The organism is Micromonospora sp. WMMD723 (genome assembly GCF_049863385.1).
GTDB classification, from domain to species: Bacteria; Actinomycetota; Actinomycetes; order Mycobacteriales; family Micromonosporaceae; genus Micromonospora; species Micromonospora wenchangensis.
Genome location: NZ_JBMKNR010000001.1, coordinates 4,305,561 through 4,416,618, shown reverse-complemented (window position 1 = coordinate 4,416,618; position 111,058 = coordinate 4,305,561). Strand labels below are relative to the sequence as shown.

Below are 111,058 nucleotides of genomic sequence, written 5' to 3'. Positions count from 1 at the left end.
GGTGGCCTGCCCTGTGGCCCGCGTCACCACGTCCGCGCAGCGCCCCCGGCGGCCCGGCCGGCACGCCGTGGGGTCAGCCCGTGGGGACGTCGGCGGGCAGGGCCAGGGTGGGGTCGTCGATGTCGAAGTAGCGCGGCCACGGATGGCGACGGCCCATCCGGCACACCCGCACCAGCGGTCGGCTACGCGCGCTACGGGCGTCCCGGACCAGGTCCGTGTGCACCTGCCGGGACAGGGCCAGCCGCCGGCTCGCCGCGATCACCGCCTCGCACGCCGGATCGGCCGGGTCGAGCCGGACCGCCCGCAGTTGCCGGGTGAGGTCGTTCTCGGCCGCCTCCCGCTCCTCGGGGACGGCGTCCAGGGCGATCCGGGCCGCCGCGTACAACTCGACGCCGTAGCGCTTCTCGGCCAGCACTGCGGCGGCGGCGGCCCGGCGCAGCAGGTGCGCGTCGAGGGCCCGTGCCGCCGACTCCGCCCGGGTCTGCAGCCGCTCGACCCGGCCGGCCGTCCAGACCAGGTAGACCACGAGCAGGGCGGCCACGACCGCGGTGCCCAGCACCGCCCACAGCTGCGGCAGCGTGGTGCTCACCCGGGACCACCCAGCCCCGCCCACTCCTGGTCGATGACCCGCCCGTCGGTGGCCTCGATGGCCGCCGCGTAGACCTCCACCACCCGGCGGGCCACCACCGGCCAGTCGAAGTGGGCGACCACCTGGTCGCCGCAGGCGGTCAACGCCGCCCGCTGCGCCGGGTCGTCGAGCAGTTCCGCCAGGGCGGCACGCAGGCCGACCGGGTCGCCGGTCGGGAAGAGCCGGCCGGCCCGCCCGCCGTCGAGCACCCGACGGAACGCGTCCAGGTCGCTGGCGACCACGGTGGCGCCGGCCGCGAGCGCCTCGGTGAGGATCATGCCGAACGACTCGCCGCCGGTGTTCGGGGCGACGTAGAGGTCGACGCTGCGCAGCATCCGGGCCTTGTCGACCTCGGAGACCAGGCCGAGGAACGTCACCCGGTCACGCAGTTCGGCCGGGAACCGCCCGAACAGGTCGTCCGGATCGCCGGGCCCGGCCACCAGCAGGCGCAGTCCCGGCCGGTGCGGGGCCAGCGCGACGAAGGCGTCCCGCAGGATCGGGAAGCCCTTGCGGGCCTCGGTGAACCGGCCGAGGAAACCCAGCGTCCCGCCGCTGCCGGTGGCGCACTCCCCCGGCCAGCCGGGCAACGGCTCGACGCCGGCGAACTTCGCCACCGCCACCCCGTTGGGGATCTCCACCGCCCCGCCGTCCATGTGCTCGACCTGCACCTTGCGGGCCAGCGCGCTGACCGCGATCCGGGCGGTGATCCGCTCCAGCAGGATCTGGAGCACCCCCTGGGCGGCGGCGAGCACCCGGGAGCGGGTCATCGCGGTGTGGAAGGTGGCCACCACCGGCCCCCGGGCGGAGAGCACCGCCAGCATCGACAGGCTCGGGGTGAGCGGTTCGTGCACGTGCAGCACGTCGAAGTCGCCCCGGGTGAGCCAGCGCCGCACCCGGGCGGTGGAGACCGGCCCGAACGCGATCCGGGCCACCGAACCGTTGTACGGCAGCGGCACCGCCCGGCCGGCGGAGACCACGTACGGCGGCAGCGTCGACTCCTCGTCGGCGGGGGCCAGGACGCTCACCTCGTGCCCCAGCCCGAGCAACGCCTCGGCCAGGTCCATGACGTGGTTCTGCACCCCGCCCGGGACGTCGAAGGAGTACGGGCACACGATGCCGATCCGCACTGGCGCCCCCTCCCTCAGACCGATCCGGCGCTGGCCGGGGGCGGCGGCGCGGTGGACCCGCCGTCGGTGGAGCCCCGCTGGTCCAGCCACATCCGCTGCAACATGTGCCAGTCTTGCGGATGACGGGCGATGCCCGCCGCCAGACGGTCGGCAATCCGCTGGGTCAGCACCCGGACCCGCTCGTCCAGGGGTGCGCTGTCCGGTTCGGGCACCGGCAGCGGGCCCTCCAACTGCGCGCGCGGCATCTCCGGTTCGTACCACAGCGACGCAACGTAGAGCGGGGCGCCGGTGCGGATGGCCAGCAGGGCGGGCCCGGCCGGCATCTTGGTCCGCGCGCCGAAGAAGTCCACCTCGATGCCCCGGGCGGACAGGTCCCGGTCGGCCAGCAGCGGCACCACCGCGCCGCTGTGCAGCCGGTCCACCAGCACGTCGAAGGCCGGCCGGGCACCGCCGTGGGTGGGCAGGATCTCCATGCCGAGCGTCTGCCGGAAGGCGAGGAACCGCTGGTAGACGCCCTCCGGCTTGAGTCGTTCGGCAACCGTGGTGATCGGCCAGCCGGTGGCCGCGACCCAGGCGCCGGCAGCGTCCCAGTTGCCCGCGTGCGGCAACGCCACCACCGCGCCCCGGCCGGCCGCCACGTCGGCGGCGAGCATGTCCGAGCCCCCGAGGTGGAACCCGTCGAGGATCTGCCGGCGGCTGAGCGAAGGCAGCCGGAACGCCTCCATCCAGTACCTGGCGTACGACCGCAGCCCCTGCCTGACCAGCGCGTCCAGCTCCGGCTCGGGCAGGTCCGGGCCGACCACCCGGCGCAGGTTGGCGCGCAGCCGGGTGGCGCCCTTGCCGCGGCCCCGGTGGGCGTGGTCGGCACCGGCCCGGAAGGCGGCGGCGACCACGGGCCGGGGCAGCGCGCGGGCCAGCCGCCAGCCGGCGACGTAGCCGAGCTCGGTGAGGTTCACTCGCGGCCGACCAGTTGCGCCTGCCGGTACACGTGGGCCACCCGCTGGCCGACCGTGAAGATCGACACGGCGGCGAGCAGCCAGAGCGAGATCTCCAGGGCCGGGCCGACCCCGAGGCCGGTGAGCAGCCCACCGACCCCGACGATCAGCAGCCGCTCGGTGCGTTCCGCGACGCCCACGTTCGCGCTCATGCCCAACCCCTCGGCGCGCGCCTTGACGTAGGAGACCAGTCCCCCGGCGGCCAGGCAGAGCAGCGCGGCGGCCACCCCGGAGTGGTTGCCCTCGGTGGCCAGCCAGTAGGCGACCGCGCCGAACACCGCACTGTCGGAGACCCGGTCCATCGACGAGTCGAGGAACGCGCCGAACCGGGTCGATCCGCCGCTCATCCGGGCCATCGTCCCGTCGAGCATGTCGGTCAGCGCGAAGAACGTCACGATCAACGCTCCGGCGACGAGGTGGCCACGGGCGCCGAAGCCGAGCGCGCCGACGAGCACGCCGACGGTGCCGGCCACGGTGACCGCGTTGGGGGACACACCGGCGCGGAGCAGGCCGCGCGCGACCGGCTCCACGACGCGGGTCATGCCCGCGCGGGCCGTCACTTGGAAGATCTTCGCCATGGCGGTCCCACGATAACGGCCGGCAGTCCCGCGCGGTACGGCCGGTCGCCCGACCCGCCCGGGAGGCTTGTGCCGGCCCCCCGCCGGGTGTGAGATCGGGGTGGAAGGTGAGCCAGCTCACCGTCGCGGCCGTTGACCGTCGTCCGGCCGGCGGGTCACCGGAGGATAGCGCCGCGGCACCCGCACCGGGCCCCGCTTCCCGTCGCGCGCGGCGGTCGCCATCCACCACCGGCTGAGGGAGGTGCGCCGCGATGGCGCAGAGGAACCACGACAGGGCTGCCACCGGCGTGCCGGCGGTGACCGACCCCGGCACCGTACGCAACGTGGTGCTGGTCGGGCACTCGGGGGCCGGCAAGACGACCCTGGTCGAGGCGCTGCTCGCAGCCAGCGGCACGATCGACCGGGCCGGCAGCGTCGCCGCCGGCACCACCGTCGGCGACCACGACCCCGCCGCGGTACGCCAACAGCGTTCCGTCGCCCTGTCCTGCGCGCCGCTGGTGCACGCCGGGGTGACGGTGAACCTGCTGGACACCCCCGGGTACGGCGACTTCGTCGGCGAGCTGCGGGCCGGTCTGCGGGCCGCCGACGCGGCACTGTTCGTGGTGTCCGCCGTCGACGGGATGGACGCCGCCACGGCCGCCCTGTGGGAGGAGTGCGCCGCGGTCGACCTGCCGCGTGCGGTGGCGGTCGCCCGGCTGGACCATCCGCGTGCCGACTTCGACGAGGCGGTGGCGCTGTGCCAGCGGGTCTTCGGGGACAACGTGCTCCCGCTGCACCTGCCGATGCTCGGTGACGACGGCGAGTCGGTGGCCGGTCTGCTGGCGCTGGTCACCCGGCGGGTGCACGACTACTCGGCCGGGCTGCCCGCCACCGTGCGCGACCCGGACCCGCAGCACCTGCCGGCGATCACCGAGTCCCGGGGCGAGCTGATCGAGGGGATCATCGCCGAGAGCGAGGACGAGACCCTGATGGACCGCTACCTCGACGGTGCGGAGATCGACCCTCAGGTGCTGGTCACCGACCTGGAGAAGGCGGTCGCCCGGGGACACTTCTACCCGGTGGTGCCGGTCTGCGCGGCCACCGGCGTCGGGCTGGACGTGCTGCTCGACGGCCTGGTGTCGGCGTTCCCGTCGCCGCTGCAACGGCCGGTGCCGGCGGTCACCGGGCTGGACGGCTCCCCCCGCCCGCCGCTGGACTGCGACCCGGACGGCCCGCTGGTCGCCGAGGTGGTCCGGACCACCGTCGACCGGCACGTCGGCCGGGTCTGCCTGGTCCGGGTCTTCTCCGGGACGCTGCGCCCCGACCAGACGGTGCACGTGTCCGGGCACGGGAGGGCCGACCGGGGGCACCCCGACCACGACGCCGACGAGCGGATCGGGCACGTCTACCGTCCGCTCGGGGCGGCCCTGCGGGAGGTGGACGCCTGCGTCGCGGGTGACATCTGTGCGATCACCAAGTCGGGCAGCGCGGAGACCGGCGACACCGTCTCGGCGCGCGACGAGCCGCTGCTGATCGCGCCGTGGGAGATGCCGGAGCCGCTGCTCCCGGTGGCGGTGGTGGCCCGCAGCCGCGCCGACGAGGACGCCCTCGCCCGCAACCTGGGCCGGCTGATCGTGGGCGACCCGACGCTGCGGCTGGAACGCAACCCGCAGACCCACCAGCTGGTGCTGTGGTGCATGGGCGAGGCGCACGCCGACGTGGTGCTCGACCGGCTCCGGGCCGGCGGGGTGGAGCTGGACACCGAGCCGGTGCGGGTGCCGCTGCGGGAGACGTTCACGGTGGCCGCCACCGGGCACGGGCGGCACGTCAAGCAGTCCGGTGGGCACGGCCAGTACGCGGTCTGCGACCTCACGGTGGAGCCGTTGCCCCGGGGTGCCGGGATCGAGTTCGTCGACCGGGTGGTCGGCGGGGCGGTGCCGCACCACTTCGTACCGTCGGTGGAGAAGGGCGTACGGGCGCAGTTGGCGCAGGGGCTGGTCGCCGGCCACCCGGTGGTGGACGTGCGGGTGACCCTGGTCGACGGCAAGGCGCACAGCGTCGACTCGTCCGACGCCGCGTTCCAGACCGCCGCCGCGCTCGCCCTGCGCGACGCCGCCGGGCGGGGCGGGACGACGCTGCTGGAGCCGGTGGACGAGGTGGTGGTCCGGGTCGCCGACTCCTCGGTCGGGGCGGTGCTGGGCGACCTGTCCGGCCGGCGGGGCCGGGTGCTCGGCACCGAGGCCGACCCGGACGTCGAGGGCCGCACCCTGATCCGGGCCGAGGTGCCCGCCCTGGAACTGCTGCGCTACGCGGTGGAGCTGCGCGCCCTGACCGCCGGCACCGGCACCTTCCGCCGCACCTTCTCCCACCACGACCCGATGCCCGCCCACCTCGCCGCCGCCCCCTCCACCCCCCACTAGCCCACCCGTCCTTCCCCACCCACCCCCACCCCCACCCACCCCGCAGCGCCGATCATGGAGTTGTGGTGGGTTTTTAGCCCCGATATGCGAGTTATGCGGAGCCCCACAACTCCATGATCGACGGGGTGGGAGGGGTGGGGTGGGGGTGGGGGTGGGGAAGGGCGGGTGGGGTGGTCAGGGGCGGGCGGTGGGGATGGGGGGGAGCGGCCAGTGGGGGCGGTCGGCGTCGCGGAGGGCGGCTGTGCGCAGCGCGGCGAGCTGCCGTTCCACCTCGGCGAAGTGGTCCGGCGTGAGCGGGCCGAGGCGCAGCGCGGCGGCGTTCTCCTCCACCTGGGCGACGGTTCGGCAGCCGGGGATCGGCACCGCCCGGCCGCTGCGTGCCCAGATCCAGCCCAGCGCGCCCTGGGCCAGGGTCCGGCCGTCGGCGGTCAGCGCGCCACGGACGGCGGTGACCCGGCGCAGCCACTCCGGCGCGGGCCGGCCGCCCCGGAACCACTCCAGCCATCCGGGGGTCATTCCCCGCACGTCGTCGCGGGGCAGGGTGGAGCCCGCCGTGTACTTGCCGGTGAGCAGCCCCATCCCGAGCGGTCCCCGGTTGACGCTGGCCAGGTCGTACTTGTCGCAGGTGGCCAGCATCGCCGGCGCGTCGCGCAGCACCGACAGGTTGTGCTGGATCGCGGTGGCGTGCGCAGCCACCTGGGCGAAGCCGGCGGCCCGGTCGGCCCGGTCGGTGCTCCAGCCGTACGCCCGGACGAGGCCGTCGGCGACCAGGTCCTCGCAGGTGCCCACCAGCGCCTCCACCCGGGGCAGCGGCAGGTCACCCAGGTGCAGCTGGTAGAGGTCGATCCGGTCGGTGCCCAGCCGACGCAGGGAGTCGACGACCGCCCGCCGCAGGTACGCCGGGGAGGCGTCCTCGCCGGTGGCCTGCCGGGCCCGTTCGTCGAAGGTGTACCCCCACTTGGTGGCGATCACCGCCTCGTCCCGGCGGCCGGCCAGCGCCCGCCCGAGGACCCGTTCACCGTGCCCGGCGCCGTACGTGTCGGCGGTGTCGAAGAGGGTCACGCCGAGGTCGAGGGCGCGGCGGACGGCCCGCACCGACTCCTCATCGTCGACCGCGCCCCAGCCCAGCGGCTGGGATCCTTCGGCCCAGGGGCCACCGATCGCCCAGCACCCCATGCCGAGGGCGCTGACCTCGATGCCGCTGCGACCCAACACCTGTGTCGTCACTGCCATCGCCGCATCGTGTCACCTTCCGCAGGCGTGGGGAGACGAAGCTGACGCATCGTGCCCGATCGACCACAAGCGACACCCCCGGGCGCGGACTCCGGGCGACGGCGACCCGCCCGGCCCACCCGTGGTGTCGGGACTCCGCGGGGCGGTCAGCGGGGCCTGACGCAGGCCAGCGGCACCGGGGTCGACTGCCCCGGCCAGCGGCCGGTCAGGGTGGCGGCTGCCGGCCCGCCGTCGGGCAGTCCACCGACCGGTCCGTCACCGGGCAGTCGGCGCGCGACGAGCAGGTCGACGGTGTCGGTGCCGAGCCGGGTCGGGTCGCCGTCGACCACCTGGCGTACCGCGCCGACGACAGGGGCCCCGACGCTGCCGGTGGTGGCCACCGTCATGGACGGCTCGCGGATCTCCCGCACCCCGTCGATCTCGAAGTACTCCTGCGCCTGGCCGGTTCCGGTGAGGATCGCGGCGGCCAGGGCAGCGGCGTAGACCGGGTCGCCGCACCCGTCGTAGACCCAGCGGGGGCCGAGCACCGAGTGGTGGGTGGTGCCGACCAGCCACTCGTCGGCGTCGGCCAGCGGCGCGTCCCGGTAGGTCAGCGGGACCTGGTGGACCGGGCCGGCGTCGACCCGTACCAGGATCGTCTCGATGCCGACGGCACCGGCGGGGTCGTCGAACCGGTAGGCGGCCACCCGGACCGGCTCGCCGGCGGCCGGCCCCGAATACCACCGTCGGCCCGGCAGCCAGTCGGCCAGGAGTTCGAGCTTCGTGGGGCGGATCTCCGCCCGGTGCAGCAAGGCCATGATCACATCCTAGGAGTCGGCACACCGGCCGCCGCACCCGTCACGCGGCCCGGTCGACCGGCCCGCGCCCGACCGTGCCGTGGCGGATGCGCGTCCCGGCCGCCGGTCAGGACGGCCAGGCGCGGGCGAGCAGCTCGCGGGTGTCGGAGAGCAGTTGCGGCAGCACCTTCGTCCGGCCGATCACCGGCATGAAGTTGATGTCCCCACCCCACCGGGGCACCACGTGCTGGTGCAGGTGGGCGGCGATGCCGGCGCCGGCCACCCCGCCCTGGTTCATCCCCAGGTTGAACCCGTGCGCGCTGCTGACCTGCCGGACCACCCGCATCGCGGTCTGGGTGAACGCCGCCAGCTCCACCGTCTCGGCCTGGTCGAGTTCGGTGTAGTCGGCCACGTGCCGGTAGGGGCAGACCAGCAGGTGCCCCGGGTTGTACGGGTAGAGGTTGAGCACCGCGAAGACGTGCGTGCCCCGGGCCACCACCAGGCTCCGCTCCGGCGGCAGGCCGGGGGCCAGGCAGAACGGGCAGCCGGCGGGCTTCTCGTAGCCCCCCTCGGGGCGGTCCTCCCCCGAGATGTAGGTCATCCGGTGCGGGGTCCAGAGCCGGTCGAGCCCGTCGGCCAGGCCGTCGTCCGCCGGGCCGTGGTCCGTGTCGCCGTCGAGGTGCCGCTCCGCCCCAGTCACACCGCCGATCCTACGATCCCCCACCACGACCGCCACCGGCCCGTCGGTACGGGGGCCGGTGGCGGGTGGGGTGGGCCGGGTCAGCCGGCGGCGGACGGCCCCGCGTTGGCCCGCGAGGAGACCACGTCGAGCACGTGGTCGACCGCCTCGGCGACCGGCACCCCGTTGCGCTGGGAACCGTCGCGGTAGCGGAACGAGACGGTGCCGGCGGCCACGTCGTCGTCCCCGGCGATCACCATGAACGGGATCTTCTGCTGCTGGGCGGTGCGGATCTTCTTCTGCATCCGGTCGTCACCGGCGTCGACCTGGGCCCGGATGCCCTTGGCGCGCAGCGCCGCGACGAAGCCGTGCAGGTACTCGGTGTGGTCCTCGCGGATCGGGATGCCGACCACCTGCACCGGGGCTAGCCAGGCCGGGAACGCCCCGGCGTAGTGCTCGGTGAGGACCCCGAAGAACCGCTCGATCGACCCGAACAGCGCCCGGTGGATCATCACCGGCCGCTGCCGGCTGCCGTCGGCCGCCTGGTACTCCAGGCCGAACCGCTCAGGCAGGTTGAAGTCGACCTGGATGGTGGACATCTGCCAGGTCCGGCCGATGGCGTCCTTGGCCTGCACGGAGATCTTCGGCCCGTAGAACGCCGCACCGCCCGGGTCGGGCACCAGGTGCAGGCCGGACTCCTCGGCGGCCGAGCGCAGCGCCTCGGTGGCCCGCTCCCAGTTCTCGTCGGTGCCGACCGACTTGTCCGGGTTACGGGTGGACAGTTCGAGGTAGAAGTCGTCCAGGCCGTAGTCGCGCAGCAGCTCCAGGACGAAGGCGAGCAGCGACTTCAGCTCGCCGGCCATCTGCTCCTCGGTGCAGAAGATGTGCGCGTCGTCCTGGGTCATGCCCCGGACCCGGGTCAGGCCGTGCACCACGCCCGACTTCTCGTAGCGGTAGACCGTGCCGAACTCGAACATCCGCAGCGGCAGCTCCCGGTAGGAGCGACCCCGGGACCGGAAGATCAGGTCGTGCATCGGGCAGTTCATCGGCTTGAGGTAGTAGTTCGCCCCCTCCACCTCCATGGGGGGGAACATCCCGTCGGCGTACCAGTCGAGGTGCCCGGAGACCTCGTACAGGTGGCCCTTGGTGATGTGCGGGGTGTTGACGAACGAGTAGCCGGCCTCCTCGTGCTTGACCCGCGAGTAGTTCTCCATCTCCCGGCGGATGATGCCGCCCTTGGGGTGGAAGACCGCCAGGCCGGAGCCCAGCTCATCGGGGAAGCTGAACAGGTCGAGGTCCACCCCCAGCTTGCGGTGGTCGCGCCGGGCGGCCTCCTCCAGCAGCTTCAGGTACGCCTTCAGCTCGTCGCGGGTCGGCCAGGCGGTGCCGTACACCCGCTGGAGCTGCGGGTTCTTCTCCGACCCCCGCCAGTACGCGGCGGCCGAGCGCATCAGCTTGAACGCGCCGATCAGCCGGGTGTTCGGCAGGTGCGGGCCCCGGCACAGGTCCGACCAGCAGACCTTGTCCTCGCCGGCGGCGAGGTTGTCGTAGATGGTCAACTCGCCGCCGCCCACCTCCATCACCTCGCTGGTGTCCAGCCCCTCGCCCTTGACCTCGATCAGTTCGAGCTTGAACGGCTCGGCGGCCAGCTCGGCCCGCGCCTCGTCCAGGCTGCCGAAGCGGCGGCGGCGGAACCGCTGGCCGGACTTGACGATCTCCTGCATCCGCTTTTCCAGCTTGGCCAGGTCGTCGGGCTGGAACGGCTTGTCGACGGCGAAGTCGTAGTAGAAGCCGTTCTCGATCGGCGGGCCGATGCCCAGCTTGGCCTCGGGGAAGACGTCCTGCACGGCCTGCGCGAGCACGTGCGCGGTGGAGTGCCGCAGCACGTTGAGCCCGTCCGGCGAGTCGAGGCTGACCGGTTCGACGGTGGTGTCCTCGGCGGGGGCCCAGTCCAGGTCGCGGAGCTGGCCCTGCGGGTCGCGGACCACCACGACCGCCTTCGGGCCGGCGGCGGGCAGCCCGGCCGCGGCCACCGCGTCGGCCGCCGTCGTCCCGGCGGCCACGACGACGGGGTCGGCCACGACGGGGGTACGGGGTGCGGACACGGTGAACTCCTCAACGGCAGGCGGCACGGATGGGCCGGACGCGCCGGCTGCTTCGATGCTATCGGTCCCGCCGTCGCCCCCGGTCGCCGGGAAAGGAAGCCCGGTCGCGGTGCCGACCCGCACCGGCGTTGAACCTTTTCGGCCCGCCGTCCGAACTACCAGGTGTGGCCGGAGCCGGTGTCGGCCACGGCGAGACGGATGGGGGCGGAAGATGACGACGACCCGAGGTGACGTCCGGCGGCGTCGGGGCGTGCTGGTGCTGGCGGCGGTGGCGGCCGGGGTGTTCGGCGCCCCGGGCGCGGCGCTGGCGGACGGGCTGTCGGCCAGCCCGAGCCAGGCGGTACAGGGCGACGCGGTGGAACTGACGTTCGTGGTGCCCGAGCAGCGGCCCGGCGCGCGCACCGAGAAGATCGAGTTCAGGATGCCGCCGGACGCCCCGATCGGTGAGGTGTATCCGCTGTCGGTGGACGGCTGGGCGCCCCTGATCACCTCCCGCGAACTGGAAGCGCCGGTGGCCGGCATCCACGCCCCGTCGGTGAGCACGGTGACCTCGGCGGTGGTCTGGACCCGGGGTGCCGGGCCGGCGGTGGCGGGTCCGGCCCGGCTCTCGGTGGCCATGGGGCCGCTGCCGCAGACCGACCGGATGACCTTCGAGGTGGTGCAGACCTACTCCGACGGGACGGTGGTGCGTTGGGCCGACCCGGCCGGCGGCGGGCATCCCGCCCCGACGCTGACGCTGGTGCCGCCCGCTCCCGGCGCGGCGACCGGGCACCACGGTGGCGCGGCCGACGGGACGGACGCCCAGGCTGCCCCGGCCGACGACGCCGCACCGGCCGACGACGAGGGCGGCCCCAGTGCGGACCTGCTGCTCGGCGGTGGCCTGCTGGTCGGGTTGGGCGGCGGTGCGGCGATCGGCTGGGTGGCGAGCCGGTCGCGCCGTCGGGCCGCCGCCGACGACCCGGGGGACGACGACCCGACGGCGGAGGCCGGCTCCGCCCCCGGCGAGCGGGGCTGGCGGCTCGACGGGCACGCCCCGGGCGACCACGCCGACGCCGGGCGGGTGTCGGCGCGCTGAACGCACCGGTCAGTCCAGCCAGTCCGGCAGCGGCTCCCGGGCGGCCACCCAGTCGGCGGGCACCCCGTCGGGCGTGCCGACCCCGGTGTGGCCGCCGATGATCCCGCCGACGATCGCGGCGGTGGTGTCGACGTCCCCGCCCGCCTCGACGCAGGCGCGGATGGCGGCCGGGTAGTCGGCCAGGTGGGTGGCGACCACCCAGAGGGTGAACGCGACCGTGTCCTGGGCGGTCACCCGGGCGCCGTTGCCCAGCGCCGCGACGGCCTCGTCGAGGTCGCGACCGAGCAGGCCGATCGCCCGGCGTACCCCCCGGTGCACGGCGCTGGCCGGGTCGATCGACCCGGCGACGGTGGTGAGCAGCCGGGCCACGTCGGGGCGGGGTTCCCCGTCCAGCCGGGCCCGGGCGGCAAGCGAGGCGGCGACGGCCACCGCGACCGCGCCGGCGATCCCCTCCGGGTGGGCGTGGGTAACCTCGGCGCTGACCCGGGCGCGGGACGCCGCGCGGGTGGTCGAGTCGGCGTACCAGGCGCCGAGCGGGGCGACCCGCATCGCCGCGCCGTTGCCGCAGGAGCCCTGGCCGTCGAAGGCCGACGCGGCGGCCACCGGCCACGGGGTGCCGGTGCGGATCAGCCGCAGGATGCTCACCGCGCCCGGCCCGTAGCCCCGGTAGGGCTCGGCCCGGGTGGCGAAGTCCAGCGCCAGCCGGTCGGCGTCGACGTCGCCGTGGATGGCGAGTTCGGCGAGCACCGAGCAGGCCATCTCGGTGTCGTCGGTCCACTGCCAGGGCGGCGGGGGCAGCCGGCCGGCCGCGAGGTCGTCGGGTCGCCGGCCCGGTACGAAGAACTGCGAACCGAGGGCGTCGCCGACGGACAGCCCGGCGAGGCTGTCCCGGGCCAACGCCAGCCGGGCGTCGGGAAACAGGGTGAACGGCATCGTCGTACCATTTTGCCCGGTTCGCGGATCCGCCGCAACGCGCCCGACTTGCCACGGGCAGTACGGTGCTGACGTGGCCACCGTGCTCCTGGTCGAAGACGACCACGTCGTCCGTGGCGCGATGCTGCGGTCGCTCAGTGAACGGGGGCACGCGGTGCACGCGGTCGGCACGGCGCTGGACGCGCTGCGTCGGGTCGCCGCCGAAACCCCCGATCTGGTCGTGCTCGACCTGGGCCTGCCCGACCTCGACGGCTCGGACGCGCTGCGGATGCTGCGCGGCATCACCGACGTGCCGATCATCATCGCCACCGCCCGCGACGACGAGCAGTCGGTGGTCCGCCTGCTGCGGGCCGGCGCGGACGACTACATGGTCAAACCGTTCACCGGCGCCCACCTGGACGCCCGGATCACCACCGTGCTGCGCCGGGTCGGCCGGGCCAGCCGTACCGTCGCGCCGGCCGTGCACTCCGTCGGTGGGCTGCGGGTGGACGTGGGTGAGCGCAGCGCGGTGCTCGACGGGGAGCCGCTGGCGCTCACCCGTAAGGAATTCGACCTGTTGGCGTATCTGGCGGCGCGGCCCGGCCGGGTGGTGTCCCGGCGGGAACTCTTGGAGGAGGTATGGCGCCAACCGTCGGTCGGCGAGGACCAGACCATCGACGTGCACCTGTACTGGCTGCGCCGAAAGATGGGCGAGTCCGCGGCGAAGCCGCGCTACCTGCGCACCGTGCGGGGGGTGGGGTTCCGGCTGGTGGCCCCCGACTGAGGCCGGCGCTGGCCGCGTTGACGGCCGGCATGTGCACGCTGGTCGCGTCGGCGTTCCTCGTCCCGCTCGGGTTGACCCTGCGGGAGGAGGTGCGCGAGGAGGCGCTCGCCGACGCGGCGCGACGCGGGGCACTGGTCACCGGCGCGCTCGCCGTCAGCGCCGAGCCGGCGGCGGTCCGCCGCGCGGTCGAGGCGACCGGGGACGACCCGGCGACCCGTCCGGTGGTGCACGGCCTGGCCGGGAAGCAGCCGGCCGGCCGGGCGTCGGCCGACGACCTGGAGCGGGCGCGGGCCGGGGAGCAGTCCCGGGTGGTCGACGTCGACGGCGGGTTGATCCGGCTCGACCCGGTGGTGCTCGACGGCCGGGTCGCCGTGGTCGAGGTCTTCGTGCCCGACGCCGTCCTCGACGAGGGGGCGGGCGGCACCTGGCTGCTGCTCACCGGGGTGGCCGTGGCGTTGGTCGGCGCGGCGGTGATCGTGGTGGACCGGGTCGCCGGGCGGGCGGTCGACTCCACCCGGGCCCTGGTCCGCGCCGCGCTCGCCGTGGGCGACGGTGACCTGGGGGTACGGGTCGAGCCGAGCGGCCCGCGCGAGCTGGCCGAGGCGGGCTACGCGTTCAACCGGATGGCCGACCGGTTGGTCGCCGCCCGTACCGACGAACGGGAGCTGGTGGCGGACCTGTCGCACCGGTTGCGTACCCCGCTGACGGTGCTGCGGCTCGACGCCGAGGGGCTGGACTCCGACGACACCAGCGTCGGCTCGTTCAGCGCGGCGGAGCTGGACCGGCGGCGGACGATCAGGCGCATCCGGCAGGCGATCGTCACCCTGGAGGGCGAGATCGACGTGCTGATCAAGACGACCCGCAAGGCGGTGGCGCACGAGGCCGGGCCGGCCGAGTGCGACGTCAGCGAGGTGGTCCGGGACCGGATGGTGTTCTGGGCGGCGCTGGCCGGCGACCAGAACCGCCCGCACCGGGTCAGCGGCGCCCAGTTCCGCATTCCGGTGCCGGTGCCCCGGGCCGAGCTGGCCGCCGCCCTGGACGCGGTGATCGGCAACGTCTTCCGTTACACCCCGCAGGGCACCGCGTTCGAGGTGGCCGTCTCCCGCCGGGACGGGTACGTGGCGATCCGGATCGACGACGCCGGGCCGGGCATCGCGAACCCGGACCGGGCGTTGCGGCGCGGGGCCAGTGACCAGGGCTCGACCGGGTTGGGGCTGGACATCGCGCGGCGGGTGGCGTTGCAGGCCAACGGCTCGGTCAGCCTCGACCGGGCCCGCCTGGGCGGGGCGAGCGTGGTGATGCTGCTGGCCGATCCGCAGGCGACGCCCCGGCAGGTCAACCGGTTCGGGTTGGTGGGCCGGATGGCGCGGGAGGCCCGGGAGCAGAAGGGCGGGGGCCGCCGCTGGCCCCGGCGGCGGCCCACCGACGGCTGAGCGGGCGGCGCTGACTGTGCTGTGGCGCAAGGTTTCCTTAGATCCGGATTAACGACGGCGACGCGGGGCCGGCGGGCTGACAGGATCGGGGCCGAACCCATCGGTTCCACCGGCCTGTCGCCCCTGACACCCACCGGCCGGTGGATCGGTACGCGCGGCGGGGGCACGGTCCCCCACACCAGCTCCCGCCGCGTGTACACCACTCTTCCCGGTCACCCGTGACGGTTCAGCGGGTCGCCACGAAGGCGTCGATCTCGGCGATGATCCGGGCCTGTCCGGCCGGGTCGAGGAACGACGCGGACACCGCCTCCCTGGCCAGTGCGGCGAGCCCGTCGGGGCCGGCGTCGAGCAGCCGGGCGGCGACGGCGTACTCGTCGTTGAGGGTGGTGCCGAACATCGGCGGGTCGTCGGAGTTGATGGTGACCCGCACCCCCGCGTCGACGAGTCGCCGCAGCGGGTGCTCCTCGATCCGGGCGACGGCCCGGGTCCGTACGTTGGACGTCGGGCAGACCTCAAGCGGGATGCGCCGCTCGGCCAGGTACGCCAACAGCTCCGGGTCCTGGGCGGCGGAGATGCCGTGGCCGATCCGCTCGGCGCCCAGCTCGCGCAGGGCGTCCCAGACGGTCTGCGGGCCGGTGGTCTCCCCGGCGTGCGGCACGGACCGCAGCCCGGCCGCCCGCGCCTGGTCGAAGTACGGCTTGAACTGCGGCCGGGGCACCCCGACCTCGGGGCCGCCGAGACCGAAGGCGACCAGCCCGTCGGGGCGCTCGTCGAGGCTGATCCGCAGGGTCTCCTCGGCCGCCGGCAGGCCGGCCTCGCCGGGGATGTCGAAGCACCAGCGCAGCGCGATGCCGAAGTCGGCCTCGGCACGGCGGCGGGCGTCCTCGATGGCCTCGCAGAACGCCGGTGCGGGGATGCCCCGGCGCACGTGCGAGTAGGGGGTGACGGTCAGCTCGGCGTAGCGGACCTGCTGGCGGGCCAGTTCCCGGGCCACCTCGTGGGTGAGCAGCCAGACGTCGTCGGGGTCGCGGATCAGGTCGACGACGCTGAGGTAGATCTCGATGAAGTGGGCGAAGTCGCGGAACGCGAAGTAGTCGGCGAGGGCGTCCGGGTCCGCCGGTACGGGACTGCGTCCCTCGTGCCGGGCGGCCAGTTCGGCGACGATCCGGGGGGACGCGGAGCCCACGTGGTGTACATGCAGCTCCACTTTGGGCAGTTCGGCGATGAAGGCGGACAGGTCGGTCACTGCGGCTCCTTGTGCCGGGCACCCGTACGGGCGACCACGAAGATCCGACGGAACGGGAAGTACACCTGACCCTGCCGTACCGGGTACGCGCGGGCCAACAGGTTCTCCAGCGCGGCGCGGAAACCGGCGAGGGCGGTGTCGTCCAGCACGGCCCGCACGGGGCGCAGGGCGGTGCCGTCCAACCAGGTCAGCACGGGGTGTTCGGCGTCGGCGGGGGCGGGCAGCCGGTGCAGGTAGGTGGTCTCCCAGGCGTCGACCGCGCAGCCGGCGGCGGTCAGCGCGGTGGCGTACCCGACCGGGTCGTCGACGGGGTCCTCGCGTAGCAGCGGCCGGACGGTGGCCGCCCAGCGGGGGTCTTCGGCGACCTCCCGGAGCGCCCGGTGCGAGGGGCCGGTGAAGTTGCCGGGCACCTGGAACGCCAGCCAGCCGCCGGGCGGCAGCGCGTGCGCCCAGCGGCGCAGCAGGGCCGGGTGGTCGGGCACCCACTGCAGCACGGCATTGGCGACCAGCACGTCCACGTCGGGGGTGGGCCGCCAGTCGGTGACGTCGCCGACGGTGAAGTCGACGGTGGTGTCGAGTGTCCGGGCCCGCCCGATCATCTCCGGGGAGGAGTCCAGGCCGCTGATCCGGGCGTCCGGCCAGCGTCGGGCGAGGGTCGCGGTGAGGGTGCCCGGACCGCAACCGAGGTCGACCACCGCGCGTGGCCGGTCGGCGTCGACCCGGGCCAGCAGGTCGTGGAACGGGCGGGACCGCTCGTCGTCGTAGCGCAGGTACGTGCCCGGATCCCACATGACCAACCCCCAAACCGTACGTACGTTTTGTTACAAGGTACGGCCGGCGCTGCGCCCCGGCAAGCAGGTCACTAGGCTCGACGGCATGGAACAGCGCAGCTTCGACCGGCTCGGCCGGCAGGTGGGTGTGGTCGGCCTCGGTGCCTGGCAGCTCGGCGCGGACTGGGGACAGGTCAGCGAGAGCGACGCCCTGGCCGTCCTCGCCGCCGCCGTGGAGTCCGGCGTCACCTTCCTCGACACCGCCGACGTCTACGGCGACGGCCGCAGCGAACAGCTGATCGGGCGGTTCCTGCGGGACAACCCCGGGCACGGGCTCACCGTCGCCACCAAGATGGGCCGCCGGGTCGAGCAGACGCCGCAGGCGTACACCCTGGACAACTTCCGGGCCTGGACCGACAGGTCCCGGGCCAACCTCGACGTGGACACCCTCGACCTGGTGCAGCTGCACTGCCCGCCCACCGAGGTCTTCGCCGACGACCGGGTCTTCGACGGCCTCGACACCCTCGTCGCCGAGAAGCGCATCGCCGGGTACGGCGTCAGCGTCGAGACCTGCGACCAGGCGCTCACCGCGATCGCCCGGCCGGGGGTGGCCAGCGTCCAGATCATCCTGAACGCGGTCCGGCTCAAGCCCCTCGACGAGGTGCTGCCGGCCGCCGCCGCGGCCGGCGTCGGGATCATCGCCCGGGTGCCGCTGGCCAGCGGCCTGCTCTCCGGCCGCTACGACGAGCACACCACCTTCGCCGCCGACGACCACCGCACCTACAACCGGCACGGGGAGAGCTTCGACGTCGGCGAGACCTTCTCCGGCGTCGACTTCGACCTCGGCCTGACCGTGGTGCGCCGGCTCGCCCCACTGGTCGGCGACGGGCGCACGATGGCGCAGTTCGCCCTGCGCTGGGTCATCGACCAGCCCGGGGTGACCGTGGTCATCCCCGGCGCCCGCAACCCGGAGCAGGCCCGGGGCAACGCCGCCGCGGCCGGGTCCCCCGCGCTCACCGGGGCCGAGCTGGACACCGTCCGGTCGGTCTACGACGAGCTGGTCCGCCCCCGGGTGCACGACCGGTGGTGAGCCACGCCGGCCGGGTCGTCGCGTCGGTGCCGTCCGGCCGGCATCCTGGTGACCGGGCCGGGTCGACCGGCCCACGGAGGGGGGACCGGTGAGGGGATGGCTCACGCTCACCCTGGGCCTGCTGGCCGTGGTGGTCGGCGCCGTCTGGACGGTCCAGGGCCTCGGCTACGTCGACGGCAGCCTGATGAGCGACGAGCGGCTGTGGGCCGTCGTCGGGCCGCTGCTGGTGCTGGCCGGCCTGGTGCTGCTCTGGCGTGGCCTGCGAGCCCGCCGGCTGCCCTGACCGGCCCGACGAACTGCGGGCCGGCGGCTGCCCCTGACGGGCGTGCCGGGCTGTGGCCCGGCACGCCGACGGGGGGCGGGACCGATGCGGAAGCCCCGCGTCCGGGGATGCGGAAAGCCCCGCGTCCGGAAGGACACGGGGCTTCTCGTCGATCCGGCTGGCCGGACCACCCGGGCCGGCGAATGCCGACCGACTTCGCTCAGAGGGGGCGGACCTGCTCGGCCTGCGGACCCTTCTGACCCTGGGCGATCTCGAACTCCACCCGCTGGTTCTCCTCCAGCGTGCGGTAGCCGCTGGTCTGGATGGCCGAGAAGTGGACGAACACGTCAGCACCCCCGCCGTCGACGGTGATGAAGCCGAAGCCCTTGTCAGCGTTGAACCACTTCACGGTTCCCTGCGCCATGTGTATCTCCTTCTAAAACCGGCGGCCGAGCACGCTGTGCGGCCGATTGGCCGTGTGCGGGCGGCGACGACCCGGGCGGGCCCCCCACAGCGGGAGACCGCTCCGTGCCGACACCGTCTCGCAACAGCGGGGATCAGCAAACCACGTACCCAAAAACCTTGCACAGCCTAATCGACGAAATTCTCCGACATGTGACCTGACGGATGCCCGACGCACGCTGGCCGGGTCGTCCCGACCCGGGCGAAAGGCCCCCCGTCCGTCGATGCGTACGGGGGGCCACAGGTCGTCGTCACCATCCGGTAGGACAGCCGTCGCGGCTGGTCACCGGGGTTACGGCCGGTCGGGACGGGTCAGTCGGGCCAGCGCCCGGTCAGCCGCCGGACGCCGACCGCGCCACCCCGGTCCACCGCCGCCCGGACGACCGAGAAGATCGCCCCCTGCAACGCCGCCGCCGCGAGGATCTCGCCCCAGCGGCGGTCCTCGTCGGTGGGGTTGGGCGCCTCGCCGTCCCCGGCGGTCGCCTTCCACACCTGCCGGAAGATCATTCCGGCCAGCGCGCCCGCCGCCAGTCCCAGCACCACCCCGACCGGCTTGTACGCGGTCCTGCCGATGCCCTTGCTCACCTGCGCCTCCCCCGAACGATCAACAACACCACCACGGCGGCCACCGCGCCTGCCGCTATCGTCGCCCACGGCACCGGATCGCGCCGCACCGCCACCGACGTGTCGTACGCCTGGGCCCGCGCGTGGTCGACGCTCTGGGCCGCCTGGCCGCGTACCCGGGCCACGGTCAGCGCCGCCTGCTCGCGCACCCGCTCCTTCGCCTGCTCCGCCGAGTCCTTCAGCCGGGCCTTGACGTCGGCCTTGGCGGCCAGCAGTTCCATGGTCTCGCCCAGCTCCACCCGGGTGCGCCGGATCTCCTCGCGCAGCGCCTCGGTGTCGCCGGTGCCGTTGCCGTTGCTGCCTGTCGTGCCGGTCATGCCCGTCCCCTGTCCTTCACCGCGGCGGCGACCGTGTCCACGTCCGCGCGGACGCTGCGGACCGTCGCCTCCGGCATCGGGGGGACCGCGTGGCTGACCTGCTTCTTCCCCACCAGGGCGAGCACCCCGGCGACGAGGAAGAGCACCACCGCCACGATCAGCGCCGCCGCCCACGCGGGCAGCACCAGGGCCAGCAGCAGGATCGCGGCGGTGACCAGTGCGCCGAGGCCGTACAGGGCCAGCGCCCCGCCGCCGCCGAAGAGGCCGATCCCGATCCCGGCGTGCTTGCCCTTCTGGGTCAGTTCCGCGCGGGCCAGGGCCAGCTCGTCCCGGACCAGTCGGGAGACCTGCTCGGTGGCCCGCTGCACCAGTTCGGCGGTGGACGGCTCGCTCCCGGTCCGGGACGTACGGTGGTTCGCGACGTCAGCCATGCTGTCCTCCTTTCGTCATCACCGCGCTGTATGCCCGGAGCCGCCGTCCGTCAATCCTGCGCACGGTGACCAACCACATCTGACCGCAGGTCGGGCCGGGGCGTCCGGCAAAACGCCGAAGCGGGTACGACGAGCGCCGCGACCGGCAGTCGCGGGGCTCGTCGGGGCTGGGGATGGCTCCGCCCCCGCGACCGGCGGTCACGGGGGCGGGACGGGGCTGTGGGTGGCTCAGCGGCGGGCGTCGCCCCCCGGGTCCGCCCCGACGGTGACGGCCTCGCCCCGGGCGTCCTGGTCCGGGCCGACGAACGCCTCGCTGCGGGCATCGCCGTCGTCGCTGCCGCCGAAGACCCGGGCGTCGTCGGGCAGCTCGCCCTCGGCGCGGCGGCGGACCTGACGCCGCGGCGGCACCCACTGCCACGGCAGGTTGCCGGCGCCGTCGCCCACCTCGGCGCGGGTCCGGGGCAGCGCGGTCGGCCGGTGGTCGCGGACCCAGCCGACCAGGTGCTCCCGCACCAGGCAGCGCAGGTCCCACAGGCTGCCGGCGTCGGCGGCGCTGACCAGGGCACGCACCTTGATCGCACCGCCGGTGGCGTCGGTGACCTGGAGCACGCACACCCGGCCGTCCCACAGGTCGGTGCTCTCGACCAGCCGGCGCAGCTCCTCCCGCATCGACTGCACCGGCACCGACCAGTCGAGGTGGAACTCGGCAGTGCCGAGCACCGCCGCCTCGGTCCGGGTCCAGTTCTGGAACGGGGTGCTGGTGAAGTAGGAGGTGGGCAGGATCAGTCGCCGGTCGTCCCAGATCTGGACCACCACGTAGCTGAGCGTCAGCTCCTCGATCCGGCCCCACTCCCCCTCGACCACCACCACGTCGTCGAGGCGGACGGCGTCGCTGAAGGCGAGCTGGAGGCCGGCGATGACGTTGCCGAGCAGGCTCTGCGCGGCCAGCGCGGCGACCACACCGACCACACCGGCGCTGGTGAGCACGCCCGCGCCGACGCCGCGTACCGCCGGGAAGGTCATCAGCATCACGCCGACGGCGAGCACCACGATCACCACGATGGTCAGCCGGCGCAGCAGCACCACCTGGGTGCGTACCCGCCGGACGTGCCGGTTGTCGGGCACGTCAACCCGCAGGAACCGGGCCAGCGCGGTGTCCTCCGCCACCACCAGCAGGGAGGCGACCAGCCAGGCCACCGCGGCGACCACCCCCAGCACCAGGATGTGCAGCACGGCCTGCCGCCACCCGGTGCCCACCGCGTAGCCGGTGGTCCAGCGGACCGCGAACTGGACGGCCACCACCGTGCCGGCCACCTGCAACGGCCGGTGGACGTGCGCGGTCAACTCCGTCATCAGGTGGGACCGCCGGCCGAGCCGGCGGATCAGCCGGTGTACCACCTCGACGAGCAACAGAGCGATCGCCGCCGCGGTGGCCGCGGCGGCGATCGTCTCGAGGTAGTCCTGCACGTGGTTGTCTCCCTCCGGCCGGGCTGATCGCAATCGGGCAAAGGCCCAATGGTGCCCGGCGTTTCCGGTATCGACCAGGCTCAGATCTTGCGGAACCGGGACTGGAAGAAGCAGTAGACCCCGAAGGCGGCGATGCCGAGCGCCATCAGCGCCAGGATGAACGGCCCGTACGGCTGGTCCCGCAGGGTCCGCAGCGCGGCGTCCAGGCCACGGGCCTTCTCCGGGTCGTAGTTGATCGCGGCGACCACGATCAGCAGACCGGCGACGGCGAACACCGCGCCCCGGGCGATGTAACCGGCCATGCCCAGCCGGCGGACCGTCTGCCGGGTCTTGCCGTTCATCTCGTTGGTCTTGAGGTTGCGCTCGAACTTCTTCTTGTAGCCGTAGATCACCATGCCGATGCCGACGGCGGCGAGCACCAGGCCGGCGAACCCGACCAGACCACGGCCGCCGCTGGAGGCCATCAGCTTCTCGCTGAACTGCTCCTGCTGGTCGGCGCTGTTGGAGCTGGCGTCCTGCACCACCTGGATGGAGGTCCAGGCGAGCCAGAGGAAGACGACGGTGCGGACGACCGAGGCGATCCGCTCGAAGAGACGTTCCTTGCCGCGCTTGGCGTGGTGGCCGACGGCCGCCTCCAGCGCCTGCCAGATGGCCATCGCGATCAGGCCGACGGCGATCGCGATCAGCAGGAACTTGCCCATCGGCTGGGCGCCCAGGGCACGCAGCGCCCCGTTCTGGTTGCCCTCCTCGCCGGAACCGGCGAAGGCGATCTGGAGGATGATCCAGGCGAAGAGCAGGTGGACGATCCCGTAGCCGATGAAACCGGCCCGGGCGAGGAGTTCCAGCCAGCGGCTGTCCGCGGTGCGGCTAGCGGTGGCTTCGGCGTTCCGGGTGAGTGACATGGGCCCACAATCTCCGTTCGGGAAGATCCCCAAACGTGGTGCCCGCGCCCGGCGTGCAGGTCAGCCGCCGGCGTTGCGCGACACCCGGATCTGCACCTGTTGGTCGGTGACGCTGTCCAGGGTGACCGCGAAGCCACCCACCTCGGTGGCCTGCTGGCCGATGGTCAACGAGAGCTGCTCGCCGGCGACCTCGACGGTCACCTGGTCGCCCTGCGCGCCGATCAGCTTCGCCTCGACGCCGAGGATGGAGGCGCGGGCGTCGACACCCCGGTCGAAGGTGACCGTGCAGGCGTCCAGGCCACAGTCGGTGTCGGCGCCGTCCGAGCTGCATCCGGCCAGCACGGCCACGCCGAGCGCCAGGCCGGCCAGCAGGCCGGCGGTCCGCCGGAGGGGGGTGGGGGTGGTGGCGCTTCGCTTCGTCACCCCACCAAGGGTACGAGACGCAGCCCACCCCGCCACCCGGGTGGATCTTCGGGTCGGTCCGGCGGGCTAGGGTCCGGGCATGCCGTTCGACATCACCCGTACCCGGGCCGCGTACCCCGCGCTCGCCGAGGGTTTCGCCCACTTCGACGGTGCCGGTGGCACCCAGACCCCCCGGACGGTGATCGACGCGGTGGCCGAGGCGATGCGCATCGCCGTGGGCAACCGCAGCACCGCCTTCCTGCCCGGCCGCCGGTCGCTGGAGCTGGTGGCGGGGGCCCGCACCGCGGTGGCCGACCTGCTGGGCGTCGCACCGGACGGGGTGGTGCTCGGGCCGAGCGCGACCGCGCTGACGTACACGCTGGCCCGGACGCTGGGCGCGGACTGGGGCCCCGGGGACGAGGTGGTGGTCTCCCGGCTCGACCACGACGCCAACGTGCGGCCCTGGGTGCAGGCGGCCGAGGCGGCGGGGGCGACCGTACGCTGGGCCGAGTTCGACCCGGCCACCGGTGAGCTGCCCGCCGGGCAGTACGCCGACCTGGTCGGCGCGCGGACCCGGCTGGTGGCGGTGACCGCCGGCAGCAACGCCACCGGCACCATGCCGGACGTGGCGGCGATCGCCGCGACGGCCCACGCGGCCGGCGCGCTGGTCTGCGTGGACGGGGTGCACTCGGTGCCGCACGGCCCCACCGACCTGGCCGCCACGGGTGCCGACTTCCTCGTCACCAGCGCCTACAAGTGGTCCGGGCCGCACCTGGCCGCGGTGGTGGCCGACCCGGCCCGGTGGGCGGGGCTGCGCCCGGCCAAGCTGGTCCCCTCCTCCGACGCGGTGCCCGACCGGTTCGAGGCCGGCACGCCGAGCTTCCCGCTGCTCGCCGGGGTGGCCGCCGCCGTCGACCACCTGGCCGGGCTGGACCCGACGGCCACCGGTGACCGGCGGGCCCGGGTCCGCGCCGGGCTGGCCGCCGCGCAGGATCACGAGGGGACGCTGTTCGCCCGGCTGGCCGAAGGGCTGGCCGCCCGGCCGGCGGTCGCCGTCCTGCCGGCCGGCGTGCGGCGCTGCCCGACGGTGTCGTTCCGGCTGGCCGGGTGGACGCCGGCCGGGCTGGCCGCCGCGTTGGGGGCCGCCGGGCTCTGCCTGTCCAGTGGGGACTACTACGCCTACGAGTACTTCCAGGCGCTCGGCCTGCGGGACAGCGGCGGGGCGGTACGGGCGAGCGTCTACCACTACAACACCGTCGACGAGGTGGACCGGCTGCTGGCCGAGCTGGACCGGCTGGCCGAGCAGGGGGAACCGGCGGACCGCTGAGCGGGCGGGTCAGCGGGTTCCGGTGAGCAGTTCGGCGGCGGCGCGGGCGGCGGCCCGGGTCGCGCCGTGGGTGGCCAGGTGCAGGCCGCCGGTGACCAGCTCGGGCAGGCCGAGTTCGACTATCACGGCGTCCGGCCGGGTGGCCAGCGCCCGGTCGACCGCGGCCCGCATCCACGGGTGCCGGTGCAGGTCCCGCACCACCAGCACCAGGGGCCGGCCGGCCGCCGCACCGGTCGGGTCGGCGGGCAGGTCGGCCTCGGTGAGCCGGACGGTGGTGGTGCCGGGGAGCAGGTCGGCCAGGGGTGCCCCGAGACCCCACGGGGTCTCCGCGCCGATCGCGATGTTGTGCGGTGCGGCGAACTCGACCACGTGCGCGGCGGCGGTCAGCGGCAGCCGGCCGACCGCGTCGCCGCTGACCCGCACCGCCCGCCGGGCGGCGGTCAGGCCGACCGGCGAGCCGTCGGTGGGACGCGGGGCGGGGTCGGGCCGGCCGGCGCGGGCGGCGGTGCTCCACTCGGCGAGCTGACCGACCCGCTTGGCGGCCTCGGCGAGGCGTTCCTCGGGCAGCTCACCGGCGAGCACCGCGGCCACGATCGCGTCGCGCAGGTAGCGGGCGGCGGCCTCGTCGGCGCGTTCGCCGCCGACGCAGATCGCGTCCGCCCCGGCGGCGAGGGCCCGGACGGCGGTGCCGGCGAAGCCGTACCGGTCGGCGACGGCGCGCATCTCCACCGCGTCGGTGACCACCACGCCGGAGAAGCCCAACTCCTCGCGGAGCAGGTCACCGAGGATGCGGTGGCTGAGGGTGGCCGGCAGGTCGGGGTCGAGGGCGGGGACCAGCAGGTGCCCGGTCATCACCGCCTGCACCCCGGCGGCGACGGCGGCCCGGAACGGGACCAGCTCACCGGCCTCCAGGCGGGCCCGGCTGGCCCCGATGCGGGGCAGGTCGTGGTGCGAGTCGACCCGGGTGTCGCCGTGGCCGGGGAAGTGCTTGGCGCAGGCGGCGACGCCGGCGGACTGGAGGCCGCGTACCCAGGCGGCGGTGTGCCGGGCGACCAGGTGCGGGTCGGCGCCGAAGGACCGCACGCCGATCACCGGGTTGGCCGGGTTGATGTTGACGTCGGCGTCGGGGGCGTAGTTGAGGGTGACGCCGAGGTCGGCGAGTTCGACGCCGAGGTCGCGGGCCACGTCCTCGGTGAGCGTCGGGTCGTCGACCGCGCCGAGGGCGAGGTTGCCGGGACGGGAGCTGCCCCGGCCGGACTCGATCCGGGTGACGTCGCCGGCCTCCTCGTCGATGGCCACCAGCACGTCGGGGCGTTCGGCGCGCAGCGTCGCGGTGAGCGCGGCGACCTGTTCGGGGTCGACGACGTTGCGGGCGAACAGCACCACCGCGCCGAGCCCTTCGGCCAGCCACCGGCGGACCCAGTCGGGCGGGGTGGTGCCGACGAAGCCGGGTTGCAGGACGGTGGCGGCCAGACCCGCCAGGTTGCGCTCGTTCATCCGGCCCCGGTACCCCCGTCGCGTGTCGACGGCCCGATGCCGTCGCGGTGCTGCCATGGTCACACCGGGCAAGGTAATAGTCAATAAACCTTACTGTTACTGTCTGGCGTCGGTCGGGGCGACGTGCGACAGTGCGGGCATGGACCTGCCGCTCGCCGACGCCACCTCGCCGGCCGACATCCCCGGCGTACGCCTGCTCGGCCTGGTGGTCGGCGGGTTGCTGCTGCTGGCCGCCATCCGGGCCATGTTCGGCCGCCGCTGAGTTCGGCCGCCGCCGACCGACTGATCCCCCACCCGCCTGGGTACCGCTGGCGGAGGTCGCGCCGCACCCGGCGGCGGGCCCGGCGAGGGGGCACCATGAAGATCGGCTACTTCCTGTCCAGCGAGGAGTACACCCCGGCGCAACTGCTGGAGCAGGCCCGGGCCGCCGAGCGGGCCGGTTTCCAGGCACTGTGGATCTCCGACCACTACCACCCGTGGACGGACGCCCAGGGGCAGAGCCCCTTCGTCTGGTCCGTCATCGGGGCGCTGAGCCAGGTCAGCTCGTTGCCGGTGAGCACCGCGGTGACCTGCCCGACGGTCCGCATCCACCCGGCGGTGCTGGCGCAGGCCGCGGCGACCAGCGCCGTCATGCACTCCGGCCGGTTCGTTCTCGGCGTCGGCACCGGCGAGGCGCTCAACGAACACATCTTCGGCGACGCCTGGCCGCAGACCGACGTGCGGCTGGAGATGCTGGAGGAGGCCGTGACGGTGATGCGGGAACTGTGGCGGGGCGACTTCGTCAACCACCACGGCCGGCACTACACGGTGGAACACGCCCGCGTCTACACGCTGCCCGACACACCCCCGCCGGTGTACGTCTCCGGCTTCGGGCCCAAGGCCGTCGACCTGGCCGCCCGGATCGGCGACGGCTACGTCAGCATGATGCCCGACGGCGACCTGGTCAGCCGGTTCCGGGACAACGGCGGCGGCGACAAGCCGTGCCAGGCCGGTTTCAAGACCGCGTACGCCGACACCGAGGACGAGGGCGCGCGGATCGCCTACGAGACGTGGCCCAACGCCGGGGTGCCGGGCGAGCTGTCCCAGGTGCTGCCCTCCCCCCGGCACTTCGAGCAGGCGGCCCAACTCGTCACGCCCGAGCAGGTGCGGCAGGGCTTCGTCTGCGGCAACCGCGCCGACGCCCACCTGGAGATGATCGACAGGTACGCCAAGGCCGGCTTCGACGAGGTCTACGTCGCCAACACCGGCCCGCACTGGCAGGGCCTGTTCGACCTCTACCAGCGCGAGGTGCTCCCCCACCTGAGCTGAATTCCACCGTCCACGGGTCACCGACACGCACCGCCGTCGGTGACCCGTGGTCGATCACGTGTGCGCGCCCGGTCACCGCGCCTGACCTGTGACGTACCGGCCACCGTGGGCGGTGTGCCCGATCCGGTGGGAGCGGTTTCGCCGCCGATCCACCCGGGTACCTCCGGCCCTCGATGAAGCTGTCCATGCACTCGACGACGTTGCGCCGCGCGGCGCGCAGCCTGTTCGGCTGGAAAGCGCTGCGGCCCAACCAGCTCGCCGCCATGCGCGCGGTGATGAAACGACGCGACGCCCTGGTGGTGCTCCCCACCGGAGCCGGCAAGTCGGCGATCTACCAGATCCCGGCGAGCCTGATCCCCGGGCCGACGGTGGTGATCTCCCCCCTGTTGGCCCTTCAGCAGGACCAGATCGCCGCGCTCAACGAACGCCAGCGCCCCGAGCTGCGCGCCGTGCGGATCAGCTCGGACGAGAGCGCCGCCCAGCAGGCCGAGGCGATCGAGGAGATCCGGCAGGGGCGGGCGGAGTTCCTCTTCATCACCCCGGAGGCGCTGGCCAACCCCGACCGGATGGCCGAGGTGAGGTCGCTGCAACCGGCCCTGGTGGCGATCGACGAGGCGCACTGCATCTCGGCGTGGGGGCACGACTTCCGCCCCGACTACCTGGCGTTGGGCCACCTGATCGACGGTCTCGGCCGGCCGCCGGTGGTGGCGCTGACCGCCACCGCCTCCCCGCCGGTACGCGACGACATCATCGCCCGGCTGCGGCTACGCGACCCCGAGGTGGTGGTCTCCGGGCTGGACCGGCCGAACCTGTTCGTCGAGGTCGCCCACTGCCCCACCGACGACTACCGCTGGCGGCGGCTGATCGCGCTGCTGCGTGACGACGAGCGGCCCGGCATCATCTACGTGCCGACCCGGCGGGCCGCCGAGGAGCTGGCCGAACGGCTGACCACGGCCGGGTTCCCGGCAGAGTACTACCACGGCGGGATGCCCACCGCCGCCCGGCACGGGCTGCACGAGGCGTTCCTCGCCGACCAGGTGCCGATCATGGTGGCGACCTCGGCGTTCGGCATGGGCATCGACAAGCCGAACATCGCCTGGGTGGTGCACATGGCGCTGCCCGACTCGCCGGACAGCTACTTCCAGGAGATCGGCCGGGCCGGGCGCGACGGTGCGCCGGCCCGGGTGCTGCTGCTGTGGCGGGCCGAGGACGTCGGCCTGCAGCGCTACTTCTCCGGCGGCCTGCCGGACGAGACCGAACTGCGGGACCTGGCCGCGCTGCTGCGTCGCCGGGCGACGACCAAGAAGGCGCTGCGCGAGACGACCGGCCTCGGGCCGCGCAAGCTCGGGCAGTACCTGGCCCTGCTGGAGCAGATCGGGGCGGCCGAACCCCGGGCCGGGCAGAAGATCGGCGCACCGCGCTACTCCCCCACCCCGGCGGAGGCGGGCGCGGCGGCCCTGGCCGAGGCCGAACGGCAGCAGACGGTGACCCGCTCGCGTACCGACATGATGCGCGCCTTCGCCGAGACCACCGGGTGCCGGGGGCAGGTGCTGCTGGCCTACTTCGGCGAGCAGATGTCGCAGGTCTGCGGGCACTGCGACAACTGCCACGCCGGCACCAGCGTGGCGAGCGACGGCGCGGTCGGCCCGTTCCCGGTGCACAGCCAGGTCCGGCACCCGGAGTGGGGTCCCGGCCTGGTGCTCAACTACGAGGAGGACCGGATGACGGTGCTCTTCGACGAGGTGGGTTACAAGACGCTCTCCGTGCGCGTGGTGTCCGAACAGGGTCTGCTGACGCTGGACTAGCCTGACCCGGGCGACCGCCGGGGGCGGTGCCCGCAGTGGAACGATCGAGAGGGGCTCAGTCGTGATCGAACAGCCGGCGTACACCGGGTTCGGGTTCTCCGACGAGGAGTGGGGGCTGCTTGTCGGCCTGCCGCAGTCGGTCCTGACCGCGGCCAGCGCCGCCGAGTCGGACGGTGCCCGGCGCACCCGCGCCGAGAACGCGGCCGGGCTGGAGACCATCGCCGCCGGCCGGGAGTCGGCGAGCCCGCTCGTCGCCGCCGTCGCCGGGGAGATCGTCTCCCGGGTGGGCGACCCGGAGGCCGGCGAGGAACTGCCGGTGATCTCGCCGGCCGACCCGCAGGCGCTCATCGACGACGTGCTGGTCCGGGCCGGGCAGGCGGCCACCCTGCTGGCCGCGAAGGTGGACGAGGGCGAGGCCGGGGCGTACCGGCACTGGCTGGTGGAGATCGCCGACCAGGTGGTCGGGGCGGCGTCCAGCGGAGGGCTGCTCGGCCTCGGCGGCGACCAGGTCAGCGACTCGGAGCGGAAGTTCCGCGACCGCCTCTCCCAGGTCCTCAACGACTGACGTCGACCCACGGCGACGGGCCGGGCCAGCCTGACGGCGGCCCGGCCCGTCGCCGTTTCGTGGTGGTGATCGACCCGAGGTCGCCGATCGTGCGGTATCCCGGGCGCTCCGATGCCGCTATGTCGGCGAAACAGCGGCATCGACAGACCCCACGACCCCCGCGCGGAGCGGGCCCGTGGGGTCTTCGTCCAGAATGGAGGGGAAGTGCCCGCCGACGGGGGAGGCCGGACATGGTGCACCGCACGGTGATCGACACTGAACAACTGCCACCGACGGAACGGTTCGGGATGTGGCTGGACCTGGTCGCCCGCACCTCCACACCGTTGCGGATCCGCTCCGACCACCAGCACGACTTCCGGGCCCGCGCCGAGTTCGTCGAGCTGGGCCCGATCCGGCTGGTGCGCTACCGGTACCCGTCGCTGGAGGCGGTCCGCACCGCGAAGCTGGTCCGCCGCACCGAGGTGGACTTCCACCTGCTCGCCCTCACCACCAGCGGCACCGGCGTCGCCGGGCAGGCCGGGCGCCGGAGCCGCCTCGACGCCGATGAGTTCACCTTCTACGACGGCTCCCGGCCGCACGAGGTGAGCCACTTCGGTGACGGCGACGCGCAGCACGCCACCTCGGTGGTCGCGTTGATCCCGTACGGGGCGATCCCGCTCACCCCGGACCAGCTCGCCCCGCTGCTGGCCGGCCGGATGTCGGCCGGCGAGGGGATCGGCGCGCTGGTCGCCCAGTACCTGACCCGGATCGCCACCCATCCGGAGCAGTACCAGCAGGCCGACGCCGAACGGCTGGGCGGGGTGGCGCTGGACCTGATCTCCACCATGCTCGGCCGCTACCTGGTCGCCGAGGACGAGATGCCCCGGGAGGTACGCCGCCGGGCGCTGCTCACCCAGGTGCGGGCGTACGTCCAGCGGCGGCTCGGCGACGCCGGGCTGACCCCGGCCACCATCGCCGAGGCGCACCACATCTCGGTACGCAGCCTGCACCGGCTCTTCGAGGAGGAGCACGCCACGGTGGCGTCGTACATCCGGGAGCTGCGGTTGGAGCGGTGCCGGCGGGACCTGGCCGACCCGACGCTTGCCCACCGGCCGGTGCAGGCCGTCGCCGCGCGCTGGGGTTTCCGGGACAAGGCCCACTTCAGCCGGGCCTTCCGCGCCGCCCACCGGCTCACCCCCCAGGAGTACCGGATACAGCACCTGCAACAGGCACGGATCGTCAACAGCACGGCGTCCGCAGTCAACCCGGGACCGACATACTGACAGCGGGCCGGCGGTCACCCGAGCGGCCGGCCCGACGGTAACGGGGGACCGCGGCGTGGCGTCCGTGACCCGGATGGGTCACGGACGGCCGCCCGGTGCCGCAGCCCGCCCGGCGCGCGACCGCCGTCGCCCCGGATGGCCCTCCCGGCCGCACCGGCCCCGACCCCGTCGCGCCTCCCCCAGGACCTGCGGCGGGGTCGGTCAGGTCTCCTCCAGCAGCTCTAGCACCGACCGTTCGACCTGCTCCCGCGGGGCGTCGGCGGGCACCGGCAGCACCACGCCGTCGTGGTAGAGGTCGACCACCCGGGGATCCACGTACGACGTACGGGCCACCGTGGGGGTGTTGCCGAGCAGGTCGGCGACCTCCCGCATCACCCCGGCCACCGCCCGGCGACGCGCCGTCACCGAACGCTGCGTCCCCACGGTCGCCAGTTCCGTGGCCGCCCGGACGGTGGCGTGCCAGGTGCGGAAGTCCTTCGCGGTCATCTCGCCGCCGCTGGCGTCGCGCAGGTAGCCGTTGACCTCGTCGCTGCGCACGTCCCGCCAGGTCCGCCCGTCCCAGTAGCCGAAGAGCCGCTCCTCGGTACGCCGTCGCCGCCGCAGGGTGGTCAGCACCCGGCACAGTTGCGGGTCCTCGATCCGGCGGACCTGCTCGATGCCGCCCTTGGCCGGGAACTCGAAGACCACGCAGCCGCCCCGGGACCGGGCGTGCTCCGGACGCAGGGTGGACACGCCGAAGGTGGCGTCCTCCCCGACGGCGTACTGCTCGTTGCCGACCCGGAAGGCGCCCATGTCGAGCAGCCGGGCGACGGTGGCCAGCACCCGGTCCCGGTTCAGCCCCCGCCCGGTCAGGTCACCGGCGATCCGCTCGCGCAGGGTCGGCAGCCGACGGGCCACCTCCAGCACGTGGTCGAACTTCGCCTCGTCCCGCTTGCGCCGCCACTGCGGGTGGTAGAGGTACTGCCGTCGGCCGGCGGCGTCGGTGCCGGTGGCCAGGATGTGCCCGTTGGGGTACGGCGCGATCCACACGTCGGACCAGGCCGGCGGGATCACCAGCTCGGACAACCAGGCCAGCGTGTCCGGGTCCCGGACCCGCTCACCGTGCCGGTCCAGGAAGGTCCAGCCCTTGCCGCGCCGGCGACGCCCGTAGCCCGCCCGACCCGGATCACTGCGCCTCAGTCGCACCTCAGACCCGTACCGTTTCCTCGGCCTCGTCCACGGCGGCCAGCACCCGGTCGACCGGGAGCGCCGCCCATCTCGCCGCCGTACCTACCCCCGGCCCGGCGGCGCAATCCTCGCCCGCCGCCCAGAGGACCCGGTGCCACGGCCGGTCGGCCGGCGGGCCCCAGCGGGCCGGCGGCACCGGGCCGAACAGCAGCACCGACGGGACCCGGTAGGCGGTGGCCAGGTGACCGACCCCGGTGTCCCCGCTGACCACCAGCCGGGCGGCGGCCACCAGGGCGGCCAGCTCACCCAGGTCGGTCCGGCCGGCCAGCACCGCCGAGTGGGGCAGGCCGGCGCCGGCCGCCACCCGGTCGGCCAGGTCCCGTTCGCCGGCCGAGCCGGTAACCACCACCCGGTGCCCCCGGTCGGCCAGCCGCCGGGCCAGCGCGGCGAACCGGTCCGCCGGCCACCGCTTCGCCTCGACCTTGCTGCCCGGGTGCACCACGGTCACCCCGGCCGGCAGCCGGCCGGGCGGCGGGCGGTGCAACGCCAGGTCGGTGCGGTCGGCCGGGATGCCGTACCAGTCGAGCAGCCGGCACCAGCGGTCCACCTCGTGCTCGTCGTCGTCCCAGTCGGGTCCGTCGCGGTGCCCGGCCGGCGGGCACCGGAAGGCCACCAGCCGGCCCGCGCCGGCCAGCATCAGGTGCGAACGCGGCCCGCGTCCGTGCAGGTTCACCGCCACCTCCGGCGGCGGCCCGGACCAGGCCGGCGCACCGCCCGGGGGCGGCCCGGACCACGGTGGGACGCCACCCGGGGGCCGACCGGGCCACCGGCCGGCCGACGGCGGGACGGGCCAGGGCGGCGGGCCGAGGTCGTCGGTGGGCAGCAGCCGGTCGACCCCGCCGACCAGCTCGACCAGCGGGCCCAGCCAGGCCGGCGCGGCCAGCACCAGTTCCTCGCCCGGGTGCCCGGCCCGCAGGGCGCGCAGCGCGGGCACCGCCGTGGCCAGGTCACCGACGCCGAGCGCCCGCAGCACCAGGATCACGGGTACGAGGTCTCCTGCTCGGCGCAGACCACCAGCTCCCGCACGGCGCTGCCGGGCGGCTGGGAGAGCGCGAACATGATCGCGGCGGCGGTGTCGGCCGGGTCGTTGAGCTTCGCGTCCGGCCCCGGGCGGTACTGCGGGTCACGGTCGTCGAAGAACGCGGTCCGCATCCCGCCGGGGATGAGCAGGGTCACCCCGACGCTGCCGGCCAGCTCGGCGGCGAGCGACCGGGTGAACCCGACCACCCCGAACTTCGCCGCGCAGTACGCGGTGGCGTCCCCGACCGCCTTGACACCCAGGGTGGAGGCGACCGTGACGACGTTGCCCCGGGACGCCTCCAGGTAGGGCAGCGCGGCCCGGACCACCGCCACCGTGGCGAGCAGGTCCACCACGACGATCCGTTCCCAGGTGTCGCGGGGGACGTCGGCCAGTTTGCCGGGCACGTCCATGCCAGCGGCGGTCACCACCGCGTCCAGCCCGCCGACCCGCTCGGCCAGGTCCCGGGTGGCCTCCTCGGCGGCCCGGGTGTCGGCCAGGTCGCACTCGATCCACGGCACCCCGTCGTCGGGGGGCTGCCGGTCCAGCACCAGCGGTCGTCCGCCGGCCCGCGCGACGGCGGTGACCACCGCCGCGCCGAGACCGCTCGACCCGCCGGTGACCAGGACGGCCGGACCGGCACCGGGTGGACTGCTGCTCATCGTGCTCCCTTCGTCGTCGGATGTGCCGGGCGGGCCCCGGCGGGTTCCGGCCGCACGTCGCCGGTCGGGCCGGTGCGCCGGCGTTCACCCCGGGCGGCCGCGATCATGTCGGTGGTGGAGCGCCCGTCCAGGTACGGCACCACCACGCTGTCCCCGCCCCACCGGCGCAACAGCTCACCCTCCGGCAGGCCCGGTCCGTCGCCGACGCCGGTGGCGTAGTCCCCGCCCTTGACCCAGATGTCGGGCCGCAGCCAGCCCAACGTCGCGTGCGGGGTGGGCTCGTCGAAGACCACCACCGCGTCGACGCAGCTCAACGCCGCGAGCAGCCGGGCCCGGTCGCCCTGCGGGATCACCGGCCGGTCGGGGCCCTTGAGGCCGGTGACGCTGGCGTCGGAGTTGAGGCAGACCACCAGGCAGTCGCCGAGCTGCCGGGCGGCCTGCAACGTCGCCACGTGCCCGGCGTGCAGCAGGTCGAAGCAGCCCCCGGTGGCGACCACGGTGCCGCCGGCCGCCCGGACCTCGGCCACCACCGCGCCCGCCGCGGCGGCCCCGATCCGTTCCCCGCCGCCGACCAGCACCGGCGGGCAGTCCCGAACCGGTGGGGGCAGCGCGGCGGCCACTCCGCCGTCCGCCACGTACGCCGACGCCGCTCCGACGGCCGCCTGGACCGCCTCGGAGACCAGCGCGCCCCCGGCGAGCGCCACCGCGGCGGCCGAGGCGAACCGGTCCCCCGCCCCGCAGGTGTCCCCCTCGGCGCTGACCGGCGCGGAGACCATCAGCGGCGTCGCCCCGGCGGAGCAGAGCAGCGCGCCGTCACCACCGAGGGTCACCACCACCGCGCCGGCCCGCCAGCGTTCCCGCAGCCCCTGGCCGGCGCGGGCGGCGACCGCCAGCCGGGACCCGCCCGGCGGCACCTTGGCCAACTCCCGGGCCTCCGGCTCGTTCGGGGTGACCAGCCGCACCCCCGGCACCGCGACCGGGCCCCGGGGGTGCGGGTCCCAGACCACCGGGGCGCGGGTCGCGGCCAGCGCCGCCCGCAGCGCCGGCTGTCGGGCCACCCCCCGGCCGTAGTCGCTGACCAGCACGGCGGATGCCCCGGCGAGCAGCCGCAGCACCGCCTCGCCGGGTGGGCCGGGTTCGCCCGCCACGCCACCCCGGTCGTGGCGCAGCAGCACCCGGCCCCGGGCCCGCAGCCGGACCTTCTCCGGGGTGGCCCCGGCCAGCGGCAGGCCGTACACCTGCACCCCGGCGGCGGTGAGCAGGGAGCTGAGCCGGGCCGCCCCGGCGTCGTCGGCGAGCGCGGTCACCAGCGCCACCTCGGCACCCGCGGCGGCGGCGAACACGGCGGCCAGGCCGGCCCCGCCGGGCCGGTCGGCGGCGGCCGTCTCGTCCAGCACCGGCACCGGCGAGTCGGGGCACAGCCGGTTCACCACCCCCTCGACGTCCCGGTCGAGCAGGGTGTCCCCGACCACCACCAGCGGGCCCCTCACGCCGGGTCCCCGCGTCGCCCGTCGGCCGCCGGGTCGACGACCACCTCCACCCCGGCCCGTACCGGCCCGTCGTCGGCCACCGACCGGTCCGCCGCCCCGGGCGGATCCACCGGGGGGCCGGCGGGGTCCACGGGCGGGGCCGGCGACGCGGCGGCACTGGCCGCCGCCTGGCCGGCCAGCGCGGTCAGCGCCGTGGGCAACGCCCGGTCGACGTACTCGCAGAGCACGTGGGTGGAGACCAGGTGCAGTTCCTGCACCACCTGGCTGTCCGGCGAGGCGACGCCCAGCGCCTCGTGGCAGGCGTCGGCGAGCGGGTTCGGTGTCGGGCCGGTGAACGCCCAGCAGCGCAGCCCGACCTCCCGGGCGGCCGCCACGGCGGCGAGCAGGTTGCCGCTGGACCCGCTGGTGGACATCAGCAGCAGGACGTCACCGGGACGGCCGTGGGCCCGCACCTGCCGGGCGAAGACCTCGTCGTAGCCGTAGTCGTTGCCGATCGCGGTCAACGCGGAGGTCTCGGCGTGCAGGGCGATCGCCGACAGCGGCCGGCGCTCGTCGCGCAGCCGGCCGACCAGTTCGGCGGTGAGGTGCTGGGCCTCGGCGGCGCTGCCCCCGTTGCCGGCGACCAGCAACCGCCCGCCGCCGACCAGGATGCCGGCCAGCTCGGTGCCCCAGCGGGCCAGCAACGGCTCCGCCGCACGGTACGGCAGCAGCGCCTCGGCCAGCAGGGTCAGGTGCGCGTCGAGCAGGCCGGCCCGCGCCGCCCGGGTCGAGGTCGTCATCAGGCGACCACCCGGCTCGGCCTGCGTACGGCGGCGACCTCGGCGTACACCTCGGTCAACCGGTCGGCGGCGGTGGCCCACGAGTAGCTGCGGCGGGCCCGCTGCAACGCGGCGGTGGCGTAGCCGTAGCGGCGGGCCGGGTCGCCGAGCAGGCCGGCCAGCGCGGCACCCAGCGCCTGCGGGTCCCGGGCCGGCACCAGGTCACCGGTCACCCCGTCGACCACGGTGTCCCGGATGCCGCCGACCGCTGTGCCGACGACGGGCACGCCGCAGGCCATCGCCTCCAGCGGGGTCAGCCCGAACGGTTCGTACCAGGGGGCGGCGACCAGCACGTCGGCCGACCGGTACCAGCGGCCCATCTCCTCCCGGGGCACCGCCCCGACCAGCCGGACCCGGTCGGCCACCCCGCAGGTGCCGGCGAGCGCCCGCAGTCGCCGGGCGTACGGGTCGGTCTCCAGCAACCCGGCGGGCGGCCCGCCGACGACCACGCACTCGGCGTCGGGCACCAGGGCCATCGCCCGGATCACCGTCTGGAAGCCCTTGCGTTCCACCAGCCGGCCGACGGTGAGCACCCGGGGCCGGTCGGCGTCGCGGTCGACGGCCGGGCCGAGCGGGGCGAAGGTGTCCAGGTTCACCCCGGACGGCACGACGGTCATCCGGGACCGGGGGACGCCGAGCCGGACCAGTTCCCCCACCTCGTCGCGGCACTGGGCGACGACCCGGTCGACGGCGCACCCCAGTTCCCGTTCGTAGCCGATCCGCCGGGCCGGGCTGGTGTCCTGCACCCCCTGGTGACGTCGCTTGACCGTGCCCAACGCGTGGTACGTCTGCACCACCGGCACCCCGGTCTGCCGGCCGGCGGCCAACGCGGCCAGCCCGCTCATCCAGAAGTGCGCGTGCACCACCTCGGGCACCCAGTCCCCGCCCCGCCAGCGGTCGGTGAGCCAGTGGCTGAACTCCTTCATGTGCGGCAGCAGGGCATCCTTGGCGACCGGCTCGGCCGGCCCGGCGGGCACGTGCACCACCTCGTACCCGTCCGGGGCACGCACGGCGACCGGCAGGTCGACGGCGTCGCGCCGGGTGTAGACCCGGACGTCGTGGCCGGCCGCCACCAGCGCGGCGGAGAGTTCCGCGACATGCGTGTTCTGCCCACCGGCGTCCTCACCGCCCAGCACGGCGAGCGGGCTGGCATGCTCGGAGATCATCGCGATGCGCATACTTCCTCCTCCAGCAGGCGGTCCCAGTCGGCGAGGAAACGGTCCAGGCCGTAACGGCCCAGCGCGGCGGTACGCGCCTGCGCACCCGCCCGGCGGGCCTCGGCGGGGTCGGCGACGAACCGGGCGGCGGCGGTCAGCAGGGTGTCGACCCGGGTGGACAGCGCCCCCGCCCCGGGGGGCACCGCCTGCACGGCCTCGGTGGTGGCCAGCGCGACCACCGGCATGCCGATCGTCATCGCCTCGATCAGGCTCAACCCGAGCGAGGTCCACCGGCACAGGTGCAGGTAGGCCCGCCGCCGGGCCAGCTCGGCGTGCATCCGGTGCTGCGGGACGTCGTCGTGGCTGGTCAGCCGGTCGGCCGGCAGTCCGAGGTGGTCGGCGAGCCCGGCCACCTTCATGCCGAAGACGTCCAACGGGGCGATCTCGGCGAACCGGGCGAGCAGGTCGGTGCCGGTGATCCGGCCCCGGCGTACCGGCTCGTTGATCACCACGGCGAGCCGGTCCAGCTCACCGGTCCAGGTCACCGCGGGCGGCACCACGCCGTGTTCGACGACGGCGGTGCGGGTGGACCCGTTGTCCCAGAACAGCTCGTTGAAGTGGGTGACGTGGGTGAGCAGCAGGTCGTCCCGGTCGGCCATCGGGTGCCGGGTGTCAGGCACGTCGCCCTTCGGGGTGTTGTGCTCGACGTAGACCGCCGGCACGGCCCGACCCACCGGCCGGCCGAGCCACTCGCCGGCCAGGTCGTGCTCCTCGGGGCGTTGCAGCAGCACCACGTCGACGTCGGCGTGACGCAACTGCTCCGGGGTCACCTCGACGGCGCTGTCCGGCCACGGGTAGGTACGCGCCCGGCCCAGCCCGTACGGGCCCCGGTCCGGGGTGACCGGCACCAGGTAGCGGTGCCTGCCGTGCACGAAGGACGTGGTCCAGGAGCCGTGCACGTGCCAGAGCAGGATGTTCATCGGTCACTCCCCCGCCCGGCCGTCACCGGCGTCACCCCGGACCGCGTCACCCCGGCCGGGCCGACCGGGGCGTCGGCGGGGACGCCGAGCAGGCGTACCGCGTCGAGGACCCGGCCCGGTTCGACGGCCGACAGGCAGGGGTGGCCGGGCACCGGGCAGACCGTGGCCCGGGTGTCCCGGCACGGCGCGGCGGCGTCGCCCAACCGGACCGTCGGCACCCGGTAGGGCCCCCACTGTCCGTAGGGGACGGTGGGGGCGAACAGGCTGACCACCGGCACGCCCAGCGCGGCAGCCAGGTGCGCCGGCCCGGTGTTGCCGACCACCAGCGCACCGGCGTCGGCGAGCACCCCGGCCAGGTCGGCCAGACCCGTCCGGCCGCCCAGGTCGAGGCCGGTGTCGCCGGCCACCCGGGCGGTCAGCGCCGTCTCGTCGGGTCCGCCGGTGACCGCCACCCGGTGCCCGGCGGCGGTGAGCGTCCGCACGATCCGGGCCGCCAGCTCGGGTGGCACGGCCCGGCTCGGCACCGCCGAACCGGGGTGCAGCACCAGGTATCCGGGGCCGCCGAGCCCGGCCGGCGCCGGCGGCACCCGGTCGGTGCGGACCCGCAGTCGCGGATCGTCGCCGGCCGGCAGCGTGAACCCGGCGGCGGCGGCCAGCGACAGCGCCCGCTCCGGCTCGGGCAGCCCGGCGGGGACCCGGTGCCGCACGTCGAGCAGCGAGCCCGGATAGTCGTCGCTGATCGCGCTGACCCTCGGCACGCCGGCCAGCCGCAGCAGCAGCGCGAGCGGCAGCGGTGACTGGTGGAACGAGGTGAACACGACCGCCTCGTCGGCGCGTACCGCACGCAGCCGGTCGGTGAGCCGGTCGATGTCCGCCGGGTCGACCGGGTCGGGTGCGCCGTCGATCCAGGGCAGCGGCCACTCGACGATCTCGTCGACGCCGGGCAGCAGGGCGGCGGCGGCGCGGCCCCGGGGGCCGCACAGCAGCACGACCCGCTCGGCGTACGCGGCGACGGCCCGCACGGCCGGGCCGGTGACCAGGACGTCCCCGGCGGAGTCGCTGCGGGCCACCAGCACGGTGCCGGCCCGGCGCGGCGGTGGCCCGGCGACCAGAGCGGACCGGGTCAGGATCAACTCCACGGCGGCGGGCAGGTCGGCGGCGACCTGCCCGGCGGCGGCCACCTCGACGGCCCGGGTGGCCGGGGTGGGCACGAGCACCCCGGCGGCACCGGCCGCGGCGGCGGCCCCCAGGTCGGCGGCGATGTCCCCGACCAGCACGCAGCGCTGCGGGGTGGTGCCGAGCGCCCGCGCGGCGGCGTGCACCATACCGGGCGCGGGTTTGCGGCAGGCGCAGCCGGCCCGCTCGTCGTGCGGGCAGCACTGCCAGGTGTCGAAGGGGCCGAGCAGCTCCTCGACCCGGGCGTTGACCGCCCGCAACTGGGCGGCGGTGAACAGCCCCCGGGCCAGCCCCGACTGGTTGGTGACCACGCCGAGCCGCAGCCCGGCGGCGCGCAGCCGGTCCAGCGCCGCCCGCGCGCCGGGCACCGGCCGTACCTTGTCGGGGTCGCCGTTGTACGGCACGTCCTCGATCAGGGTGCCGTCGCGGTCGAGCAGCACCGCGTCGTACAGTGCGCGGCCGTCCCGGCCAGCGACCGGATCAACCCGGGCTGACCTGCGCTGATACGGCTCCGCGTCCCGTCGCACGGGCGGCGGGTTCCCGAGGCCCCGGGGAGTAAACCTGGCCCTACCGGGCGGTACGCCGCCCGGCGGCGTCGGGCCGGCACGCGCCGTCGACCCGCCCGCGTCGGCGCAGCGTTACCCGTCGCCCCGGAGAAGCTAACGCGGCGGGTTAGGCCGGGCGGGCCCGGGTACTGGTCAGCGGTGGCAGTCGTGGAGAAAGTGATCGATGCACCCCCGCAGCAGGTCTTCGACGTGCTGGCCGACGGTTGGACGTACAGCGACTGGGTGGTCGGCACGGTGCACGTGCGTGACGTCGACGCGCAGTGGCCCCGGGTCGGTACCCGACTGCACCACCGGGCCGGTCCCTGGCCGTTCTCCCTGGAGGACGCCTCGACGGTGCTGGTCTGCGAGCCGCCGCACCGGCTGGTGCTGCGGGCCGGCCTGTGGCCGGCCGGGGAGGCGGTCGTGGTGTTCACGCTGACCCCGGAAGGCGACGGCGCGACCCGGGTCCGCATCGGCGAGGACTTCGCCGCCGGCCCGTTGCGCTGGGTCCGCAACAAGCTCAACGACCTGGTGCTGCACCAGCGCAACAAGGAGACGCTGCGCCGGCTCTCCGACATCGCCACCCGGCAGAAGGCCGACGAGCGCGCCGAACGGTGACCGGGCGGTCGCGGGGAGCCTCGGCGGGGTCCCGTCGGGCTTTTGGCTACCCTGTGGGGGAATGCCGACCCCGACTGAGGATGTCCGAGATGATCGAACCCGTGGAGCTGCCGTCACCGTGGCGGGACGCACGCCTGACCGTCGTGGTCCCCACCTACAACGAGGCGGGCAACCTCCCGGTGCTGGTCGAACGGCTGCTGACCCTTCCGCTGCCGGGCCTGAAGGTGCTCGTCGCGGACGACAACTCACCCGACGGCACCGGTGAGGTGGCCGACAAACTGGCCATCGAGAACCCGGACCGGGTGCAGGTCGTGCACCGGGCCGGCAAGGAGGGCCTGGGCCGGGCGTACGTGGACGGCATCGGCCGGGCCCTCGACGGCGGCGCGGAGTACGTGGCGCAGATGGACGCCGACCTGTCGCACCCGCCGGAGGCGCTGCCCGGGATGCTGGGTGCGCTGCTGTCCACCCAGGCGGGGGTGGTGATCGGTTCCCGCTACGTGCCGGGCGGGCAGCTCGACGAGGCGTGGCCGCTCTACCGGCGGGCGCTCAGCGGCTGGGCCAACCTCTACGTGCACACCCTGCTGCGGGTGCGCATCCGCGACCTGACCGCCGGCTTCAAGATCTGGCGGGCGGACGCGCTGCGCGACATCGGCCTGCACCGCGTGCAGTCGAACGGTTACAGCTTCCAGGTGGAGATGCACTACCTGGCCACCAAGCTGGGGCACACCATCCTGGAGGTGCCGATCCGGTTCGAGGAGCGGCGCGACGGCCTGTCCAAGATGACCACCGCGACCAAGGTGGAGAGCGCGCTGATGCCGTTCAAGCTGCGTACCCGGCACCGCAACCTGGACTCCTGACCCCGCAGCGGGGTCGTGGGTGGACGGTTCAGCGGTAGAGCGTCCGGTGCGCGGCGTCGATGACGCCGGCGTACAGGCCACCGGTGACGGCGCGGTCACGGGCCAGCGCCGCCCGGGCGGCGTTCGCGCCCGGCGCGCCGTGCACCCCGCCGCCGGGGTGTGCCGACGCGCTGGCCAGGTAGAGCCGGTCGACCGGGGTGTCGGCCCGACCCAGGCCGGGGATCGGGCGCAGGAACAGCTGCTGGTACGCCGCGGCGGTGCCGCCGCCCAGCGCCCCGCCGACCAGGCTCGGGTCGCCCCGCTCCAGCTCGGCCGGCCCGGCGACGTGCCGGCCGACGACGAGGCTGCGGAACCCGGGGGCGGCGGCCTCCAGCACGTCCTCCATCCGGTCCACCTGGCGGGCGACGTCCTCGGCCCGCCAGTCCCGCCGGAACGGCAGGTGGGTGTACGCCCACAGCGACTCGGTGCCGGCCGGCGAGTGCGTCGGGTCGGCGGTGGTCATCTGCCCGGCCAGCAGGAACGGCTTCGTCGGGATCTCACCCCGGGCCAGTTCGGCGGAGTAACTGGTGAGCCCGTCGAGGTCGGCGCCCAGGTGCACGGTGCCGGCGCCGGCCACCGCCGGGTTGGTCCACGGCAGCGGGGCGGACAGCGCCCAGTCGACCTTGAGGGTGGAGCCGTCCCAGCGGAAGTGGGCCAGGTCCTCGACCAGCCGCGGCGGTAGCTGGGCGGCCCCGACCAGATCCAGGTAGAGGGCGGGGGCGGGGACGTCGGCGAGCACCGCCCGGCGGGCCCGCCACAGCTGCCCGCCGACGGTGCGCACCCCGACCGCCCGGCCCCGGGCGGTCAGCACCCGGTCGACCTCCGCCCGGTAGCTGATCCGGCCGCCCCGCTCGGTGAGCCGGGCCACCAGCGCGTCGGTGATCCGCTGCGCGCCGCCGACCGGCACCGGCCAGCCGACCTGCTGGCCGAGCATGGCCAGCAGCCAGCCGTAGACGCCGGAGCCGGCCTCCTCGGGGGACAGGTCGGTGTGCAGGGCGCAGCCGGCCAGCAGCGCGGGGCCGCCCTCGCCGGTGAACAGTTCGCTGCCGAGTTTGCGCACCGGCAGGACCAGCCGGCGGGCCAGCCGCAGCGCGCCGCCGACCCGCAGTTGGCGCAGCAGGCCCAGCCCGCCGCGTACCGGGGGGAAGGGGGTGGTGATGGCGTCGAGCATCGGCCCGGCCACCTGCGCCCAGTCGGCGTACGCGTGCCGCCAGCGGTCCCCGTCGTCGGGGGCGAACGCCTCCAGCGAGGCGGCGGTGGTGTCCAGGTCCCGGTTGATCACCGCGGCGCGCCCGTCGGGCAGCAGGTGGGCCAGCACGTCGGGGGCGTGCGTCCAGGTCAGCCCGTAGCGGGGCAGGTCGAGGCCGGCCAGCACCGGCGAGGCGTACCCGAGGGGGTAGAAGGAGCTGTACAGGTCGCTGAGGTAGCCGGGGGCGGTGACCTCGGCGGAGCGGACCGCCCCGCCCGGCGCGCCGGTCGCCTCCAGCACCAGGACGTCCCAGCCGGCGTCGGCGAGCAGGTTGGCGGCCACCAGGCCGTTGTGTCCGGCGCCGATGACGACGGCGTCCGCGGTGTCCGTGCCCGGCGAGATCATCAGATCCGGCTACCCGGCGGGCAACCGGGCGAAACGTGTTTGCTTCGACGGGAGCGGGGCATCCCGCCGCATGTACCGGGTGGAGCAACTCATCGGTGGGGTGTGGGGCGCGGGCGGGGCGGGCGGTGAGCTGACCGTCGTCGATCCGGCGGACGGCCGACCGGTCGGCACCGTGCCGGTGGCGACGACCGACGAGGTCGCCAAGGCGGTGGGGGCGGCCCGCGAGGTGGCCGCCGGGTGGGCGGCGACGCCGGCGGCCGGGCGGGCGGCGCTGCTGCACGAGGCGGCGGACGCGGTGGCGGCGGCAGCCGAGGAGCTGGCTGCCGCGACGACGGCGGAGATGGGCAAGCCGTTGGGCGACGCCCGGGGCGGGGTGGCGGCCGGCGTCGGCACGCTGCGCCAGTACGCCGAGCTGGGCCCGCTGCGTGGCGGCCGGACGCTGCACGGCGACGGTGACGCGATCGACTTCATGCTGCCGCAGGCGCGGGGCGTGGTCGCCGCGATCACCCCGTGGAACGACCCGGTGGCGGTCTCCTGCGGGCTGCTCGGCGCGGCCCTGGTCACCGGCAACGTGGTGCTCTACAAGCCGAGCGAGCGGACCCCGGTCACCGGGTGGCTGCTGGCCCGGCTGTTCGACGGGGTGTTCCCGGCCGGCGTGCTGTCCCTGCTGACCGGGGGTGCGGAGGTGGGTGCGGCGCTGGCCGCGCAGCCGGTGGACGTGGTGGCGCACGTCGGGGCCACCGCGACCGGCCGGGCGATCGCGGCGGCCTGCGCCCGCACCGGGGCCAAGGCGTTGCTGGAGAACGGCGGCAGCGACCCGTTGGTGGTCGACGCCGGGGTGGACCCACGCTGGGCGGCCGAACAGGCGGCCCTCGGGGCGTTCGCCAACGCCGGGCAGCTCTGCGTGGCGGTGGAGCGGATCTACACGCACCGCGACGTCGCCGAGGACTTCGTCGACGCGCTGGTGGAGCGGGCCGGGGCGCTGGTCGTCGGGCCGGGCCGCGACCCGGCGACCGAGCTGGGCCCGCTGGTCGACAGGCGGCACCGCGACCAGGTGCACGGGCAGGTCACGGCGGCGGTGGCGCAGGGGGCGACGCTGCGCGCCGGTGGGGTGCTGCCGGACGGGCCGGGGGCGTTCTATCCGGCGACGGTGGTCACCGACTGCCGGCAGGAGATGCCCCTGGTCCGGGAGGAGACGTTCGGGCCGGTGGCGGCGGTGGTGACGGTGGACTCGTTCAGCGAGGCACTGCGGTGTGCCGCCGACTCGCCGTACGGGCTGGCGGCGACGGTGCTGACCGGGTCGATGAGCCACGCCCAGCGGGCCTTTCGGGAGCTGCCGGTGGGCACCGTGAAGGTCAACGCGGTGTTCGGGGGCGCGCCGGGTGGTGCCGCGCAGCCGCGCCGGGGCAGCGGCCAGGGCTTCGGGTACGGCCCGGAGCTGCTGGACGAGTTCAGCACGGTCAAGGCGGTGCACCTGCAGCCGCCGGCCGGCGGGCACTGGTGAGCCGGGGCCGCCCCGAACCGGGGCGGCCCCGCGTTCCGCGCGTACCCCCGGTCAGTCGCCGCGGGCCTTGCGGGTGGCCCGGTCGTTGGCCTTCGCGATGGCCTTGACCAGTTCCGGCTTGGTCATCCGGCTGCGGCCGGGCACGTCCAGTTTCTTCGCCACCTGCATCAGGTGGTCCTTGGTGGCGTTGGCGTCCACCCCACCGGCGGTGGGGGCCCGGCGGGCGGGGCCACCGCCCTCGGCCTGCCGGTCGCTGGGCCCCTTGCGGCCCTTCGGCTCCCAGTGGTCGCCGACCTTCTCGAAGCTGTGCTTGACGGCGGCGAAGGCGGCGCGGTGCGCGCGCTCCCCCTCGCCGTAGGTCTCCACCGCCGAGTCGTGCGTCTTCTCCCAGGTGCGCTGCGCCTTCTCCGGGGAGCGTCGCAGCGTGCTGGGCAGTACCTCGCGCCCGGGCATCCCGTCCTCCTCCGCGTCGACTTCGTCTGGCTGACCGAACCGTTCCCTGGGCCGGCACCGGCAAACACCGACGTCGGGTTTGTCGATTTCCGCCGTCGGGTACCGCCCCGCCCAGACGCGCGCCGGACGCCGGGTCCGCCGGGTCGTCGGGCGACGAGGAGCCGAACATGGCAGCGACGACGGAGCCGACCACGGTCGCCGATGACGGACCGCAGCTACGGATTCCCCGGCGGATGCGCCAGTTGAGCTGGTCCACCTGGCGGGGGGTGCTGGTCCGCAGCGGGCGGGGTTTCGTGAAGGACAACTGCGCCGACTGGGCGGCGGCGTTGACCTACTACGGGGTGCTCGCCCTGTTCCCGTCCACGGTCGTGGTGGTGGCCCTGGTGGGGCTGGTCTCCGACGGCGAGCGGACGGTGGACACCGTGCTGGACCTGGCCCGCGACATCGGGGCCGGTTCGGTGGTCGGCAACGAGGGTTTCGTCTCGGTGGTGCGCACGGTGGTCGACCAGCAGAGCGGCACGAAGGTGCTGCTCAGCTTCGGGTTGGCGGGCGCGTTGTGGTCGGCCTCCGGCTTCATCGGCGCGTTCACCCGGGCCTCCAACGCGATCTACGGCGTCGAGGAGGGCCGGCCGTTCTACCGGTTGCGCCCGTTGCAGATCGGGATGGCCGCGCTGTCCCTGCTGCTGCTCGCCGTGGTGGCGCTGGGTCTGATCGTCAGTGGCCCGGTGACCGACGCGGTGGGTGACCTGGTGGGCGCGGGCGGACTGGCCCGCACGACGTGGAGCGTCGCGAAGTGGCCGGTGCTGGCCATGGTGATGATGACGCTGTTGTCGCTGATGTTCTGGATCGCCCCCAACGTCCGGCAGCCCCGGTTCCGGTGGCTCACCCCGGGTGGGGCGGTGGCGTTGCTGTCCTGGATCGTCGTCTCCTTCGGCTTCGGCCTGTACGTGGCCAACTTCGGCTCGTACGACGTCACCTACGGCAGCCTGGGCGCGGTCATCGCCTTCCTGGTGTGGCTGTACCTGTCGAACTCGGCGCTGATGTTCGGGGTGCAGATCAACGCGGAGTTGCAGCGCGGACGCAGGTTGCAGGCGGGCGAGGACGACCCGGGTGAGCCGGTGCTGCCGCCGAAGGCCACCGCCGGTTCGTGACCCGTCGGGTTCGGCGTCCGGATCGGTGTTTCCCCGGGGCGGGCGCGGGTAGCACAACAGACATGGAACGTGGCAGCAGCAAGCACGCACCGAGGGTCGACGACCAGATGAGCCAGGAGGTCAGCGGCCTCGTCCAGGGGCCGGGCACCGGTGGCTCCCGGGTCGAGGAGTTCCGCGAGGCGGAGCCGGCCGGCGAGGACCAGCCGGGCGCGACTACGGCACCGGCGGGCGACCTGCGCACCGGCACCCCCCAGGGGATGACCTCGGAGGACGTGGAGGCGCGCAGCCGGCTGGGTCGGTTCATCACGATGACGGCCCTGCCCGGGGACCGGCTGACGTTGATCGCCAACGCGCGGGAGAACGACGCGCCCGACGACCTGGTGGCCGCCCTGGAGCGCCTGCCGGAGGGCACCCGTTTCCAGACGATTTCCGAGGTGTGGGCCGCACTCGGGCACCGGAACGAGACGACGCGTTGGTGACCGGATCGGCCCACGATCCGGACGAGCACCAGCGGCCAGAGGAGGATTTCGCATGAGCGGCGTCATCGAGCACGTGGACGTGTCGGTACCGGTACGGACCGCCTACGACCAGTGGACCCAGTTCGAGGAGTTCCCCCACTTCATGGAGGGGGTGCAGGAGGTCCGGCAGCTGTCGGAGACGATGACCCACTGGACGGTGGAGATCGCCGGGGTCAAGCGCGAGTTCGACGCCGAGATCACCGAGCAGCTCCCCGACGAGCGGGTGGCCTGGAAGTCGACGGGTGGCACCCAGCAGGCCGGTGTGGTGACGTTCCACCGGCTCGACGAGGGCAACACCCGGGTGACCCTGCAGATGGACTTCGAGCCGCACGGCGTGGTCGAGCAGGCCGGCGACAAGCTGGGCGTGGTCGACCGGCGGGCCAAGGGCGACCTGGAGCGGTTCAAGCAGTTCATCGAGCGTCGCGGTCAGGAGACCGGGGCGTGGCGCGGGTCGGTCGACCGGCCGCAGCCCTGATCCCCCTTCCCCCGACCCGGACGCACACCTCCGACGGCCGCCGGTTCCCCGGCGGCCGTCGCCGCGTCCGGGTCCGGCCGTTTGCGATCATCGGGTCGGGGTACCGCGACGGTATGACGGACAACGACGGCAGGGTGTGGCGGGACGAGGAGAAGACACCGCTGGAGGAGCTGGACCGGGCGATCGCCAGGTCCACCATCGACGGGCAGGCCGACGACCCGACCGGCAACGACGCGGGCGAGGAGGCCGCCTTCGGGCACGGCCCCGAACCGGTGGACCGGGAGGCCGGCCCGCAGACCGGGCGTCGGGAGATGACCGACACCGAGCGCGCCTACCGCCCCTCCACGACGGGACGTACCGGACCCGACACCATGTGACGGTCCGCGTCGGGGTCGGGGTCGGGGTCGGCGTCGGCGGCTTCTGGGCCGATGATGCGGTGTCCCGGTCGAACGACACCGCATCATCGGCCCAGAAGCCCGATTGCGCGGGACGGTCGAGCCCGAGAAGGGCGGAAGCGGGCTCAGTGGGTGGGGGGCGGTGCGGCCGTCTGGCGGGCGGCGGCGGCGTGCGCCACCAGCAACGCCACCGCCAGCACGGTCAGCGCCGGGCCGAGCAGCCGCACCGACGTGTCGCCGAGCAGCACGCCCAGCCCGGCCGGGATGAGGGCCGCCCCGATGCCGGCGGCGCCGATCTGCACGCCGATCACCCGGTCGGCGTGCTGCCGGCCGACCCGTTCGGCGGTGCTCAGGGTGAGCAGCGGGAACACGGGCGCGGCGGCGAACCCGAGGACGACCAGGCCGGCCACCGTCACCCAGCCCGGCCCCGGCAGCGCGATCAGCACCGCCCCGACGGCCATGCCCAGCAGGCTGCCCCGCAGCACCCGGGCGGTGCCCAGCCGCTCGGCGACCAGCCCCTGCACCACCCGCCCGACGAAGAGGCTGCCCCAGTAGCCGGAGACCGCCACCCCGGCGGCCTCAGCGGACACCCCCCGCCCCTCGGTGAGTAGCAGGAACGCGTAGAGCCCGGCGGACACCTCGATGGCCACGTAGACGGCGAAGGCGAGCGCGCCGAACCAGACGGCGGGCAACCGGAGCGTGTCGGCGATCCGCACCCCCACCGGGCCGCCGTCCGACCCGCCAGGCCCGGCCACCGGTCCGGCCACCGCCGGACCGTCCACCGGTCCACCACGCCCGGCCACCGCCGGGTCGTCCACCGATCCACCACGCCCGGCCACCGCCGGGTCGTCCACCGATCCACCACGCCCGGCCACCGCCGGGTCGTCCACCGGTCCACCACGCCCGGCCACCGCCGGACCGTCGACCGGCCCGGGGTGGCCGGCCGGCGCGACGACGGTGTCGTCGGGCCGCGCACCGACCGTCCGGTCGACCGGCGCGGCGTGCGGCGACGGGGGGCCGGCCGCACGGTCCCGCCAGGCGCCGACGGTGAGCGCGAACGCGGTGGCCAGCGCGAGCTGGGCGGCGGCGGTGACGGCGTACCCCCAGCGCCAGCCGGCCCCGGTGCTCAGCATGGCGGTCATCACCAGCGGGCCGATGGCCACGCCGAGGCCGAAGAAGGCGTGCATCCAGTTCATGTGGCGCGGGCCGAACGCCCCTGCGGCGTACGCGTTGAGGCCGGAGTCGATCGCCCCGGAGCCCAGGCCGAGCACCAGCGCACAGCCGATCAGCACGGTCAGCGCCGGTGCGCTGGCGTACCCGGTCAGCGCGAGGCTGGCCAGCAGGGTGCTGCCGGCCAGCAGCCGGCCCACGCCCAGCCGGGCGAGGGTGAACCCGGCCAGGACGCTGGAGGTCAGGTACCCGATCGTGCCGGCGGTGAGCACCAGCCCGACCGCGCCGGTCGGTACGCCGAACTCGGTGCTGATCGAGGGCCAGCCGACGCCGAGCAGGCCGTCGGGCAGGCCGAGACTGACGAAGGCGAGGTAGGCGAGCAGGAGCAGGGAGGTGCGGGGCGGGGCGACGGACACGGAGGCTCATCCTGCCGCATCATCGAGAACGGGTCGACGTGATTGTCGCCTCCCCCGAACCGGTGGTTTGGAACGCCCGGACGGGCAGTAAACCGGACAGGTCGTCCAGAATCCACCGTTCGGCTGACGGTAATCCGAAGGGGTCGCGCAAGACTTTCGGGATGCAACAGGGCTCCGGTTTCCTCACCCCTCGTCAGCGTCGCCTGGCCTGGCTCGGCTTCCTGCTCGCCGCCATCCAGGCCCCGGTCTCCGCCAGGTTCTCCTCCGACGACTCGTGGCTGTTCAGCCTCTGCGTCGCGCTCATGGTGGCCACCGTGATCATCGCCGACGACGCCAGCCGTCGTCGCCCGGCCGACGCCACCAGCGCGGACTGACCCGCCCGGCGGCCCCCGTCACGGGGTCGGGCCGGGGAACTCCCGCTGCGGGCAGCTGAGCGGGCGGGCCGGGTCGATCCGGTGCAGGGCGTACCCGGCGCCCTGGGTCGGGACGTGTGTGCTCGGCGCGCGGTCGCCGATCTGGATCAGGGCGTGCCAGCCGGTGCGCTGCGCGGTGTACCGGGTGCAGCCGTCGATGACCTCGGTGTGCTGCCGGGCCGCCACGGTGGCCCGGCTCTGGACGAAGCTCGTCGGGTCGGCCGGGTCACTCCCGGCCAGCAGCAGCGAGGACGCGGCCGTCGTGGTGTGCGCCCAGAACGACTCCCCCGCCGTCAGCCAGAGGTCGGCGACGGTGACCACGTCGTGGTCGACCAGGCTGGAGAAGGTCAGGTCGGGGTCGGCCGCACCGGTGGTGCCGGAGTGCGTCACCGGCGACAGGGTGATCGTGGCGGTGTCGGTGCGCTGCTGCACCCAGTACGGGCCGGGCGTGTACGCGGTGACCGCGGCCGTGTAGGCGCCGAACGGTCGGTGTCCGGCCGTGGAGTCGACCACCACGAAGTCGGTGCGGCCGAGCCCGTAGAGGCTGGTGGCGAGCGTGCTGCCGGCGGCGTCGCGCAGGGTCAGGTCCCAGTCGGCGGTGGCGGCGGGCTGGACGGCGACCACCGACCAGTGCCGCTGGTAGGTGCGGTAGGTGTAGTCCTGTGCGGTCCGGGCGATCTGCACGTCGCCGTCGCCGAGCGCGGTGCCGGCCACGGCCGCCCCGGGGTGGGCGAGCGGCACGGTCAGGGCCAGGGCGACGGTGCCGGCGAGGCGCACGCCGAACCACCGGCGGGCGGAACGGGACAGAGCCATCGATGGGATTCCTTCCGGGTGGGATCTGGACTGTAGCGACGCCGGACCGTCCGGGGCGTCGTCCCGCGCTGTCGGATATCGGCCCCGCCACGGCGGCCACCGGTGTGCGACCTTGTCGGCATGCCGCCGCACACCGGCACCGGGCCCGGCAGCCGTCGCGCTCCGGTCGCCGTACACCGGCACCCCGACCCCGAGGAGCGCCGACCGTGACGAGACGACCGACGGTGTGGACGTGGCTGCTGAGCCTGCTGGCGGTGGTGGCGCTCACCCCGACCCCGGCGTCGGCCGCCCCGGTCGTGGGCGAGCGGGACGCCCGCGGCCTCGCCGCCGTCCGCAGCGCCGCCGCGCAGGCGACGTGGTCGACCGGCCCGGTCGCACCCGGCGTCAGCCAGGGCTGGGTGTGGAACAACGCCAACCCGCTCAACGCCGCCTACCAGGTGGGGCTGTCCCCCACCGGGGCCGGCGACACGACCCCCTGCCAGTTCGAGGTGGCCCGGACCTGGTACTCCCGGGAGCCGGGCGGCGAGCGCCGGTTCCACTTCGTGGTCCGCAACAGCGGCACGCTCACCTGCACGGCCACCGTCCTGCTGTCCTGGCTGACGCCGACCCACGACTGGTCGACAGGCGCGCTCGCGCCCGGGGCCAGCGGCAACTACGGCTGGGTGGAGCAGATCGCGCCCACCGTGTCGTACCTGCTGGGGGTGACGCCGACCGGGGCGACCGCGACGGCCGCCTGCCAGTTGGAGATCACCCGCAGCTGGTACCGGCAGGAACCGGACGGGGTACGCAAGTTCTACTTCGTGCTCCGCAACATCGGTACGATCACCTGCTCCGGTCAGTTCCAGCTCGCCCGGACCGACCCGTCGGCGTCGTGGTCGACCGGCACCCTGCCCGTCGGGGGCTCGGCCACCTGGACCTGGAACAACGCCAACCCGCTGACCGCGGTCTACCTGCCCGGACTGGCCCCGACGGGAGCCGCCGGGGGCAACGCCTGCCAGTTGGAGGTGACCCGGAGCCGGTACGTGCAGCGGGCCAACCCCGACGGCTCCCGCCAACGGCAGTACGTGCTGACCGTCGGCAACGTCGGGCAGCTGCCGTGCGGCGGGACCGTGCTGCTCGGGTCGTTGACCCCCTGACACGCCGGGGCGGATTCCGGCACCGCGTCCCGTTGCTGTCCGCCCCGACGCCGACGGTGGGCGGTGCGCCCTCTGGCCGCCGGGGCGCGGATCGGTCCCGGTGGCCGAGGGCCGGTCGACCGGCGGGGGGCCCGTACCGGCCGGCTGGCCGACTCCGCCGGGGTTACCGGGTGGTTAACCTCGGTCCTCATGCGAGTGCCGTACCCCCAGGTCGCCACCCGGACCGCCGCGCGCGCGGCACGCTCCCACCTGGCCCTGCTCAGCGCCTCGGTCGGTGCCCCCGGCCTCGCCGCCGCCGCGGCCCGGCCCGGCCTGCTCGCGCTGGTCGACCAGCACGCCGCGGCCATCCGGGACAGCCTCGACGGTGACCGCCGGCCGCTGACCCCGGCCGCCCTGTCCGGCTACGCCGAGGGGGTACGCGACACCGCCCGCGCGCACGGCCTGTTCCCCGAGGGCGCGGCGGACTTCACCGCCCCGGACTGGGTGCTGGTCCGTCTGCTCGCGGTCTGCGCCCTGGCCCGCACCCTCGACCCCCGGCACCTCGACCCGGCCTGACCGGAAGCACGCAGGCAGGGTGCCCGCGCCACGCGCGGACACCCTGCCTGTACGTGTGCTTCCGACTCAGCTGCCCGGACGGCCGAACTGCTGGGTCTCGTCGCCGGAGCCGGACTGGTAGGTGCCCCGGCCACCGGCCATCGTGCGGGCCTCGTCGACGCGCGGCATGGCCTGTGTCCGCTCGCCGCCCCGGTCGGCCATCTGCCGGCTCATGTCGCCCTGCCCGGCCGCGCGGGCCCGCCGGTGCTCCTGGACCGCCCGCGACTCCTCGGCCGCCCGGTCCAGCCAGCCGTCCCAGCGGGACTGCATCGGCTTCACCAGACCACCGCCGACGCCGACGATCAGGATGCCGGCCACGGTGGCGAGCACCGCGATCAGGACCGGCGTGGTGACCGTGGTGGCGATGCCGACCTGGTTGAGCGCGGCGATCACCCCGAGCGCCAGGATGAACACGGCCGTCAGGTCGGCCAGCACCTTGCCGTACGACAGGCCACCGAGCGCACCGGAGACCAGGTCCCGCACGGCGTTGGCGATGGCGGCGGCCACGACCACGATGACGATCGCGACGAACGCCCGTGGCAGCCAGGCCACCACCCCCCGGATGAGGTCGCTGATCGCGTTGGGGCCCCACACCCCGAACGCGAACTGCAGGGTGAACAGCAGCACCGCGTAGTACGCCAGGCGGGCCAGGATGTCACTGGCGTCGTACTTGGTGCGTTCCAACGCGCGTCTGATCCCGCCCCGTTCGACCGCCCGGTCGAAACCCACCCGTTCCAGCGCCGCGTCCACGATCTTCAGTACCGCGCGGGCGATGAGCCAGCCCACCACGAGGATGACGATGAACGCGATGGCTCTCGGCACGAACAGCAGCACCGATCGCCACATGTCGGTCAAGGCGCTACCGATGTCGACCTGCCTGACCGCAAGGGTTTCCGGCATGATGTCCCTCCTGTCCAATGGACTGCGCCGCCCGGTTACCCGTCCGCCGCAGCAGCACGCCGGAGAATCCGCACCGATTTTCCCGACATGTCTATAGAAAAGTGGCGGAACTGCACGAAGGTCGGCGTCAGTGGAGGCGCCGGGCATGATCGGGTCGTCCGGGCCGGCTCCGGATAGGCTGCGGGCATGCCAGGCACGGTCGGGCGGGTCCCGACGTCACCAACCCCCGCACCGGGGCCGGCCGGGGTCGAACCGGAGGCGACGGCCGTGCCCGCCCACCCGTGGGCCGACACCCCGCTGGGCCCGCAACAGGGTTGGGACGTGACCATCCGCGTCCTGGTCGACGTGATCCTGTCCTGCCCCGTGCCGATGGCGCTGCACTACGGCGACGACTTCGTGCTGCTCTACAACCAGGCGTACGCGGAGGTGATCGGCGACCGGCACCCGGACGCGATGGGCCGGCCCGCCCCCGAGGTCTACGCCGACCTGTGGCACGCCCCCGGCGTCGGCGAGGTCATCGAGCGCGCCTACCGGTACGGCGAGTCCTTCCTCCAGAAGGAGTCGGTGCTCCCCGTCCACCAGCAGGGCACCGGTGAGCACACCGTCTTCACCAGGGGCCACTCCCCGGTCCGCGACAGCACCGGGCGGATCGTCGGCGTGCTCACCGTCGCCGCCCAGACCAGCCAGCTCACCCAGCAGTTGCAGAGCCTGTCCGACTTCGCCGCCGCGCTGTCGGGCACCCTCACCCTCGACGACGTGGCCCGGGTGACGCTGCGCTACGCGCTGCACTCCTTCGACGCCGACCAGGTCTCCTTCGCCGTCGACGACGGTCCCGCCTGGCGGCTGGTCCGCCGCATCCGGGGCGAACTGCTCGACGAGGCCGACGAGCGGCTGCCCCCGCTGTGGCGGCCCGTCCCGCCGGACACCACCGCCCCGGTGGTGGTCGGCGCGCGCAGCGGGGTGCCCTTCTTCGCCGGCGACGGCCAGCCGCTGCGGGACACCGCCGTCGACCGGCACGACCAGAAGATCCGTTCGCTGGCCGCGTTGCCGCTGCGCTCGTCGGTGATCCGCGGCGGCCTCGCCGTCGGCTACCAGGCCCCGCACGGCTGGACGGCGGCGGAACGGGCGCTGCTGGCCGCCTCGGCCGAGCTGGTCGGTCAGGCTGCCGAGCGCGCCCGCCGGTTCGAGACCCAGCACGGCACCGCCCAGCTGCTGCAACGCAGCATGCTCCCGGAGCAGTTGCCGGCGCTGCCCCGGCTGCGCATCGCCGCCCGCTACGACCCCGGTGTCGACGGCAACGCCGCCGGGGGCGACTTCTACGACGCGTTCCTGCTGCCCTCCGGTGACCTGGGCGTGGTGCTGGGCGACGTCGCCGGGCACGACGTGCAGGCGGCGGCCCGGATGGGGCAGGTACGCGCCGCGCTGCGGGCGCTGGCGCTGACCGATCCCCGCCCGGACGCCGTGCTGGCCGGGCTGGACCGGCTGGTGGCGAGCCTGGGCACCGAGACCGGCACCCACGAGCTGTTCGTGACGGTGGCCTTCGGGGTGGTCGACGCCGACCGGGGCGAGATCACCCTGGCCAGTGCCGGGCATCCCCCGCCGCTGATCCGACGGACCGGGCCGGACGGCGTCGCCACCGCCGACTTCGTCGAGCTGCCGACCGGCGCGCCCCTGGGGTTGGGGTGCCGGCCGCCCACCGCGACCGTGCCCTTCGCCCCCGGCGACACCCTGCTGCTCTACAGCGACGGGGTGGTCGAGCGGCGGCGGCAGAGCCTCACCGCCGGCCTGGCCGGGTTGGCGTCGGCGGTGGCCGGGGCGGCCAGCGGTGACCCCCGGGCGCTGTGCGCGGTCGCCACCGGCGCGGTCCCCGGCGCCACCGAGGACGACGTGGCGGTGCTCGCGGTCGAGCACGCGCTCAAGCCGAGCCGGTCGGCCGGGATGGAGATGCCCGCCGAACCGACCGCGCCCAGCCGGGTACGCCACTGGATGACGGCACAGCTCGCCGAGTGGCAGGTGCCCGAGGCGGTGATCGGCGCGGCCGTGCTGTGCACCAGCGAGCTGACCACCAACGCGTTGCTGCACGCCGGCACCGCCGCCCGGGTGGAGATCGACCTGAGCCCGGAACGGCTGCTGGTGTCGGTGGCCGACTCGGGCACCCGGGGCACGGTGACCCGCGCCCAGACCGACACGCTGAGCAGCCGGGGCCGGGGCCTCGGGCTGATCGAACAGCTCTCCGACGCCTGGGGCACCGACCCGACGGTACGCGGCTCGACGGTCTGGTTCGAGATCCTCCTGCCTCCGACCTGACCGCCCGTGCCGGTGGGTCCGACCCGGCCGGCGGCCATCGGCGGCCAGTGATCGACCGCCCGTGCCGGGACAAGCCGGACACCCAGGCTTAGCCCGGCCGGTCACGGGGCACAGTCCCACCCCCGCCCACGCTCGTGGCCGGGGGTGAGAGGCGGTCGGGGTGGAACTGGTCGATGTCGAGTTCGCGCTGGTGGGCGCGGGTGCCCTGCTGGCCGGGGTGCTCCCCCGCCTGCTGGAGCGTCGTCCGCTGTCGATGCCGATAGCGTTCCTCGGCCTCGGGATGCTGGTCTTCGCCCTGCCGATCGGGCTGCCCGCGCCGGACCCGTTGCGGTACCCGCAGGTCGCCACCCACCTGACCGAGATCGGCGTGATCGTGGCGTTGATGGGTGCCGGCCTCAAGATCGACAGACCGTTGAGCTGGCGGAAATGGTCGTCCACCTGGCGGTTGCTGGCGATCGCGATGCCGCTGTGCATCGCGGCGGTGGCGCTGCTCGGCTGGTGGTGGGCGGGCCTGGTGCCGGCCGCCGCGTTGCTGCTGGGCGCGGCCCTCGCCCCCACCGATCCGGTGCTCGCCTCGGACGTCCAGGTGGGCGAACCCACTGACGCCGAGGACTCCGAGGACGAGGTGCGCTTCGCGCTGACCTCCGAGGCCGGCCTCAACGACGGCCTGGCCTTCCCGTTCGTCTACGCGGCCATCGCGATCGCCACCGCCGGGCTTGCCCCGTCGGGCTGGTTCGCCGAGTGGTTCACCATCGACGTGCTCTACAAGCTGGCCGTCGGCGTCGGCGGGGGCCTGCTGGTCGGCTGGCTGCTCGGCAAGCTGTTCTTCCGCGCCCCGAGCGAGCTGCGGCTGGCCCGGCACGCCGAGGGCTTCCTCGCGCTGGCCGCCACCTTCCTGGCGTACGGGCTGGTGGAGGTGATCGGCGGGTACGGCTTCCTGGCCGTGTTCGTCGCTGCGCGGGCGATCCGGGCCGCCGAACGGACCCACGAGTTCCACGCCGTGCTGCACGACTTCGCCGAGCAGACCGAACGGCTGCTGACCGTCCTGCTGCTGCTCCTGTTCGGTGGCGCGGTGATCACCGGTCTGCTCGCCCCGCTCACCTGGCAGGCGGCGACGGTCGGGCTGGCGCTGGTGTTCGTCATCCGGCCGCTGTTCGGTTGGCTGTCGCTGCGCGGCGCACCGGGTCGCCCCGCGGAGCACTGGGTGATCGCGTCGTTCGGCATCCGCGGCGTCGGCTCGTTCTACTACCTGGCGTACGCCACCACCAAGGCGGACTTCGCCCAGGCGGACCTGATCTGGGCGACGGTCGGCCTGGTGGTGGTCGTCTCGGTGGTGGTGCACGGGATCGCCGCGACCCCGGTGATGCAGTTGCTGGACCGGGCCGGTGAACGCACCTCCGACCCGTCGGAGCGGGGCCGGCGCGACGAGCCGGCCCTGGACGGTGCCCGGGGCTGACCGGGCACCGGACCGGGCCGGCCGCACGGTCAGGTGAGCCGGCGGGCGAGTTCCCGGCCCAGGTCCCGGCCGGAGCGCCAGGCGCTCTGCACCCGGGGCCTGCCGAAGGCGTCCCCGGCCAGCCCGACCAGGTCGTCGTCGAGGAAGAACCCGCCGTCGGGGTCCGGCTCGACCGGCCGGGCGTACGTCCACCGGTGCACATGGGTCAGTTCGGCCGGGTCCGGCAACCCGAGCAGGTCCCGCACGGCCTCCTCGATCGCCGGGCCGGCCGCGCCGGGCTGGGCCAGGTGCCCGGCGGCGAACTCCGGCGTGGTGTGGGCGACCAGCACCGGGGCGGCGTCGCCCCGCCGGTCGCCGTCGTCGCAGACCAGGGCGAGCACCGGGTGGTCGTTGACGAACGCGCCCCGGAAGTCGGCCCACCGACGGCCGGGGAAACGCAGCACCGCCGCGAGCACCGGCGACCACCGCTGCCGTACGGCGGCCCGGGTGGCCCCGCTCAGCGCCGGGTCGAGCAGCAGGGCGGCCTGCGGACCCGGGGTGCACAGCGCCACGGCGGCGGCGGGCTCCCCGTCCACCAGCGGGCCCGGCGCGACGCCCGACACGAGCCGGTCCACGGTCACCGGCAACTCCCGGGCCAGCTCCTCGACCAGGGAACGCAGGCCGCGCGGGGCGGCCCAGCGGACCGGTCCGGGCACCTCCCGCCGGCCGTCCGGGCCGTACGCGACGAAGGTGTCGGTCCACTCCCGTACCAGCCCGGCGGCCTGCCAGCGCCGGACGACCTCGACGAAGTCCAGGTCGTCGGCGGTCAGGTACGCCGCCCCCAGGTCGGCGGGGCGGCCGTCGAAGCGTCGGCTGGCCATCCGACCACCGGGCACCCGACCGCGTTCCCGGACCTGCACCGGTACGCCCGCCCGCGCCAGCTCCCCGGCGCACGCCACCCCGGCGATGCCGGCACCCACCACGATCACATCCGTGTCCACCTGTTGATCGTAGGCACCGCGACCGGCATGAGCGGGCGACCGGCGGGGTATTGGCACGGCTGTTCGAGGAGAGGTGAACGTGATGACCGACCGCAACGACCAGCAGCCCGACCCACGTGGGGCGATCAAGGACCCGGAGGAGTGGGTGACCGGGGACGAACCGCCGACCGCCGCCCAGGAGTCGTACCTGCACACCCTCGCCCGGGAGGCCGGCGAGGAGGTGCCGGACGACCTGACCAAGGCGGAGGCGTCCCGGCGGATCGACGAATTGCAGGAGGAGACCGGCCGGGGCCGGTGACCTCAGCGGGGTGGCAGGCGGTGCAGCACGACCCGGTCGAGCTGTCCCGCCGCCACCTCGGCGGTCAGGTACGTGGCGTACGGCTGGGCCCGCCGGTCGGTGGGTGAGCCCGGGTTGAGCAGCCGCAGGCCGCCCGGCGCGACACTGTCCCACGGGATGTGCGAGTGGCCGAAGACGAGCAGGTCGTGGTCGGGAAACCGGGCCGCGCAGCGCTGTTCCCGGCCGGTCTTCGGCCCGGTCTCGTGCACCACCGCCACCCGCAGGCCCGCCAGCTCCACCTCGGCCACCTCGGGCAGCCGGGCCCGCAGGTCGGGGCCGTCGTTGTTGCCGTACACGCCGACCAGCCGGCGGGCCCGGTCGGCCAGCCGGTCGAGCAGCTCCACCTCGACCCAGTCCCCGGCGTGCAGCACCACGTCGGCGGCGTCCACCGCCGCCCAGACCTCGTCCGGCAGCTCCCGGGCGCGCCGGGGCAGGTGGGTGTCGGCGATCATGAGCAGCCGCATCAGGCGGGCCTTCCGGGCGGGGGCCGGGCGCGGCCGGCCGGCTCAGGCGCCCTGACCCTGATTCTGCATCAGGCCGCCGTCCATGAAGTACGTCGACCCGGTCACGTAGTCGGCGTCGTCGCTGGCCAGGAAGACGGCCAGCCGGGCGATCTCGACCGGCTCGGCGGCCCGCTTCCACGGGATGCTCTGCACCTGCTCTTCCAGGTATTTCGGGTCGTCGATGGCCTCCTGGTTGAACGGGGTGAGCACCATCCCGGGTCCGATGTTGTTGACGTTCATCCGCATCGGGGCGACCTCCAGGGCGAGGCTCTTGGCCAGTTCGAGCATGCCGCCCTTGCTGGCGTCGTAGTCCGCCCCGCCGGCCCGGGCGACCTCCTGGTGGATCGAGGTGATGTTGATGATCTTCCCGCCGCCGCCCTGCTCCCGGCGGTGCCGGACGAAGCGTCGGCAGCAGAAGAACATTCCGTACAGGTTGGTACGGATGCACCGGTCCCAGGTTTCGGTGTCCAGGTCGGCCACGCCGATGCCGGAGGCGTCCACCCCGGCGTCGTTCATCAGCACGTCCACCGTGCCGAACTCCGCCAACGCCTCGTCGAACATCGCCTCGACCTGGTGCTCGACGCTGATGTCGCCCTGCACCACCACCGCCCGCCGGCCGGCCTTCTCGATCTCGGCCCGGGTGTGGTTCGCGCCGGCGTGGTCGTGCAGGTAGTGCACCACCACGTCGGCACCCTCCCGGCCGAACTCGATCGCGGTGGCCTGCCCGATGCCCGAGTCCGAGCCGGTGATCAGGGCGGTGCGGCCGGTCAGTCGTCCGCTCATCAGCGTGTCCCCTCCGTAGGTCCCGTGCCGGTCGGCACGGCTCACGTCGACGTCGCCACGACGTCGGTGCCGGTCGTCACGAAATGCGGCCGCTCCGTGGCGAGGTCGCGGCGTCGTTCGGCGATGTCGGTGAGCAGGCCGGCCGCGTTGATCAGGCCGATGTGCGAGAAGGCCTGCGGGAAGTTGCCCACCTGTTCGCCGGTGACCTGGTCGATCTGCTCGGCGTAGAGGCCGAGGTCGTTGACCCGGCCGGCGAGCTGCTCGAACAGCCGGGTGGCCCGCTCCTGCTCGCCGGCCAGGGCCAGGCAGCTCGCCAGCCAGAACGAGCAGATCACGAAGCCCGCCGGGTCACCGTCCCAGCGGCGCAGCAGCCCGTCGCGGGACAGCCGCCGCTCCACCACGTCGATGGTGGAGCGCATCCTCGCCTCGGCGGCGGGCAGGAAGCCGACCAGCGGCATGAGCAGCACCGAGGCGTCCAACCGGTCGGAGTCGAAGGCCCCGGTGTACGCGCCCAGCCGGTCGTTCCACCCCCGCCGCAGCACCGCCGCGCGGACCTCGTCGCGGGCCCGCGTCCACCGCCCGACGTCGGCCGGGTCACCGAGCCGGTGACCGAAGCGGACCGCCCGGTCCAGCGCCGTCCAGCACTGCACCTTCGACGACAGGTAGTGCCGTTCGGCGTCGCGGGACTCCCACATGCCGGAGTCCGGCAGGTGCCAGGCCCGGACCGCCTGGTCGGCCAGGGCGCGCAGCAGGTGCCGTACGTCGGGCGACATCGGGTCCAGGTAGTGCCGCATCAGCCAGGCGGCGTCGAGGATCTCGCCCAGCACGTCGTTCTGCCGTTGGGTCCAGGCGTCGTTGCCGACCAGCACCGGTCGGCTGTCGGCGTAGCCGCGCAGGTGGTCGAGGGAGTGTTCGGTGAGGTCCCGCTCCCCCTCGACGCCGTACATGATCGGCACCCGGCCGTCGTCGATGCGGCCCATCGCCCGCGCCACCCAGGAGAACTGCCGGTCGGCCTCGTCGGGGCAGGCCGACCGCCACAGCGCCTGGAGGGTGAGGCTGAAGTCGCGGACCCAGACGTAGCGGTAGTCGTAGTTGCGGTCGCCGCCCACCTGTTCCGGCAGCGAGGTGGTGGCCGCCGCGACTATCGCGCCACTGGGCTGGTAGGTCATGCCCTGCACCACCATCGCGCTGAGTCGTACCTGGTCGCGGTACAGGCCCCGGTAGTCGTGCAGGTCGGCCCAGGAGCGCCAGCCGGCCACCGCGTCGGCCACCACCCGGTCGGCGGCGGGCAGCGCCGGTTCGCCGCCGTCGTAGGTCGGGGCGTACCCGAGGGTGAGCCGCAGGGTGTCCCCGGCCCGGACGGTCGCCCGGCCGACGGCGTCGCCGTGCCGGCAGGCCAACGGCACGTCGGAGCGCAGGCTGAGCCGGCACGCGCCGGCCCGCGCGTCGATCACCCCGTCGGCGTGGGTCAGGTACGCGGTGACCCGGCCGTACTCGAACCGGGGAGCGAACTCGACGCGTACCGGCACCTCGCCGGAGAGCCCCTCGACCAGCCGGGCGAGCACCCGGGGCGAGCGTAGGCCGATGTCGTGGCCCCGCGCCCCCGGTTCCAGCGCCAGCGCGTCGGTGACCGCCACCGAGCCGGTGCCGGTGTGGAAGACGGTACGCAGCACCAGCGAGTCGTCCAGATAGGAGCGGGACACCCGGACGTCGTCGCCCTCCGGGGCGATCGACCAGTGCCCGGCCCGGTCGTCGAGGAGCCGCCCGAACACCGACGGGCTGTCGAACCGGGCCGGGCACCACCAGTTGACCGAGCCGTGCCGGTCCACCAGCGCGGCGCTGCGCCCGTCGGCGAGGAACCCGTGCTCGCTGATCCGTCCGCTGTCCACGGGGCGGGTTACCCGGGCTCCTCGTACCGCATGCCTCGCCCGGCGGGGTTGTCCCCGCGGCCCGGATTGCCGGGCCGCTCCTATTGCCGGGCCGCCGGGCGTTATCCCGGCGGGTCGGCGGGAACGCCGGTCGTTGACGAAGGAGGAGCCATGACCAGAGCAGCGAACCCGACCGCCACCTGGCGCCCCGGGATGCCGGGCGGCGACAACCTCCCGTCCGGTCCGGCCGGCCGGCCGGCGACCCCACCGGGGGACGGACACGGCCCGCAGGCCGGTCCGCCCACGGTGACGATCGGTGCGTACCCGGACTACCCGTCCGCGCAGCGCGTGGTGGACTACCTGGCCGACAACCGGTTCCCGGTGGAGCACACCGCGATCGTCGGGACCAACCTCACCCTGGTGGAGACGGTGCTCGGCCGGCTCACCACGGGACGCGCCGCCCTGCTGGGTGCCGGCACCGGCGCGTGGTTCGGGCTGTTCATCGGCCTGTTGTTCGGCATCTTCACGGTCGGCAACTGGCTCGCGGTGATCCTGGTCGGCCTGGTGATCGGCGCGATCTGGGGTGCCGTGTTCGGCGCGGTGGCGCACGCCATGTCCGGCGGCCAGCGCGACTTCACCTCGGCCAGTTCGCTACGCGCCGGCCAGTACGCGGTGACCGTCGACGCCGCCCTGGCCGACCAGGCGCGGCAGCTGCTCGGCCGGATGCACCTGACCCCGACCGGGGCCACCGCCCGCTGACCCGTCCGACCCCGCCGCCGTCCCGACGCGCCCAGCGTCGGGACGGCGGTTCGCGTGGTCGGCCCGCCACCGGGGCGGGCGGCCCGACCACGACCCGCCGGGAGCACCCGTCACTCGGGCAGCGAGTAAGGCCCCGGCCGACGGGGGCCCTGGGATTTCTGGCTAGCGGGACGCCCGCGCGAAGTCCACGAACCCCCGCCACGCACCCGGCGCGAACGCCAGCGTCCCACCCGCACGGTCCTTCGTGTCCCGCACCAGGACGACGCCGGGCAGGTTGTCGGCGACCTCGACGCAATTTCCGCCGTTGTCCCCGCTCTTCGTGCTCTTGCGCCACCGCGCGCCGGTCAGGTCCATGCTGCCACCGCTTTCCTGATGAGGTCGAGAGACTGCGACCGGGGTAGGGCCTCGCCGACTATGCGGGCCCACCTCCGTTCAAGGCTAGCGATCTCTGCCGCGTCGTCGGTGACGTGTGCGCTGGCCGGACCGTCCTGGTGCGCCATCCGCGCACCGTCCGGCAGCTCGGCCAGCACGAACGGACCGCCCATGCCCAGGTAGATGGGCGTGTCGAGCGGTACGACGTGCACCTGCACGCACGGCAGTTCGGCGCAGGCCGCGAGGTATTCGCACTGCTCGCGCATCAGCTTGCCGTCCCGACCTGCACGCCGCCGGAGGACCGCTTCATCGAGCACCGCGACGACGAGCGGAGGCTCTGGCCGGTGGAGGATCGCCTGCCGCTGCATCCGTGCCGTCACCAGTTCGTCGACCTCTTCGGGGGTGGGTGTCGCCAGCGCCAGCGTCGCCCGCGCGTACGCCTCCGTTTGCAGGAGGCCGGGCACCCACGCCAGCTCGAACCCCCGCAGGGCGACCGCCTCGCGCTCGATGTCGACCCAGGATCGGAACCATGCCGGTTCACGACGCTTCACCGCATCCGGCCAGAGGTCCAGGACGTCGCGGCCCAGGACCGCCGCGACCTTGGCGCGATGCCGGGTCTGCGGGATGCTCCCGTGGCGTGCCCACCTGGCTGCGGTTTTCGGGTCGACCCCGACCTGAGCTGCCAGGCTCTCGGCGGTCTCCCCGGTCTGCGCCATGGCCTCTTTGACTGCCAGATTCATCCCGCTCCCTCCCACGTTGCGGCCGAACGTTCCGAACGTCTGCCTGCATATTGCTACGCGGTGTGTTTGCTACACAACCCTCGGCAAGGTGGAGCCCAGAGCGGCGCCGCCGGTCGGAGGGGAGATCCGCCGGCCGCGTCTGCTGCGGGGGCCGTCTCCTGTGGAGGGGCAGGAGGCGGCCCCCGTTCCATCCACCGCTACGAAGGGGGAGCACCGTGCCGGACGCGCCGGAGCCCGACCGCCCACCGCCGCCCGAGCCGCACCGCAAGCCTGACGACGACCCACCACCGGCACGCCCGTCGGTGCCCGGCCCGATCGGGCCGTTCATCCCACCATGGCGAGGCCCCGGCCGGCTGGCGAACGCCGTCCCCTGCCACCGCCGGACCCCCTGCCACCGCCGGGCCTCCCGGCTGGAACGGGAGCCAGCCCGGTGACCCCGCACACGATCCGCCCCGGTGACGTGCTCCACCTGACGCGCGCCGCGAGCGTGCAGTTCATCCGTCCGATCACGGTACGGGTCATCCGGGTGCTCACCGACCGGCACACGTACGACTGTTGGTTGTGGATCGACGCCTACGAGCTGGACGCAGCCGGCGACGCGGTCCGGCGGCGGACCCTGTTCCTGATGCCGGCCGGAGCGACGCGTCTGGAGCCCGGCCCCCGTCGACCGGCTCCGCGCAGGCCGATCCCGGGAAGGGTCATGGTGGCATGACCGAGCTGCTTCCCGGCCGGCACACGCCGCTACCACCCACCTGGCTCTGCCGGATCGACGCCCACCCGTGGCCCTGCGGGGAAGCGAAACTCGCGCTCCTCGCGGCGTACGCCGACGACCGGCCGGGCCTGCTGACCCTGCTGTCGAAGCTCAAGGAGGAAGCCGAAGACCAGCTCACGCAGCTCGACGGCGGCAGGCCCGTGGACGTGACCGACCGATTCCTGACCTGGGCATGCCAGGCCGGCCGCTGACCGCACCTCTCGCCGAGCGGCGGGGCGGGTGGGGCGGGGCGGGGCGGGGACGTGGCAGGGTCAGCGGTCGCGGCGAGGATAGACCAGTTCACCGGCCCGGATCGGTGTGGCGAGCCGGTTCTCCGGGGGTGCCAGCGGGCAGGCCCAGGTGTCGTCGTAGGCGCAACTGGGGTTGTAGAGGTAGTTGGCGTCGAGGCGCACCCGGTGACCGGGGAGCACGGTGAGTCCCCGCCCGAAGGTCCCCTTGACCGTGTCGGTGAGGTACCGGCCACCGCCGTACGTCTCCCGGCCGCTGGTGCCGTCGCGGACCGGCACGAACAGTCCCCCGCCGTACGCCTCGATCCACCACAGGGTCAGCGGCCCCCACGGGGTCTCGGCGATTGCCAGCCGCCGGTAGCGGACCACCCCGTCGGGGCCCCCGGTGTCGATGGTCTCGGTGCCGTGGGCGGGTCGCAGCAGGGCCTCGACCACCACCGCCGGGTCCGGTGGGAACCAGCCGAGCCCGGGGAAGCCGGCCCGGTCGGCGGCCGGCAGCGGGCTGGCCGGGTGACTGCGGAACAACTCGTCCCGGGTGGCCCGGAAGCCGGCCAGGTCGGTGTCGGACAGGTAGAGCGCGGCGGTGCGTTCCCGCCAGTCGAGCACGTCGAGGTCGTCCACCCGTCGACCCTAACCAGCCCCCAGCCCGACCCAGCCACTCTCCCACCACCCCAGCCCCTCTCCCCTCCCCCGCCCTGAGCCCCTCTCCCCCGCACCCCCGCGCCCTCCCCGAGCCGCCGTCCCCGGTGATCAAGAGGTTCGCGTCAGTATCGGGCTGAACGATGACGCAAACCTCTTGATCACCGGGGACACCGCCGGCATACCGCGCCGAGCGGCGGTGATCAAGAAGTTTGCGTCAGCATTCCGGCTCAACGGTGACGCAAAGCTCTTGATCACCCGGGACAGGGCAGGGCAGGGCCGCGGCGAGGGCGGGACGGGTGAGCGGGGGCGGGACGGGTGAGCGGGGGCGGGACGGGTGAGCGGGAGCGGAGCGGGTCAGTCGTGGGTGGCCAGGCGGGCGTGCAGGTGCTCGTCGTGGCGGTGGCCGTCGCCGTAGCGGTACGACTCGCGCAGCGTCCCCTCCCAGCGGTAGCCGGCGCGGGTGGCGACCCGGCAGGAGGCGGGGTTGTCGACCGCGTGGCACAGCTCGATCCGGTGCAGGTCGAGGTGGGTGAAGGCCCAGCCGGTGAGCGCCTGCAGTGCGCCGGCGGCGACCCCGCGTCCACGCGCGGGCCCGGCGGTCCAGTAGCCGACGGCGGCGTTGCCGAGCCGGATCTGGTGCACGGAGACCCCGCCGAGCAGCGTCCCGTCGGTGGCGTCGGTCACCGCGACGGAGACGTGGCTGCCGTCGCTGCGGTCGGCCCGTCGGGTGATCCACGCGGCGGCCTGCGCCAGGTCGGTCACCCCCTGCCCGTTCCACCTGACGATGTCGGGGTCGACCAGGGCGGCCAGCACGGCCGGCGCGTCCGCCGCCCGCCAGGGGCGCAGCACCAGGCCGGGTGCGGTGATCTGCACAGGTTCCACCGGGGCAGTCTGGCAGCTCACCGGCCAGCGTTTCCTTTCAAATCCCGAAGTTCCTCCCGTCAAGCAGGGTTGTCTGACTGCTCACACGGGCAGCAGAGAGCTTGTTGAAATTTGAAAGAGTGCTATTGTTCGGGGCATGACGGAGGGCCTGGACAGCGAGCGGATGGCCTGCTGGCGTGCCTACATCGAGGCCAGCCAGCGGCTGTTCACCCGGCTGGAGGACGATCTGCGCGCCGACGGTGAGCTGAGCTTCGCCGACTACCACGTGCTGGTCCTGCTCTCCGAGGCACCGGGCCAGCGGCTGCGGATGGGCGAGCTGGCCACCCGGCTGGTCTTCTCGCCCAGCCGGCTCACCTACCAGATCTCCACCATGCAGCGGCGGGGTCTGGTCGCCCGGCAGTCCTGCCCCGGGGACCGTCGGGGCAGCGAGGCGGTGCTCACCGCCGCCGGGCTGCTGGCCCTGCGTGAGGCCGCGCCGGGGCACCTCGCCTCGGTCCGGCGGCACCTGATGGACGACCTCGACGACGCCGAGGTCGCCACCCTGACCCGGGTCTTCGACCGGCTCGGCCGGCGGCTGCGCGCCGACCGGGACGCGTCGTCCACCCACCGCGACACCTGAGGAGCCCGTGATGCCCGCGATCACCGTCGACGACGTCCTCGTCCTGCCCCGCCTGCCCCGGCTCGACGAGACCACCAGCTACCGGCCGGTCCGCCGGCTGACCACCGCCCCCAGCGGCTACGAGGGTGAGGGTTTCCCGGTCCGCCGCGCCTTCGCCGGGGTGCCGATGTCGGATCTCGACCCGTTCATCCACCTCGACCAGATGGGCGAGGTGGACTACGCGCCGGGCGAGCCGAAGGGCACCCCGTGGCACCCGCACCGGGGCTTCGAGACGGTCACCTACATGATCGACGGGATCATGGACCACCAGGACTCGCAGGGCGGCGGTGGCACCATCACCGACGGCGACACCCAGTGGATGACGGCCGGCAGTGGCCTGCTGCACATCGAGGCCCCGCCGGAGCACCTGGTCGCCAGCGGCGGTCTCTTCCACGGCCTCCAGCTCTGGGTCAACCTGCCCCGGGTGGCCAAGATGATGCCGCCGCGCTACCAGGACATCCGTGGTCGGGAGTCGGCGCTGCTGACCACGCCGGACGGTGGCGCGCTGATCCGGATCATCGCCGGTGAGATCGCCGGGCACCGGGGGCCGGGGTCGACCCACACCCCGATCACCATCGCGCACGTCACGCTGGAGCCCGGCGCGGAGCTGGACCTGCCCTGGCGGGCCGACTTCAACGCGCTGGTCTACGCGCTCTCCGGTCGCGGCACGATCGGCACCGACCGGCGGCCGTTCCAGGGCGGCCAGTTGGCCGTGCACGGTCCGGGCGACGCGCTGCGGGTGACCGCCGCCGGCAAACAGGACGGCAACACCCCGGCGCTGGACCTCTACATCATGGGCGGAAAGCCCATCCGGGAGCCGGTGGCGCACTACGGGCCGTTCGTGATGAACACCCGCGCCGAGCTGATGCAGGCCTTCGAGGACTTCCAGGCCGGCAAGCTGGGCGTGGTTCCCGCCCAGCGGCTGCCGCACACCGGCGGCCAGGGCGACCGCCCCTGAGACCGACTCCGACGGGCGTCCCGGTGTCACACCGGGACGCCCGGGGCGGTGCCGCGTCGGTCAGGAGACCGCGAAGATCCCGGCCACCCCGAGGATCACCATCAGCAGCACCGCCAGGATCGCGCCGCGTTCGCTCTCGACCGCATCCGTACGGTCCTCGGTCGCGGGGTTCGTCGTCTCGGCGGGCATGGCCTGGCCTCCTCGGCGTTCACGGCTTCGCGGGGTGCGGTAGGCCACCGTCCGGGCGGGGTCCGGGAGACCCGGAGTGCGTACCGGCGGTGGGGGTCCTACCGTGAGGACGTCGTCGACCTCGGGAGGCTGGAACGTGGCGATCGAGGACTGGTTCCTGACCGCTGAGGAACGCGCCAACCCGGTCTCCGGGATACCCGTCTGGACGTCCGGAAACCTCGCCGAGCCGTTGATTCACGGGTCGGCGTACTTCGACCGCCTGGTCACCGAGGTCGAGGCGCTCGGCGCGGGTGACCAGCTCTTCTTCACCGACTGGCGGGGCGACCCGGACGAGCGGATGCGCCCGGACGGCCCGACGGTGGCCCAGCTCTTCGCCCGGGCCGCCCAGCGGGGCGTGCTGGTCAAGGGGCTGCTCTGGCGCTCCCACCTCGACGCGTTGTCCTACAGCGAGGCGGAGAACCGCGACCTGAGCGAGACGGTCAACGCCGCCGGTGGCGAGGTGCTGCTCGACCAGCGCGTCCGGCGGGGCGGGTCGCACCACCAGAAGCTGGTGGTGCTGCGCCACCGCGACGCCCCGGAGCGGGACGTCGCCTTCGCCGGCGGAATCGACCTGTGCCACAGCCGCCGCGACGACGCCGACCACCACGGCGACCCGCAGGCGCTCGCGATGTCGCCACGGTACGGCCCGCACCCGCCGTGGCACGACGTGCAGCTGGCCGTCCGGGGGCCGGTGGTCGCCGCGCTGGACACCACGTTCCGCGAGCGGTGGACCGACCCGATGCCGTTGGACTCGGAGAACCCGCTGGCCTACCTGCGGGACCGGCTGCGCGGCTCCGACCTGAGCCCCGATCCGCTGCCCGACCCGTCGGCCGATCCGCCGCCCTGCGGCCCGCACCACATCCAGGTGCTGCGCACCTACCCGGCGGTGCGGCCCCGCTACGCGTTCGCCCCGGACGGCGAGCGGACGGTGGCCCGGGGCTACACCAAGGCGGTACGCCGGGCCCGCCGGCTGATCTACCTGGAGGACCAGTACCTCTGGTCGACCGAGGTGGCCGAGCTGTTCGCCGAGGCGCTGCGGGACAACCCCGACCTGCACCTGGTCGCGGTGGTCCCCCGCTACCCGGACGTGGACGGCGCGTTGGCGCTGCCGCCCAACACGGTGGGCCGGGAGCAGGCGCTGTCGCTGTGCGAGCGGGCCGCGCCGGACCGGGTGCACGTCTTCGACGTGGAGAACCGGGCGGGCGACCCGGTCTACGTGCACGCGAAGATCTGCGTGGTCGACGACGTCTGGGCGAGCGTGGGCAGCGACAACTTCAACAGGCGCTCCTGGACGCACGACAGCGAGCTGTCCTGCGCGGTGCTCGACGAGACCCGCGACGAGCGGGTGCCCGTCGACCCGGCGGGTCGGGGTGACGGGGCCCGGGTGTTCGCCCGGGACCTGCGGCTGCGGTTGTGGCGCGAGCACCTGGACCGCGACCCGGACGGTGCCGACGACGCCGACCTGCTGGACCCGGCCGACGCCGTCGCGGCGATCACCGCCACGGCGGACACCCTCCAGCGGTGGCACGACTCGGGCCGATCGGGCCCCCGGCCGCCGGGCCGGCTGCGCCCACACCGGCCGGAGCGGCTGCCCTGGTACACCCGGCTGTGGGCGCTACCGGCGTACCGGCTGGTCTACGACCCCGACGGCAGGCCGCTGCGCGCCCGCCGCAAGGGCACCTGGTAGCTCCCGCCGGTCGGCGGTCGGCGCGGGCGGGGTGGGGTGGCGGGTCAGCCCGCCCGGGTGGGCGAACGAGGTACGCGGGGCGTAGCAGCCGCTGGCGATGAGCAGCGGGTTCTCCGGGCGCAGCGCGTAGCTCGGGTGCCGGGGGTCGAGGAACTCCACCGACTCGATCTCGAACGGGCTGACCGGTTCGCAGACGTAGGGGTAGACCCCGCTGAACAGCTCGCCGTCGCGCCGGGTGAAGTACCGGTGGTGGCCGGTGCGCAGCAGGTGGCCGGTGTGCCCGATCCGGGCCCGGGTCCGGATCAGCGGGACGCCGCCGACCTCGGTCTCGGCGACCAGCGCGTCGCCCCGTACCCGCAGGGTGGTGTGTCCCAGCACGGCCGGGGCGCCCCGGGCGGCGGCGTAGTCCCGGACCCGGGGGCTGGAGGTGACGTAGTGGGTCCACCAGCCGCCGGGGGTCGCCCCGTCGGGCGCGTCGACCCCGGCGAGGGCCACCCCGACGTAGGTCAGCGAGTACGCGCCGAGGCCGGAGGTCTGACCGGCGTCGTCGACGACGTACTGGTTCATGAAGACCTGCCGGTCGGGGCGCGGACACAGGCCGGGCGGGACCAGCGCGACGACCGCGTCCGGGTCGGCCGGCAACCAGCTGAAGTGCAGCGTACGGCTGTCGACGACGAGCTGCGGGTCCGCGGGGTCGAGCACGTGGTCCTCCGTACGGCGGTGGTCTCCCGCGACGCTACGGGCGGTCCTGTCGGCGGGACAAGGACGGATAGCCGACACCGCCGCCGTGGTGTCGGGTTCCGGGTGGCCCGCCGGTCCGACAGGTGCCTGTGATCACAATCGACGCGAACCATGTCCGATAGTGTGGCTTTGTTACTTGAAATCACTTAAGTACATCAGCCTTTCGGCTAGATTTCCGCTCACCGATCAGGCTATGGTGGCTTCCGAACGGCCCATCTGAAGCTAAACCGAAGCGTCACGTCTTTTTGACCGCGGACGAGGTGCAGGGAGGACCACCAATGACCGCGCCCACCATGAGCAAGCCGGCGGCGACACCGTCCACCACCGAGAAGCTGGACCCGCGCGCACTCACCGACAGCGCCGCCGACCTGCTGAACGCGATGGCCGCGCTGCCCGCCGGCCACCCGTCCCGGGCCGCGCTGCGCGACCGGGCGATCGAGGCCTGGCTCCCGCTGGCCAACCACCTGGCCCACCGCTACAGCGGCCGGGGCGAGCCCACCGACGACCTCGCCCAGACCGCCGCCGTCGGCCTGATCAAGGCGATCGACAAGTTCGACCCGTCGCGCGGCGTCGACTTCGCCGGCTACGCCATCCCGACCATCATCGGCGAGCTGAAGCGGCACTTCCGCGACCGCACCTGGGACATCCGGGTCCCCCGGCGGCTCCAGGAGCTGCGGCTGGCCATCTCCGACGCCAACAGCTCGCTGTTGCAGACCCTCGGCCGCTCGCCGACGGTCGCCGACATCGCCGCCCACCTCAAGCTCACCGAGGAAGAGGTCCTGGAGGGCCTGGAGGGTGCCCGCGCGTACAACGCGGTGTCGCTGTCCACCCCGACCGGCGACGGCGACCGCGCCACCGAGCTGGGCGACATGCTCGGCGGCGAGGACAACGAGTTCGAGCTGGCCGAGCTGCGGGTCGCCCTCGGCCCGGCGCTGGCCACCCTCGACGAGCGCGAGCAGAAGATCCTCACCCTGCGCTTCTACGGCAACCTGACCCAGTCGCAGATCGCCGACCAGATCGGCGTCTCGCAGATGCACGTGTCCCGGCTGCTCGCCCGGGCCCTGACCAAGCTGCGCGGTCAGCTCGACGGCACCTACTGAGGGGGTGGAGGCGGTCACCGGTCCCCGGTGACGGTCACGACCACGGGGCCCGGCCGGCGGTTCGCCGGCCGGGCCTTCCCGACATCGAACGACGCACCGGCCCCGACGCATCCGCGTCGGGGCCGGTGCCACTTCGGTTGGCGTCCACGCCGGTACGCGACGCCGACGTCGCCCGGGACGCCGGTCAGCCGACCGCCGGCTCCCGCCACAGTGGCCCGGGACGCCGGTCAGCCGCCTGCCGGCTCCCGCCACATCGGATAGAACGGCGTGCCGTCGGGCAGCCGGAAGACCTCGCGCAGCCGGTAGCCGTGCCGGGCGTAGAGGTCCCGTCCCGCCTCGCTGCTGGCCTCCAGGTAACCGGGCACCCCGTGGGCGTCCAGCCAGGCGTGGTGGTGCCGCAGCAGCGCGGTGCCCAACCCCTGCCCCTGCCGCCCCGGCCGGACGGCGAGCAGCGCCAGGTGGTGGTGGTCGGGGTGCGGATGGTTGGCGGCGAACAGCTCGTCGAGGTGCTGGAACCGGGGCGTCCACTCCCCGCAGGCGGCGGCCAGCCGGTCGTCGTAGTCCACCGGGGCCGGCGACCCGCCACCGACCTGCGGGAACCAGACCGCCACCGCGTCGCGGTCGGCCGTGCCGAAGACCAGCCCGTGCCGCATCGCGTGGTCGACCAGGATCTCGAAGTTGTCGGCGAAGACGGCCTCCCGCTTGGCCTCGTCGGGCACCAGCCACCGGGTCGCCGGGAGCACCAGGAACGCCTCGGCGATCCGCTCGGCGACCCACCGGGTGTCGGCGGCGGCGAGCCGTCCGATGGTCGGCGCGGTCACCGCCGGGACTCCACCGGCACCGGCTGCTCCACCGGAGGGCCGAACAGCGAGGTGGCCGTGCTCTCCGCGCCCCGCCCGATCCGGGCGTAGACGTCGGGACGGTTGGCGCGCAGCACCAGGCCCCACAGCAGGCCGATCAGCGCGGCCACCGGGTAGACCCCGGGGATGATCCAGCGCAGCGGCGAATCCGGCGCGACGCCGAGCAGGGTCGCGAAGTTCGCCACCGCCACCGCCACCACGGCGGCCAGCGCGACGGTGGCCAGTGCCGGGGCGATCGCCCGCTTCCACAGCGACTCGGCGGTGTCGGAGCGGGCGAAGTAGACGATCACGGCGACGCTGGTGGTGGCGATCAGCAGCAGCACGCCGAAGCCGCCGCCGGTGCCGGCGTAGTAGAACAGCTGCACCACCGGGTCCCAGCCGTTGACCGCGTACAGCACGATCACCAGCAGGCCGAGCAGGCTCTGCGCCAGCGAGGCCATCCGGGGTGCGCCGGTGCGCGGCGAGGTCTGCCCGAAGGCGGCCGGCAGCACCCGCTCCCGGCCCAGCGCGAAGGCGTACCGGGCGGTGGTGTTGTGGAACGAGATCATCGCGGCCAGCACCGAGGTCATGAACAGCGCCTGGCCGATGGTGACCGCGGTGTCGCCGAGGTGCGCGGCGGCCAGGTTGAAGATCAGTTCGATGCTCTGCTCACCGGCGGCGGCGGAGATGTTCTCCGGGCCGACGGCCACGGTCATCGACCAGGAGGAGAGCGCGTAGAGTCCGGCGATGATCGCCACCGAGAGGTAGGTCGCCAGCGGGACCGTCCGCCGCGGGTCCTTGCTCTCCTCGCTGAACACCACCGAGGACTCGAACCCGACGAACCCGGTCATGGCGAGCACCAGCAGCGCGCCCGCCCCCGGCACCAGGAGGTTGGCCGGGGCGAGGGCGGCGAAGCTGGTCGAGCCGCCCGCCGGGTGGCTGAGCTGGCCCAGGTCGAACACGACGATCACCACGATCTCGGCGATCAGCAGCACCGCCAGGACCAGGCCGTTGACGTCCACCCGCAGCAGGCCGAGGAACGCGACGAGCGCCCAGGCGACCAGCGCCACCACGGACCAGTGCGGCTCGACGCCGAACAGGGTGCCGAGCACCGGGGCGGCGGCGGCGCCGATCGCGCCGTACAGGCCGACCTGGAGTGCGTTGTAGGCGATGAGCGCGACCCAGGCCGCGCCGACGCCGGCCGGGCGGCCGATGCCCCGGGCGACGTAGGCGTAGAACGCGCCGGCGTTCTCGACCCGGCGGGCCATCGCCACGTAGCCGACGGAGAAGAGCGCCAGGACGGCGCCCACGGCGAGGAAGGCCAGCGGCATGCCGGTGATGCCGGTGACCGCGTAGCCGGTGGTGACCACGCCGGCCACCACGGTCAGCGGCGCGGCGGCGGAGAGGACGAAGAAGATGACCGACGGCACGCCGAGGCGGCCACGGGCCAGGGCGTCGCTGACGTTGCTGGGGCGGTCGACTGTCGGATGCGGGGGCATGGGGCTGCTCCGGAAGAGGGGGAGATGAGGGGGGGAAGGGGGTGGCGCGGCGAGATCAGGGGATGCCGCGCAGCACCGCCGCGCCGACCGCGGCCTCGGTGTGCACGACGAGTTCCTTCAGGGGAGGCGGCAGCGAACCGACGAGGGTGGACAGTCGGTGGTGGGCGCGGGGGCCGGCGCTCCACAGCACCTCGCGGGTCAGCCCGGCCGCGGCCACCAGGCCGAGCAGCGTCGTGTCCGACACCAGCGGCTGTTCGGGCCGCTCCACCAGGGCCCGCAGCCGGGTCGCCGGCCAGGCGGCGGCGTTGAGGTCGATCGGCAGGTAGCTGACGGTGGTGCGCAGCAGGCGGCGGTTCTCCTGCCGGCGCAGCACCCCGGCCCGGGCCAACCGCTCCCCCACCGAGGTGGTGGACGACTGGGCCAGGAAGGCGAGCCAGGTGCGCACCGCCTGGTGCTGCGACTCACCGATCAGTTGGTCGAGCACGGTGTGGGCCAGCGCGTCGGCCGGGGGACGCCGGTCGATCACGGTGACCAGTCCACCGGAGACGGTGATCTGTCCGAACAGGATCAGCTCGGCCAGCAACCCGGCGGCCAGGCCGAGCCCGGTGGCGCTCGGGTGCAGTTTGGCCTTGCCACGACTGTCGTTGTGGGCGATCAGAAAGAACTCGTCGGCGACCAGCAAACGAGCCTCCCACGCATTGTCCACAGGTGATCCACGCCGGGTGACAGGATGCCCCCAGAGCTCCAGCTTTGCAACTCCCGGATTCGATGGTTGCACTCCGTGCTCATGCGACCTGCGGATCTTGTCGTGACAGACTCGGAGGGTGACCGTCAGCCCCACTGTTCGCCGCCGCCGCATCGCCCGTGAACTCCGCCAACTGCGGGAACGCGCGGGCATGACACTGGACGTCGCCGCCCGCCAACTCGACATGTCCAAGAGCAACCTGTCCCGGATCGAGAACGCCCAGATCGGCATCAAACCCCGGGACGTACGCGCCGCGTTGGCCCTCTACGAGGTGACCGGGGTCGATGCCGAGGCGCTCATCGAGATCGCCCGGGGCGCCCAGCAGCGCGGCTGGTGGCAGAACTACAGCGACGTGCTGCCCGAGTGGTTCGAGTTCTACGTCGGGCTGGAGGCCGAGGCGGAGAGCCTGCGCACGTACGAGGCCGAGTCCGTCCCCGGGCTGCTGCAGACCGAGGCGTACGCCCGGGAGATGTTCCGTCGTACGGCCGGCGAGGAGGGGCTGGAACGCAAGGTGGCCGCCCGGCTGCGCCGGCAGGAGGTGCTGCACCGGGAGTCTCCCCCGGTCGAGCTGTCGGTGGTGCTCAACGAGGCGGTACTGCTGCGCCCGGTGGGCGGGCCGGCCGTCATGGCGGAGCAGTTGACCCACATGGCCACGGTCGCCCGATCACCGAACGTGACATGTCACGTACTTCCGTTCGCATCCGGTGGGCACCCCGCGATGAGCACTCCGTACGTGATCATCACGTTTGCCGACGCGGCCGACAATTCCGTGGTTTACCTGGACAATCTCACGCTGGGTCTGGCGCTGGAGGAAGCGGGACACGTGCGCGGGTATACCCTTGTGCACGAGGAGCTGTGCCGGATGGCACTGGATCCGGCGGCGTCTCTGGCCCGCCTGGAGGAGGCTGCTCGTCACTTTGCGTGATCGCATTGCGGCACGCCCGGGGGGAACGGAAGGTACGGGAATGCAGGCGCTGCCTCTGTCCATGATGGACTGGCGGACCAGCAGCCGCAGCAGCGGCAACGGCAACTGCGTGGAGATCGCCACCACCGACGACCGGATCGCGGTGCGCGACAGCAAGGACCGGTGCGGGCCCGCGCTGGTCTTCTCCGCCCACGCCTGGACAGCCTTCGTCACCGGCATGGAGGCGGTACGCCGGGGCTGACCCCGGGCGTGCCACAGTGGCAGCCGTGCTCTCCGACGTACCCCTCGACCTGCCGGTCCGGCCGGCGCTGGCACCCCTGCTGCGAGCGCTGACCGACGCCGGCGGTGCGGTCCTGGTCGCCCCGCCCGGCACCGGCAAGACCACCCTGGCCCCGCTCGCCGTGGCCGACGGGGTGGCCGGGCGGGTGCTGGTCGCCCAGCCCCGCCGGGTGGCCGCCCGCGCGGCGGCCCGGCGGATGGCCGACCTGCTCGGCGAGCGGGTCGGCCACCGGGTCGGCTACGCCGTGCGCGGCGACCGCCGGGTCGGCCCGGACACCCGGATCGAGGTGGTCACCACCGGCCTGCTGGTCCGCCGGCTGCTGCGCGACCCGGACCTGCCCGGGGTGGACGCGGTGCTGCTCGACGAGGTGCACGAGCGGCAGCTCGACGCCGATCTCGCGCTGGCCTTCGCCGTGGAGGCCCGGGCGGCGCTACGGCCCGAGCTGTGGCTGGTGGCGATGTCGGCCACCCCGGAGGCGGACCGGTTCGCCGCGTTGCTCGGCGGCGACACGCCGGCCCCGGTGGTCCGCGCCGAGGCGGCCCTGCACCCGGTCGCCCGGGTCTGGACGCCACCGTCGCACCCGGTCGCGCCGCCGGGCGCGGGACGGGTCGATCCGCTGCTGCTCGACCACGTCGCCGCGACCGTCCGGCGGGCCCTGCACGAGCAGGACGGCGACGTGCTGGTCTTCCTGCCCGGGGCGGGCGAGATCGGGGCGGTGACCCGTCGGCTGGCCGACCTGGCCGACCGGGTGGCCGTCCTGCCGCTGCACGGGCGGCTGCCCGCCGCCGCGCAGGACGCCGCGCTGCGCCCCGCCGACCGCCGTCGGGTGGTGCTCGCCACCTCGGTGGCGGAGAGCAGCCTGACCGTGCCCGGGGTCCGGGTGGTGGTCGACGCCGGCCTGGCCCGGGTGGCCCGTACCGACCTGGCCCGGGGGCTGGGCGCGCTGGTCACCGTGCCGGTGTCCCGGGCCGCCGCGACGCAGCGGGCCGGCCGGGCCGGCCGGCAGGGCCCCGGGGTGGTCTACCGCTGCTGGTCGGAGGGGACCCACGGCCGGCTCGCCGCGCAACCCGAGCCGGAGATCGCCAGCGCCGACCTGACCGGCTTCGCGCTGGACCTGGCCGCCTGGGGCAGCCCCGACGGGGCCGGCCTGGCGCTGCCCGACGCGCCGCCGCCCGCCGCGCTGACCGTGGCCCGGGAGACGTTGACCGCCCTCGGCACGATCGACGCCGACGGCCGGGTGACCGCCCGGGGACGGGCCATCGCCGCCACCGGCACCCACCCCCGGCTGGGCCGGGCCCTGCTCGACGGTGCCGCCCGGATCGGCCGGGACCGGGCCGCCGAGCTGGTCGCCCTGCTCGCCGAGGACGGCCTGGCCGGGCGGCACGACGACCTCACCGCCGCGTGGCGGCGGCTGCGCGACGACACCGACCCCGGTGCCACCGCCCGCTGGCGCGCCGAAGTCCGGCGGCTGCGGGCCGCGCTGCCCGCCGGCGATCCCGACCGGGCCGGCACCCCGGCCGGTCCCGCCCGCACCGCCGACCGGGAGCGGCCCGGCGACCGGCCGGCTGCCCAGGGACGGAACGGCCGGGGACGGGCCACCGGGCCGTGGCTGCCCGACGATCTGGCGGCGGGGCTGCTGGTGGGGCTGGCCCATCCGGAGCGGCTGGCCCGGCTGCGCCGGGCCGGTGGGACGTCGTACCTGATGGCGGGTGGGACGGGGGCGGAGCTGACCGCCGGGTCGGCGCTGACCGGGACGGGCTGGCTGGCCGTCGCGGTGGCCGACCGCTCGCCGGGCGCGCCGACCGCCCGGGTCCGGCTGGCCGCCCCGCTCGACGAGGCGACCGCCCGGGAGGTCGGCGGCGCGTTGCTGACCGAGGTCAGCGAGGTCGGTTGGGTCGACGGCGACGTGCTGGCCCGCCAGGTGACCCGGCTCGGCGCGATCGAGCTGGCCAGTCGGCCGCTGGCCCGACCGGCCCCGGAGCTGCTGACCGCCGCCCTGGCCGACGGGCTCCGCCAGGCGGGCCTGGACCTGTTGACCTGGACCCCGGCGGCCCGGTCGCTGCGCCAGCGGCTGGCGTTCTGCCGCCAGGCGCTGGGCGGGCCGTGGCCGGAGGTCTCCGACGACGCGCTGCTCGCCGCCGCCGACCGGTGGCTCGGGCCGGAACTTGCCGCCGCCCGCCGCCGGGCCGATCTGGCCCGGACCGACGTGGTCGGGGCGCTGCGCCGGCTGCTGCCCTGGCCCCAGGCGGGCCGGCTGGACGAGCTGGCCCCGGAACGTGTCGAGGTGCCCAGCGGCTCCCGGGTCCGGGTCGACTACGCCGATCCGGCCGCGCCGGTGCTGGCGGTGAAGCTCCAGGAGACGTTCGGCTGGCAGCAGACGCCCCGGCTGGCCGACGGCCGGGTGCCGCTGCTGCTGCACCTGCTCTCCCCCGCCGGCCGGCCCGTCGCGGTCACCGCCGACCTGGCGTCGTTCTGGCGTACCGGCTACCCGCAGGTGCGCGGGGAGCTGCGCGGGCGGTACCCGCGCCACCCCTGGCCGGAGGACCCGGTCACGGCCGCACCGACCCGGCACACCACGCACCGTCGCCGCTGAGCCCGCGCAGCGCCGGTCGCGGTCACTCGTCGACGACGTCGGCGATCAGCACGGTGATGTTGTCCGGGCCGCCGGCCCGCAGGGCGAGGTCGATCAGGCGGCGGGCGCAGTCCTGGCGGCCCGGGGTCTCCCGCAGCACCTCGGCGAGGGTGTCCGGGCGGACGACGTTGGACAGGCCGTCGCTGCACAGCAGCCAGCGGTCGCCGGCCCGGGGCACCATCGTGGCGTACGACGGGGAGACCTGCTCGCCCTGCAACGCCTGGGTGACCACGGCCCGCCGGGGGTGGCTGGACGCCTCCTCGGGGCTGATCACCCCCTGGTCGACGAGCATCTGGACGAAGGTGTCGTCCCGGGTGACCTGTTTGAGGGTGCCCTCGCGGAACAGGTAGGCCCGGGAGTCGCCGACGTGGGCCAGCGCCAGGCAGCTGCCGGTACGGGAGAACAGCAGGGCGGTCAGTGTGGTGCCCATGCCCTGCCGCTCGGGGTCCTCCCGGACGGCCTGGTGGATCCGCGCGGTGGCCAGCTCGATGCCGGTCTGCAACGCCGCCACCAGGGCGTCCTCGGGGGTCTCCACGTCCAGTGGGGCGACCGCGTCGATGGCGATCCGGCTGGCCAGGTCGCCGGCCGCCATCCCGCCCATGCCGTCGGCGACGGCGACGAGCCAGGCACCGGAGTGCAGGGCGTCCTGGTTTCCGCTGCGGATCAGCCCACGGTCGCTCGTCCCGACGGAACGAAGCTTCAGGGTCATGGGTGGCAGCCTGCCAGGCGGAGGGCGTTGTTGTCTCTAGGAGATCAGGACGACTGCGCGTGGCGCGGCGAATCTCACTGCCGCAGGCGTCGGTCCGGGCGGCTGCGACCAGCCCGAAGGTCATCCAGTCGAATCGATTGACAGGGAGGAGACGCGCTGGAAACATCTGGCTGATAGCTGGGAGCGCTCCCAGCGACAGGCATCGACGGCACACCCCACCACTACCCTTCCGCCCGGAAAGGAATCCCGTGATCCTGACCCGACGACGTCGGCGGCATCTCGCGGTACTGGCAGCGACGACCCTGATCCTCACCGGCGCCGGCACCGGCGTGGCCCACGCCGAGGTCCCGCCGGACGCCCCCGAGCAGATCAGCAACGGCGACTTCAGCGAGGGCGTCGCGCCCTGGTTCTCCTACGGCACCGGCCCGCTCGACGTCGTCGACGGCCGGCTCTGCGTCACCGTCCCCGCCGGGCTGGCCAACCCGTGGGACGCCGGCATCGGCCACGACGGGGTCCGGCTCAACGCCGGCGCGGAGTACAAGCTCAGCTTCGACATCTCGGCCACCCCCGGGCTGAGCGTCAACGCCGTGCTCCAGCTCGGCAGCGCCCCCTACACCTCGTACGCGAGCGTGCCGGCGGTGGCCGCCCCGACGAGCAAGCGGGTCGAGCAGACGTTCACCGTCCCGGACGACAACCCCAACGCCCAGCTCATCTTCCAGGTCGGTGGGGCCGCCGCCGAGCAGCGGATCTGCCTGGACAACGTCTCGTTGCGCGGCGGTGAGGCCGCCCCGCCGTACGTGCCGGACACCGGCCCCCGGGTGCGGGTCAACCAGGTCGGCTACCTGCCCGGCGGCCCGAAGAACGCCACCGTGGTGACCGAGTCGACCGAGGCGCTGCCCTGGCAGCTCAAGTCGGCCGCCGGCACGGTCGTGGCCAGCGGCCAGAGCACCCCGCGCGGGGTCGACGCCGCCTCCGGGCAGAACGTGCAGACCGTCGACTTCTCGTCCTTCCGCACGCCCGGCACCGGCTACACGCTGGTCGCCGACGGCGAGACCAGCCACCCGTTCGACATCTCCGGCGACCTCTACGACCGGCTGCGGGCCGACGCGATGCAGTTCTTCTACGCCCAGCGCAGCGGCATCGAGATCGACGGTGACCTGATCGGCGAGGAGTACGCCCGCCCGGCCGGCCACCTCGGCGTGGCCCCCAACCAGGGCGACACGCAGGTGCCCTGCCAGCCCGGCGTCTGCGACTACTCGCTTGACGTGCGCGGCGGCTGGTACGACGCGGGCGACCACGGCAAGTACGTGGTCAACGGCGGTATCGCCGCCTACCAGCTGCTGAGCGCCTTCGAGCGGACCAAGACGGCGGAGACCGCCGCCGGTGGGGCCGCGCTGGGCGACTCGACGCTGCGGCTGCCCGAGCGGGGCAACGCGGTGCCGGACATCCTCGACGAGGCCCGCTGGGAGATCGAGTTCCTGCTCCGGATGCAGGTGCCGGCCGGCAAGCCGCTGGCCGGAATGGTCCACCACAAGATCCACGACAAGGCGTGGACCGGCCTGCCGCTCGCCCCGCAGGACGACGCCCAGCCGCGTGAGCTGCACCCGCCGACGACCGCCGCCACCCTGAACCTGGCCGCCGTCGCCGCGCAGTGCCAGCGCCTGTTCGCCCCGTACGACGCGGCGTTCGCCGCCCGCTGCGGCACCGCCGCGTCGAGCGCGTACGCCGCGGCCAAGGCGCACCCGGCGGTCTACGCCGACCCGAACGACGGCATCGGCGGCGGCGCGTACGACGACACCAACGTCACCGACGAGTTCTACTGGGCGGCCGTGGAGCTGTACCTGACCACGGGCAAGAAGGCGTACCTGGACGACCTGACCGCCTCGCCCCAGCACACCGGCGACGTGTTCGCCACGGGCGGCGCGTTCAGCTGGCAGAGCGTGGGCGCGGTCGGCCGGCTCGAACTGGCCACCGTGCCGAACGGCCTGCCGGCCGCCGACCGGGCCCGGGTCCGCGCCTCGGTGACCGCCGCCGCCGACAACTACCTGACCACCCTGCACGCCCAGGCGTACGGCCTGCCGGTGCCGGGCGAGGCGGCAAGCTACGTCTGGGGCAGCAACAGCAACATCATCAACAACATGGTCGTGCTGGCTACCGCGTTCGACCTGACCCGGGACGCGAAGTACCGGGACGGTGCCGTGCAGGCGACCGACTACCTGCTCGGCCGCAACGCGCTGAACATGTCGTACGTGACCGGCTGGGGCGAGCAGAACGCGCGCAACCAGCACAGCCGGATCTTCGGCAACCAGCTCAACCCGGCCATGCCGAACCCGCCGGTCGGCTCGCTCGCCGGTGGCCCGAACGCCGCCCTGCAGGACCCGTTCGTCGCCCAGCTGCTCAAGGACTGCGCGCCGATGTTCTGCTACGTCGACGACATCAACTCGTACTCGACCAACGAGGTGGCGATCAACTGGAACTCGGCGCTGGCCTGGCTCGCGTCGTTCCTCGCCGACCAGGGGGAGGCCAAGGCGGTGGCCCCGCGCACCTGCGCGGTCAGCTACCAGGTGCACGGCACCTGGCCGGACGGCTCCAACACCCAGGTCGTCCTGCGCAACACCGGTGACACCGCGATCGACGGCTGGACGCTGCGCTACGCCTACAACGGCGACCAGAAGGTCACCCAGGCGTGGTCGGCGAAGGTGACCCAGTCCGGGGCCACCGTGACGGCGAAGAACGAGGCGTACAACGCGAAGATCGCGCCGGGCGCCAGCATCACCTTCGGTCTGCTCGCCAAGACCGGGACGCTGGCCAACCCGGAACCGGATCTGATCACCGTCAACGGCGGCGCCTGCACGGTGTCCTGACCGGCACTCCTACCCTCGGACCCCGGGCTGCCACCCGGGGTCCGAGCGCGCCGGGCGGTCGTCCCCCGACCGCCCGGCGCCCCCGCCCGACCGCCCGGCACGCCCGGCCCAGCAGTGGAGACGAGTCCGATGCCCGAGCAGACCACGATCTCCGACGCCGAGCGTCGGCGCATCGTCCACGAGTTCGTCGACGGGACCGTCGGCGACGCCCACCCCGAGGTGGTGGCGATGGTCCGTGACCTCACCCACCGGGTCCGCGACACCGTCGAACTGGCCCGGGCCGCCGGCATCACGCCCGAGTCGCCCCGCGCCGGCCACGTGGTGGCCGCGCTGGTCTGCGCGTACGGCGAGGTCTTCGACCGGGTCGACGACGCCGGCTACCGCAGCGCGCTGCTGGCCCGGCTGGAGGTCGCCAACGACCCGCGGACCGAGCGGTACTTCCAGCTCCTCGCGACGGTCAACGGCTGGACCGCGCCGCCCACCCTGACTCCGGTGCTGGACTGGTTCATCGCCGCGCTGCGCCACCACCCGGCGCCCTGACCCGCACCCCGCCGACGCGGTGACGACGGTGGGCGGGCAGGTCAGCAGGCCTGTCGCGTCGACCGGGCCAGGCGCAGGAAGCCGCGCCAGGCACCCGGGGTGAAGGCCAGGGTGCCGCCCGCACGGTCCTTCGTGTCGCGGACGAGGACGACACCCGGCAGGTTGTCCGCCACCTCGACGCAGTTGCCACCGTTGTTGCCGCTCCTGGTGCTCGTGTGCCACCGGGCGCCGTTCAGCTCCATGATGTCGCCGCTTTCCTGACGAGTTCCAGGGATCGCGCCCGGGGTAGGGCCTCCCCCACTATGCGCGCCCACCGGCGTTCCAGGACGGCGATGTCCGCACGCTGGTCGATGATCTGCGCGCGTACCTGCCCGTCGACGTGCGCCACCCGCGTGCCGTCGTCCAGCTCGGCGACGACGAAGGGCCCGCCGAGGCCGGCGTACATGCCCGTCTCGGCCGGGACCACGTGCACCTGCACGGTCGGCAGCTCGGCGCAGGCGGCGAGGTGGGCGCACTGCTCGCGCATCAGTTCGGGCCGGCCCGGCACCGGGCGGTGCAGCACCGACTCGTCGATGACGGCGACCAGGAGCGGCGGGCGGTCGCGGTGCAGGATCGCCTGGCGGGTGAGGCGGGCCGTGATGAGCTGGTCGACCTCCTCCTCGGTGAGGGTCTCCCCGGCCAGGGTCGCCCGCGCGTACGCCTCGGTCTGGAGCAGGCCGGGCACCCAGGCCAGCTCGAAGCCGCGCAGCACGACGGCCTCACGTTCGATGTCGGCCCACGGCCGGAACCACGCTGGCTCGTGTCGCTTGTGCAGGTCCGGCCAGAGGTCGAGGACGTCCCGCTTGAGCAGCGCGGCGACCTCGGCACGGTGCCGGGTCTGGGGAATCCGCCCCTGGCTGGCCCAGCGCGCCGCGGTCTTCGGGTCGACCCCGATGCGGGCGGCGAGGCTCTCGGCCGTCTCACCCGCCTCGGCCATCGCCTCCTTGACTGCCAGATTCATCCTGACCCTCCCCGGACATCCTGGATATCCGGAGCCATCTTGCTACGCCGTGTGATCATGTCGCAACCCTTCGGCACGACGAGACCCGGCGGCGGCACCGACGGGCCGGACTCCCGTCGGCGGCACCCACGGGGCCGCGCTCCCGACCCGGGGGGCGGGAGGCGGCCCCTGCACCGTGGACCGACGGGGCTCAGGAACCGGCGGGGGCGCCGACGGCGACCGGCGCGGGGGCACCGTCACCACGCCAGACGTAGCTGACCCCGGCCGGCGCGGTGAGCGAGCCGGCGAACAACGCGTTGACCCGGGACGCCTCGGCGCTGCTCGGCCTGGCGTTGCGGCACGACACCGGGGCGCTGCTGCCCGACATCAGGTCGGTGCACAGGCCGGTCCGATTGTCCGGCAGGCCGAGGATGTGACCGATCTCGTGGGTGGCGATCCGGGTCCGGTCGTACCCCTGGTCGACGGCCTGGGTGCCCATCCAGACCCGGCCGTTGCCCAGGCTGGTGGTCTGCGCCCGGGGCCAGCCGGTGTCGACGTAGATGGTGATGTTGCCGGGCGTGCGGGCGACCAGCCGGACGTTGGTCACCGAGCTGTTCCAGATCGTCGCGGCCTGGTCGAAGTTGGTGCGGAACTCCCCGGCCCGGCTCGCGTCGTAGTAGACCGTCCGCGCGGCGGCGGACGCCGCGCCGCCACCCGCGGCGACCACACCGGTCGCCGTGAGCACCAGCGCCAGCAGGGTCCCGGCGGTACGCGAGAACTGTCGTCGGCGCATCGTCCGACCTCCCATCGATAGAAGTTCACCGATGTTAAGCGGTCGGTCGGAACCCGGTCGAATAGCGGTTACGTCATACCGCCACCACCGGACGGCTCAGCCGATCTCCTCGTCGACGAAGCACCAGCGCCAGGACTCCCCCGGCTGGATGGACCGCATCACCGGATGCCCGCTCGACTCGAAGTGCTTCGTCGCGTGCTGGTACGGCGACGAATCGCAGCACCCCACCTGCCCACACTCCACACACGACCGCAGGTGCACCCAGTCGTCGTTGCCGACGGCCACGCACTCCGGGCAGGCGTCGGTGACGCTCGGCTCGACGGTTCCCGCCCCGGTCAGGTGCGCACAGCTCATCAGTCACTCTCCCGTCGCAACAACGACTCCTCCAGGTCCAGGTCGCGGTACGCCCGCACCAGCACCTCCTCGGGAATCCGTCCCTCGTCACGGGCGGCCCGGAAGACCTCCCGCTCGGCGTCGATCATCTCCTGCCGCAGCCGACCGTACGCCTGCGACGGCGTCTCCCGGTCGCTGCCGCCGAGCCGCTCCCACGCCAGGTTGGTGCGGCTCTGCACCAGCCCGCGCAACCGCTCCACCACGGCCGGCGGCGCGCCCTCGGCCAGTTCGTCCAGCTTCTCCCGGGCCGCCCGCCCGGCCTGCTGCTGCACCGTGGCGGCGGAGAGCGCGTCGGCCACCGGGTCGTCCGGGGGCAGCTTCAACCGGCGGGCCAGCCACGGCAGGGTCGCCCCCTGACCGAGCAGCGTCGCCATGATCACCGCGAAGGCCAGCCAGATGAACAGCGCCCGCTGGTAGGGCTGCTCCCCGGACAGGGTCAGCGGCAGACCCAGCGCGGCGGCCAGCGTCACCACCCCGCGCATCCCGGCCCAGCCGATGACGATCGGGAACTGCACCGGCGGCCCCGGGTCCCGCTGCCGGACCCGGGGCACCAGCCGGGCCAGGTAGGTGGCCGGGAAGACCCAGACGAAGCGGGCCAGGAAGACCGCCGCCAGCACCGCCGCGGTGATCCCCACCAGCCGGCCGGTCGGCTCGTCGAGATCCTGCAGCACCTCGGGCAGTTGCAGGCCGACCAGCAGGAAGACCAGCCCCTCCAGCAGGAACTGGACCAGCCGCCAGAACGCGCCGGTCTGCAACCGGGAGGCCGCCGACAGCAGCAGCGGCATCTTGTGGCCGATCCCCAACCCGGTGACCACCACCGCCACCACCCCGGAGGCGTGGATCTCCTCGGCGGCGAAGACCACCGCGAACGGCACGATCAACGACAGCGCGTTGTCCAGCAGCGGGTCGGTGGTCCATTTGTGCAGGTAGCCGAAGACCACCACGCCCAGCAGTCCGACCAGCACCCCGCCGCCGGTGGCGACCACCACCTCCTGCGCCACGTACCCGAAACTCACCGAGCCGGCGCTGGCGGTGGCCGCGACGATCGCCACCCGCAGCAGCACCAGCGCGGTGGCGTCGTTGACCAGGCTCTCCCCCTCCAGGATGGTCACCACCCGCCGGGGCAGGCCCACCCGCCGGGCCACCGCGGTGGCCGCGATCGCGTCCGGCGGGGCCACCACCGCGCCCAGCGCCACACAGATCGCGTACGGCAGGTCGGGCAGGAACAGGTGCACCACCGTGCCCACCACGAACGCGGTGAAGATGACCAGCCCCACCGCGAGCAGCAGGATCGGCCGCAGGTTGAGCCGGAACGCCGGCACCGAGGTCTCCAGCGCCGCCACGTAGAGCAGCGGCGGCAGGATGCCCACCAGCACCAGGTCGGGATCGAGCCGCACGTGCGGGAAGCCCGGCAGGAAGGACAGCCCGAGACCGAGCACCACCAGCAGGATCGGCGCGAGCAGACCCAGCTTGCGGGCCAGCGCGGCACCGAAGGTCGCGATCGCCAGGAAGACCACGACCTCGAACAGAGCTTCCATGGAGTAGCAGCCTAGGGGTACGGACGGCCCGGGGTGATCACCCGGCGGCGCGCAGCTTCGGCAGCACCTCCGCACCGAACGTGTCGATGAAGGCGCGCTGCTCCTGCCCGACGTGGTGCAGGGCGATCTGGTCGAAGCCCAGCGACAGGTACTCCTCCAGCCAGCCCACGTGCCGGCCCAGATCCGCCGACACGTTCACCACCTCGGCGACCTGCTCCATCGGCACCCGCTCGCTGACCACGTCGAAGTGCTCGGCGGTGTCGAGGTCCCAGCAGACCGGCGGCGCGAAGACGTTGCTGCGCCACTGCTCGTACGCGATCGCCTCGGCCTCGGCCTGCTCCGGCGCCCAACTCACGTGCACCTGCAGGTGCAGCGGCCCCCGTCCACCCGCCTCCCGGTAGGCGTCGATCATCTCGCGCAGGTGCGCGGTCGGGGCGTTCACCGTGATCAGGCCGTCCGCCCACTCGGCGCACCACCGGGCGGTGGCCACGCTGACCGCCGCCCCGATCAGCGCCGGCGGTTCCTCCGGCCGGGTCCACAGCTTCGCCCGGTCCACCCGGACCAGGCCGTCGTGGCTGACCTCCTCGCCGGCCAGCAGCGCCCGGATCACCTCCACGCACTCCCGCAGCCGGGCGGTCCGCACGTCCTTGCGCGGCCAGCCGTCGCCGGTGATGTGCTCGTTGCTCGCCTCGCCGGTGCCCAGCGCCGCCCAGAACCGCCCCGGGTACATCGCGCCCAGGGTGCCGATCGCCTGCGCGATGATCGCCGGGTGGTAACGCTGGCCGGGGGCGTTGACCACCCCGAACGGCAGCCCGGTGGCCTGCAGCGCCGCGCCCAGCCAGGACCAGGCGAAGCCGGACTGGCCCTGCCGGGTGCTCCACGGCGAGAAGTGGTCCGACGACATCGCGGCGTCGAAGCCGGCGCGTTCGGCGTGCACCACCGCCTCCAGCAGGCGGCTCGGATGGATCTGCTCGTGGGAGGCGTGGAAGCCGAACACCGTCATGGCGTCCTTCCGTACCCATGACGGTGTCCGGTTAAAGCTCGCCCGCGCCGGTCGCCCGGCGCGGGGTCACTCGGCGTGCGCGCCGGCCCCGGCGGTGGCGGCGCCCTCCCCCACCCAGACGGTCTTGGTGTTGCAGAACTCCCGCATCCCCAGCGCCGACAACTCCCGGCCGTAGCCGGAGTTCTTCACCCCACCGAAGGGCAGCTCCGGGTACGAGGTGGTCATGCCGTTGACGAAGACGTTGCCGGCGTCCAGGTCGGTGGCGAACCGCTCCTGCTCGGCCGGGTCGGTGGTCCAGGCGTTCGCGCCCAACCCGAACGGCGTGCCGTTGGCCACCGCGACCGCCTCGTCGTACGACGACACCCGGTACAGCCCGGCGACCGGTCCGAATACCTCCTCGGCCCACATCCGCATCTGCGGGTTCAGGTCGGTGACCACGGTCGGCGGGTAGAACCAGCCGTCGCCGGTCGGCTTCTCGCCCCCGCAGAGCACCGTCGCGCCGTGCGCCACCGCGTCGCGCACCTGGGCGTGGATCTCGTCCCGGCCGCTCTCGCTGGCCAGCGGGCCGACGTCGGTGTCGGCGTCCATCGGGTCGCCGACCCGCAGCGCGGCCATGTTCGCGGCGAACTTCCCGGCGAACGCGTCGAAGACGTCGGTGTGCACGATGAACCGCTTGGCGGCGATGCAGGACTGGCCGTTGTTCTGGCAGCGGGCGGTGGTGGCCACCTCGGCGGCCCGGTCCAGGTCGGCCGAGGGCATCACCACGAACGGGTCGCTGCCGCCCAGCTCCAGCACCGTCTTCTTCAGCTCCCGGCCGGCGATCTGGGCGATCGAGCGGCCCGCGCCCTCACTGCCGGTCAGCGTCGCCGCCCGGACCCGGGGGTCGCTGAGGATCCGGTCGACGGCGTCGGAGCCGACCAGCAGGGTGGTGAACGCGCCCTCGGGGAAGCCGGCCCGGCGGAACACGTCCTCCAGGTAGAGCGCGGTCTGCGGCACGTTGGAGGCGTGCTTGAGCAGGCCGGTGTTCCCGGCCATCAGGGCCGGCGCGGCGAACCGCATCACCTGCCAGAGCGGGAAGTTCCACGGCATGACCGCGAGCACCGCCCCGATCGGCTGGTAGCGGACGAAGGCCCGCTTCGCCTTCACCGCGGCGGCGTCGGCGGGTTCGTCGGCGAGCATCCGCTCCGCGTTCGCCGCGTAGAACCGGCAGGCGGTGGCGCACTTGGTGACCTCGGCCCGCGCTGCGGCGTAGGTCTTGCCCATCTCGGTGGTCATCAGCCGGGCGGTGTCGTCGCGTTCGGCGTCGAGCAGGTCCGCGGCGGCGTTCATCCACTGCGCCCGCTGGGCGACCGTGGTCCGGCGCAGGTCCCGGAACGCCAGGTCGGCCCGTTCGATGGCGGCGTCGATCTGCTCGCTCGACATCGGCTCGTAGGACTTGAGCACCTGACCGGTGGCGGGGTTGGTGGTGGCGATGGGCATCTCTTCTCCTGTCACTCGAAGAGTGAGTGCCGCGCGCCCGGCTGCTCACGGCGGCGGGCGGCACGGCGGCGCTGGATGACGACCAGGTCGACCACCGCCACGACGGCGAACAGCGCGCACGGCACACCCAGCCAGGCCAGCCCGGCGCCGAACGCCACGACCGCGAGGACGGTCATGGTGACCAGGCCGAACAGGGCCAACGCCAGGCGCAGGTTCAACGCGCTGTACGCGTGGCCGACCGTGCCACGGGCACGCCGGGGCTGCGATCTCGTCATCGTCTCGGCCTACCCCGGCACGGACGCCGCTAACCGGTCCCGACGCCCGGATCACCCCACGTCGACGCCGCCCACCGGGCCGATGTCGGGCGGTTGACCTGCCCGGATAGCCCCGCTCCGACCTGTTCTTACCAGATTCATGTTTCGAGCTGTTGAATCTGCCCGGAAGTCGACACGAGCGGGCCGCCGCACCCGGTACGGCCCGTAGAGTGACCGGGCTGTCGCTCTGCGCCGTCTGACCGGGGGAAGACGCATGCCTCGACGCTGGGTCGCCGCCGTAGCCTGCCTGCTGGCGCTCACCGCGCTCGCCTGCGAGGAGGGCGGCGGGGCCTCCCCGCGCCCGACGAAGAGCGGATCGACACCGACCGGCCTGCCCGGCACGATGGCCGCCCTCGGCGACTCGATCACCACCGGGTTCGGTTCCTGCCTGGTGCTCACCTCGTGCCAGCGCAACTCCTGGTCCACCGGGGACGGCATCCGGGTGGAGAGCCACTACCGGCGGCTGCTCGACGCCGACGCGCCGATCCGCAACCGGGCCCGCAACCACGCCGTGCCGGGGGCCCGCGCCGAGGCCCTCGCCGGGCAGGCCGGTGCCGCCGTCAAGGACAAGGCCGACTACGTCACCGTGCTGATCGGCGCGAACGACGCCTGCCGCGACGACATCGACGCGATGACCGCGCCCGACACCTTCCGCAGCCAGGTCGACAAGGCGCTGCGGGTGCTGCGCGAGGGCCGCCCGAAGGCCCGGGTCCTGGTGGCCAGCGTCCCCGACCTGAACCGGCTCTGGGAGGTCGGGCACACCGAGTCCCGGGCGGTGCGGATCTGGAAGACCGGGATCTGCCCGGCACTGCTGGCCAACCCCACCTCGGACGCCAAGGCCGACCGGGACCGCCGGGCCCGCTTCGCCGAGCGGATCGACGCGTACAACAGCCAACTGAAGGCGGCCTGCCGGGCGTACGGGTCGCGGTGCCGCTACGACGGCGGGGCGGTGCACCGGGTGCGGTTCAGCCTGGACGAGGTCAACGCGTTGGACTGGTTCCATCCCAACGTCGCCGGGCAGAACCGGCTCGCCGACGCGACGTTCCCGGCGGCCGGCTGGCGACTCTGAGCCACCCCGGCACCGGCTCGCCCGCAGCCGGACGTCGCGGCGTGCGCGGGCCGCGCCCGGTGGTGGGCCGGACGCGGCGTGGCACCACCGCCGGTCAGGGGCGGCGCGGGTGGGGCACGCCGCCCTGGTGTTCCCGGTAGAGCGCCTGGGCGCGCTCGGCGAGATCCTTGGTGGCCGACGAGTTGGCCCAGGTGCCGAGGATGATCGCGGCACCGGGGACGACCTTGGCGAAGACCCGCTTGGCCGCCCGCACCCCGGCCATCCGGGCCAGTCGGACGCCGAGTTGCAGCATCACCCGCCCGAGCGGGTTCTGGGCGGCGTGACCGAACAACGCGCCGGCCCGCTCCCGACCGGCCGCGACGCCCAGCGCCAACCGGGCCGCCTCGGCCGCCTTGTGCACCTTCTGCAGGACGAGCAGGTCGGTGGCCCGGTCCGGGTGCACCGGGTCCGTGCCGTACGCGGCGGCCACGTGCAGCACCAGCCGGGCCTGGGTCCAGGCCAGCACGCCGACGTCGATCACCGCGCCGGGCAGCCCCGCCGCACCCGAGACCGCTCCGGAGAGCCGGGCCCGGTTGACGAAGCGCCGGATGGCCTGCTCGGCCAACTGGTCGGCGGTGGCGTCGGGGCGTTCCGCCCGGGCCCGGGCGACCCACTGCGCCGCCTCCGGACCGAGCCGGCGGACCGCCTCCAGGGCCAGGTGTTCCGGGGCGTACTGCGGGTCGTCCCGCATCCGGTCCCAGAGCCGGGCCGGCGGCGCCTCCGGCGCGTCGCCCGGATCACCGGCCGGCACCGCCGGGACCGGAGCCGACGCCCCCACCGTCGCCGGGACCGTGGCGGTCGGCGACCCGCCGGCAGGTGTCGCGGGGACGGCCGGGCCGGCGGTTTCCGCCGGTACCGGCGGCGTGGGGACGGTCGGTTCGTCGTCGGCGGGGACGGCGTCGGTCACGGATGCTCCCGGGGTGGAATCGGTTCGCGGACGGTCAGCGGCGACGGCCCGACAGCTTGCCGGCCGCCTGCTTGAGCCGTGCCTGGTTCTCCGGCTTGGCCAGCTCGCGCCGGCCCCGGTCGACCAACTGCTGCCCCTTGGGGGAGCGCAGGAAGGCGCTGATCCGCTGCATCAGTGCTGACATGTCGTCCTCCGATCGGGTGTCCTGCGTCATGTGTACCCGATCCCGGCAACCGCCAACCGTCCACTGTGTCCGGTCGAGGGTAGCCATCCGCCGACACCGACGCGAACCGGCCCGGCCCGCCCGGGGCATTGCGGGCCGGGCCGGCGGCTCAGACCAGGATGGCGGCGACCACCTCGGTGGCCCGCCACTCGTGCTGGGCGTAGAGGTCCGGGTAGGCGGAGATCTGCACGGCCTGGGCGGCGACGGTGAGCGGGAGATCCGCCCAGCCGGGGATCTCCAGCAGCGCGGTGAGGAACGCCCGGGTGGCGAACGCCGGGTCCATCAGCTGGCCGACCTCGCCCCAGCCGCTGCTCGGGCGCTGCTGGAACAGCCCGACCGAGTCGTGGTCCCAGCCGATCGCCTGATGCGGGTAGTTCTGCGACTCGGGCAGCACGCCGCTGGCGTAGTTGTAGAGGTTGCTCTCCTGCATCGCGGTGGCCACCGCGATGACCAGGGCCCGGCGCGGGACGCCCATCGCCCGGCCGGCCTTGACGATCTCCTTGGCGTTGTCCATCTGGGCCTGGTCGAGGCCGGCAACCGGGACGATCCGCTTCGGCCGGGGCTTCGGCTTCGGCCGGGGCTTGGGCTTGGTGGTCCTGGTCGCGCTCGGGGTCGGGCTCGGGGTGGCGGCGGTCGGGCTGGCGGCGGACGGGCTGCTGGGCACGACCGTGACCGGGGTACGGACCTCGGCCCGGGAGGCGGCCTGCTGCTGGGCGCGCTCGGCGAGGGCGGCCTCGGTGGCGGTCCGGTCGTCGGCCCGCTCGTCCGGCAGCGCCTGGACGCCCGCGACGGCGGTGACGCCGAGGCAGCAGAGCACCCCGGCGGCGAGGAGCGCCGGCCGGCGGCGGAGGTTAACGAGCCCGCCGAGGCGGGTACGGAGGGAACGGGGTTCACGGAGAACGCCGACCTGAACGGACGAGGGGGTGTCGTCCGAACGGCCAGTCATGCCCTGAGGGGCGCCCTGGTCGTCGATGGTGTCGTCGTCACGCATCCGCCGAGGCTAGGCATGCCCTTTCCCGTCCACCCACCTGCAGGAAGTGGCCCTCGCCACATTTTCCGGCGGGTCGCCGGGACGCCCACCCCGGACGCGGGACCGGGGTGCCAGACCACCCGCAACGGGCATTACGGTCAGCTACCGCGCCCGCCGTCGTCGGAGCGGGTCCACCACCCAGACCGCCCCGCCCGACTACAAGATCCATGATGTCCCCCTTTCAGGCGACACGCCGGAACCATCCGGCCGAGCGCTCCCGGCCTGTCGGACGAATTGGTCGCTTCCTCCGGGTTTGATAGCCGGATCGGTCACGACGCGCCCAGTGATGGAATGGATGACGCCGACGGGTACGTTCCCCGAACCGGGTGCCGTCCGTGCGCGGCCACCCGTAGGCGCATTTCCTCAGGAGGTCCGACCGGTGCTCGACCCACACGAGCTGTACCAGCTCACCGACGATCTGCCCGACCTCGGTCAGCCGGTGCTGATCCAGGCGCTCACCGGCTTCGTCGACGCCGGAAACGCCACCCGGCTGGCCCGCGAGCAGCTCCTCACCTCACTGGACGCCCGGACGATCGCCACCTTCGACGTCGACCAGCTCTTCGACTACCGGTCCCGCCGGCCGGTGATGACCTTCGTCGAGGACCACTGGGAGGACTACGACGCCCCCGAACTCGCCCTGCACCTGCTCCGCGACGACGACGAGACGCCCTTCCTGCTGCTCACCGGCCCGGAGCCGGACCTGCAGTGGGAGCGGTTCGTGGCGGCGGTCGGCGCGGTGGCCGCCCGGCTCGACGTCCGGCTCACCGTCGGGCTCAACTCCATCCCGATGGCCGTCCCGCACACCCGCCCCACCGGGGTCACCGCACACGCCACCCGTCGCGAGCTGATCGCCGGCTACGAACCGTGGTTGCAGCGGGTGCAGGTCCCGGGCAGCGTCGGTCACCTGCTGGAGTACCGGCTCGGCGAGGCCGGCAGGGACGCCCTCGGGTTCTCCGCGCACGTGCCGCACTACGTCGCCCAGACCGAGTACCCGGCCGCCGCCGAGGTGCTGCTCGCCTCGGTGTCCCGCAGCACCGGGCTGCTGCTGCCCAACGAGAGCCTCCGCTCCGCCGCCGAGGTGGTCCGGGTGGAGATCGACCGGCAGGTCGCCCAGACCGACGAGGCCGCCGCGCTGGTCACGGCCCTCGAAGAGCAGTACGACGCGTTCGCCCGGGGCCGGGGGGAGAAGAACCTGCTCGCCGCCGAGACCGGCCCGCTGCCCACCGCCGACGAGCTGGGCGCCGAGCTGGAACGTTTCCTCGCCGAGCAGACCCGACCCGGCGAGACCCCCGGCGCCTGACCCACGGCCGGGCGGCGGCGACGCCGCCCGGCCCGCCCACCCGCAGCCCCCCGCGCAGCCGACCCGACGACGGGCCGTCCCGGCAGGGTGGGCCGGGATGGCCCGCGCGTCGCAGCCGACCCGACGGCGGGCCGTCCCGGCGGGGTGGGCCGCGATGCGGCAGGCTGGGCACATGCGCCTGGCGACCTGGAACGTGAACTCGGTGAAGGCCCGCCTGCCCCGCCTGCTCGACTGGCTGGCCGGCACCGCCCCCGACGTGGTCTGCCTCCAGGAGACCAAATGCCCCGACGGAGCCTTCCCCGTCGCCGAGGTCGGCGAGCTGGGCTACGAGGTGGCCAGCCACAGCGACGGCCGGTGGAACGGAGTCGCCATCCTGTCCCGCGTCGGACTGACCGACGTCGCCGTCGGGTTCCTCGACGAGCCGGGCTTCCCCCGGCCCGAGGCCCGCGCCATCGCCGCCACCTGCGCCGGGGTCCGGATCTGGTCGGTGTACGTGCCGAACGGCCGCGCGACAGACGACCCGCACTACGCGTACAAGCTGGCCTGGCTGGCGGCGCTGCGGGACGCGGTGACGCCGGAGGTCGCCGCCGGTGGCCCCGTCGCCGTCTGCGGGGACTTCAACGTCGCCCCGACCGACGCCGACGTGTGGGACCCGGCGCTCTTCGTCACCTCGACCCACGTCACCCCCGCCGAGCGGGCCGCCCTGGCCGCCCTGCGCGACCTCGGCCTCAGCGACGTGGTGCCCACCCCGATGAAGGGCCCGCACCCGTACACCTACTGGGACTACCGGGCCGGCATGTTCCACCAGAACAAGGGCATGCGGATCGACCTGGTGTACGCCTCCGCGCCGCTGGCCGACGCGGTCCGCTCCGCGTACGTCGACCGGGAGGCCCGCAAGGGCAAGGGCCCCTCCGACCACGCTCCGATCGTGGTCGACGCCGACCTGCCCGACGCGGAGCCCGGCCCGGCCGAGGTGGGGTAGCGCGCACACCCCGGCCGGCCGCGGGTGGATTGTGGAGAGTCGTTGCGGCCGGGGCGACAAGAACTCTCCACGATCCGGACGCCGGACGCGGCGCACCAGCCGGGGACCGACCCGGCCGCGCGGGGCTAGGGTGGGCAGATGGCAGTCGTGAAGATCAACGCGATCGACGTCCCGCCCGGTGCCGGCGAGGAGCTGGAGAAGCGGTTCGCCGCCCGGGCCGGCGCGGTGGAGAACTCCCCCGGTTTCCTCGGCTTCGAGCTGCTGCGCCCGGTGGCCGGCGAGAGCCGCTACTTCGTGTACACCAGGTGGGAGACCGAGGAGGCGTACCAGGCGTGGGCGGCCGGGCCGTCGCGGGCCGCGCACGCCGGTGGTGGGGGCGGCGAGCAGCAGCGACCGGTGGCCTCCGGCGCGACGCTGCTGGAGTTCGAGGTGGTCCAGCAGGTGGCCGGCAAGGGCTGACCGCAGCCCCGGCCGGTCAGAGCCAGGGCAGGACGGGCGCGGTGGTGGGGGCGGCGAGCCGGGCGAGCCAGCCGGCGATCCCGGCGGCGCCCTGCATGAAACCGGGCTCCGGCGGCAGCTCCGCCGGGGTCCGGGTGTGCTCGGTGTTGCACCAGGCGACACCCGTCGGGGTGGCCACGGTCCGGGCGAGCACGTCCCCGGCGAGCCGGTGCGCCCAGGCGAGCAGGGCGGGGTCGGCGGTGGCCCGGTAGCGGTCGAGCAGCAACTGCCCGACGCCGGCCGTGCCGCAGCACCGGGCGAGGTTGTCCCAGAACCCCGGGTACCGCCGCTGCGGCAGGCCGCTGTCGCGCAGCGCCCCGAGGCACCCGTCGACGGCCTGCTGCCAGCGGGGCTGCGGGTCGACGGTGTCGAGCAGGGTGAACAGCCGCACCGTGCCGGTCGGGCCGTGGCACCAGCCGAAGTTGACCGCCGGGCGGTCCGGGCGGGGCGGGACCAGCAGCGGCAGCGCCCAGCCGTCCGGCTGGCGACCCATGGCCAGCAGTCCGTCGGCGGCCCGGACGGCGGTGTCGAGCAGGTCGTCACGGCGCAGGGTGACACCGGCGACGGCGAGGGCGTACGCGACCCCGGCGGTGCCGTGGGAGAAGCCCGGCATCAGCCGCTCGTCGCCGGCGCGCATCCGCCAGTGCGGACCGTCCGGGTGTTCCTCGGCGAGCCCCACCAGCCCGTCGGCGAGGACGTGCGCCGCCTGCTCCACCACCGGACCCGTGTCGACGGCGTCGAGGAGGGCCAGCAGGATGCCGGCGTCGCCGGAGATGACGTCGGAGCAGCGGTCCGGGTCCACCGGGCGGTCCCGCAGCCGTTCGGCGACGCGCGCCGTCACCGACGCGGCGGCGTCGAGGGCTACCGGGTCGGCGGCGACCCGACCCCAGGCGCGCAGGGCGACGGCGGCCCCGGCCCAACCGCCGAACATCCCGTCGTCGGGCAGCGTCGCGGCATCCGGCTCGTGCCGGGCGAGGTGCACCAACCGGTCCCGGGCACCCGCCGCGACCCGGTCGAGAGCCGCCCCGGCCCCGCTGCCCGACCCGGTGACGGTGCCCGCTTCGGCCCCGCTGCCCGACCCGGTGACGGTGCCCGCTTCGGCCCCGCTGCCCGACCCGGTGACGGGCGGCGTGGCCTCGGTGGGCAGCCCGGCCGCCGGGGAGGCGCCGGCCGCGGTGGCCTCGGCGCAGCCGAGCAGCACCCCGGCGGTGCCGGCGTACAGGTCGTCGAAGGGTTCGCCCGCCTCCCGCCAGCACGGGCCGCCCTCGGCGGGCACCGCCACCGACTCGATCCAGGTGAAAGCCTGCCGCACCACGTCCGCCGTCACCGCGCGATCCTGCCACCCGCCGTCGTGCGGCGTCGCCGCAATATCGGCCCAGCGGTCACGGTGACATCGCCCCGGCGGTCACGGTGCCATCGGCCGGCGGTCACGGTGACATCGCCCCGGCGGTCAGGGTGACCGGGTCGCCGCCAACGAGGCGAACGCGATGACGTTGTCGGCGTATCCGGTGCGTCCGCCGATCCACTGGCCGCCGCAGGTGATCAGCCGCAGGGCCGGTGCGCCGTCGCGGCCATAGACCCGGTCGGCGGGCAGGGCCGACTTGTCGAAGAACTCCACCGAATCGACCCGGAACACCACCACCCGCCGGTCGTCCCGGGTCACCTCGATCGTGTCGCCCGGGTTGAGTTTGCGCAGGTCGTAGAAGACCGAGGGGCCGTCCTTCGAGTCGACGTGGCCGACGATGATCGCCCGGCCGGGCTCGCCGGGGGTCGGGCCCCGGTCGTACCAGCCGGTCTCGTCGTGCCGGTCGAGCGGCGGTACGTCGATCGACCCGTCCCGGGCCTGACCGACCGGGGCCACCGGGGCGGCCACCTTGATCGCGGGCACGGTGAGCCGTACCGGGCGGCTGGCCGGCAGGCTGCCCGGTACGGGGCTCTGCCGGGCACCGGCGGCCGGACGTTGCGACGGGGTGCCGATCCGGTCCAGCGGCCCGACCGAGCGCCCCAGCCCGGCACCGGTGGCGAAGACACCGAGCAGCACCAGCACCACGGCCAGCGGCACCGACCAGGGGCCGCGCGTCGAGGACCGGCCGCCGTCCGGGGCGGCCGGGGCCGGGCCGGCAGCCGTCGGGCCGCCGGACGGGACCGGGGCACGGAACGGCGGCGACATCGGATCGTCGGGCGGCCGGGGCGGAGCGCCGCGCCGCGCGGCGGTGGACGGCGACGGTCCGGGCACCGGGCCGGCCGGCGGCGGGATCAGGCCAGCCCAGCGTGGGCGGGTGCCGCCGGGCACCGGGCCGGGGGGACGGCCATGGGCCGGCGTACCGCCGGGGGGACGGCCATGGGCCGGCGTACGGCCGTGGGACGGCGGGTCGCCGGACGGAGCGACGGGCCGGGAGTCCGCGGGCGGCGGGCTGCCGGGGGGCGGGAGGGGGCCGTGGCGCGGACCCGGGGAGGCGGGCGGCACGGTCACTGCCCGGCGACGCCACGCGGCCGGCGGGCCGCCACGATACCGACGACGGCCCCGGCGATGGTCAACGCCAGCCCGCCGGGCACGAGCAGCCCGCCGGGTATCCCGTCGCCGCCGGCCGCGCCGCCGAAGCCCGTGTGCGGCCCGGGGCTGGGCTTGACCTTCTTGACCACCTGGAGCGCCGTCGAGGCGGTCGCCCCGTCGGGGCATTCCAGTTTGACCCGGTAGTTGCCCGGCCGGACCCGCTCCCTGACCATCGGCGCGGCGGTGAGCAGGCCGTGCTGCGGCTGCACCTGGACCCGGCCGAAGGCGTCGGACACGACCGTCGCCGGGATCGAGTTGTCGTGGCAGCTCGCCCGGATGCCGACCAGGTAACCCGGCTCGACGGTCCCCGGGGTCACCTCGACGAAGAGCACGCCGGGTGGCGGCTGCGGGTCACCGCCCCCGTCGGGCGGGGGCTGATCCGGCCCGGGGGCCGCGGCGACGGCCGGCGGGGCGACCGGGACGGCGGAGGCCGGGACGGCGTGCCACAGGGCGGGGACGAGGGCACCGACGGCGACCGCCAGCGCGGTGCGGTGCAGCGCGATCGACACCTCTCCCCCTTCCGGCCCCCCGGGCGGCACCCGGACCCGACCCGGACGCCGACCTGCCGTACGGGATGAATCGTCTCACCCTCCGACCGACGGCACATCCGATACGGCGGAACCGTCGCGTACGCTCGGGTCGCTGTGACCTCCATCGACCAGAACCCCGCCGTCCCGGTGGCCCGGCCGGGCACCGGGACGATCCGCACCTTCCACCCCCGACGGGGCCGGATGACCAGCCGGCAGACCGATGCGCTGGCCCGGCTGCGGCCGGCGTACGGGATCGAGATCGCCGACCTCGACGGGCCGGTCGATCCGGCCGGGTTCTTCGGTCGGGGCGCGCCCGTGGTGCTGGAGATCGGCTCCGGGATGGGTGACGCCACCGCGGCGATGGCCGCCGCCGACCCGGACCGTGACTACCTGGCGGTCGAGGTGCACACCCCGGGCATCGCCAACCTGCTCGACCTGGTCCAGCGTCACGGCCTGGGCAACGTCCGGGTCGCCCAGGGTGACGCGCTGGACCTGGTCCGGGCCATGCCGGAGCGCTGTCTGGACGCGGTGCACGTGTTCTTCCCCGACCCGTGGCCCAAGTCGCGGCACCACAAGCGGCGGATCATCCAGCCGGAGCACGTGGCGTTGCTGCGGTCCCGGCTGGTCGGCGGCGGGACGCTGCACTGCGCCACCGACTGGGCCGAGTACGCCGAGTCGATGCGCTCGACGCTGACCGCCGATCCGGAGCTGGTCGACGTGCACGGCGGGTACGCGCCCCGGCCCGCCCACCGTCCGGTGACCAAGTTCGAGCGGCGGGCCCTGACCGCCGGCCGCGACGTCTTCGACCTGGTCCACCGCCGCCGCGCCTGAGCCCGCCGGACCGCCCTGGCGGTGGTGTCCGGCCACCGGCGACACCGCCACCTCGACCCGCCGGCGGTTCCGCGCGACCGGGGGCGGATCAGGGCGGGCGGCCCGGTTGGCGGGCGGGGTGGTGGTGCGGGCACGATGGGGGGCGTTATGACGCTCACTGCCGCGCTGCCTCGAAGCGCCGACCCCGACACCCTCTTCGACGCGTTCGCCGGTTGGGCGAAAGAGCGTGGGCTGGACCTCTACCCGCACCAGGAGGAGGCGATCATCGAGATCGTCTCCGGCGCGAACGTGATCATGAATACCCCGACCGGTTCGGGCAAGAGCCTGGTCGCTATCGCGGCGCACTTCACCGCCCTGGCCGACGACCGGACGAGCTTCTACACCGCGCCGATCAAGGCCCTGGTGTCGGAGAAGTTCTTCGCGCTCTGCGAGGTGTTCGGCGCGGAGAACGTCGGCATGCTGACCGGCGACGCCAGCGTCAACGCCGACGCCCCGATCATCTGCTGCACCGCCGAGATCCTGGCCAACCTGGCGCTGCGCGAGGGGAAGCGGGCCGACGTCGGCCAGGTGGTGATGGACGAGTTCCACTTCTACGCCGAGCCGGACCGGGGCTGGGCGTGGCAGGTGCCGATCATCGAACTGCCGCAGGCGCAGTTCGTGCTGATGTCGGCCACCCTGGGGGACACCACCCGGTTCGTCGACGACCTGACCCGGCGCACCGGCCGGTCGACCGCCGTCGTCCGGTCGGCCGAGCGGCCGGTCCCGCTGATCTTCTCGTACGCGATGACGCCGCTGCACGAGACGCTCGAAGAGCTGCTGGAGACCAAGCAGGCCCCGGTGTACGTGGTGCACTTCACCCAGGCCGCCGCGCTGGAACGCGCCCAGGCGCTGATGAGCGTGAACGTCTGCACCCGGGCCGAGAAGGACATGATCGCCGCCGCGATCGGCAACTTCCGGTTCACCTCCGGCTTCGGCAAGACGCTGTCGCGGCTGGTGCGGCACGGCATCGGCGTGCACCACGCCGGCATGCTGCCCAAGTACCGCCGGCTCGTGGAGACCCTGGCCCAGGCCGGGCTGCTGAAGGTCATCTGCGGCACCGACACGTTGGGCGTGGGCATCAACGTGCCGATCCGCACGGTGCTGTTCACCGGCCTGAGCAAGTACGACGGGGTGCGCACCCGGCTGCTCAAGGCCCGCGAGTTCCACCAGATCGCCGGCCGGGCCGGACGGGCCGGCTTCGACACCATCGGGCGGGTCGTGGTGCAGGCCCCCGAACACGTGATCGACAACGAGAAGGCCCTGGCCAAGGCCGGCGACGACCCGAAGAAGCGGCGCAAGGTGGTGAAGAAGAAGCCGCCGGAGGGCTCGGTCGGCTGGGGCGAGCCGACGTTCCAACGCCTGGTCGAGGCCGAGCCGGAGCCGCTGACCTCCAGCTTCCAGGTCAGCCACTCGATGCTGCTCAACGTGATCGGCCGGCCGGGTGACGCGTTCGCCTCGATGCGGCACCTGCTCACCGACAACCACGAGGACGCCGCCGCCCAGCGCCGGCACATCCGCCGGGCGATCGCCATCTACCGGGCGCTGCGGGCCGGCGGGGTGGTCGAGCAGCTCGACGAGCCCGACGAGACCGGCCGGCGGGTCCGGCTCACCGTCGACCTCCAGCTCGACTTCGCGCTCAACCAGCCGCTGTCGCCGCTGGCGCTGGCCGCCATCGAACTGCTCGACGCCGGGTCCCCGTCGTACGCCCTGGACGTGCTGAGCGTGATCGAGTCGATCCTCGACGACCCGCGCCAGGTGCTCTCCGCGCAGCAGTTCAAGGCGCGCGGCGAGGCGGTCGCCGCGATGAAGGCCGAGGGCATCGAGTACGAGGCCCGCATCGAGCTGCTCGACGAGGTGACCTGGCCCAAGCCGCTGGCGGAGCTGCTGCACGCCGCGTACGAGATGTACCGGCAGGGGCACCCCTGGGTCGCCGACCACCAGCTCTCCCCCAAGTCCGTCGTGCGGGACATGTACGAACGCGCGATGACCTTCGGCGAGTACGTGCAGTTCTACGGGCTGACCCGCTCCGAGGGCCTGGTGCTGCGCTACCTCGCCGACGCGTACAAGACGCTGCGGCAGACCGTTCCCGAGGACGCCAAGACCGAGGAGCTGGTCGACCTCATCGAGTGGCTGGGCGAGCTGGTCCGGCAGGTCGACTCCAGCCTGATCGACGAGTGGGAGCGGCTGCGCAACCCCTCCGACGTCGCGGACGCCGCCCAGGCGCACGCGTCGCTTGAGGAGCGGGTGCCGGCGGTGACCCGCAACGCCCGCGCCTTCCGGGTGCTGGTCCGCAACGCGTTGTTCCGCCGGGTCGAGCTGGCCGCCCTGCGCCGCTGGTGGGACCTGGGCGAGCTGGACGGGGCGTCCGGGTGGGACGCCGACGCCTGGGCGGAGGCGCTGGAGCCGTACTTCGCGGCGTACGACGGGATCGGGGTGGGGCCGGACGCCCGCGGCCCGGCGCTGCTCATGATCGAGCAGGGACGGGAGAAGTGGACCGTCCGGCAGATCCTGGACGACCCGGAGGGCGACCACGACTGGGGGATCAGCGCCGAGGTCGACCTGGTCGCCTCGGACGAGGTGGGTGCCGCCGTGGTCCGGGTGACGGACGTCGGGCAGCTCTGAGTCTTTCTTCGCAGGGGCCGTCCGGTGTGTCCGTGTCCGGTCCGGCGTCGGTGGCCGCCGGTCGCGTGGATGGCCACCAGCGGGACAGCTTCCTGCGGACGATCCGCCGTGATCTCGTCCGGAATCAGTTGGCTAAATCTTGGCTGCCTGGGACGTTACGGCGAGGCGGGAGTTCAAAGAGCGCGCTTCGCGCGAGCGACTGTCCGGCGGGCGTCGAGCCAGGCGACTACGGCTGTCCGTATCCGAGGCGAGGAGACGGCTTCGCCTCGCCGTCTCGCGCTGAGTTGGTCGATCAGCCAGGTTGGGGCGTGCGCCTGTTCGATGGCCTGCGTCTTGGTGAGGAGTTCGCCCTTGTCGAGTGCGTGGCGACCCCTGGCCATGGAGGTAAGGCCGAGTTCAGCGATGGTGGGGTCCACCCATATCCACGGACGTCGAGCGGCCCAGGCCCAGTAGCCGGTGAGCTCGGCGCGGGCCGCCGCTCGTATGTCCTCGGCTGAGACTGCGGGGAAGACCTCGCGCGGCGAGCGTCCGAAGACCTCGTATCCGTGTCTCGCTAGTTCTGCTCTTGTGACCCGGGAAAGAATGCGGTGAACGAGTCGACCGTGGGTCCAGGTCGGATGCTGCTCCTCGATTTCGGAGACGGTCGCAGTGTCGACGTATACGCAGCCCAGGCTGAAGCCCGCGCCGCTCCCGCTGTCGAGTCGACGGTGGATCACTGAAAGTGCTGCCTGCCGACCGGTGTCAACAGGGCCGTCAACAAGCGCAACCAGGTCAAGATCGCTGATGCGTGGGATGTAGTCACCGGTGGCCAACGACCCTGCCACCAGGAGATCGCTGACCCAACCGAGTTCCTTCAGTTCGTAGCCGAGGTCCCGAACGGCAGCAGGTGATGTCGCCATGGTGGCGAGTGTAGGAAACGCCTACAGCAGCCGACATGAATTTCGCTGCTCGATGGTCTCGCTCAACTGTTGTCCCGCAGTCCGGTCCGACCCGACGTCGTTGTAGGCCTGCTGCTGGATTTGATCGATCACAATGGGTGGGTCGACGGCCAACAGGGCCTCTCCGATGGCGAGGGCGGAACTCCCGTACGCGAGCCCGATCTCCACGCCTCTCCGCGCCTTCTCGGCGACCAGGAGGTCACGGACGAGGTCGCCGTCGCGTTCGGGCAGGGGCACGGTCTGGAGATCGAGTTCAGGTCCGCGCGTCCACACCAACCTGTCCCGGGCAATTTGGTTGGGTACATCCCGAACTCGCGCTCCGCGTCGTTCGTCACGCGACCAGTGTCCAGACGGGCAGTCGGAGGGAGCCGCGGGAGAACCTCAGGGGTGGCTGGCCGTCTTCGGGCGGACGAGACCACGCTGTCGGCCATGTTCCGGCGGACTGGCCAACTGCAGCCGGACTGGACCGGGATCGGCGACCTCCACCCCTGGGCGATGTCACACCCGTCGATTAGAATGTATGTACTAATCGAGTTCCTGACCTGGGAGGACGCTCGTGACCGCGCCCGTCAACGCCCCCCTCACGCCGTACGCCACCCTCCTCGGCTTCACCCGGTACGTCGACCGCACCGGGCCCACCAAGGCAAGCTTCGTCGGCGGGCTGCGCAAGCAGCGGGCCAGCCGGCACGGCTTCAACCCGCACGGCCAGTTCGTCAAGGCGCTCAAGGCCGACATCGCCTTCCACACCGGCGGCACCCACCTCGCCGGGGTGGCCGATCTGGTCAAGCCGCGCTGGCGTCCGCTCTACCAGGCGCTGACGCCCGGCGCGACGGCGTGGCTGGAGTCGCTCGGCGAGCCGGCCGGCGTCGACCTGGCGCAGACCCGCGACGCCCTCGCGATGCTCGGCGACCTGCCCGTCAAGATCAACCCCCACTTCGGCATCCGGTACGCCGACGGCCACGCCGAGGCGGTGCGACTGCACTTCGACGAGACCCCGCCGAGCGAGGAGGCGGCCCTGGCCACCCTGCACCTGATGGCCCGGCACATGGACGCGGTGCTGCCGCACGCCGAGCCGGTCCTGGTCGACGTGCGGCGCGGGGTGGCCCACCGGACGCCCGAGCACGTCAAGCCGGCACAGGTCGAGCAGTGGCTGGCCGGCGAGGCGGCCGCCTTCCGGGCCATCTGGTCCACCGCCGCCTGACCACGATTCCGGCACATCCACCTACACATTGACCTGCTTAATTGTTTGAGACAGCTCGGACGGCAGCGTCGCCGTCCGATCTGTCTGTCGTTGCAGACTTCCCCAAAGACCGCTCCGATCACCGTGGAAGCCGACGCCGACCGTAGAGTGTTGCGGAAATCACGTTCATCTACCTCGATGTGTAATGGCGCAGGAACGCACCAGTTCGATCGGAGGTGGAATTCCCGATGAGTCATGTCCGGTTTCGCTACTTCGCCGGCGCAGAATCGATCCCCCCTGATTTCGTCCACCGAATACGCACCGACCTGGCCCGGTCGATGCCCCGGCACCGGGTGGCCGACTACCTGACCACCAAACAGCACATCCTGCGGGAGAGCCACCACCTCGTCGCCGCCGAGACGGCCCAGGGGTGCGTCGGGCTCGTCGCCGCCACCGAACGCGACCCCGACGACCGGCCCTTCACCTACGTCGAAACCCTGCTGGTCGCCGAGGAACACCACGGGGGAACCGTCGCCTTCGGCCTCGTCTCCCGACTTTTCCGCGAAATCACCCGCCGGCTCGGCGAATTTCCGGAACTGGTGGCGATGAAGACCTACACACCGAAGGCGTACACGGTCATGCGCCGGTTCACCGTGCACGACGACATCCGCTGCTATCCGTCCCTCGACGGCTCCGACCCCGACGAGGTGCGCCGGCTGGCCGGGCGGCTGGCCGCCCAACTGTCACCGGAGTGCCGGTTCGATCCCCGTACCGGGGTGATCGTGCACGGCGGCGGCACGGTCGGCAGCGATTTCTGGCAGTACCGGCCACGCTCCGGAAACCGGCGCGTCGACGCCTTCTTCTCCGCCGAGGTCGGCGAATTCGACCGGGTGCTGTGCCTGGTGCACGCCCCGACACCGGCCGCCCGCGCGGCACTGGCCGCGGCATTGCGTATCACCCCGAATCCGGCACCCCGACAGGAGATCGCGTGAACGACGTAACCATGTCCGGCGGCGCGGCACGGGACTGGCTGGCCGGGAAGGGCTACCCGTTCACCGACAACGTCGCATTCCACCGCTCGGCCGGCGAGTTCGACGGGGGCGGCCAGTTCGGCGTCGAGATCCCGGCGGTGAACTCGATGCGCGACCTCGAAATCATGGTCAAACTGCTCAACGAGCACGGCGTCCGGGTCACCCGGTTCAACGAGACGTTGGGGTCCTTCCTGCTCTCCGACGCCGAACTGACCGACATGTTCGCGCTGTGCCGGGAGAACGACCACGGCATCGTGGTCAGCCTGGGCCCCCGCCCCGAGTACGACACGAAGAGCGCCTTCTACCGCACCGGCTTCGGCCTGGAGATGGGCCGGCAGATCAACAACAGCGACGGCATCCGCGCCTGCGTGGCCGAGGCGCTGCGGCTCGCGGCGCTCGGCTGCCGGGGCATCACCGTCTACGACATCGGCGTGCTGCGGGTGCTCGCGGAGCTGCGGTCGGACGGCCTGCTCCCGGCCGACCTGGTCTTCAAGACCTCCAGCCACTGCATGCCGACGAACCCCTTCCTGGCACGGATCTTCGCCGAGAACGGCGCCGACAGCATCACCCTGGCGCACGACCTGGGCCTGCCGATGATCCAGGAGATCCGGCGGCTCAACCCCGAACTGCCGATGGACGTGCCCACCGACGTCTACCGCACCAAGGGCGGCTTCATCCGGTTCTACGAGCTGGCCGAGATCGTCCAGATCGCCGCCCCGGTGATGCTCAAGATGGGCGCGAGCGTGCAGGAACACCCGTACGACCCGCCGAGTGAGGCACGGACCGTCGAGCGGGTCCGGCGCGTCGCCCGCGGCCTGGAAATGCTCGACCGCCACCTTCCCGACAAGACCGCCATCTCCCGCCGCAGCCGGCAGTACGCGATTCCGGCCGCGGCGTCCGACCGACGACAGGGGCCGGCAAGCGCATGACCACCAAAGAGCACGCCGCATTCAAGCAGGAGGTCGACGAACTGCTGCGGCAGATGGTGCAGCAGTTCTACCGCGAGGTCGAGGGCGCGGACCACCTCTTCCGGGCCAGGGACATCAACATGGCCTACTACCAGCGGCACGTCATCGAGATCATTCTCCGGCTGCGGATGAAGCGGTGGATCGACGCGCTGACGATCCACTACTTCACCAAGCACAACCCGGTGCTGGCCAAGAAGTGGTGTGCGTACACCGAGGACGAGATGCTGCACGACTCGATGTTCGCCAAGGACCTGGAACGGGTCGGGGTGAGCCGGGAGGAGATCTACTCGACCGAGCCGATGTTCTCCACCAAACTGCTCCAGGGCTACTTCTACTACGGCCTCGAACACGAGGGCCGGCCGCTGGCCTCGCTGTCCAGTTCGTACTTCATCGAGAACGTCTCGCTGATGACCCAACCGGACTGGATCGAGAACGTCGAGCAGGTGCTCGGCGCGGGCATGGCCAAGGGTCAGCAGGCGCACGTCAACCACGACCTGGAGGACGACCACACCGATTTCGTGTGGGACGTGCTCATGACGTTCGTGCACACCGACGACGACCGGCGACGGGTGGTGGAACACATCACCAACGTGTACCGGCTGTTCTGCGCCTTCTACACCGAGCTGTACCACCGCACCGTGCTGAAACAGGACGGCGCATTCGCTGTGGTGAAAGCGCTGACCACCCACTGAGGAGGCGAATCGCGGGCGGACGCGGGTCACCTCGGGACACCGGTCGCGGTGTTAGGGTCGGGCCCACCTTCCGTCGGACGGCGGTCACGTCACCACCGGTGGCGTGACCGCCCGTCGACCTCCGCCGCCGAGGAGAATGATCGCGATGGCCGTCACCGGTAACCGTCGTGCCGTCGTTTCCGTGCAGAGCCGGGAATGCAGCCCCGAACTGTTGGAACGGTTGAGCGGGTCGACCCTGTTTCCCGAACGGCCGGTCGGGGCGACGATCGTCGCGGTGGTCTGCCGGGGCGGCGGTTCGCTGCTCTACCTGACCGCGCCCCGCATGATCGACGCCGACCGCCAGGTGGACTACTTCCTCGGGCTGTTGCCGCAGGAGCCGGTCGACGGGCGGGACCCCCGCCGGGACCGGGTGGTCATCGGCAGCCTCGACGACTCCTCGCCCCGCTGGCTGAGCGACAAGCTGCTCGACCCGACGAACCCGGCGGCCACCCGGTTGCGCGAGCGCGTGGCCGACTTCGTCGCCGCCGCCCGGCAGGCGGGCGACGAGGTCACGCTGAGCTACTTCGAGCCGTCGGGCAACCTGCAGGACTACGCCGCCGCCCTCGGCGTCCCGGGGGACCAGGCCGACGCCGGGTACATCCCGCTCGGCACCAAGAGCGCCGGCCGGGACATGTTCCGGGCGCTCGACATCGCGGTGCCGGCGGGCACCCCCGAGTGCCACGACGTCGACACGCTCGCCGAGGCGGTCGCCGACCTCGTGCTGGCCGGGCGACGCCGGCTGGTGCTCAAGCTGAGCAGCACCGCGTACGGCGCCGGGATGGGCAACGCCACCGTCGACCTCACCGACGTCACCGGCACCGACCGCGCCGAGGTGGTCGCCGCCGTGGCCAAACGGCTACCCGACAGCCGGCTCGTCGACGGCAGGCTGGGCTGGGCGGAGTTCGCCGGCCTGATCCCCCATGCCGGCATCGTCGCCGAGGAGTTCGTCGAGGCCGACGAGCTGCGCAGCCCCAGCTTCCAGGGGCGGGTGACCCCCACCGGTGCCGTCGAGTGCGTCTCCACCCACGACCAGGTGCTCGGCGGGGCGGGCCTGACCTACGTCGGCAGCTCGTTCCCGGCCGACGCCGCCTACCGCGCCACCGTGGTCGAGTACGGCCTGCGCGTCGGCAGGTACCTCGTGGCGCAGGGCGTCACCACCGGCGACTACGGCGTCGACTTCATCGCCGCCCGCCGGGGTGACACGTTCCGGGTGCTCGGCTGCGAGCTGAACCTGCGCGCGACGGGGACCAAGCACGGTTTCGTGATGGCCAGCCACCTGCTCGACACCGTGCCGGACGCCGACGGCCGGCTGTTCACCGACACCCCCGACGGCCGCGCGGAGCGCGTCTACCAGGCGTCCGACGCGATCACCGACCCGTCGTTGGTGGGGCTGACCCCGGCCCGGCTGATCGACGCCGTCGAGCGGTCACCGCTGCGCTACGACCACACCCGGCGCACCGGCACGGTGCTGCACATGCTCAGCGCGCTGCCCGCCTACGGCAAGTTCGGTGCGGTCTGCATCGGCCGGGACGCGGCCGAGGCGGCGGAGCTGATGCGGGCCACCCGCGCCCTCGCCCTGGACGTGGCGGCCCACGACGCCTGAGCGCGCCCGGCCGGCGGGGCGACGGCCCGGGCTCAGTCCTCCGAGGCGGGGCGGCTCGCCGGGACGGTCGGCATCGGCCACTGCCCCGTCCGGACGATGGCGGAGGCGTCGAGCCGCTGCTCGGCCCAGACGTAGGTGTCCGGCAGCAGATCGGCCACCGGCACCTTGCGCAGCGCGTCCAGCGGCCCGACGATGACCTGGATGCCCGGGTGGTAGTCGAGCAGCACCTGCCGGCACCGCCCGCACGGCGGGATCACCCCGCGCCCCCGGTCACCCACCGCGACGATGGTCTCCAGCTCCCCCACGCCCTGGGTGGCGGCGGCGCCGATGGCCACCAGCTCCGCGCAGGGGCCACCGGTGAAGTGGAACAGGTTCACCCCGGTGAAGACCCGGCCGTCGGTGGTCCGGGCCGCCGCCGCGACGGTGTGGTTCTCGCTGCGGCAGCGCAGCTTGGCGACCGCCGTGGCGGCCTGGACCAGCGCGCGGTCGGTGTCCAGCATCGTCGTCGTCATCCGGCAGCCCCCGTGGTCGCGTCGTCGGCGCTCAGCGTAGCCCGGCGGCGGCCCGTTTCCCGGGCAGCGCACCGGGGGACGTGACCGGTCACCCACCGCCTCGCACACCCACCCCACCCGGCCCGCGACCTGCACCGCGACGGCCTGGGCCACCCGACCCACCACCGGCCGTGGGGCTCCCGGGCGTAACCCGGGGGCGGTCCGGCGGTCGGCTGCCTATCCTTGGCGACGACATGCAGAATCCAGCCGCCTCCGGTCCCGCCGCGCCCGCCGACGCCCCGACCGCCCGTGAGCTGCACCGCCGGCTCACCCCGTTGATGTTCCGCGACCAGCGTCGCCTGCAGCGGCGGCTGGAGGGGGTGCGCCGGCTGCGTGACCCGCAGCGGCGCGACGAGGCGCTGGCCGAGATCGCCGTGGAGGTGTCCCGGGCGGAGGGCCGGCTGGCCACCCGGCGGGCCGCCGTGCCGACGATCACGTACCCGGCACAGTTGCCGGTCAGCGAACGCCGCGACGACATCGCCGCCGCCATCCGCGACCACCAGGTGGTGATCGTGGCCGGCGAGACCGGCTCCGGCAAGACCACCCAGCTACCCAAGATCTGCCTGGAGCTGGGGCGGGGGATCACCGGCCTGATCGGGCACACCCAGCCCCGCCGGCTGGCCGCCCGCACGGTCGCCGACCGGATCGCCGAGGAGCTGGGCACCGAGCTGGGCGACGTGGTCGGCTACAAGGTGCGCTTCACCGACCAGGTGAGCGACCGCAGCCTGGTCAAGCTGATGACCGACGGCATCCTGCTGGCCGAATTGCAGACCGACCGGATGCTCCGCCAGTACGACACGTTGATCATCGACGAGGCACACGAGCGCAGCCTCAACATCGACTTCATCCTCGGCTACCTGCGCCAGCTGCTCCCCCGGCGGCCCGACCTCAAGGTGGTCATCACCTCGGCGACCATCGAGACCGCCCGGTTCGCCGAGCACTTCGCCGACGCCGACGGCCGGCCCGCGCCGGTGGTCGAGGTGTCCGGGCGGACGTACCCGGTGGAGGTGCGCTACCGGCCGCTGGTGGAGGTCGCCGAGGGCGACGACGACGGGGACGACGACGAGGAGAACGTCCGCGACCAGATCCAGGCGATCGGCGACGCGGTGCAGGAGCTGGCCGCCGAGGGGCCGGGCGACATCCTGGTCTTCCTCAGCGGCGAACGGGAGATCCGGGACACCGCCGAGGCGCTGGGCAAGCTGACCCAGTCGAAACGCGCGCTGCTCGGCACCGAGATCCTGCCGCTGTACGCCCGGCTGTCGGCCGCCGAACAGCACCGGGTCTTCGCCCCGCACGCCGGACGCCGGGTGGTGCTCGCCACGAACGTCGCGGAGACCTCGCTGACCGTCCCCGGCATCAAGTACGTGGTGGACCCGGGCTCGGCCCGGATCTCCCGCTACTCCAGCCGGCTCAAGGTGCAGCGGCTGCCGATCGAGCCGGTCTCCCAGGCGTCGGCCAACCAGCGCAAGGGCCGCTGCGGCCGGACCTCGGACGGCATCTGCATCCGGCTCTACGACGAGCAGGACTTCGCCTCCCGGCCGGAGTTCACCGACCCGGAGATCCTGCGTACCAACCTCGCCTCGGTCATCCTCCAGATGACCGCGATCGGCCTCGGTGACCTCGCCGCGTTCCCGTTCATCGACCCGCCGGACCGGCGCAACGTCAGCGACGGGGTCAACCTGCTGCACGAACTGGGTGCGCTGGACCCGACGGAGACCGACCCGGCCAAGCGGCTCACCCCGCTGGGTCGGCGGCTGGCCCAGCTCCCGGTCGACCCCCGGCTGGCCCGGATGGTCATCGAGGGCGAACGCAACGGCTGCGCCACCGAGGTGCTGGTGATCGCCGCCGCGCTGTCGATCCAGGACCCGCGGGAGCGGCCGGCGGAGAAGCAGGCCCAGGCCGACCAGGCGCACGCCCGCTTCACCGACCGGGAATCCGACTTCGTGTCGCTGCTCAACCTGTGGCGGTACCTGCGCGAACAGCAGCGGGAGCTGTCCTCCAGCGCGTTTCGCCGGATGTGCCGGGCGGAGTACCTCAACTACCTGCGGGTGCGCGAGTGGCAGGACATCGTCGCCCAGTTGCGGCAGGTGCTGCGTACCCCGGAGCAGGGTGACGGGCGGCGGGGCCGGCGGGGCGCGGCGCAGGCCCCGGCCGACGGCGGCCGGCGCGGGGTCGCCGCCGACCTGCCGGAGGAGATCGACACCCCGAAGGTGCACCAGTCGCTGCTGCCCGGCCTGCTGTCGCACATCGGGCTCAAGGACGCCCAGAAGCACGAGTACCTGGGCGCGCGGGGAGCGAAGTTCGCGATCTTCCCCGGGTCGGCGCTGTTCAGGAAGCCGCCGCGCTGGGTGATGGCCGCCGAACTGGTGGAGACCTCCCGGCTGTGGGGGCGGGTCGCCGGGCGGGTGGAGCCGGAGTGGGTCGAGCCGCTGGCCCAGCACCTGGTCAAACGCAGCTACAGCGAGCCGCACTGGGAGAAGAAGCAGGCCGCCGTGATGGCCTACGAGAAGGTCACCCTGTACGGCGTTCCGCTGGTCACCTCCCGCAAGGTCAACTTCGGTCGGATCGACCCGGCGCTGAGCCGGGAGCTGTTCATCAGGCACGCCCTGGTGGAGGGCGACTGGCAGACCCACCACCAGTTCTGGCGGGACAACGAGAAGCTCCGCACCGAGATCGAGGAGCTGGAGAACCGGGCCCGCCGCCGGGACATCCTGGTCGACGACGAGAGCATCTTCGCCTTCTACGACCAGCGCGTCCCCGCCGACGTGGTCTCCGGCCGACACTTCGACGCCTGGTGGAAGACCGCCCGCCGCCAGCAGCCCGACCTGCTCACCTTCACCCGGGAACTGCTGGTCAACGCCGGACGGGGCGGGGTCGACGAGGCCGACTTCCCGGACGAGTGGCGGGCCGACGGGGTGACCCTGCCGCTGACGTACACCTTCGACCCGACCGCGCCCACCGACGGCGTCACCGTCGACATCCCGCTGCCGCTGCTCAACCAGGTGCCGGCGGAGAGCTTCGACTGGCAGGTGCCGGGGCTGCGGGAGGAGCTGGTGATCGCGCTGATCCGGACGCTGCCCAAGGCGGTGCGGCGCAACTTCGTCCCGGTGCCCGACCACGCCCGTGCGGCGCTCGCCGCGATCACCCCGGGCGAGGAGCCGCTGCTGGACGCGTTGGCCCGGCAACTGCGCCGGATGACCGGGGTGACCGTGCCCCGCGAGGCGTGGGAACCGGCGAAGCTGCCACCGCACCTGCGGGTGACGTTCCGGGTGATCGGCGACGCGGACCAGCCGGTCGCCGAGGGCAAGGACCTGCCGGCC

General features: G+C 73.9%; 111 protein-coding genes and 1 pseudogene (1 of these 112 running past the window's edge). 49 read left to right on the top strand and 63 right to left on the bottom strand.

What is annotated here, in order from left to right; all coding sequences use genetic code 11:
- Positions 1 to 73: 73 nt before the first annotated feature.
- From ACN261_RS19525 to pgsA, 4 genes are read right to left on the bottom strand one after another with little or no spacing between them, the layout of a single operon-like run.
- Positions 74 to 577: a hypothetical protein gene (locus tag ACN261_RS19525; RefSeq protein ID WP_421487059.1), complete on the bottom strand. Its 504-nt coding sequence runs from the start codon at positions 575 to 577 to the stop codon at positions 74 to 76.
- Between the two features lie 8 nt (positions 578 to 585).
- The gene (locus tag ACN261_RS19520) at positions 586 to 1,755 is read right to left on the bottom strand and encodes a glycosyltransferase family 4 protein (protein WP_421486750.1); all 1,170 of its coding nucleotides are present in this window, start codon (positions 1,753 to 1,755) and stop codon (positions 586 to 588) included.
- A 14-nt stretch (positions 1,756 to 1,769) separates the two neighbouring features.
- On the bottom strand, positions 1,770 to 2,711 hold the full coding sequence (locus ACN261_RS19515) for a phosphatidylinositol mannoside acyltransferase (RefSeq protein ID WP_421486749.1): 942 nt from the start codon (positions 2,709 to 2,711) through the stop codon (positions 1,770 to 1,772).
- Positions 2,708 to 3,328, bottom strand: coding sequence for a phosphatidylinositol phosphate synthase (gene pgsA / locus ACN261_RS19510; RefSeq protein WP_421486748.1), 621 nt, complete (start codon positions 3,326 to 3,328; stop codon positions 2,708 to 2,710). Before pgsA ends, ACN261_RS19515 begins: the two co-directional genes overlap by 4 nt.
- Before the next feature lie 251 nt (positions 3,329 to 3,579).
- Here pgsA and ACN261_RS19505 point away from each other — a divergent pair, with 251 nt between their 5' ends.
- Positions 3,580 to 5,727, top strand: a complete 2,148-nt coding sequence (locus ACN261_RS19505) for an elongation factor G-like protein EF-G2 (RefSeq protein ID WP_425851451.1) — start codon at positions 3,580 to 3,582, stop codon at positions 5,725 to 5,727.
- A 174-nt stretch (positions 5,728 to 5,901) separates the two neighbouring features.
- On the opposite strand, the gene ACN261_RS19500 is transcribed toward ACN261_RS19505, so the two are convergent.
- The 4 genes from ACN261_RS19500 to thrS all read right to left on the bottom strand — a co-directional run bounded on the left by ACN261_RS19500 (position 5,902) and on the right by thrS (position 10,520).
- Positions 5,902 to 6,960, bottom strand: a complete 1,059-nt coding sequence (locus ACN261_RS19500) for an aldo/keto reductase (RefSeq protein WP_425851449.1) — start codon at positions 6,958 to 6,960, stop codon at positions 5,902 to 5,904.
- Between the two features lie 146 nt (positions 6,961 to 7,106).
- Complete coding sequence (locus tag ACN261_RS19495; RefSeq protein WP_425851447.1) at positions 7,107 to 7,757, bottom strand: CG0192-related protein; 651 nt, start codon at positions 7,755 to 7,757, stop codon at positions 7,107 to 7,109.
- A 106-nt stretch (positions 7,758 to 7,863) separates the two neighbouring features.
- The gene (locus tag ACN261_RS19490) at positions 7,864 to 8,436 is read right to left on the bottom strand and encodes an HIT family protein (RefSeq protein ID WP_421486744.1); all 573 of its coding nucleotides are present in this window, start codon (positions 8,434 to 8,436) and stop codon (positions 7,864 to 7,866) included.
- An 80-nt stretch (positions 8,437 to 8,516) separates the two neighbouring features.
- Entirely contained in the window at positions 8,517 to 10,520 is a 2,004-nt protein-coding gene (gene thrS, locus ACN261_RS19485; protein WP_421486743.1) for a threonine--tRNA ligase, read from the bottom strand.
- A 211-nt stretch (positions 10,521 to 10,731) separates the two neighbouring features.
- Here thrS and ACN261_RS19480 point away from each other — a divergent pair, with 211 nt between their 5' ends.
- Complete coding sequence (locus ACN261_RS19480) at positions 10,732 to 11,595, top strand: DUF1775 domain-containing protein (RefSeq protein WP_425851444.1); 864 nt, start codon at positions 10,732 to 10,734, stop codon at positions 11,593 to 11,595.
- 9 nt (positions 11,596 to 11,604) lie between these two features.
- Here the strand turns inward: ACN261_RS19480 and ACN261_RS19475 are convergent, their stop codons facing one another.
- The gene (locus ACN261_RS19475; RefSeq protein WP_425851442.1) at positions 11,605 to 12,528 is read right to left on the bottom strand and encodes an ADP-ribosylglycohydrolase family protein; all 924 of its coding nucleotides are present in this window, start codon (positions 12,526 to 12,528) and stop codon (positions 11,605 to 11,607) included.
- A gap of 73 nt (positions 12,529 to 12,601) precedes the next feature.
- On the opposite strand from ACN261_RS19475, the gene ACN261_RS19470 reads away from it, so the two are divergent.
- Both ACN261_RS19470 and ACN261_RS19465 read left to right on the top strand, forming a co-directional pair.
- Positions 12,602 to 13,291, top strand: a complete 690-nt coding sequence (locus tag ACN261_RS19470; RefSeq protein WP_204927653.1) for a response regulator transcription factor — start codon at positions 12,602 to 12,604, stop codon at positions 13,289 to 13,291.
- Between the two features lie 29 nt (positions 13,292 to 13,320).
- Positions 13,321 to 14,724: a HAMP domain-containing sensor histidine kinase gene (locus ACN261_RS19465; protein WP_421486740.1), complete on the top strand. Its 1,404-nt coding sequence runs from the start codon at positions 13,321 to 13,323 to the stop codon at positions 14,722 to 14,724.
- A 226-nt stretch (positions 14,725 to 14,950) separates the two neighbouring features.
- On the opposite strand, the gene ACN261_RS19460 is transcribed toward ACN261_RS19465, so the two are convergent.
- Positions 14,951 to 15,970 carry an adenosine deaminase gene (locus ACN261_RS19460; protein ID WP_421486739.1) on the bottom strand — a complete coding sequence of 340 codons (1,020 nt, stop codon included), beginning with the start codon at positions 15,968 to 15,970 and terminating at the stop codon, positions 14,951 to 14,953.
- Positions 15,967 to 16,761, bottom strand: coding sequence for a trans-aconitate 2-methyltransferase (locus tag ACN261_RS19455; protein WP_425853627.1), 795 nt, complete (start codon positions 16,759 to 16,761; stop codon positions 15,967 to 15,969). Before ACN261_RS19455 ends, ACN261_RS19460 begins: the two co-directional genes overlap by 4 nt.
- A gap of 85 nt (positions 16,762 to 16,846) precedes the next feature.
- On the opposite strand from ACN261_RS19455, the gene ACN261_RS19450 reads away from it, so the two are divergent.
- Complete coding sequence (locus ACN261_RS19450; RefSeq protein WP_204927726.1) at positions 16,847 to 17,830, top strand: aldo/keto reductase; 984 nt, start codon at positions 16,847 to 16,849, stop codon at positions 17,828 to 17,830.
- An 88-nt stretch (positions 17,831 to 17,918) separates the two neighbouring features.
- Positions 17,919 to 18,113: a hypothetical protein gene (locus ACN261_RS19445; RefSeq protein WP_204927656.1), complete on the top strand. Its 195-nt coding sequence runs from the start codon at positions 17,919 to 17,921 to the stop codon at positions 18,111 to 18,113.
- 199 nt (positions 18,114 to 18,312) lie between these two features.
- Here ACN261_RS19445 and ACN261_RS19440 read toward each other — a convergent pair whose 3' ends face one another.
- From ACN261_RS19440 to ACN261_RS19410, 7 genes are all read right to left on the bottom strand, one after another.
- Positions 18,313 to 18,516 carry a cold-shock protein gene (locus ACN261_RS19440; RefSeq protein ID WP_011905669.1) on the bottom strand — a complete coding sequence of 68 codons (204 nt, stop codon included), beginning with the start codon at positions 18,514 to 18,516 and terminating at the stop codon, positions 18,313 to 18,315.
- A gap of 350 nt (positions 18,517 to 18,866) precedes the next feature.
- Positions 18,867 to 19,139 (bottom strand): DUF4235 domain-containing protein, encoded by a 273-nt coding sequence (locus ACN261_RS19435; protein WP_204961321.1) that lies wholly within the window; start codon positions 19,137 to 19,139, stop codon positions 18,867 to 18,869.
- Positions 19,136 to 19,495, bottom strand: a complete 360-nt coding sequence (locus ACN261_RS19430; protein WP_377687554.1) for a DUF3618 domain-containing protein — start codon at positions 19,493 to 19,495, stop codon at positions 19,136 to 19,138. The genes ACN261_RS19435 and ACN261_RS19430 overlap by 4 nt, the downstream gene beginning before the upstream one ends.
- Complete coding sequence (locus ACN261_RS19425) at positions 19,492 to 19,926, bottom strand: phage holin family protein (RefSeq protein ID WP_204927659.1); 435 nt, start codon at positions 19,924 to 19,926, stop codon at positions 19,492 to 19,494. Before ACN261_RS19425 ends, ACN261_RS19430 begins: the two co-directional genes overlap by 4 nt.
- Positions 19,927 to 20,154: 228 nt before the next feature.
- On the bottom strand, positions 20,155 to 21,393 hold the full coding sequence (locus ACN261_RS19420) for a mechanosensitive ion channel family protein (protein WP_204927660.1): 1,239 nt from the start codon (positions 21,391 to 21,393) through the stop codon (positions 20,155 to 20,157).
- 80 nt (positions 21,394 to 21,473) lie between these two features.
- On the bottom strand, positions 21,474 to 22,295 hold the full coding sequence (locus ACN261_RS19415; RefSeq protein WP_357935593.1) for a DUF1206 domain-containing protein: 822 nt from the start codon (positions 22,293 to 22,295) through the stop codon (positions 21,474 to 21,476).
- Between the two features lie 60 nt (positions 22,296 to 22,355).
- Positions 22,356 to 22,718 (bottom strand): hypothetical protein, encoded by a 363-nt coding sequence (locus ACN261_RS19410; protein WP_204927662.1) that lies wholly within the window; start codon positions 22,716 to 22,718, stop codon positions 22,356 to 22,358.
- Positions 22,719 to 22,797: 79 nt separating this feature from the next.
- Between ACN261_RS19410 and ACN261_RS19405 the strand changes: the two genes are divergently transcribed.
- On the top strand, positions 22,798 to 24,024 hold the full coding sequence (locus ACN261_RS19405) for a cysteine desulfurase-like protein (protein WP_425851436.1): 1,227 nt from the start codon (positions 22,798 to 22,800) through the stop codon (positions 24,022 to 24,024).
- Positions 24,025 to 24,033: 9 nt separating this feature from the next.
- Here the strand turns inward: ACN261_RS19405 and ACN261_RS19400 are convergent, their stop codons facing one another.
- On the bottom strand, positions 24,034 to 25,521 hold the full coding sequence (locus ACN261_RS19400) for a glycoside hydrolase family 3 protein (RefSeq protein WP_425851434.1): 1,488 nt from the start codon (positions 25,519 to 25,521) through the stop codon (positions 24,034 to 24,036).
- 139 nt (positions 25,522 to 25,660) lie between these two features.
- Between ACN261_RS19400 and ACN261_RS19395 the strand changes: the two genes are divergently transcribed.
- From ACN261_RS19395 to ACN261_RS19375, 5 genes are all read left to right on the top strand, one after another.
- The gene (locus ACN261_RS19395; RefSeq protein ID WP_269756964.1) at positions 25,661 to 25,783 is read left to right on the top strand and encodes a hypothetical protein; all 123 of its coding nucleotides are present in this window, start codon (positions 25,661 to 25,663) and stop codon (positions 25,781 to 25,783) included.
- Positions 25,784 to 25,878: 95 nt separating this feature from the next.
- Complete coding sequence (locus ACN261_RS19390) at positions 25,879 to 26,829, top strand: TIGR03557 family F420-dependent LLM class oxidoreductase (protein ID WP_425851432.1); 951 nt, start codon at positions 25,879 to 25,881, stop codon at positions 26,827 to 26,829.
- Positions 26,830 to 27,002: 173 nt separating this feature from the next.
- A complete protein-coding gene (locus tag ACN261_RS19385; RefSeq protein WP_425851430.1) occupies positions 27,003 to 28,634 on the top strand; it encodes a RecQ family ATP-dependent DNA helicase in 1,632 nt (543 codons plus the stop codon).
- A 61-nt stretch (positions 28,635 to 28,695) separates the two neighbouring features.
- Positions 28,696 to 29,199: a hypothetical protein gene (locus ACN261_RS19380; protein WP_425851428.1), complete on the top strand. Its 504-nt coding sequence runs from the start codon at positions 28,696 to 28,698 to the stop codon at positions 29,197 to 29,199.
- A 230-nt stretch (positions 29,200 to 29,429) separates the two neighbouring features.
- Positions 29,430 to 30,461, top strand: a complete 1,032-nt coding sequence (locus ACN261_RS19375) for a helix-turn-helix domain-containing protein (RefSeq protein ID WP_425851426.1) — start codon at positions 29,430 to 29,432, stop codon at positions 30,459 to 30,461.
- 201 nt (positions 30,462 to 30,662) lie between these two features.
- Here ACN261_RS19375 and ACN261_RS19370 read toward each other — a convergent pair whose 3' ends face one another.
- Genes ACN261_RS19370 through ACN261_RS19335 form a run of 8 tightly spaced genes read right to left on the bottom strand, consistent with a single transcriptional unit; the run spans position 30,663 to position 39,516 of the window.
- Positions 30,663 to 31,646 (bottom strand): DNA topoisomerase IB, encoded by a 984-nt coding sequence (locus tag ACN261_RS19370; RefSeq protein WP_421486732.1) that lies wholly within the window; start codon positions 31,644 to 31,646, stop codon positions 30,663 to 30,665.
- 1 nt (position 31,647) lies between these two features.
- Positions 31,648 to 32,670 carry a glycosyltransferase family 9 protein gene (locus tag ACN261_RS19365; protein WP_425851423.1) on the bottom strand — a complete coding sequence of 341 codons (1,023 nt, stop codon included), beginning with the start codon at positions 32,668 to 32,670 and terminating at the stop codon, positions 31,648 to 31,650.
- Entirely contained in the window at positions 32,667 to 33,368 is a 702-nt protein-coding gene (locus ACN261_RS19360) for an SDR family oxidoreductase (protein ID WP_425851421.1), read from the bottom strand. The genes ACN261_RS19365 and ACN261_RS19360 overlap by 4 nt, the downstream gene beginning before the upstream one ends.
- On the bottom strand, positions 33,365 to 34,858 hold the full coding sequence (locus ACN261_RS19355) for a PfkB family carbohydrate kinase (RefSeq protein ID WP_425851419.1): 1,494 nt from the start codon (positions 34,856 to 34,858) through the stop codon (positions 33,365 to 33,367). Before ACN261_RS19355 ends, ACN261_RS19360 begins: the two co-directional genes overlap by 4 nt.
- Positions 34,855 to 35,637 carry a D-sedoheptulose-7-phosphate isomerase gene (locus tag ACN261_RS19350; protein ID WP_421486728.1) on the bottom strand — a complete coding sequence of 261 codons (783 nt, stop codon included), beginning with the start codon at positions 35,635 to 35,637 and terminating at the stop codon, positions 34,855 to 34,857. The genes ACN261_RS19355 and ACN261_RS19350 overlap by 4 nt, the downstream gene beginning before the upstream one ends.
- Positions 35,637 to 36,854 (bottom strand): glycosyltransferase, encoded by a 1,218-nt coding sequence (locus ACN261_RS19345; RefSeq protein ID WP_421486727.1) that lies wholly within the window; start codon positions 36,852 to 36,854, stop codon positions 35,637 to 35,639. The genes ACN261_RS19350 and ACN261_RS19345 overlap by 1 nt, the downstream gene beginning before the upstream one ends.
- Positions 36,839 to 37,813 (bottom strand): glycosyltransferase, encoded by a 975-nt coding sequence (locus tag ACN261_RS19340; RefSeq protein WP_421486726.1) that lies wholly within the window; start codon positions 37,811 to 37,813, stop codon positions 36,839 to 36,841. Before ACN261_RS19340 ends, ACN261_RS19345 begins: the two co-directional genes overlap by 16 nt.
- Complete coding sequence (locus ACN261_RS19335) at positions 37,810 to 39,516, bottom strand: HAD-IIIA family hydrolase (protein ID WP_425851415.1); 1,707 nt, start codon at positions 39,514 to 39,516, stop codon at positions 37,810 to 37,812. The genes ACN261_RS19340 and ACN261_RS19335 overlap by 4 nt, the downstream gene beginning before the upstream one ends.
- 186 nt (positions 39,517 to 39,702) lie before the next feature.
- Between ACN261_RS19335 and ACN261_RS19330 the strand changes: the two genes are divergently transcribed.
- Both ACN261_RS19330 and ACN261_RS19325 read left to right on the top strand, forming a co-directional pair.
- Positions 39,703 to 40,152, top strand: coding sequence for an SRPBCC family protein (locus ACN261_RS19330; protein WP_307826362.1), 450 nt, complete (start codon positions 39,703 to 39,705; stop codon positions 40,150 to 40,152).
- An 89-nt stretch (positions 40,153 to 40,241) separates the two neighbouring features.
- Entirely contained in the window at positions 40,242 to 41,009 is a 768-nt protein-coding gene (locus ACN261_RS19325) for a polyprenol monophosphomannose synthase (RefSeq protein WP_421486724.1), read from the top strand.
- A 28-nt stretch (positions 41,010 to 41,037) separates the two neighbouring features.
- Here the strand turns inward: ACN261_RS19325 and ACN261_RS19320 are convergent, their stop codons facing one another.
- Entirely contained in the window at positions 41,038 to 42,642 is a 1,605-nt protein-coding gene (locus ACN261_RS19320; RefSeq protein WP_421486723.1) for a phytoene desaturase family protein, read from the bottom strand.
- Positions 42,643 to 42,712: 70 nt separating this feature from the next.
- Here ACN261_RS19320 and ACN261_RS19315 point away from each other — a divergent pair, with 70 nt between their 5' ends.
- A complete protein-coding gene (locus ACN261_RS19315; RefSeq protein WP_425851412.1) occupies positions 42,713 to 44,146 on the top strand; it encodes an aldehyde dehydrogenase family protein in 1,434 nt (477 codons plus the stop codon).
- A gap of 51 nt (positions 44,147 to 44,197) precedes the next feature.
- On the opposite strand, the gene ACN261_RS19310 is transcribed toward ACN261_RS19315, so the two are convergent.
- Positions 44,198 to 44,599 (bottom strand): ChaB family protein, encoded by a 402-nt coding sequence (locus ACN261_RS19310; protein WP_421486721.1) that lies wholly within the window; start codon positions 44,597 to 44,599, stop codon positions 44,198 to 44,200.
- A gap of 167 nt (positions 44,600 to 44,766) precedes the next feature.
- Between ACN261_RS19310 and ACN261_RS19305 the strand changes: the two genes are divergently transcribed.
- The 4 genes from ACN261_RS19305 to ACN261_RS19290 all read left to right on the top strand — a co-directional run bounded on the left by ACN261_RS19305 (position 44,767) and on the right by ACN261_RS19290 (position 47,120).
- Positions 44,767 to 45,750: a YihY/virulence factor BrkB family protein gene (locus ACN261_RS19305; protein WP_204927686.1), complete on the top strand. Its 984-nt coding sequence runs from the start codon at positions 44,767 to 44,769 to the stop codon at positions 45,748 to 45,750.
- Between the two features lie 62 nt (positions 45,751 to 45,812).
- Positions 45,813 to 46,229 carry a DUF2795 domain-containing protein gene (locus tag ACN261_RS19300; protein ID WP_421486720.1) on the top strand — a complete coding sequence of 139 codons (417 nt, stop codon included), beginning with the start codon at positions 45,813 to 45,815 and terminating at the stop codon, positions 46,227 to 46,229.
- Between the two features lie 52 nt (positions 46,230 to 46,281).
- Positions 46,282 to 46,743, top strand: coding sequence for an SRPBCC family protein (locus ACN261_RS19295; protein WP_281899028.1), 462 nt, complete (start codon positions 46,282 to 46,284; stop codon positions 46,741 to 46,743).
- Positions 46,744 to 46,856: 113 nt separating this feature from the next.
- Complete coding sequence (locus tag ACN261_RS19290; protein ID WP_421486719.1) at positions 46,857 to 47,120, top strand: hypothetical protein; 264 nt, start codon at positions 46,857 to 46,859, stop codon at positions 47,118 to 47,120.
- A 143-nt stretch (positions 47,121 to 47,263) separates the two neighbouring features.
- On the opposite strand, the gene ACN261_RS19285 is transcribed toward ACN261_RS19290, so the two are convergent.
- On the bottom strand, positions 47,264 to 48,724 hold the full coding sequence (locus ACN261_RS19285) for an MFS transporter (RefSeq protein ID WP_425851409.1): 1,461 nt from the start codon (positions 48,722 to 48,724) through the stop codon (positions 47,264 to 47,266).
- Positions 48,725 to 48,885: 161 nt separating this feature from the next.
- Between ACN261_RS19285 and ACN261_RS19280 the strand changes: the two genes are divergently transcribed.
- Positions 48,886 to 49,098 (top strand): hypothetical protein, encoded by a 213-nt coding sequence (locus tag ACN261_RS19280; protein WP_204927690.1) that lies wholly within the window; start codon positions 48,886 to 48,888, stop codon positions 49,096 to 49,098.
- A gap of 18 nt (positions 49,099 to 49,116) precedes the next feature.
- On the opposite strand, the gene ACN261_RS19275 is transcribed toward ACN261_RS19280, so the two are convergent.
- Positions 49,117 to 49,950 (bottom strand): hypothetical protein, encoded by an 834-nt coding sequence (locus ACN261_RS19275; RefSeq protein WP_425851407.1) that lies wholly within the window; start codon positions 49,948 to 49,950, stop codon positions 49,117 to 49,119.
- Between the two features lie 206 nt (positions 49,951 to 50,156).
- Between ACN261_RS19275 and ACN261_RS19270 the strand changes: the two genes are divergently transcribed.
- Both ACN261_RS19270 and ACN261_RS19265 read left to right on the top strand, forming a co-directional pair.
- On the top strand, positions 50,157 to 51,086 hold the full coding sequence (locus ACN261_RS19270; RefSeq protein WP_421486716.1) for a hypothetical protein: 930 nt from the start codon (positions 50,157 to 50,159) through the stop codon (positions 51,084 to 51,086).
- Between the two features lie 189 nt (positions 51,087 to 51,275).
- Entirely contained in the window at positions 51,276 to 51,641 is a 366-nt protein-coding gene (locus tag ACN261_RS19265) for a DUF6401 family natural product biosynthesis protein (RefSeq protein ID WP_421486715.1), read from the top strand.
- Positions 51,642 to 51,707: 66 nt separating this feature from the next.
- On the opposite strand, the gene ACN261_RS19260 is transcribed toward ACN261_RS19265, so the two are convergent.
- A complete protein-coding gene (locus ACN261_RS19260) occupies positions 51,708 to 52,580 on the bottom strand; it encodes a mechanosensitive ion channel family protein (protein WP_421486714.1) in 873 nt (290 codons plus the stop codon).
- A 186-nt stretch (positions 52,581 to 52,766) separates the two neighbouring features.
- Between ACN261_RS19260 and ACN261_RS19255 the strand changes: the two genes are divergently transcribed.
- Complete coding sequence (locus ACN261_RS19255; RefSeq protein ID WP_425851404.1) at positions 52,767 to 54,887, top strand: ATP-binding SpoIIE family protein phosphatase; 2,121 nt, start codon at positions 52,767 to 52,769, stop codon at positions 54,885 to 54,887.
- 160 nt (positions 54,888 to 55,047) lie between these two features.
- A complete protein-coding gene (locus ACN261_RS19250) occupies positions 55,048 to 56,343 on the top strand; it encodes a cation:proton antiporter (protein WP_425851402.1) in 1,296 nt (431 codons plus the stop codon).
- Positions 56,344 to 56,372: 29 nt separating this feature from the next.
- On the opposite strand, the gene ACN261_RS19245 is transcribed toward ACN261_RS19250, so the two are convergent.
- Complete coding sequence (locus ACN261_RS19245; protein ID WP_425853626.1) at positions 56,373 to 57,311, bottom strand: NAD(P)/FAD-dependent oxidoreductase; 939 nt, start codon at positions 57,309 to 57,311, stop codon at positions 56,373 to 56,375.
- Positions 57,312 to 57,405: 94 nt separating this feature from the next.
- On the opposite strand from ACN261_RS19245, the gene ACN261_RS19240 reads away from it, so the two are divergent.
- Complete coding sequence (locus tag ACN261_RS19240) at positions 57,406 to 57,621, top strand: DUF3072 domain-containing protein (RefSeq protein WP_204927697.1); 216 nt, start codon at positions 57,406 to 57,408, stop codon at positions 57,619 to 57,621.
- Between the two features lie 2 nt (positions 57,622 to 57,623).
- Here ACN261_RS19240 and ACN261_RS19235 read toward each other — a convergent pair whose 3' ends face one another.
- The 3 genes from ACN261_RS19235 to ACN261_RS19225 are packed head-to-tail and all read right to left on the bottom strand — an operon-like array spanning position 57,624 to position 60,835.
- Positions 57,624 to 58,124, bottom strand: coding sequence for a metallophosphoesterase family protein (locus ACN261_RS19235; protein WP_425851399.1), 501 nt, complete (start codon positions 58,122 to 58,124; stop codon positions 57,624 to 57,626).
- Positions 58,125 to 58,166: 42 nt separating this feature from the next.
- Positions 58,167 to 58,946 (bottom strand): SDR family oxidoreductase, encoded by a 780-nt coding sequence (locus ACN261_RS19230; protein WP_421409040.1) that lies wholly within the window; start codon positions 58,944 to 58,946, stop codon positions 58,167 to 58,169.
- A gap of 41 nt (positions 58,947 to 58,987) precedes the next feature.
- Positions 58,988 to 60,835 carry a glycoside hydrolase family 15 protein gene (locus ACN261_RS19225; RefSeq protein ID WP_421409042.1) on the bottom strand — a complete coding sequence of 616 codons (1,848 nt, stop codon included), beginning with the start codon at positions 60,833 to 60,835 and terminating at the stop codon, positions 58,988 to 58,990.
- Positions 60,836 to 60,985: 150 nt separating this feature from the next.
- Here ACN261_RS19225 and ACN261_RS19220 point away from each other — a divergent pair, with 150 nt between their 5' ends.
- The gene (locus tag ACN261_RS19220) at positions 60,986 to 61,573 is read left to right on the top strand and encodes a general stress protein (protein ID WP_377684690.1); all 588 of its coding nucleotides are present in this window, start codon (positions 60,986 to 60,988) and stop codon (positions 61,571 to 61,573) included.
- A 162-nt stretch (positions 61,574 to 61,735) separates the two neighbouring features.
- Here ACN261_RS19220 and ACN261_RS19215 read toward each other — a convergent pair whose 3' ends face one another.
- Together ACN261_RS19215 and ACN261_RS19210 are read right to left on the bottom strand one after the other, a co-directional pair.
- A complete protein-coding gene (locus tag ACN261_RS19215; RefSeq protein ID WP_088644079.1) occupies positions 61,736 to 61,927 on the bottom strand; it encodes a DUF397 domain-containing protein in 192 nt (63 codons plus the stop codon).
- Positions 61,918 to 62,685, bottom strand: a complete 768-nt coding sequence (locus ACN261_RS19210) for a DUF5753 domain-containing protein (RefSeq protein ID WP_425851396.1) — start codon at positions 62,683 to 62,685, stop codon at positions 61,918 to 61,920. The genes ACN261_RS19215 and ACN261_RS19210 overlap by 10 nt, the downstream gene beginning before the upstream one ends.
- A gap of 430 nt (positions 62,686 to 63,115) precedes the next feature.
- Between ACN261_RS19210 and ACN261_RS19205 the strand changes: the two genes are divergently transcribed.
- Both ACN261_RS19205 and ACN261_RS19200 read left to right on the top strand, forming a co-directional pair.
- Positions 63,116 to 63,397, top strand: a complete 282-nt coding sequence (locus ACN261_RS19205) for a hypothetical protein (RefSeq protein ID WP_425851394.1) — start codon at positions 63,116 to 63,118, stop codon at positions 63,395 to 63,397.
- A complete protein-coding gene (locus ACN261_RS19200; RefSeq protein WP_425851392.1) occupies positions 63,394 to 63,648 on the top strand; it encodes a flavin reductase in 255 nt (84 codons plus the stop codon). The genes ACN261_RS19205 and ACN261_RS19200 overlap by 4 nt, the downstream gene beginning before the upstream one ends.
- Before the next feature lie 60 nt (positions 63,649 to 63,708).
- Here the strand turns inward: ACN261_RS19200 and ACN261_RS19195 are convergent, their stop codons facing one another.
- On the bottom strand, positions 63,709 to 64,305 hold the full coding sequence (locus ACN261_RS19195) for a DUF1684 domain-containing protein (RefSeq protein ID WP_425851390.1): 597 nt from the start codon (positions 64,303 to 64,305) through the stop codon (positions 63,709 to 63,711).
- Between the two features lie 375 nt (positions 64,306 to 64,680).
- A complete protein-coding gene (locus tag ACN261_RS19190; protein ID WP_425851388.1) occupies positions 64,681 to 65,208 on the bottom strand; it encodes a GNAT family N-acetyltransferase in 528 nt (175 codons plus the stop codon).
- Positions 65,209 to 65,344: 136 nt separating this feature from the next.
- On the opposite strand from ACN261_RS19190, the gene ACN261_RS19185 reads away from it, so the two are divergent.
- Both ACN261_RS19185 and ACN261_RS19180 read left to right on the top strand, forming a co-directional pair.
- Entirely contained in the window at positions 65,345 to 65,827 is a 483-nt protein-coding gene (locus ACN261_RS19185; RefSeq protein WP_421486703.1) for a MarR family winged helix-turn-helix transcriptional regulator, read from the top strand.
- 10 nt (positions 65,828 to 65,837) lie between these two features.
- A complete protein-coding gene (locus ACN261_RS19180) occupies positions 65,838 to 66,824 on the top strand; it encodes a pirin family protein (protein ID WP_421486702.1) in 987 nt (328 codons plus the stop codon).
- A 60-nt stretch (positions 66,825 to 66,884) separates the two neighbouring features.
- Here the strand turns inward: ACN261_RS19180 and ACN261_RS19175 are convergent, their stop codons facing one another.
- Positions 66,885 to 67,013: a hypothetical protein gene (locus ACN261_RS19175; protein WP_269756975.1), complete on the bottom strand. Its 129-nt coding sequence runs from the start codon at positions 67,011 to 67,013 to the stop codon at positions 66,885 to 66,887.
- A gap of 136 nt (positions 67,014 to 67,149) precedes the next feature.
- Between ACN261_RS19175 and ACN261_RS19170 the strand changes: the two genes are divergently transcribed.
- Positions 67,150 to 68,739 (top strand): phospholipase D family protein, encoded by a 1,590-nt coding sequence (locus ACN261_RS19170; protein ID WP_425853625.1) that lies wholly within the window; start codon positions 67,150 to 67,152, stop codon positions 68,737 to 68,739.
- Here the strand turns inward: ACN261_RS19170 and ACN261_RS19165 are convergent.
- The gene (locus ACN261_RS19165; RefSeq protein WP_425851384.1) at positions 68,668 to 69,441 is read right to left on the bottom strand and encodes a hypothetical protein; all 774 of its coding nucleotides are present in this window, start codon (positions 69,439 to 69,441) and stop codon (positions 68,668 to 68,670) included. The genes ACN261_RS19170 and ACN261_RS19165 overlap by 72 nt on opposite strands.
- Before the next feature lie 317 nt (positions 69,442 to 69,758).
- On the opposite strand from ACN261_RS19165, the gene ACN261_RS19160 reads away from it, so the two are divergent.
- The gene (locus ACN261_RS19160; protein ID WP_088644086.1) at positions 69,759 to 70,580 is read left to right on the top strand and encodes a SigB/SigF/SigG family RNA polymerase sigma factor; all 822 of its coding nucleotides are present in this window, start codon (positions 69,759 to 69,761) and stop codon (positions 70,578 to 70,580) included.
- 227 nt (positions 70,581 to 70,807) lie between these two features.
- Here ACN261_RS19160 and ACN261_RS19155 read toward each other — a convergent pair whose 3' ends face one another.
- Genes ACN261_RS19155 through ACN261_RS19145 form a run of 3 tightly spaced genes read right to left on the bottom strand, consistent with a single transcriptional unit; the run spans position 70,808 to position 73,600 of the window.
- The gene (locus ACN261_RS19155; protein WP_421486700.1) at positions 70,808 to 71,401 is read right to left on the bottom strand and encodes a GNAT family N-acetyltransferase; all 594 of its coding nucleotides are present in this window, start codon (positions 71,399 to 71,401) and stop codon (positions 70,808 to 70,810) included.
- Positions 71,398 to 72,918, bottom strand: a complete 1,521-nt coding sequence (locus ACN261_RS19150; RefSeq protein WP_204927900.1) for an APC family permease — start codon at positions 72,916 to 72,918, stop codon at positions 71,398 to 71,400. The genes ACN261_RS19155 and ACN261_RS19150 overlap by 4 nt, the downstream gene beginning before the upstream one ends.
- 55 nt (positions 72,919 to 72,973) lie before the next feature.
- Positions 72,974 to 73,600 (bottom strand): GOLPH3/VPS74 family protein, encoded by a 627-nt coding sequence (locus ACN261_RS19145; RefSeq protein WP_204927901.1) that lies wholly within the window; start codon positions 73,598 to 73,600, stop codon positions 72,974 to 72,976.
- A 142-nt stretch (positions 73,601 to 73,742) separates the two neighbouring features.
- Between ACN261_RS19145 and ACN261_RS19140 the strand changes: the two genes are divergently transcribed.
- From ACN261_RS19140 to hrpB, 3 genes are read left to right on the top strand one after another with little or no spacing between them, the layout of a single operon-like run.
- On the top strand, positions 73,743 to 74,588 hold the full coding sequence (locus ACN261_RS19140) for a helix-turn-helix domain-containing protein (RefSeq protein WP_420117138.1): 846 nt from the start codon (positions 73,743 to 73,745) through the stop codon (positions 74,586 to 74,588).
- A gap of 40 nt (positions 74,589 to 74,628) precedes the next feature.
- Complete coding sequence (locus tag ACN261_RS19135; protein WP_420117137.1) at positions 74,629 to 74,829, top strand: DUF397 domain-containing protein; 201 nt, start codon at positions 74,629 to 74,631, stop codon at positions 74,827 to 74,829.
- 25 nt (positions 74,830 to 74,854) lie between these two features.
- Positions 74,855 to 77,461, top strand: coding sequence for an ATP-dependent helicase HrpB (hrpB, locus tag ACN261_RS19130; protein WP_425851381.1), 2,607 nt, complete (start codon positions 74,855 to 74,857; stop codon positions 77,459 to 77,461).
- Between the two features lie 22 nt (positions 77,462 to 77,483).
- Here hrpB and ACN261_RS19125 read toward each other — a convergent pair whose 3' ends face one another.
- On the bottom strand, positions 77,484 to 78,209 hold the full coding sequence (locus ACN261_RS19125; RefSeq protein ID WP_421486698.1) for a PP2C family protein-serine/threonine phosphatase: 726 nt from the start codon (positions 78,207 to 78,209) through the stop codon (positions 77,484 to 77,486).
- A gap of 254 nt (positions 78,210 to 78,463) precedes the next feature.
- Here ACN261_RS19125 and ACN261_RS19120 point away from each other — a divergent pair, with 254 nt between their 5' ends.
- Entirely contained in the window at positions 78,464 to 81,073 is a 2,610-nt protein-coding gene (locus ACN261_RS19120; RefSeq protein ID WP_421487054.1) for a glycoside hydrolase family 9 protein, read from the top strand.
- 129 nt (positions 81,074 to 81,202) lie between these two features.
- Positions 81,203 to 81,613 carry a hypothetical protein gene (locus tag ACN261_RS19115; protein ID WP_421486697.1) on the top strand — a complete coding sequence of 137 codons (411 nt, stop codon included), beginning with the start codon at positions 81,203 to 81,205 and terminating at the stop codon, positions 81,611 to 81,613.
- Positions 81,614 to 81,654: 41 nt separating this feature from the next.
- On the opposite strand, the gene ACN261_RS19110 is transcribed toward ACN261_RS19115, so the two are convergent.
- The 8 genes and pseudogenes from ACN261_RS19110 to ACN261_RS19075 form a co-directional block, all read right to left on the bottom strand.
- Positions 81,655 to 81,855, bottom strand: a complete 201-nt coding sequence (locus ACN261_RS19110) for a DUF397 domain-containing protein (protein WP_425851378.1) — start codon at positions 81,853 to 81,855, stop codon at positions 81,655 to 81,657.
- On the bottom strand, positions 81,846 to 82,613 hold the full coding sequence (locus ACN261_RS19105) for a Scr1 family TA system antitoxin-like transcriptional regulator (RefSeq protein WP_421486695.1): 768 nt from the start codon (positions 82,611 to 82,613) through the stop codon (positions 81,846 to 81,848). The genes ACN261_RS19110 and ACN261_RS19105 overlap by 10 nt, the downstream gene beginning before the upstream one ends.
- Positions 82,614 to 82,821: 208 nt before the next feature.
- A pseudogene (locus ACN261_RS19100) lies at positions 82,822 to 83,385 on the bottom strand (snapalysin family zinc-dependent metalloprotease); the annotation flags it as partial.
- 96 nt (positions 83,386 to 83,481) lie between these two features.
- A complete protein-coding gene (locus tag ACN261_RS19095; protein ID WP_402900997.1) occupies positions 83,482 to 83,739 on the bottom strand; it encodes a UBP-type zinc finger domain-containing protein in 258 nt (85 codons plus the stop codon).
- A complete protein-coding gene (locus ACN261_RS19090) occupies positions 83,739 to 85,316 on the bottom strand; it encodes a Na+/H+ antiporter (protein ID WP_425851375.1) in 1,578 nt (525 codons plus the stop codon). The genes ACN261_RS19095 and ACN261_RS19090 overlap by 1 nt, the downstream gene beginning before the upstream one ends.
- Before the next feature lie 37 nt (positions 85,317 to 85,353).
- Positions 85,354 to 86,319: a TIGR03885 family FMN-dependent LLM class oxidoreductase gene (locus ACN261_RS19085; protein ID WP_421486693.1), complete on the bottom strand. Its 966-nt coding sequence runs from the start codon at positions 86,317 to 86,319 to the stop codon at positions 85,354 to 85,356.
- Between the two features lie 66 nt (positions 86,320 to 86,385).
- Positions 86,386 to 87,798 (bottom strand): NADP-dependent succinic semialdehyde dehydrogenase, encoded by a 1,413-nt coding sequence (locus ACN261_RS19080; RefSeq protein WP_421486692.1) that lies wholly within the window; start codon positions 87,796 to 87,798, stop codon positions 86,386 to 86,388.
- A gap of 11 nt (positions 87,799 to 87,809) precedes the next feature.
- On the bottom strand, positions 87,810 to 88,073 hold the full coding sequence (locus ACN261_RS19075) for a DUF6343 family protein (RefSeq protein WP_421486691.1): 264 nt from the start codon (positions 88,071 to 88,073) through the stop codon (positions 87,810 to 87,812).
- 253 nt (positions 88,074 to 88,326) lie between these two features.
- On the opposite strand from ACN261_RS19075, the gene ACN261_RS19070 reads away from it, so the two are divergent.
- Positions 88,327 to 89,181, top strand: a complete 855-nt coding sequence (locus ACN261_RS19070; protein WP_425851372.1) for a GDSL-type esterase/lipase family protein — start codon at positions 88,327 to 88,329, stop codon at positions 89,179 to 89,181.
- Positions 89,182 to 89,275: 94 nt separating this feature from the next.
- Here ACN261_RS19070 and ACN261_RS19065 read toward each other — a convergent pair whose 3' ends face one another.
- The 3 genes from ACN261_RS19065 to ACN261_RS19055 all read right to left on the bottom strand — a co-directional run bounded on the left by ACN261_RS19065 (position 89,276) and on the right by ACN261_RS19055 (position 91,341).
- Positions 89,276 to 89,998 carry an EcsC family protein gene (locus tag ACN261_RS19065; protein WP_421487053.1) on the bottom strand — a complete coding sequence of 241 codons (723 nt, stop codon included), beginning with the start codon at positions 89,996 to 89,998 and terminating at the stop codon, positions 89,276 to 89,278.
- Between the two features lie 163 nt (positions 89,999 to 90,161).
- A complete protein-coding gene (locus ACN261_RS19060; RefSeq protein ID WP_168222413.1) occupies positions 90,162 to 90,311 on the bottom strand; it encodes a hypothetical protein in 150 nt (49 codons plus the stop codon).
- Positions 90,312 to 90,459: 148 nt separating this feature from the next.
- Positions 90,460 to 91,341 carry a peptidase M23 gene (locus tag ACN261_RS19055; protein ID WP_425851370.1) on the bottom strand — a complete coding sequence of 294 codons (882 nt, stop codon included), beginning with the start codon at positions 91,339 to 91,341 and terminating at the stop codon, positions 90,460 to 90,462.
- 418 nt (positions 91,342 to 91,759) lie between these two features.
- Here ACN261_RS19055 and ACN261_RS19050 point away from each other — a divergent pair, with 418 nt between their 5' ends.
- The 3 genes from ACN261_RS19050 to ACN261_RS19040 all read left to right on the top strand — a co-directional run bounded on the left by ACN261_RS19050 (position 91,760) and on the right by ACN261_RS19040 (position 94,121).
- Positions 91,760 to 92,680 (top strand): proteasome assembly chaperone family protein, encoded by a 921-nt coding sequence (locus ACN261_RS19050; RefSeq protein ID WP_088646244.1) that lies wholly within the window; start codon positions 91,760 to 91,762, stop codon positions 92,678 to 92,680.
- A 172-nt stretch (positions 92,681 to 92,852) separates the two neighbouring features.
- Entirely contained in the window at positions 92,853 to 93,662 is an 810-nt protein-coding gene (locus ACN261_RS19045) for an exodeoxyribonuclease III (RefSeq protein WP_425851368.1), read from the top strand.
- A gap of 138 nt (positions 93,663 to 93,800) precedes the next feature.
- On the top strand, positions 93,801 to 94,121 hold the full coding sequence (locus ACN261_RS19040) for an antibiotic biosynthesis monooxygenase family protein (protein WP_302741989.1): 321 nt from the start codon (positions 93,801 to 93,803) through the stop codon (positions 94,119 to 94,121).
- Positions 94,122 to 94,137: 16 nt separating this feature from the next.
- On the opposite strand, the gene ACN261_RS19035 is transcribed toward ACN261_RS19040, so the two are convergent.
- The 3 genes from ACN261_RS19035 to ACN261_RS19025 all read right to left on the bottom strand — a co-directional run bounded on the left by ACN261_RS19035 (position 94,138) and on the right by ACN261_RS19025 (position 97,223).
- Positions 94,138 to 95,487, bottom strand: coding sequence for a lanthionine synthetase LanC family protein (locus tag ACN261_RS19035; protein WP_425851367.1), 1,350 nt, complete (start codon positions 95,485 to 95,487; stop codon positions 94,138 to 94,140).
- Between the two features lie 123 nt (positions 95,488 to 95,610).
- On the bottom strand, positions 95,611 to 96,330 hold the full coding sequence (locus ACN261_RS19030) for a class F sortase (protein WP_425851365.1): 720 nt from the start codon (positions 96,328 to 96,330) through the stop codon (positions 95,611 to 95,613).
- A 299-nt stretch (positions 96,331 to 96,629) separates the two neighbouring features.
- Positions 96,630 to 97,223 (bottom strand): hypothetical protein, encoded by a 594-nt coding sequence (locus tag ACN261_RS19025; protein WP_425851363.1) that lies wholly within the window; start codon positions 97,221 to 97,223, stop codon positions 96,630 to 96,632.
- Positions 97,224 to 97,445: 222 nt separating this feature from the next.
- Between ACN261_RS19025 and trmB the strand changes: the two genes are divergently transcribed.
- A complete protein-coding gene (gene trmB, locus ACN261_RS19020) occupies positions 97,446 to 98,075 on the top strand; it encodes a tRNA (guanosine(46)-N7)-methyltransferase TrmB (protein ID WP_421487052.1) in 630 nt (209 codons plus the stop codon).
- 147 nt (positions 98,076 to 98,222) lie between these two features.
- Positions 98,223 to 100,736: a DEAD/DEAH box helicase gene (locus ACN261_RS19015; protein WP_421486684.1), complete on the top strand. Its 2,514-nt coding sequence runs from the start codon at positions 98,223 to 98,225 to the stop codon at positions 100,734 to 100,736.
- A gap of 173 nt (positions 100,737 to 100,909) precedes the next feature.
- Here ACN261_RS19015 and ACN261_RS19010 read toward each other — a convergent pair whose 3' ends face one another.
- The gene (locus ACN261_RS19010) at positions 100,910 to 101,635 is read right to left on the bottom strand and encodes a nucleotidyltransferase domain-containing protein (protein ID WP_421486683.1); all 726 of its coding nucleotides are present in this window, start codon (positions 101,633 to 101,635) and stop codon (positions 100,910 to 100,912) included.
- A 21-nt stretch (positions 101,636 to 101,656) separates the two neighbouring features.
- Positions 101,657 to 101,947, bottom strand: coding sequence for a hypothetical protein (locus ACN261_RS19005; RefSeq protein ID WP_421486682.1), 291 nt, complete (start codon positions 101,945 to 101,947; stop codon positions 101,657 to 101,659).
- Positions 101,948 to 102,230: 283 nt separating this feature from the next.
- Between ACN261_RS19005 and ACN261_RS19000 the strand changes: the two genes are divergently transcribed.
- The 5 genes from ACN261_RS19000 (at position 102,231) to ACN261_RS18980 (ending at position 107,187) form a co-directional block, all read left to right on the top strand.
- On the top strand, positions 102,231 to 102,875 hold the full coding sequence (locus ACN261_RS19000) for a hypothetical protein (RefSeq protein ID WP_425851360.1): 645 nt from the start codon (positions 102,231 to 102,233) through the stop codon (positions 102,873 to 102,875).
- Between the two features lie 227 nt (positions 102,876 to 103,102).
- Positions 103,103 to 103,846, top strand: a complete 744-nt coding sequence (locus ACN261_RS18995) for a GNAT family N-acetyltransferase (protein ID WP_421486681.1) — start codon at positions 103,103 to 103,105, stop codon at positions 103,844 to 103,846.
- A complete protein-coding gene (locus ACN261_RS18990; RefSeq protein WP_363656656.1) occupies positions 103,843 to 104,814 on the top strand; it encodes a hypothetical protein in 972 nt (323 codons plus the stop codon). The genes ACN261_RS18995 and ACN261_RS18990 overlap by 4 nt, the downstream gene beginning before the upstream one ends.
- Positions 104,811 to 105,545, top strand: a complete 735-nt coding sequence (locus tag ACN261_RS18985; RefSeq protein ID WP_425851357.1) for an iron-containing redox enzyme family protein — start codon at positions 104,811 to 104,813, stop codon at positions 105,543 to 105,545. The genes ACN261_RS18990 and ACN261_RS18985 overlap by 4 nt, the downstream gene beginning before the upstream one ends.
- Positions 105,546 to 105,690: 145 nt before the next feature.
- Positions 105,691 to 107,187: a peptide ligase PGM1-related protein gene (locus tag ACN261_RS18980; protein ID WP_425851355.1), complete on the top strand. Its 1,497-nt coding sequence runs from the start codon at positions 105,691 to 105,693 to the stop codon at positions 107,185 to 107,187.
- Between the two features lie 32 nt (positions 107,188 to 107,219).
- Here ACN261_RS18980 and ACN261_RS18975 read toward each other — a convergent pair whose 3' ends face one another.
- Positions 107,220 to 107,699 (bottom strand): cytidine deaminase family protein, encoded by a 480-nt coding sequence (locus tag ACN261_RS18975; RefSeq protein ID WP_421486678.1) that lies wholly within the window; start codon positions 107,697 to 107,699, stop codon positions 107,220 to 107,222.
- A gap of 233 nt (positions 107,700 to 107,932) precedes the next feature.
- On the opposite strand from ACN261_RS18975, the gene hrpA reads away from it, so the two are divergent.
- A protein-coding gene (gene hrpA, locus ACN261_RS18970) for an ATP-dependent RNA helicase HrpA (protein WP_425851353.1) crosses the window boundary here: on the top strand, positions 107,933 to 111,058 show its 5' portion. 930 nt of this gene lie beyond the right edge of the window; only the first 3,126 of its 4,056 coding nucleotides appear in the window; its start codon is at positions 107,933 to 107,935; the stop codon falls past the right edge of the window.

Bases quoted from the DNA above. Each gene is read 5' to 3' on its own strand.
- pgsA (WP_421486748.1), bottom strand. From the start codon at position 3,328: ATGGCGAAGATCTTCCAAGTGACGGCCCGCGCGGGCATGACCCGCGTC.
- ACN261_RS19505 (WP_425851451.1), top strand. From the start codon at position 3,580: ATGGCGCAGAGGAACCACGACAGGGCTGCCACCGGCGTGCCGGCGGTG.
- ACN261_RS19500 (WP_425851449.1), bottom strand. From the start codon at position 6,960: ATGGCAGTGACGACACAGGTGTTGGGTCGCAGCGGCATCGAGGTCAGC.
- ACN261_RS19495 (WP_425851447.1), bottom strand. From the start codon at position 7,757: ATGGCCTTGCTGCACCGGGCGGAGATCCGCCCCACGAAGCTCGAACTC.
- ACN261_RS19480 (WP_425851444.1), top strand. From the start codon at position 10,732: ATGACGACGACCCGAGGTGACGTCCGGCGGCGTCGGGGCGTGCTGGTG.
- ACN261_RS19475 (WP_425851442.1), bottom strand. From the start codon at position 12,528: ATGCCGTTCACCCTGTTTCCCGACGCCCGGCTGGCGTTGGCCCGGGAC.
- ACN261_RS19465 (WP_421486740.1), top strand. From the start codon at position 13,321: ATGTGCACGCTGGTCGCGTCGGCGTTCCTCGTCCCGCTCGGGTTGACC.
- ACN261_RS19455 (WP_425853627.1), bottom strand. From the start codon at position 16,761: ATGTGGGATCCGGGCACGTACCTGCGCTACGACGACGAGCGGTCCCGC.
- ACN261_RS19450 (WP_204927726.1), top strand. From the start codon at position 16,847: ATGGAACAGCGCAGCTTCGACCGGCTCGGCCGGCAGGTGGGTGTGGTC.
- ACN261_RS19440 (WP_011905669.1), bottom strand. From the start codon at position 18,516: ATGGCGCAGGGAACCGTGAAGTGGTTCAACGCTGACAAGGGCTTCGGC.
- ACN261_RS19430 (WP_377687554.1), bottom strand. From the start codon at position 19,495: ATGACCGGCACGACAGGCAGCAACGGCAACGGCACCGGCGACACCGAG.
- ACN261_RS19425 (WP_204927659.1), bottom strand. From the start codon at position 19,926: ATGGCTGACGTCGCGAACCACCGTACGTCCCGGACCGGGAGCGAGCCG.
- ACN261_RS19415 (WP_357935593.1), bottom strand. From the start codon at position 22,295: ATGTCACTCACCCGGAACGCCGAAGCCACCGCTAGCCGCACCGCGGAC.
- ACN261_RS19405 (WP_425851436.1), top strand. From the start codon at position 22,798: ATGCCGTTCGACATCACCCGTACCCGGGCCGCGTACCCCGCGCTCGCC.
- ACN261_RS19400 (WP_425851434.1), bottom strand. From the start codon at position 25,521: ATGAACGAGCGCAACCTGGCGGGTCTGGCCGCCACCGTCCTGCAACCC.
- ACN261_RS19395 (WP_269756964.1), top strand. From the start codon at position 25,661: ATGGACCTGCCGCTCGCCGACGCCACCTCGCCGGCCGACATCCCCGGC.
- ACN261_RS19390 (WP_425851432.1), top strand. From the start codon at position 25,879: ATGAAGATCGGCTACTTCCTGTCCAGCGAGGAGTACACCCCGGCGCAA.
- ACN261_RS19385 (WP_425851430.1), top strand. From the start codon at position 27,003: ATGAAGCTGTCCATGCACTCGACGACGTTGCGCCGCGCGGCGCGCAGC.
- ACN261_RS19375 (WP_425851426.1), top strand. From the start codon at position 29,430: ATGGTGCACCGCACGGTGATCGACACTGAACAACTGCCACCGACGGAA.
- ACN261_RS19360 (WP_425851421.1), bottom strand. From the start codon at position 33,368: ATGAGCAGCAGTCCACCCGGTGCCGGTCCGGCCGTCCTGGTCACCGGC.
- ACN261_RS19350 (WP_421486728.1), bottom strand. From the start codon at position 35,637: ATGACGACCTCGACCCGGGCGGCGCGGGCCGGCCTGCTCGACGCGCAC.
- ACN261_RS19345 (WP_421486727.1), bottom strand. From the start codon at position 36,854: ATGCGCATCGCGATGATCTCCGAGCATGCCAGCCCGCTCGCCGTGCTG.
- ACN261_RS19340 (WP_421486726.1), bottom strand. From the start codon at position 37,813: ATGAACATCCTGCTCTGGCACGTGCACGGCTCCTGGACCACGTCCTTC.
- ACN261_RS19325 (WP_421486724.1), top strand. From the start codon at position 40,242: ATGATCGAACCCGTGGAGCTGCCGTCACCGTGGCGGGACGCACGCCTG.
- ACN261_RS19320 (WP_421486723.1), bottom strand. From the start codon at position 42,642: ATGATCTCGCCGGGCACGGACACCGCGGACGCCGTCGTCATCGGCGCC.
- ACN261_RS19315 (WP_425851412.1), top strand. From the start codon at position 42,713: ATGTACCGGGTGGAGCAACTCATCGGTGGGGTGTGGGGCGCGGGCGGG.
- ACN261_RS19310 (WP_421486721.1), bottom strand. From the start codon at position 44,599: ATGCCCGGGCGCGAGGTACTGCCCAGCACGCTGCGACGCTCCCCGGAG.
- ACN261_RS19305 (WP_204927686.1), top strand. From the start codon at position 44,767: ATGGCAGCGACGACGGAGCCGACCACGGTCGCCGATGACGGACCGCAG.
- ACN261_RS19300 (WP_421486720.1), top strand. From the start codon at position 45,813: ATGGAACGTGGCAGCAGCAAGCACGCACCGAGGGTCGACGACCAGATG.
- ACN261_RS19295 (WP_281899028.1), top strand. From the start codon at position 46,282: ATGAGCGGCGTCATCGAGCACGTGGACGTGTCGGTACCGGTACGGACC.
- ACN261_RS19290 (WP_421486719.1), top strand. From the start codon at position 46,857: ATGACGGACAACGACGGCAGGGTGTGGCGGGACGAGGAGAAGACACCG.
- ACN261_RS19280 (WP_204927690.1), top strand. From the start codon at position 48,886: ATGCAACAGGGCTCCGGTTTCCTCACCCCTCGTCAGCGTCGCCTGGCC.
- ACN261_RS19275 (WP_425851407.1), bottom strand. From the start codon at position 49,950: ATGGCTCTGTCCCGTTCCGCCCGCCGGTGGTTCGGCGTGCGCCTCGCC.
- ACN261_RS19265 (WP_421486715.1), top strand. From the start codon at position 51,276: ATGCGAGTGCCGTACCCCCAGGTCGCCACCCGGACCGCCGCGCGCGCG.
- ACN261_RS19260 (WP_421486714.1), bottom strand. From the start codon at position 52,580: ATGCCGGAAACCCTTGCGGTCAGGCAGGTCGACATCGGTAGCGCCTTG.
- ACN261_RS19255 (WP_425851404.1), top strand. From the start codon at position 52,767: ATGCCAGGCACGGTCGGGCGGGTCCCGACGTCACCAACCCCCGCACCG.
- ACN261_RS19240 (WP_204927697.1), top strand. From the start codon at position 57,406: ATGACCGACCGCAACGACCAGCAGCCCGACCCACGTGGGGCGATCAAG.
- ACN261_RS19235 (WP_425851399.1), bottom strand. From the start codon at position 58,124: ATGCGGCTGCTCATGATCGCCGACACCCACCTGCCCCGGCGCGCCCGG.
- ACN261_RS19230 (WP_421409040.1), bottom strand. From the start codon at position 58,946: ATGAGCGGACGACTGACCGGCCGCACCGCCCTGATCACCGGCTCGGAC.
- ACN261_RS19220 (WP_377684690.1), top strand. From the start codon at position 60,986: ATGACCAGAGCAGCGAACCCGACCGCCACCTGGCGCCCCGGGATGCCG.
- ACN261_RS19215 (WP_088644079.1), bottom strand. From the start codon at position 61,927: ATGGACCTGACCGGCGCGCGGTGGCGCAAGAGCACGAAGAGCGGGGAC.
- ACN261_RS19210 (WP_425851396.1), bottom strand. From the start codon at position 62,685: ATGAATCTGGCAGTCAAAGAGGCCATGGCGCAGACCGGGGAGACCGCC.
- ACN261_RS19200 (WP_425851392.1), top strand. From the start codon at position 63,394: ATGACCGAGCTGCTTCCCGGCCGGCACACGCCGCTACCACCCACCTGG.
- ACN261_RS19185 (WP_421486703.1), top strand. From the start codon at position 65,345: ATGACGGAGGGCCTGGACAGCGAGCGGATGGCCTGCTGGCGTGCCTAC.
- ACN261_RS19180 (WP_421486702.1), top strand. From the start codon at position 65,838: ATGCCCGCGATCACCGTCGACGACGTCCTCGTCCTGCCCCGCCTGCCC.
- ACN261_RS19175 (WP_269756975.1), bottom strand. From the start codon at position 67,013: ATGCCCGCCGAGACGACGAACCCCGCGACCGAGGACCGTACGGATGCG.
- ACN261_RS19160 (WP_088644086.1), top strand. From the start codon at position 69,759: ATGACCGCGCCCACCATGAGCAAGCCGGCGGCGACACCGTCCACCACC.
- ACN261_RS19150 (WP_204927900.1), bottom strand. From the start codon at position 72,918: ATGCCCCCGCATCCGACAGTCGACCGCCCCAGCAACGTCAGCGACGCC.
- ACN261_RS19135 (WP_420117137.1), top strand. From the start codon at position 74,629: ATGCAGGCGCTGCCTCTGTCCATGATGGACTGGCGGACCAGCAGCCGC.
- ACN261_RS19125 (WP_421486698.1), bottom strand. From the start codon at position 78,209: ATGACCCTGAAGCTTCGTTCCGTCGGGACGAGCGACCGTGGGCTGATC.
- ACN261_RS19115 (WP_421486697.1), top strand. From the start codon at position 81,203: ATGCCCGAGCAGACCACGATCTCCGACGCCGAGCGTCGGCGCATCGTC.
- ACN261_RS19110 (WP_425851378.1), bottom strand. From the start codon at position 81,855: ATGGAGCTGAACGGCGCCCGGTGGCACACGAGCACCAGGAGCGGCAAC.
- ACN261_RS19105 (WP_421486695.1), bottom strand. From the start codon at position 82,613: ATGAATCTGGCAGTCAAGGAGGCGATGGCCGAGGCGGGTGAGACGGCC.
- ACN261_RS19095 (WP_402900997.1), bottom strand. From the start codon at position 83,739: ATGAGCTGTGCGCACCTGACCGGGGCGGGAACCGTCGAGCCGAGCGTC.
- ACN261_RS19090 (WP_425851375.1), bottom strand. From the start codon at position 85,316: ATGGAAGCTCTGTTCGAGGTCGTGGTCTTCCTGGCGATCGCGACCTTC.
- ACN261_RS19085 (WP_421486693.1), bottom strand. From the start codon at position 86,319: ATGACGGTGTTCGGCTTCCACGCCTCCCACGAGCAGATCCATCCGAGC.
- ACN261_RS19080 (WP_421486692.1), bottom strand. From the start codon at position 87,798: ATGCCCATCGCCACCACCAACCCCGCCACCGGTCAGGTGCTCAAGTCC.
- ACN261_RS19075 (WP_421486691.1), bottom strand. From the start codon at position 88,073: ATGACGAGATCGCAGCCCCGGCGTGCCCGTGGCACGGTCGGCCACGCG.
- ACN261_RS19070 (WP_425851372.1), top strand. From the start codon at position 88,327: ATGCCTCGACGCTGGGTCGCCGCCGTAGCCTGCCTGCTGGCGCTCACC.
- ACN261_RS19060 (WP_168222413.1), bottom strand. From the start codon at position 90,311: ATGTCAGCACTGATGCAGCGGATCAGCGCCTTCCTGCGCTCCCCCAAG.
- ACN261_RS19055 (WP_425851370.1), bottom strand. From the start codon at position 91,341: ATGCGTGACGACGACACCATCGACGACCAGGGCGCCCCTCAGGGCATG.
- ACN261_RS19045 (WP_425851368.1), top strand. From the start codon at position 92,853: ATGCGCCTGGCGACCTGGAACGTGAACTCGGTGAAGGCCCGCCTGCCC.
- ACN261_RS19040 (WP_302741989.1), top strand. From the start codon at position 93,801: ATGGCAGTCGTGAAGATCAACGCGATCGACGTCCCGCCCGGTGCCGGC.
- ACN261_RS19030 (WP_425851365.1), bottom strand. From the start codon at position 96,330: ATGTCGCCGCCGTTCCGTGCCCCGGTCCCGTCCGGCGGCCCGACGGCT.
- trmB (WP_421487052.1), top strand. From the start codon at position 97,446: ATGACCAGCCGGCAGACCGATGCGCTGGCCCGGCTGCGGCCGGCGTAC.
- ACN261_RS19015 (WP_421486684.1), top strand. From the start codon at position 98,223: ATGACGCTCACTGCCGCGCTGCCTCGAAGCGCCGACCCCGACACCCTC.
- ACN261_RS19010 (WP_421486683.1), bottom strand. From the start codon at position 101,635: ATGGCGACATCACCTGCTGCCGTTCGGGACCTCGGCTACGAACTGAAG.
- ACN261_RS18995 (WP_421486681.1), top strand. From the start codon at position 103,103: ATGAGTCATGTCCGGTTTCGCTACTTCGCCGGCGCAGAATCGATCCCC.
- ACN261_RS18985 (WP_425851357.1), top strand. From the start codon at position 104,811: ATGACCACCAAAGAGCACGCCGCATTCAAGCAGGAGGTCGACGAACTG.
- ACN261_RS18980 (WP_425851355.1), top strand. From the start codon at position 105,691: ATGGCCGTCACCGGTAACCGTCGTGCCGTCGTTTCCGTGCAGAGCCGG.
- ACN261_RS18975 (WP_421486678.1), bottom strand. From the start codon at position 107,699: ATGACGACGACGATGCTGGACACCGACCGCGCGCTGGTCCAGGCCGCC.